Origin of the sequence: Spirosoma foliorum, assembly GCF_014117325.1 — a bacterium.
GTDB lineage: Bacteria > Bacteroidota > Bacteroidia > Cytophagales > Spirosomataceae > Spirosoma > Spirosoma foliorum.
Genome location: NZ_CP059732.1, coordinates 7,089,401 through 7,192,500, shown reverse-complemented (window position 1 = coordinate 7,192,500; position 103,100 = coordinate 7,089,401). Strand labels below are relative to the sequence as shown.

Below are 103,100 nucleotides of genomic sequence, written 5' to 3'. Positions count from 1 at the left end.
CTGGGTCAGACTTGCGTCCATTGCCCAATATTCCCTACTGCTGCCTCCCGTAGGAGTTGGGTCCGTATCTCAGTACCCATGTGGGGGCCAATCCTCTCAGAACCCCTACTGATCATCGCCTTGGTGAGCCGTTACCCCGCCAACTAGCTAATCAGACGCAAGCCCCTCTCATACCCATAAATGTTTACCAATCTTACCAGGTGATAAAACTGGACCGTGCGGGTTTACCCCAGCTTTCGCCGGGCTATCCCCCAGTATGAGGCAGGTTGCTTACGCGTTACGCACCCGTTTGCCACTGGCCTTGCGACCCGTTCGACTTGCATGTATTAGGCCTGCCGCTAGCGTTCATCCTGAGCCAGGATCAAACTCTCCATCGTAAATAATTGTGAGACCAACCGAAGTTAATCTCGATGTTTATAGCCTTATAAGTGCTAACCTATTAATGTCAATACGTCAAAGAACTGTTTCTCTTTCGAGATGGTGGCCAACCGTTGTTGGCCTTCCTTATATTTGGGAGTGCAAAGGTACGACACTCAATCTTTCTTGTCAAGTAAAAGTTGAAAAATATTTTTAACAACTTTTTTCAAATCCCATTTCTAAACTCTTGATAAAAAGGCGCTTATCTTTAAAATACTCGCCCTTTCTTCTGATTTTGGAGTGCAAAATTATGCTTTTATATTTCTTTACGCAAGCTTTATTTCAAACTTTTTTTAAAAAATTATTCAGGTTGTAGGAATGGGTAGCCATAATTTTTGGGAGAAACATACGTCTCTTTAATTGTTCTGGCTGAAACCCAGCGATATAGGTTCAAAGCAGAGCCTGCTTTATCATTAGTACCCGATGCTCTCGCCCCACCAAAAGGTTGTTGCCCAACTACTGCTCCCGTGGGTTTGTCATTAATATAAAAGTTACCAGCAGCATTTTGGAGCTTATGGGTTACTTCCTCTATTATATATCGATCCTCTGCGAAAATAGAGCCTGTTAGGGCATAAGGAGAGGTTGTATTAACCGTTTCAATCATCTTATCGAATTCAGACGGCTCATAAACATATATAGATAATATAGGACCAAAAATCTCCTCACACATTGTCCGGTAAGTTGGATCACTTACTTTCAACACCGTTGGTTCAATAAAGTAGCCTTTTGAACCGTCGTAGTTACCACCTGCCACAACTATTACTTGGGCGCTTTTTTTAGCCTCGTCTATATATGCCGTGATTTTTTTAAAAGCTCGTTCGTCGATAACAGCATTAATAAAATTGGTAAAATCCTCGGTTCCACCCATTTTTATCTCAGCTAAGAATTCCTTCATTTTTGCTTCAACCGCTGGCCAAAGCGTTGAAGGAAGGTATGCGCGGGAGGCCGCTGAACATTTTTGTCCCTGATATTCAAATGCACCACGTACTAATCCTGTAGCTACCTCGTCGGCATGGGCCGATTCATGAACCAATACAAAGTCTTTTCCACCGGTTTCACCTACAATACGTGGATAACTTTTGTATTTGTGGATATTGGCTCCAATTGTGCCCCAAATTTGTTGAAAAACTCCTGTACTCCCTGTAAAATGAATACCAGCAAAGTCGGCATGGTTAAAAATAATGTCGCCAGCCACCGGTCCATCGACAAAAATCAAATTAATCACTCCCTTAGGTAAACCAGCTTCATTCAGCACATCCATAATTACTTTAGCTGAAAGAGCTTGCGTGTACGCCGGTTTCCAAACGACTGTGTTGCCCATTAAAGCTGCAGAAGTAGGTAGGTTACCAGCAATAGCGGTAAAATTGAATGGCGTCAATGCAAAAACAAAGCCTTCAAGCGGGCGATATTCCAACCGATTCCACACTCCAGGGGAGGAATTAGGCTGTTGATGGTATATCTCTGTTGCATAATGCACATTGAATCGAAGGAAATCTATTAATTCACAAGCTGAATCAATTTCGGCCTGATATGCATTTTTCGACTGTCCGAGCATTGTTGCAGCGTTAATTCGTGCTCGATAGGGGCCTGCAAGCAGATCGGCGGCTTTTAAGAAAATACTGGCCCGATGTTCCCAGGATAAACCAGCCCAGGCTTCTTTTGCGGAGAGTGCAGCTTCTATTGCTTTCTTAACGTGTTGGGCATCGCCTTCATAAAAATAACCTAATGTATGTTGGTGATCATGGGGCGGAGCTACGCGAAGTTTACGTTCAGTTCTAACTTCTTTTCCACCAATATGCATTGGGATATCCGTTTCGTTGGCACGGAAATCAGCTAATGCTGCTTTAACTGCTTCGCGTTCAGGAGAGCCAGGTCGGTATTCTCTGACCGGCTCATTTGCCGGTGTGGGGGCATTAAAAAATCCGAAGGACATAATGAAGTGTATGTTTTTACAAATTTACGTATTGCCTAACTTATCCACTAATCAACAATAGTTTTCCACATTTAACGGGTAATTTTCGATTCATTGGGCTGATTTACCGTACTTTGCAGCCTTATTTCGACTTTTTGCTTATGCGTTTTTACAGTACAAATAATCCAGAAATAACCGTAACAACTGAGCAAGCCCTTTTTCATAGCATGCCAGCTGATAAGGGTTTATACATGCCCACTCCCCTACCTCATTTAGGCACTCAATTTTTTGATGATATTTCTGGGCAATCGTTAGCAGAAATCGGTTTTGAGATCAGTAAAGCGCTGTTTGGCGATGAGATTAGTAAAGCGGATTTGGAAGAGTTAACCCATCGGGCATTTCCGTTTGATACTCCTGTTGTTAATCTGGAAGCAGGTAGAATGGCTGTTTTGGAGTTATTTCACGGCCCTTCGTTAGCCTTTAAAGATGTTGGTGCACGTTACATGGCGGCCTTAATGTCTTATTACTCGAAGCGTAGTGATAAAGAAATTAATATTCTGGTAGCCACTTCTGGTGATACAGGTGGTGCAGTTGCTATGGGATTTCACAATGTTCATGGAGTTCGGGTTTCTATTCTTTACCCAAGCGGCCGTGTTAGCGATTTGCAAGAAAAACAATTGACCACACTTGGTGGAAACGTTCAGGCATTTGAAGTTGACGGCTCTTTCGACGATTGTCAGGCTATAGTCAAACAAGCTTTTGTTGATGCTGAATTAAACGCTCAGCTTTCGCTTTCTTCAGCGAATTCGATCAATATCTTTCGGTTGATTCCTCAAGGCTTTTACTACGTTCGAGCTTATGGTCAGGTTCGGAATCATCAAAAACCTATCGTTTTTTCAACACCCAGTGGAAATTTTGGTAATCTGAGCGCCGGAGTCATGGTTCAACAAATGGGTTTGCCTGTTGATCATTTCGTTGCGGCAACTAACCTCAATCATGTTGTTCCCGACTACTTAACAACTGGAACTTACATACCCAAAGAATCTGTGGCAACTATTTCAAATGCCATGGATGTCGGTAGTCCAAGTAATTTCGTTCGTCTTTCCCATTTATATGGAGATAATTTTAATCAGTTTAAAGCCAATGTTTCAGGCTATTTCTATGATGATGATGCAACACGGGCTGGAATGCAGAAAATTTATGCGAAATATGGCTATATAGCTTGCCCTCATACTGCCATAGGTATTATGGGCGCACAAGATTTTCTAGTTGAATCGAAACAGAATAGCATTGGTATTGCACTAGCCACGGCTCATCCATCGAAATTTAAACCACTTGTTGAAGAAGTACTGAATTTAACTGTTGATGTGCCCGAGCGACTAGCCAAGTTAGCCGATCGTCCTAAACATAGTATTTTTATTCCGGCTCAATACGAGGCTTTTAAAGAATCTTTGCTTCAAACAGTAGCCTAACCAGTTATCCACAAAAAAGCCAGCAATTTGTGGATTGCTGGCTTTTTTGTGGATAATAAATCTCAAAGTCAATTTACGGTATCACCCCGTAAAGCCCGGTATCGCTTACGAGCTTCAGCCCCATATATGCTTCCTGGATATTTGGTAAGTACCTTCTGATAGGCCTCCATGGCAGTTGCTTTATCTTTCAAGCGCTCATCATAGATTTTACCCTGGGTGAATAAAGCATCATCGCCCAGAATGTCATTAGGATACTTATTAACAATTAGTTTCAGATCCTCAAGCGCTTCAGCATTTTTTCCTTGCTTCATGTATGTATTTGCCCGAAGCCAGAGTACTTCATCGGCAATGCTGTGATCGCTATACTTTGTCAACATTTTATTGAGGTTATCCACAGCCTCATCTGTTTTGTTCTGTAGAAGAAGCAATTCCGTATCAGCATACCAGCGCATAGCAGCTTCTGTACTGTCCATACCTGTGTTATCCACAATTAATAAACTAAGCTGTTCAGCATCATTAGCAATTTCACGAGATGTAGCTAATTTAAGTACATCTAACAAATCCTTCGCCACCGAGAAATTGCCTTTGTAATAGTGAAGCTTGGCATTTTTAAGCTTTGCCTCGTAACCCAATAGCTCTTCTTTTTGAGACTTTTCCACTTGAGAATACAACAATGTGGATTCCCAGGGCTCGCCTTTCAGCAGATAAATGTCGCCCTTGTCAAGTTTACAACGATCTACGAAATTTTTATCGGCCTTCCCTAAATCAATTGCCAAATCCAACACTGTTAACGCAGTGTCTTTGCTATCAAGATAGTTCCCATAGAGGTTGGCTGTACTTCTGAGAGCTTCCAGTGTTTTGGTATTGGTACCGATTTCCTGTAGCATACGCTGATAATCGGAAATCAATTTTCTAATTTCAAGCTTATCAATTGGGTATGTATTCTTAACCTGTTCCTCACGAGCACTGATAACTAACCGACGAGCAAACGGATAAAGCTGACCTTGTGGATAAGTTGTTGTTACATATTCAAATGCATCCGCAGCTGCTTTATATTCTTTATTGTTCATTGCCAACATGCCTAAATCATAGACACGACTGCCATTTAGCTTCATTCGCTTATCAGTAGCTTTCTCCTGCAACAATGCCCGGCTAAACTTTTGCTTTTGTACGAAATACCAAATCAGCAGTTCATTATATGCCAACTCATTTGGCTCTTGCTGAATTTTGGTATAAAGTGCCTTTTCCACAAGCGGTTCATCTTTTGTGTTGATAAACCCTTGTAGAGCTGCCAGAACCGTTTCTTTTTTATCTGTCTGCTTACTGGTCGTGATAATTTCGTCGATTGCTTTCTCAGTCTGGCCAGTCGCCCGATAGAGGGCCATTAAATCTTCGCTATACGACGTTGGATCTTTGCTGACCTCTCGTGCCGTTTCAAGCGTTTTAACAGCCCAGCGCGTTTCACCGACTTCATTAAAGGCCGTTGCCAGCTTTTCCAGTTTCGTAATCGACGATTTACTTGATTGTAAAGCCGCCGTGTACTGAGTTTGCGATTGTGTTGTATCACCTTGTTGTGTGGCTAGTTGCCCACTCAACAATTCATAGTACGATCGATTAGCTTCATCACTGCGCTGCTGCTTTCGTAAATACTTGACTGCTTCCTCGGCTTTATTTGTTTTTTGGAGGCTTGTGATATACCGTGTCAGTCGTGTCCACGTCACGTCTGTTTTCAACAGCTTGGCATATTCGTTAGCGGCCTTTTCAAACTCGCCAGCTTTGTAATATTCTTCGGCCAGCGTTGTCCCCCCTTGGCCATACACCAACCCGGCTGACAACAGCCATAGCAACGTAACAATGACTTTTGACCTTATTAACATTATATAAAAAAGCTTTTTAAAAGAAACGTTATTATACTCATTAGTCATGTGGAAATGTGAATAAATAAGTTGTCCACGAGACTAATTAACTATTGTGGACAAAAAGTGCCTGTTATCCACGGACTAACTTTTGCTTATCCACACTTAATTTACTCATTTTTAAATAAATAACATTTTTTCCACATTTTGTGTGTTAAGTATTTGTGGATTTGTGCATAAGATTTGTGCACAGTTTTAAGTGGGGAAAGTTTGTGGAATTGATTGTGATATGTAGGGCTTTCTCCACATCGTGGACCCTTTTTCTTTCCATTGTGGATTACTATTGATTCAATCCACATCACAATCAATCCTTGTAAACACGTTTTCCACGCCTACTGTTTAGTTATACACAGGCTTATTCACACTAAAATTTCACTTTTTTAATTTAGAATAGACCTTTACCTTACAATGAAAAAATAAGCCTAACTATGACCTTTTGCTGGCAATTATTATGCCCTAACGAAAGGATAAGCTGGCTTACTTATAAATTATAACCTTTATTGAGCTTTCTGGAACAGATAAATTAAGCTAGACGAATTACCGGTTCGATTAGCTGCATTATTAGATGATAGTCCTACTCGTATACTTTTCAGATAATCTGTTTTTCCACTTTGGTAGCGAGTGCTCAACATCGCGATGTAAAACGCATCGAATACCATGGGTTTCTGATCAACTAAGGCAAAGCCATGTTTTTGAAAAAGTGGCTTTATCGTTGTTGGCGTAAAATGGTAGAGGTGACGAGGAACATCATAGGCTGCCCAATACTCTTTAAAATAATGAGCATCATAGGAATCAGAATTAGGTACAGCAATTAGTAGCGTGCCTTTATTTGCTAATAGTTGATGTAGTTGAGGAATGATTTCATTGACATTTGGAATATGCTCAAGTACATGCCAAAGAGAAATAATGTCAAACGGCCCCTCCCCTACTAGGGCATTTAAGTTAGGTTTGATTTCGACTTGTAATTTTTTCTGAGCAATGGCGCGAGCATCCGTATCGGGTTCCATACCCATTACTTCCCAACCGGCAATTTTACAATTTTCGAGGAAAGCTCCTGTTCCGCAACCGACGTCTAGAAGCCGACCTTTTCCTCCATTCAATTTATTAATCAAGTTGAGTTTAGAACGCAATGTATAATTACGAACGACACGGTATGCGGTATTGACCAGGCCTTTCCCTTCGTCATTATGAGATACATAATCCTCCGATTTATAATACTGACCAATTGAATTGGCATCTGGCCGAGGATTGGTTAATCGAAAATTGCACGTATTACATTCCTGTATAGCGAATTTTTGTTGGCTAACTAAATAGTCGTTACAGACTAAGAATGGCTTAAATTGATTGTCGCCACAAACTGGGCATTCTGTTATCGTTTCCAAATTCGCGATCAAAATTGTAGGGATACAAAAAGGTTCTGATCATAAAATCGTTTCGATTATATAACCAGAACCCACTTTTCTAACGGCCCATATAGACCAATAAAATCGAAACATCGGATGGGCTCACACCGCTAATTCGGGAGGCTTGGCCGATGGTTGCTGGACGTAAGCGCTTCAACTTTTCTTTTCCTTCAAACGAAAGTGCTTTGAGTCGATCATAATCAAAAGCGGGATTGATCGATAGATTTTCCCATTTATCTAGCTTGTCCGCATTTTGTTTTTCTCGATTCAAATAGTCTTCGTATTTAATTTCTATAACGGTTTGCTCGATGATCTCCTCCCCTACCCCAGGCATATTAGGAACTAGTTTCAACAACTCTTTTACATCTTCCTGATCTATTTCAGGGCGTTTCAGTAAGGTATAGAAGCTGCTTTTTTCACGTAGTACCGCACTATTTTTAGAGGTTAACCAATCGTTTATTTCTTCTGGCTTTACTCTTGTGGCCCGTATAGCTTCGGTTAATTCTGCCAGGCCATCGCGTTTTACAAGCATACTATCATACCGTTCCTGAGAGGCTAAACCGATGGCATATCCTTTTTCTGTTAGTCTTAAATCCGCATTGTCCTGGCGCAACAAAGTACGGTACTCAGCTCTTGAGGTAAACATACGGTAAGGCTCTTCTGTACCTTTTGTAATCAGATCATCAATCAATACACCTATATATCCCTCTGAACGTTTGATCGTAAATTCGGCCTCTTCGTGCGCATTTCGATGCGCGTTGATGCCTGCCATCAGCCCTTGACAAGCTGCTTCTTCATAACCTGTTGTACCATTTATTTGCCCTGCAAAAAAGAGATTTTGTACTAAGTGTGTCTCTAGAGTGGGCTTTAATTGGGTCGGGGGAAAGAAATCATACTCAACGGCATAGCCTGGTCGGAACATACGTACGTTCTCAAATCCTTCGATTTTCCGCAAGGCGTTATACTGGACAGTCTCTGGAAGGGACGTTGAAAATCCATTTACATACACTTCAACAGTATCCCATCCCTCTGGTTCCACGAAAATTTGATGCCGATCTTTATCTGCAAATCGATTAATTTTATCTTCAACGGATGGACAATAGCGAGGACCTAATCCTTTAATTCGACCCGTAAACATGGGTGATTTTTCGAAACCTGTTTTCAGCTCATCGTGTACTGCCTGATTGGTATAGGTAATCCAGCAGCTCCGTTGTTTGCTTAGTTTCGGTGTATTTGTATAGGAAAACTTTCCTGGATTTTCGTCTCCAAGTTGCTCTTCCATTTTGTTATAATCTAGACTCCGGCCATCCACTCGTGGAGGTGTACCGGTTTTCATTCGACCAGCTTCAAAGCCTAAACTTATCAATTGTTCTGTTAAGCCTGTTGCAGACCGTTCCGCCGTTCGCCCTCCTCCAAACACTTTTTCCCCAATAAACATCTTGCCGTTTAAAAACGTACCGTTTGTCAAGACTACCGATTTGGCTGAAAATTCTACACCTAAGCTCGTTTTTACCCCAACTGCTCTTCCATCTTTTGCAATAACTTCATTGACAGTATCCTGCCAGAAATCAATGTTTTTGTTTCCTTCCAATGCTTTTCTCCATTCCCAAGCAAATAAATTTCGATCACTCTGGCATCGTGGACTCCACATGGCTGGCCCTTTCGAACGATTGAGCATGCGAAATTGAATCATGCTTTTATCGCTGATAATTCCTGATAATCCACCCAGTGCATCAACTTCTCGAACAATTTGTCCTTTGGCTACGCCACCCATTGCTGGGTTACAGGACATTTGTGCGATTGTTTGCATGTTCATTGTGATCAGTAATACTCGGGAACCCATCGTCGCAGCTGCACTTGCCGCTTCACATCCCGCATGACCTGCACCAACAACAATGACGTCGTAAGAAGAATACATTTTTAGTGATTTTTGAAAAATGTTTCACGTGGAAACTTTTCACAAAATTGTGGAAAGTTGCTGAAAAGATAAAACGTGATTGAAATCTGATGAAAAGGCAACAAAAAACCGCTGACCTTCGTGCCAAGTCAGCGGTTTTAATTGAAAGCGAAATTTACTTACTTACTTTCTGTAAATACTGATTCGCTTCTTTTTTGTAGAAAAGATTATAATTGGGAGTAACAGAGCGAAGCACTTCAACTTGCTTCGTTTTCTGCTGTAAGTTGGTCGAATCAAAGAAAGAAGGCGTACTACGTTTTATTGATTTAGCTGTTTCAGCCTGCCGCTTAGGATCTTCCTCTTGTTGCTTAAGTGCTTTTTCTGATTCCAACAGGCGAGTTAGAATTTCATTCTGACGATTGATTAAGTTAGGGTTTACACGTTTGTTGACCAAATCAGTTTCAGATTCATCCATTTTATCCAATAAATCCTTTACCTGTTTTTCCTGTTGCTTACCAGCTTCAGTTCCTTTCGCGTTTTCTTCCAGTTTTTTAAGCATTTGGCGAATCATAGCTTGTTCAGCCGCCATTTGGGATAGCTCTTCAGATAACCCTCTACCTGTTTTACCTCCTTTCTGAAGTTGCTGCATTTTCGCATTAAGTTGTTTTTGCATCTCCCCCATACCACTAGGATTCTGGCCTTTTTTGCCGCCTTTGCCTTTTCCTGGCATTGCCATGGCATTCATCTGTTGCTGCATATTCTTCAACACATCACTAAGCATCAAAGCGAGATTATTGATTGAGGTCATTGCAAACTGTTGCTTTGATGAAGCCATACTTAAACGACGATCACGTAATTGTTGAACGCTTTCATCCATATAAGACTTCATGTTAGTTAGCTCACGAGTAACAAATGATTGAATCTGTACAACACGGCTGGCGAGGGCATTTAAGCTATCTTCAATAATTTTGGCATCATCCTGAAGCTTTAGTTGCTCCTGTGAAAGTTTGGTGACGCGAGGATCTTGAAGGCTCATGCCGCGGAAATCCTTCATCACTTTCTCCTGGCCAAATGAAAGTGTAATCAGATTATCGAGGATGTTACGCAAATCATCCATATTTTCCTGCATCTCTTCCATCTCAGATGATTGCATAGATTCTTTCATGGCTTTACTCATAGCGCGCATAGATTTAGCCGACTTTTTCTGTTTTGAAGCCGCCTGCTTTCCCTGGTCGCTCTTCATATTTTTCATGGCTTCTTCCATGTCCTTCTCAATCTCTTTCTGCTCTTCTTCAGAAGATTCAGGCTTATTTAAATCATCTTTTTCTGCCTGTTTCTGAAGCTCATCTAGCTGATTCTTAGTGTTTTTGAAGTCTTCCTGCGATTTTTCCTGCTGCTTTTGTTGGTCTTGAGAAGTCTCATTTTTCTTGGCATTTTCTTCTGCCTGTTTTTCTAAATTCTCTGCTTGTTTTTCAAGATTCTCAGCAATGTTATTAACCTTTTGTTCCAGTTGCATTTGTTTGAAAAGCTTAAGAGCACGGTCTAAATCACGCTCCATGTTCTTTTCTTTGCGGCTCAATTTGTCAAGCATATCCGATGCTTTTTCATCTTGTTTACGCTCCAGAAGCTGTTTAAGTTGCTCATACAATTGCTTCGATTCAGGGTCAAGCAGTTCATTGAATAGCTTCTTTAGCTGCTCCATTTTGTCTTGCATTGCCTGATTTTTTTCAGAAAATCGTTGTTGAGTATCGTTCGTTTTTTGGAATTGTTCCTGTAATTTCTGGATTTCCTTTAATAAATCTTCCCGCTTTTGGAGGACGTCCTGAAGCTGCTTTTTGTCCTGAAAATCAGAGGATTTCTTCGTTCGCATGCGATCTTCCATCTGATTTAATTCCTTCTTGATCTCTTGCGTTTTGCTCAGAGCATTGTCAATTTGCTGCTCGGTTTTTTCGGCAGACTTATCAACCTGTTTCTGAATTTCGGCGTTTGAGGGTACGACAAAATTTAATTGATTTGAGCGACTCGATTTGGGGCCATTAACCCCATCGTTATCCCACACCTGTACGTAATACTCAAGCTTATCTTCTTGCCCAAGCTTTAGGCTATCTAGTGACCAGTTATAGACAAAATTCTGGGAAGTGGTCGAACGATTGACTGGAATGTCTTTACTATAAAGAGATGACTCTTTCCCATTTCGATTGATTTTGTAATTAAGCCGTAGCTTGGAGAATCCGTAATCATCAGAAACAAGTCCCGAAAGAGCTATATAATTATACGTAACCGTATCTTGAATTCGATCAACTGAAATTTGCGGAAATCGATCAGGGATTACTTGGATGTTATATTGTATTGTCGACGGTGTATTAATTTGTCCGTTTTTCAGCGATACAGTGTATATCGCGTTCTGCATTAACCGACGATTCAGCACAAACATATTATCTTCGATTAAACGAGCTGCTAACGGTTTTAAATCTGTATTAAAGCGCAGTGATAATGAATCGGTATGATCAGCAGCAAACTCCCAATTCACTACCGTTCCTTGCGGAACCAGTAGGTTACCAACGTTAGAAAGTTGCTCAGAAGGTTTGTTCAGGTAAGCTGGATAGTTGAGTTTAACATTGAATGAAAGTACGGCAGGCCGATCGATAAGCGCTACTTTGTAGCCCTCAGAATTAAATCCAGCGGCTTCAAGATGAAAATCTAGATCGCGTTGTAGGTTATCAAAATTGTATGAAAATTGATCACCTGTTTGCTCCAATTTAAAGCGTGTTCCATTTGCCACAACATATACAGCTTGTGGAATGGCATCTCCAGTTAGTTTTACCTTAAGCGGGAAATCTTCATTTCTAAAGGCTTTAAGCGATTTGTTTTGGATAACAAATTTGAAGGGAGCTTCTTCTGCAAACTCTTTATTATAATTAACAAGTCGAGTAGACGATTTTGTAAAAAACGTTGGATTCACGACCAGAATTAACAGGATGAGCGCAAGCGGAGGTATGGCGTATTTAAGAAATTGACGATTTCGACTAATCTGAATCGCATTCGAGAAACGGTTTATTAACAACTGCTGTGATCTCTGATTTAGACTAGCCTGAAGCAAATCACTTTGATCTGATGAGATACGCTGAAGTTGAAGTGTATTCAAGAGCTTATCCCCTACTTCGGGAAAAAACGTTCCAATTTGTCGGGCGGCCTCATCATTTGACAAAGGTTTATTTAGCCCATACAAGCTCATTAATGGGCGAACAATGAACAAATACAAACCAACCAGAATTGTCAGCAAAAACCCAAAAAATAAGGCTCCACGACCGACTGAATTGAACTTGCCAATAAATTCTGCTGTGTTAATGAACAAATAACCACTACCCAGCAGGGCAACAAAAAATAAACTTCCTTTTACCAACTGGTTTTGGAAGTAGCGTTTTTTGTATTCGTCTATGCGTTGTAAAAGTGTTGTGTAAGCAGTTGAAGATTGCATAGGAATTCAGGTTGAGTAATTAAACGAATAGAGTCTCGAAATACTGAATAACGTGTTGTTTTAAAAAGGTTTCCTGTATTAACAGGTCTCCATGCGGAATCGGTTTAGTCAGCGTCCACCGTGGCCAACCATCTTTATCTTTTCCTTCAAATGCGTAATACCCCGATTGGCTTAATACCCGGCACACGGCAATGTGCATTAGGTCTTGTTTCGCTTCTTTAGAGAAACGTTTGGGGCCAGTACCTAACTCTTGCACACCAATTAAAAATAGAACGGCATTTAGATCGGCAGGACGTTTTCCTACCAGCGATTGCAACTGGTCAAGTAACTCATCCCACGATATATCTATACTTTTTGCTTCCACAGTATCTCTTCAATTATTCTTCTCTCTAAATTACAACGTTTTATAGTACAAACGAATACAATCTATGTTTCGGTTTATACAGTCATTTGTAGCTGATTTTACGGATCTGCTTTTTCCTTCTCTCTGCTTAGGCTGTAAAGAGTCGTTAGGTGCAAATGAGCCTATATTATGTACGGCTTGTCGAATTAATTTGCCAGAAACGAGACAGCATATTGAGCCTTACGATCAAAATCTCCTCAATAAGTTTGCCGGAAAAGTGCCTGTTCATTTTTTAGCTTCTTATCTGCATTTTACAAAGGGTGGAATCGTACAAAATTTAATCCATAGCTTTAAATACAAAGGCCAAAAAGAAGCTGCTAAAGAACTGGCAAACTGGTACGGTCAGCAATTAAAAACAGACAGCAAATATCTACAAGGTATAGACGTACTAGTTGGCGTTCCGTTGCATAAGAGTCGTTTTCGGAAACGAGGTTATAATCAGGCTGATTGGATTGCGGAAGGATTATCTGATGCACTTGAAATCCCTATGAGAACAGACGTATTAATTCGCAAGACTTTTAAAGCATCGCAAACGCACAAAAATCGCTTGGAACGATGGGAAAATGTCAGTACAGTATTTGCTGTTGTGAAGCCTGAAGCTATCAAAGATAAAAGCGTTATTATCGTTGATGACGTATTAACTACCGGTGCAACAATTGAAGCGTGTGCCGTTGAATTGGTCAAAGCAGGGTGTAAATCAGTAAGCGTATTAACTCTTGCGGTAGCTGATCGATAATCTCTAGGCCATAAAGAAAGAGGGCACCCATATTGGATGCCCTCTTTCTTTAGAAAACAATAGCGTCTTATTTATTCCGACCAACGCCGATCATAGCGCAACGGAAACCAATCATTGCCGTGGCTGAATCCTGATCCAGGAATCGGCGGGTACCAGGCGATAACCAGTAAGCAACGTCGTTCCACGACCCGCCTTTATAAACACGTAGTTTATCGTCGATTAATGATTGTTTATTTTTGCTGTCGTAATTCTTTGAATCATCAACATAACCATTCCGACGAACAGGATTCAAATCACTAACGTCCTGATAGGAAAGTGGTCGATAAACGTCCATCACCCACTCATTTACGTTACCAGCCATGTTATAAAGACCAAAATCGTTAGCAGGATAGGCGTAGATTTCTGCCGTGATAATAGCTCCGTCATTTGAGCGTCCGGCGATACCAGCGTAGTCACCACGACCACGTTTGAAGTTTGCTAGCATTTGACCTTGTTTGCGACCTTTCTTAGGATTCCGAACCGACGAGCCATCCCAGGGATAAATCCGCTGATTGATTTGGTTCTCGTCCATGTATTGTGTCCCAATCAGGGCTTTGGCTGCGTATTCCCATTCAGCTTCGGTTGGTAGTCGATAATCTGGTAAAATTGTACCGCTTTCCAGACTAGGTCGTGCAGGGGCAGCTGTAGTAGCTTCGGCTAAAGCGGCATCATCTGCTTTTTTAGATTTCCGTTTTAAAGAGAAACCTCCTCCTTTTTTCTTAGTCGCACCACCTTTGGCCAGTTCATTATTCACAGCATTAGACCGCCAGGTAGCATAGTCTGTAGCCTGCACCCACGATACACCTACTACCGGATAATATCGGAATGCAGGATAACGAAGATACTGAGTAACATAAGAGTCGTTAAAAGACAATGGATTCGACCAAACCGTTGTATCTGGTAAAGCTGCTTTTACCACTTCCTCTGATGAATCACGCTGAATGGCATTCAGGTATTCAAGGTAGTGAACGTTGGCCATTTCGGTTTCATCCATATAGAACGATTGAATCGAAACAGTGCGCTCTTTATTGTCACGCGAGTTCATCACGTCTTCTTCAAGGGCACCCATTGTGAACCGGCCACCTTCAATAAAAACAAGGTTTGGACCTGCTTTCTGTCCCGCGAATTTTTTAACCTGAAAGCCATCTTTCTGGTTGTAAGCAATACCCGTCGCCGTACTCTTGTTACCGGGCTGCACACTGGTCGGGTGCTTGGGCTTACAGGATGCCAGGGCTGCTGTTGCCAGTAGCACATAAGCCGCTCGTTGCAGGTGATACTTTTGAATCATTGCTCTATTTTGTGTAAAACGTAGGTACAAAAATCGTAATTAATTTGTCATCGACTCCAATATTTCATCCAATTGCTCAACGGAATACACATCTATATGTGTAATAATGGGCCTTCCCTTCGATTCTTTTAATGAGCATTTGGCTGGGTTTCGCTTGAGATACTCAATTACCTTGCCAAATTGGTCCGATTTGAAGAAGTCGTCGTTCCCGTTAGAAACGAAGTATCCTTTCAGGATATTATTCTTAAGCGTCAGTTTTTCAAGGTATAACTGCTCAGCTTTCCAGCGAACATTGACCATTTTAATAAGGTTTTCGACTTCTTCTGGTAAAGGTCCGAATCTGTCGATCACTTCCTGACGAAATGCCTGCAATTCTTCCTTGTTTTGAAGGCTATCCAGGCGAGTATATAACGCCAAACGTTCCGATATATTTGAGACGTATCTCTCAGGAATAACAACCTGCAAATCAGTCTCAATAACGGTATCTGGTAAAGATAATTTCAGATCGCCGGGTTTGGTTTCAAACAGGTCTTTAAATTCGTTTTCACGCAATTCCTGAACGGCTTCGTCGAGTACTTTATGGTACATTTCAAAACCCAGGTCATTGACGAAGCCGCTTTGCTCGGCACCGAGTAGATTTCCTGCTCCCCGGATATCTAAATCGCGCATGGCAATTTTAAACCCTTCGCCCAAATCTGAAAAGTCCTCCAGCGTCTGGAGCCGTTTGCGTGCATCGGCCGTCATTACTGAAGGTGGGGGCGTTAATAAATAACAGAAGGCTTTCCGATTCGATCGCCCTACCCTACCGCGCATTTGGTGCAAATCTGAAAGTCCGAAATAGTGAGCATTGTTAATCAAAATAGTGTTCGCATTTGGAATATCCAGACCTGATTCGATAATGTTAGTAGACATTAATACATCGTACTCACCTTCGATAAATCGAGTCATAATCCGCTCCAACCGATCTCCCTCCATTTGTCCGTGTGCCACGCCAACGCGCGCTTCCGGAACTAGGCGCATAATTAAGTTGCCAATGGATTCAATATCACTGACACGGTTATGTACAAAAAAGACCTGCCCTCCGCGACGGATTTCGTAACTAACTGCATCTCTGATCGTTACTTCATTGTACGGGTGTACTTCGGTCGTAACAGGTTGCCGATTGGGAGGTGGCGTGGCAATCACGGAAAGATCACGAGCACCCATCAATGAGAAATGGAGTGTTCGGGGAATCGGTGTGGCTGTGAGCGTCAAAACGTCTACTTCTACACGCATTTCCTTTAATCGATCTTTGGTCTTTACGCCAAATTTTTGCTCTTCATCAATGATTAAAAGGCCTAAGTCTTTGAATTTGATGTCTTTATTGACAATTCGGTGCGTGCCGATCAGAATGCCAATTTCGCCAGATGATACACCTTTCAGAATCTCTTTTGTTTGGGCTGCTGTTCGGAATCGGTTGATGTAGTCGATTTTAACTGGGAAATCGGCCATACGCTCGCTGAACGTTTTGAAGTGCTGCATGGCCAGAATTGTCGTTGGCACTAGCACCGCGACCTGCTTGTTATCAGTTACAGCCTTAAAGGCTGCCCGAATCGCTATTTCAGTTTTCCCAAACCCTACATCGCCACAAACCAGTCGGTCCATGGGGTGCGGCTTTTCCATATCGTCTTTTACATCGTTGGTCGCTTTGGCCTGATCAGGGGTGTCTTCGTAAAGGAATGACGATTCAAGTTCAACTTGGAGAAAACTATCTCGACTGTAGGCGTAACCGGGAGCTGTTCTTCGCTTGGCGTATAACGCAATCAATTCTCGGGCAATGTCTTTAACCTGCTTTCGAATTCGCGATTTTTTCTGCTCCCATTCCTGCGTACCAAGTTTACTCATGGTTGGAGGCCCGCCTTCTCTACCGCTATATTTAGCGATTTTATGTAGGCTATGAATGCTTACTAAAAGAATGTCATTGTCTCTGTAAATCAGACGTATAGCCTCCTGTTCATTACCTGCGTGGTCTACTTTTTCCAACCCTGCAAACCGCCCAATACCATAGTCAATGTGTGTAACGTAATCGCCTGGTTGTAAGGTTTTTAGCTCTCTAAGCGTCAATGCTTTTGACTTCGAGAACTTGTCCTGAACACGATATTTATAATAACGATCAAAAATCTGGTGATCGGTGAAACAGGCAATTTTTAAGGCCTCGTCAATAAAACCTTCCCGTAATCCGATGTTTAGCGGCTGGAATTTTACAAACGGATCTAATTCTTCGAATATCGTTCGAAGTCGATCAAGTTGTTTGAAGGATTCAGCAGTAATAATATTAGTGAAGCCTTTTGACTGGTTTTCTCCTAGTGTATCAGCCAACCGTTTAAAATCTTTATTGAACGAAGGCTGAGGCTTGGAGTTATACTGTTGTTTCCCATCTGTTTTGAAATAAAACTTGCGCCCAAACTCAACTGTCCGGTATCGTTTCAGCTCATTCAAAAACGTTCGACGGGTTTCAAATAAACTGCCTGGGTCCGAAACCACTTGAATCCCACCACTATTCGCTACAACCGATGTGAAACTCTGTTCGGCATTTTCGTAGCATTTTTCGATAATCTCAAGGGTAAACTCGACGTCTTTTGCCCAAATGGTTGTCGACTCGGGGAGAAAATCAAAAAACGGTTCGCGAGTTTCCTGGACAAGTTTAGTCTGGATGTTGGGAATGATGTTGATAAACTCAACCGGGTCTGTGGATAACTGCGATTCTGGATTGAATTTTCGAATGCTTTCGACTTCGTCATCGAACAAATCGATTCGAAATGGAAACTCACTTGCGAAAGAGAATACGTCTATAATTCCACCACGAACTGAGAACTGGCCTGCTTCATAGACGAAATCGGTTTTCTCAAATTCATAAGTTTGAAGCAGTTCTGCCACGAAATGCGTGTCCAGCTTCTCTCCTACCCGAATCGTTAATGTATTTGCTTGTAGCGACCGTTTGTTAATAACTTTTTCGGATAATGCTTCCGGATAGGTAACCATCAGCAGCCCATCTTTTGGTGCCGGATTGAGTTTGTTCAACACCTCAGCCCGCATCAATACATTTGCATTCTCGACTTCTTCGTATTGATAAGGCTTTTTATACGACATCGGGAAAAACAAAATTTCCTGGCCAAGCAAGTTTTGCAAATCGTTGAAGAAGTACGAGGCCTCGTCGCGGTCTGTTAAGATATAGAGGTGATTACCGCCCACCGATTTAAAGATCGACGATGCCAACACTGCATCCAGACTACCTGCCAAACCTTTGATCTGTAGCCGTTGAGGTTCGTTGGCCACTGGCTTACGGGTGAATGGTTCGGCCAGCAATTTTATAAAACTATCGTCGGCATATAAGCCGAGCAATTCATCTGGTTTCAAGCGTTAGTCAGGTTGTTTGTCAAACACGAAAAGCCGCTGGAAGGACATTCCGGCGGCACAGAAGAGTAACAGTAGGTTTTGGAAATTTGTTGCGTCAACCGCTTATTTCAATTCGGATAGGAATGCATATTCAATGCTTTCCTTGTCTAATAATTTACGAATGCGCTCGCTGTCTTCAAAAACAATCACGATCTCTTTTTGCTCAATTTCTTCTTCGTCATCTACCCATTTCCAATCTTCAGCGGTGGCATCAAGTATGCTCAACAGGCTGCCCATTTTGGCGGGGTCGCGTTCTTTGCTAATTAACTCGTTCGTGTTGGTGAAGTACAAAACAATTCGTTCGTCTTCGAGCCATTGCAGGTCATTCAGCGAATCATTCAGTGCTTCGAGCGTAAAACCAAAATTTGGAATTTCTAGTAGTTCAGCAATCTCCTCGTAAAACTGGCGCAATGTTTGTATACCCTTTCCATCAATATGGGCAATGAAATCGTTGGCATATCGGGCTTCCAGTTCACGTTCTGATCGGCTGATTAGAATGTTGGGATTCATGGGTTTTTTCTGAAAATTGGATAAACAAACGGACAAAAAAAAAAGTTCCACGTGAAACTGATTATCAATCAGTTATATTCGTATGTAACCAGTTAAACCCTGGTTACTTAAGTGTTTTTGGGTGTAAAACGCTTACAAAGGTACGCCCTTTAGACATGAAAAAACCCTCCGATTTAGAGGGTTTTTTCGTTCTTATTAATTCAATGAAAAGAGAGGAATCCGGGCAGCAACCATATTATGAAACATCAATTCTGTAATCATTGGTGTCATGTACTTGATAAGCGGAAACTCCGAAATCGATTCCATTACTTCTAGTTCTGAATCGGCTTTAAAAATACACCAGAGCTTTTGGCGGTCGACCGAAAGAGAATACGACAGTAAAAATCCCTTTTCCATTAATTCCTCCACTTTGAGCCGTTGGGCAGGAATCCGGTTCTCGAAACCTTCATCCATAACAGCTGGAAGGTCAAATTCAACCATGTATTGGCTCATAGGCATTGCTGTTAAATCGAAGCCAGAGTTTATTGGGCTCCGGCTACTAGCAAATTAACAACGTTTAGCTCATCTTCGTTAATTGAGTGCGGAAAATTTGGATACAATTTCGCCGTAACGTTTGCGCCCATCTGTCGAAACACTGTCTCAGATTCCAGAACTCGCTCTTTTGGAATGTGCGGATCAATATCACTACAGCCTAAAAAAATAGGTGTATTGGTCAATGAACCTTCATAAGAACGAACAAGGTTAGGTGGCCCAATTAAGCCACCGCTTAAGCCAAACACACCACCATACTCAGTCGCATTACGAGCGACAAACTCCAACGTGAGACAAGCGCCCTGGGAGAAACCAAGCCAATAAATTTGCGGCAGTTTGAAATTAAAGTCCGATTGCAGACGGGCCCGCAGACTTGCCAGAACTTCTAACGCCGATGATAAGTATGGTTCGTTTTCTTCAAGTGGTCGTAGAAAAGAATGAGGATACCAGGTGTTTCCCTGCGCTTCAGGAGCAATAAAGGCAAAGTCTTTATCATCGATGTACTCGGCAAGTGACAATATATCCCTAGCCGATCCACCCCGGCCATGAACCATAATCATTACTTTGGAAGAAGCCTCCAAAGGCTTCCCCGCTGTACGAATATTGTTAGGATTGTGTATCATAATAAGTTGGTTAATATATGGTATTCGGTTTACAGTGCTGACGCACAACCTACCGTAAACCGAATACCATAAACCCTTTATTTAACTACTATTTCAGGCAATTCCGCTTCGATTTTAGCCCGACGAGGTTCGTACTGCGGAGGCAATTTCAAGGCAGTTCCTAATTCAGCAACAGGCTCATCGACAGCAAATCCTGGAGGATTGGTAGCTACTTCAAACAGGATTCCACCGGGTTCGCGGAAATAAATGCTGTTGAAATAATTCCGATCCTGAACGGGTGTCACATGATAACCTGCTTCAGCCAGTTGATGTTGAATGATCAATTGGGTTTCATCAGTATCGGTCGAAAAGGCGACGTGGTGTACAGAACCAGCCCCTTGCAGCGCATGCACATCCTTAGGCGAGTGTAAGACATCGACAAAATTACCAGGACCACCATTACCAGCTTTGAACCGGAAACGACCTTCCTCCTCTCCTACCAGTGTATGCTGCATAACCTCCGTTAAGAGTTTAACAGTTTTGTCTGGGTTAATCTCATTCAGCGTTACCGTATGAAAACCGCGTACAGCAAACTCCGCTGGAATCCGACCGTTGTCCCAACCCGGACGTTGATCATCATCGTTGAAAACAAGTTCAATACCCATACCATCGAAATCTTCAAATCGAACATAGGTTTCCGAAAACCGTTTGTAAGGGCCAGCGTAGGGAATGTTACGCTCATGCAACCTGTCCATCCAGAAACGAAGTGACGAAGTTGGTGCCGAAAAAGCGGTATAAGTCAACTGACCAACACCTTTCCGGCCGCGTGGTATTCCGCCGTAAGGGAAGAACGTTAAAATCGTACCCGGTGAACCTGTTTCGTTACCGTAGTACAGGTGGTACACATCGGGTGCATCGAAATTGACCGTTTTTTTGACTAAACGAAGTCCGAGGATATCGGTATAATAATCAACGTTGCGTTGCGTATCGCCAGCTAAGGTAGTAACGTGGTGAAGACCGTTAATGAGCGTTTCCATACGATTGAAATAAGTTAATGGGTGAAACTGTTTAATTTTAAAATTTAAATGTCATTACATTTAATGTATATACAATTAAATAATTCTGAAAGTTCAAACAAAAAGGTCCGAGATAAATACCTCGGACCTTTTTGTTTGACTATGAGTCTATTAAAGACCATACTTTATGGAAGAAATCTATTCCATCAGGAACGGATAGTCTTTTTGTACATACACATCCTTGAATGCTTCGTCGGCAGTTGGGTATGGCGACTCTTCTGCGAATTGAACAGATGCCTCAACAATACCTTTTATTTTCTGATCGATAGCAGCTAAATCGTCTTCAGTAGCATATCCTTTTTCCAGGATAGCCGCTTTAACCTGCTCGATTGGGTCACGCATTTTGTACTCTTCAACTTCTTCTTTCTTCCGATATTTCTGAGGATCGGACATCGAGTGACCGCGATACCGATAGGTACGGAACTCAAGGAAAGTTGGGCCTTCACCAGCACGAGCGCGATCGGCGGCACGGCTAACGGCTTCGTGAACCGCTTCGACACTCATCGCGTCAACTGGCTCAGAAGGCATATCATAAGCCTCAGCAAGCGTATACAAATCAGTAACGTTCGATGTACGGGCTACCGATGTTCCCATGGCATAACCATTGTTTTCAACAACGAAAATGACCGGGATTTTCCAGAGCATCGCCATGTTGAACGCTTCGTGCAGAGCACCCTGACGAACGGCTCCATCGCCCATGAACGTGATGCAGAGGTTTCCGGTCTTGTTATATTTCTCAGAGAAAGCAATTCCGGCTCCCATTGGAATTTGAGCGCCAACGATACCGTGACCACCTACGAAATTTACTGATTTGTCGAAAATGTGCATCGAACCACCTTTCCCTTTCGACGAGCCCGTTTGTTTACCAAACAGTTCAGCCATAATGGCTTTAGGATCAGAACCTAACGCGAGTGGAATGCCGTGATCACGGTAAGCGGTAATCCATTTATCATCTTTGGTCAAGGCAGAATATGAGCCTGACGAACAAGCTTCCTGACCTATGTAAAGATGGCAAAAGCCCCGGATTTTCTGTTGGCCGTACAATTGACCAGCTTTCTCTTCGAATTTCCGCTGTAATTGCATCGACTCATACCAGTACATATACCGCTCTTTCGGATGCTGCGTTTTCTCGGCTGCCGGAGCCTTACCATTTTGTTTAGATTTCTCTTTGACGCTTGCCATGAGGAATGAAGTTCGATAAAATCTATAATCACTGACTATCACCCAATCGCCGAAGCGTTAGGCTGACGAAGTGGCGGCAACCGTTACTGGGGCTGTTTCTACTAACAAACCGACCGTATCTTTGTTGCCATATCAACATTGATAGAATAGATATTTTTCTAAAAAAAACTATTCTATCAATGTTGACAGCCGCGAAATTACGCATTATCGCGTTACACGCTATACCTATGTACCTCGAAAAACTGAGCCTGACCAATTTTAAAAACTATGAAGATGGCCGGTATGTGTTTGGGCCGCAGGTAAATGTAATTGTGGGGGCCAACGGAAGTGGTAAAACTAACCTCCTGGATGCAGTTTATTTCCTGGCGCTCAGCAAAAGTGCGTTTCAGAGTCAGGATGCATTAAGCATTCTGCACGACGCCGATTATTTCATCATTGATGGGATTTTTCAGGAGCAGAGTCGTTCGGTACAGATTACGATCAGTTTGCAGCGTGGTCAGCGAAAGGTGCTGATGGCGGATAAAAAACCATATGATCGGTTAAGTGATCACATCGGCCGATTTCCGGTAGTACTGATGGCACCCAATGATACCGATCTGGTTCGGGAACATAGCGAAGATCGGCGGCACTTTTTCGATGGTGTACTTTCTCAACTGGATGCCGAATACCTACGCAATTACCTGATGTACCAGCAGGTACTGAAACAACGTAATAGTGTACTCAAACTTTTTGCCGAGCGTAATCAGGTAGACAATGACCTGCTCGATACCTACGATGAGCCCCTAATTGATCTGGGACAGAAAATCCATGATCGGCGAAAGCAGTTTGTGGAGGAGTTTCTACCTGATTTCCGGAAGCACTACGCGTATTTGAGCGACGGACGTGAAAACGTTACCATTGTCTACGAATCAGAAGTAAGCAACTCAAATTTTGCCGATGAATTCCGCCACTTCCGCCGACGGGATACGGTTTTGCAGCGGACAACAATGGGGATTCATAAAGACGATTACGCCTTTCTGATTGGCGAACGAGAGGTTGGGCCGGATGGTCCCGCGCCCGTTCCGCTCAAAAAATTTGGTTCGCAAGGGCAGCAAAAAACGTTTGTGATCGGCCTGAAACTGGCTCAGTTTGACCAATTACAAGCCGCTAAGGGAATTAAACCGATATTGCTCTTAGACGATATTTTCGATAAGCTGGACGACAGACGAATCGGGAAACTTATTCAGCAAATGGACGAAGGCGCTTTTGGACAGCTTTTCATTACCGACGCCCGACCAGAGCGGACACGCGAACTTCTTACGAACGTGCAGGCTGATGTACGGTTTTTTGAGATTACCCGTGATTAGATTGATTCTCAGTGCGACTTAATTAGGTATGAGAAAGATCGTACCTATAATCGCCCTGTTGCTGACTGTACTAGATGTACTGGCTCAAGGAGCTTTCAAAAGTGGACCTCTGAAAGTGTCTGACAATCATCGTTACCTGGTCCATCAGGACGGAACTCCTTTCTTTTATATGGGCGATACGGCCTGGGAATTATTTCATCGTCTGAATCGCGAAGAAGCTGATCGCTACCTTAAGCGAAGAGCTGAACAAGGCTTCACTGTTATTCAGGCAGTTGGATTGGCTGAATTCGACGGTCTAAATGTCCCCAACGCTCTTGGCGATAAGCCTCTCCTCAATAACGATCCGACAACGCCTAACGAAGCCTATTTTAAACACGTCGATTATATTATTGATAAAGCGGCTGAGAATAACCTGGTTATAGGCTTTCTGCCAACCTGGGGTGATAAAGTATTTAAGAGTTCATGGGGAAATGGTCCTGAAGTATTTAACCCCAAAAATGCCCGAACTTATGGCCAGTGGCTGGGTAATCGCTACAAAAACCGGCAGAACATTATCTGGATATTGGGCGGAGACCGAACTCCGCGCGATGGCTCTGACGACGTTGCCATTTGGCGTGCAATGGCCGAGGGCATCGAAGCAGGTGTTGGCGGCAGTGATAAAGCGTTAATGACGTTCCATCCGCAGCCCAATTCCGTTCAGGATGGTGGTTCCTCAAAATGGTTTCATCAAGATTCGTGGCTTGATTTTAACATGCATCAGAATGGTCACTGTCGTGATACGCCGATTTACGATAAAATTACAGTGAGCTACAACCGGACGCCAGCTAAACCGACAATGGATGCCGAACCGATCTATGAAGATCACCCGGTTTGCTTTAACGTGAAAGACCTTGGTACATCGAATGCCTATGACGTTCGGATCTATGCGTACCTCGATTTATTTGCCGGTGCGCATGGCCATACCTACGGCTGTCACGATATCTGGCAGATGTACAGCCCGAATCGCCCTGCTGTGAATGGCCCACATATCTACTGGCAGGAAGCGCTCGAGCTGCCCGGCGCTAATCAGATGAAGATTGTTCGTCGATTAATGGAATCTCGGCCACTGCTCGACCGGATTCCTGACCAATCATTGATTGTGGAGAACAATTATGCGCCTGCTGAGCGGATTCAGGCTACCCGAGGCAAGGATTATGCATTTATTTACACCACGGCTGGAAAGCCATTTACAGTGAATCTGGACAAGATTTCGGGCCAAACGCTGAAGAACGCCTGGCTCAATCCTCGTACCGGAGAAGTAAAAGAGAACAGTACCATAGCAAATAAAGGCCAGCAGAAATTTACTCCCCCATCGGCTGGTTATGGACAAGATTGGGTACTTGTACTAGATGATGCCGCTAAAAATTACCCAGCTCCTTAAATCAAACTGTACATTTTACGGATAAAAAAAGCCCGACGAACCACCAAATTCGTCGGGCTTTTTCGTGGTTTTACTCCGCTATTTAGGCCGTTCATCATATTCTCAAAAATTAGATGGAAACTCAGAACTATATTTGAGTTTCCAAAGTTCATCATGTAAAAGTTCTATTATTTGATGAAGGAGAGGATTCTGGCCGAGGCCGAACGATTGTTCTGGAAATATGGTGTACGCTCCGTAACAATGGAAGACATTGCCCACCAACTTGGTATTTCGAAGAAAACGATTTACCAGCATTTTAACGATAAAGAACAGATCTTATACCAGGTTATACAGGATAAAACGGGTAGAGATCAATCAGAAATGGACTGTATGGTAACCGAAACCTCTAATCCGGTTGAAGAAATACTAGGTGTCCTGAATATGATACGAAAGAATACAGATCAGGTTAGCCCTAATCTGTTGATCGATATAAAACGGTATTACCCACAAGCATTTGCCTTATTCCGGCAATATAAGGAGGGACAGATAATGCGATCAATTCTTGAAAATATACAAAAAGGTATTTCTCAAGGTATATATCGCTCCGACATAAATCCAACCATTTTAGCCCGCTTACGGGTCGAACAAATTGAGTTAGCTTTCAACCACGATCTATTCCCATCCGATCAATATTCGATGCACGATGTACAGGCAGAACTGATGCATCACTTTGTGCGGGGGATGCTAACCGAAAAAGGATTCACCATTTACAATCAGTACGTTAATCAATACAACCATGAGGTTAAGTAATACCAGAAAAACAGTGCTAGTCTGGCTACTCGGATTATTGAGTAGTTCAGGTCCAGTGCTGGCCCAAACCCGACAGGAATTCTCGCTGAATGAAGCGATCAAGTTTGCTGTTGAAAATAATATTAATGTAAAAAATGCCGGACTCGATGCCCTAAGTTCTGAATCAAGGATTCAGGAATTGAAAGGTGTAGCATTACCCCAAGTAAGTGTGGCTGGGGCATTGAGTGATAACCTGATTATTCAGCGCGTGTTTTTACCGGCGCAGTTCGGTGATCCTACTGCTCCCGCTGACACTCCTCCGATTGCCGTTCAGTTTGGCGTAAACTATTCAAGTAATTTGACGGGGACGGTCAACCAACTCTTGTTCGATGCTTCGTATCGATTGGGATTACGTGCAGCCGATACCTATCGGCAATTAGCTCAGAAAAATGTGAAGGCCTCCAAAATTACGGTGGCAGAGCAGGTTGCCAAGGCCTATTATGGTGTATTGGTGAATGAACAGCAGATCAAATTGCTTGATCTGAACATTGCTCGCGTGGATACGCTGTATCACAATACGCAAGCGCTGAACAAACAGGGATTTGCCGAAAAGATTGATGTGAGCCGTCTCGAAGTGCAGGTTAACAACCTGAAAGCAGAACGTCAGAATGTTAAGAACCTGGTTGAGTTGAGTTATTACCTACTCAAGTTTCAGATGGGTCTGGGGATAAACGACAATATTACGCTGACTGAACAGATTCAGGACATCGACCTTGATGCGGTTGAACGGACGAATATGCAGGCTGCCGCTGAGTTTGATTATACTCAGCGAATTGAATTCTCGACCTTACAGTCGCAGATTGATCTGGCTGATCTGGATGTTCAAAGTATTGCCAAGCAGTACTATCCACGACTTACCGCTTTCGCCAATTATGGCTATAACACGGGACGAAATAAATTTAGTGAATTGATTGGCTCGCCCTGGTTTAATTCGTCTATAATAGGAATCAATTTATCCGTTCCGGTTTTCGATGGTTTTCAGAAGAAATACCAGGCGCAACAGAAACGGTTTACGTTGCAGAAAGCTCAGAATAACAGTCAGTTGCTGAAAAATTCGATCGATCTGCAAATTCGCCAATCGACCATTACGCTGGGAAATAGCCTGCAAACATTACGCACTCAAAAACGGAATGTTGATCTGGCACAGGAAGTTGCCCGCGTAACCAAAATCAAATATCAGGAAGGGGTTGGCTCAAATATCGAAGTATTGGATGCAGAGAACTCATATCGGCAGGCTCAGAATAACTACTTCGCATCGCTGTATAACTTCCTGCAAACCAAAGTCGATGCCGATAAAGCAAACGGAAAGCTTTACACGGGCCAGTAATTTTTTAATGAATAATGTAAAATGAATAATTGATAATGAAGGATGGTATAGTGAATCTTAGACTGTTTGTTGAAGATTATTCATTTTACATTATTCATTATCCATTCACCAGAAAACGTATGAAACCATATTACGCCCTTGTTCTTGTGAGTTTATTAGCTGCCTGCTCACAGGAAAAAAAGTCGAATGATCTGCAAGGTAAACGCGAGGAACTCGCGCAACTGAAATCGCAGCAGACGGAATTAACGACGAAAATCAAAACCCTGGAAGCTGAGGTTGCTAAACTCGATCCGAAAAAGGCTGAAGAAACCCGAGTGAAAGATGTAACAGTGTCTCCGCTGGCAGCATCTACATTCAAGCACTTTGTAGAGTTGCAGGGATCGATTGATGCCAAAAATAACGTACTGGTTTCGCCGAAATCGGGTGGCGTTGTTACGGCAGTTTACGTGAAGGAAGGTGATCAGGTACGAGCTGGACAAGCCATTGCCAAAGTAGATGACGAGCTTTTACGTGAATCGCAGGCCGAACTGAAAACGCAGCTTTCGCTTGTGAATACGGTCTATGAAAAACAGGCTGCTTTGTGGAAACAACAAATAGGCACTGAAATTCAATACCTGCAAGCGAAGAACAACAAAGAATCGCTCGAACGCCGGTTAGCTACGTTGAATGCGCAAGTTGGTCAGTCGACTGTAACAGCGCCAATCTCAGGTGTTGTCGATCAGGTTATTGTCAAAGTTGGCCAGTCAGCCGCTCCGGGCATGGGATTGGTTCGGGTGGTAAATCTGTCGCAACTGAAAGTAGTGGCTAAAGTAGCTGACTCGTATTCGGGGAGTGTTCGGAAGGGTGATCCTGTACTGGTTGAGTTTCCTGATCTGAATAAAACCCTGAACTCGCGCATATCATTTGTGGCTACGATGGTAGATCCTGCAACTCGGACATTTACGATTGAGGCACCCCTACCCTCCGATAATGCGCTGAAACCCAATATGCTGGCTCGTATCAAAATCAACGATGCTACCCAAGGGAACGCCATTGTGATTAATCAAAACCTGATTCAGAGTACGGAGAATGGTCAGCTTGTGTATGTGGCCGTGAATGAAGGAGGTAAAAAGATAGCCAAAGCGAAGACCGTAAAAACGGGCCAATCGTACGGTGGTCAAATTGCCATAACGCAAGGGTTACAGGCGGGCGATCAGATCGTTACGGCTGGTTATCAGGATTTAGTTGACGGACAACAAATTAATTATTAGTAGAGACCGGTCCGCCGGTGCGGCAATCCTTTGCGTCTCATTCGCGTCAGCAATACCAACTGGGAATAAGATGTAATGGCTTAATAAGACGCAAGGGATTGCCGCACCGGCGGACCGGTCTCTACAACCAACCAACAACTTTTATGAAATTTGAACAGTATAAAACCCTCGGCTTTACCAACTGGTGCGTTGAGAACCGGACGGCGATTTACATATTCACCTTCCTGATTACGCTTGGCGGGCTGTTCGTGTATAATAACCTGCCTAAAGAGCAGTTCCCTGATATCAAGGTACCGCAGGTGTATATCAACACGGTATATGTTGGTACGGCCCCGGCTGATATTGAGAACACGATTAACAAGCAGATCGAGAAACAGTTAAAGTCGATTTCGGGTGTTAAGCGCATTAAATCGAATGCGTTGCAGGACGTGTCGGTTATTCTGGTTGAGTTTAACCCCGACGTAGAATCAGCTGAAGCTCTACAACGAGTTCGCGATGCCATCGATAAAGCGAAGCCTGATTTGCCGCAAAAGCTGGATTCAGGCCCAACCGCGCAGGATGTCGATTTCTCCGAAATGGCGATCATGAACATCAACATGGCTGGTAGTTTCTCGCTGAAGCAATTGAAAGAATATGCCGAAGATTTACAGGATGTGATTGAAGGGATGCCCGAAATTCGTCGGGTAGATATCGTTGGAGCGCTGGAACGCGAAATTCAGATCAATGTCAACTTGCCAAGAATGCAGTCGGCGGGTTTGGCTTTCTCCGATATTCAGCAAGCGATTCAGGGCGAAAACATCAACGTATCGGGTGGTGAATTACCAATTGATGGTGTTCGTCGGACGGTTCGTGTAAAAGGCGAATTTACCGACGTTACGCAGCTTGAGAATCTACAGATTCGTACGGCAACTGGCGCTACGGTTCGCCTTGGCGACATTGCTCAAGTACGGGATAACTTCGAAGAACAGCAGGATTTTGCCCGCTTGAATAATAAGTCGGTTGTAACGCTGAACGTGATCAAACGAGCCGGTGCAAACCTTATCTCGGCTGCCGACCGGATTGAAAAGACCATTGAAGAATACAAAGAATCGCGTTTCCCGGAAGGTTTAGATGTGAAAATCACCGCCGACCAATCGGAACGTACCCGCGAAAACGTGAATGACCTGATCAACACGGTTGTTCTGGGTTTCATCTTCGTGGTATTGGTACTTATGTTCTTCATGGGTGTTCGCGATGCTATTTTTGTTGGCTTGTCTGTTCCGTTATCGGCGCTGGTGGCCTTCGTATTGATGCCTGTTCTGGGGCCAATGGTTGGTGCTTCGTTTACCCTGAACACGATGGTACTGTTTGCTTTCCTGCTCGGTTTAGGACTGGTGGTTGATGATGCTATTGTGGTAATTGAGAACTCCCACCGACTCTTCAACGAGAACAAAAACTGGGATATCAAACAAGCTGTGAAAGCGGCTGCGGGTGAAGTATTCGTGCCGGTACTGTCGGGAACGCTGACGACCATCGCGCCTTTCTTCCCACTTTTATTCTGGCCGGGTATTGTGGGTGAATTTATGAAGTTTCTGCCCCTAACGCTGATTTTGACGCTGTTTGCTTCGTTGTTTGTGGCCTACGTGATCAACCCGGTTTTTGCGGTTACGTTCATGAAACGGCATGAAGATGACAATCACGAGGATAAACAGACATTTGCTGAAATCAGACGTCCGTTGATTATCATGACCGTTTTAGCGGGTGTTGGTTATGTTATTGACAGAGGCATTGGTAACCTGTTTGTCTTGTTCATCATCCTGTATGTGTTTAATCACTACGTGCTGACGCCAAGACTGATTGTGCCTTTCCAGGAAAGTATATTGCCCGCGCTTAAAAACGGCTATCGTAAATTGATTTCCTGGATTTTAACTGGATGGCGCCCGGCCTGGGCTATTGTAGGAGCCTTTGGCGTGTTGATTCTGACCTTCGTTATCGTTGGTATTGCCAAGCCTAAAGTGCTCTTCTTTCCAAGCGGTGAACCCGATTACATTTACGTGTACAACGTAATGCCCGTTGGTACCGATGCCCGCGTAACTGATTCCGTTACGCGAGTAATTGAGAAGCGTGTATTTAAGGTTTTGGATGACAACAAGGCGACGGATATTGTCAACTCGGTGATCTCAAACGTTGGTAAAAATGCTGGTGATCCGATGAACCCGGACCGCTCGGCGACGCCACAGAAATCGAAGGTGACGGTTGCCTTTAAACCAAATGAAGAACGGCACGGCATTTCGACCGACTCGCTGTTGAGTAAAGTTCGGTCGGCGGTAACAGGTTTGCCGGGTAGCGAAATTTCAGTAGAACGCGAATCCAATGGTCCACCAACTGGTAAGCCAATTGCGATTGAGATTGCGGGTGAAGAATTTGATGAACTCAAGAAACTGGAGAAACAGGTTCGGCAGAAGATCTCTCAGGCTGGTATCAAAGGAATTGACCAGTTAAAATCTGACCTGATCACCAACAAGCCTGAAATCGTAATCGACATCGACCGAGACAAAGCAGAACGTGAAGGGATTTCGTCGGGTCAGGTTGCCTTGGCGATCCGGACAGCTTTGTTTGGTCTGGAAGTTTCGAAATTCCGTGATGCCAAAGACGAATATCCGATCATGGTTCGTCTGCAACAGGATGATCGTAGCCAGATTGACAAACTCCTGAGCCTGAACGTGGTGTATCGCGACATGGTAATGGGTGGGCAACTACGCCAGGTGCCTATTACATCGGTAGCGAATATTAGCTACTCGACGACGTTCAGCCAGATCAACCGGAAAAATCAGGAACGTCTGGTAACACTAAGTTCTGATGTAGTGCCAGGCTATAATGCCAACGAAATCGTAGCTCAAATTCAGTCAGTTATCGATGATATGGACGTTCCGAATGGCTACAAGGTCAAGATGGGTGGTGAGCAGGAAGACCAACAGGAATCAATGAACTTCCTGGTTTCTGCCTTTGGTATTGCCATGCTGTTGATCTACCTGATTATGGCTACGCAATTTAACTCAGTTGTAAAACCGCTGATTATTTTCGTTACCATCCTGTTCTCACTGATTGGTGTACTACTTGGTTTCGTCGTTTTTCACAAAGATTTCTCAGTTATCATGTCGGGGGTTGGTATTATTTCCCTGGCCGGTATCGTGGTGAAAAACGGGATTCTTCTTATCGAATTCATTGAGGAGCTACGCGGTCGAGGTGTTCCCCTGCGCAAAGCTATCATTGAAGCGGGCGGTATTCGTCTAACACCGGTATTGCTGACAGCATCGGCGGCTGTACTCGGTCTGATTCCATTAGCGTTAGGTATCACTGTTGACTTCGTTGGTCTGTTCCGCGATTTCGATCCGCACATCATCGTCGGTGGTGATAGCTCCGTATTCTGGAACATTCTGGCCTGGACAATCATCTTCGGTCTGACGTTCTCCACCATTCTGACACTCGTTATTGTTCCTTGTATGTACTGGATCAACGAGCGTATCCGGATGAAGTGGTTCGGTAAAAAAGACCCTGCTCTGGAGCCTAAGGAGGAGTTGGAAGAAGAATTAGCATAAGAATTTTGTGTAAAACTGAAACGTGCCGATGATTCGCGAATCATCGGCACGTTTCAGTTTTACCCGACTTGCTATTACTATGAACTTGGATAACCGGTAATCCTTGCTGACGGATAAATTACTTCACTTTTCCGAAGAATTACCTGGCTAATTGTAAACTAAGATACTTTGGGTCTTTCTTTTTTCTTTATAGTATCCGCCTTTCGAGTTAAGATTTTATTCACTCTCCGATTCCTAATAAGTGCGGCAAATAGGCTAAGAGTAACACTAAGGATAGCCAATAATATGCTGATATACTGATGATCTGTGAAGAATTGTAGCATAGAATATGGTTAATTAGTTTGCCTACTCAGTCAACAGGGTAGCCAGCCCGAAGGATGCAAGTCTTTCGTATTCCAGTCAGGTTGATTTCTAAACCAGTTTTTAGGATAAATGATCAGTTTATCAGGATTGTGATTGAGCCAGGCGCTCCACCAGCTAAAGGAGCTGTTAGCAATGATATGATGGTGACAACGGCTCATCAAAACAAGGTCGGCGACATCGGCCGTAGGTCCTGTATTTTGTACAAAAACGGTATGTTCAGGTAACGTCAGATTTTGCTTCGCCCAGGCTAACTCGTCACTAAAAACAAAGAACTGAGGATTCTTATGCTGCTTTGTAAGTATATCGACAGCTCTTTGGTAATAGTCGAGACCAACAAACCCAAACCTTTTGCTGAAATCAGGATGGCTTACATAGTCGCCCCGCCGAACGTGGATGGACACAGGTAGTGGAGAGTCCTGAATTTGCTGGTGGTACGCTTCGAATTCGATACTTGGGATTCGGCTCAATTGCAATTCACGCCGAATGGTATCGGCATGTTGTCTAAAATACGCTTCCGACTGCCAGAATCCCTGGAGTATAAGACAACCCACATCTTCAGTCAAAACCTGAGGGTCAAAATGAAAATACTTCTCTTTTAAATACGCGACAAAAGGCCGCCAACTTCGGTTGGGTAGTAGCCTAGTAGCCTTTGACAGATATTCCAGCGGTGACTTCTGGAGGTTATTATACGAAACCGAAAAGAAATCTAACTTAAACTTACGGGGGGTATCATCCGAGTACTCACAACGATAATAACTCAGGTCGATATACAAAGCTGTTTTCTTAGTCAATGCCAGATTTCTCCCCACAGCGTACTGAAAAAGCTGATTTCCTAATCCACTCGATATTCTACTGATAATCATGATGGTACATTTGTAACATATTTCTTACAAAATGCCCTTCAGACTGTATAATCTAATATAAGTAACAGGTGACAAATTAATAATCTAGTTTTTAATAATAAGTATATTTAAGGGATAGTTAGTATATGAATTTTTTATGATAAACGTTGTTTTGGAACATTGGCGACCAGATTATCGGCTGATAAACGTACAATCTCTACAAGATCAAAGTATTCGTTTACTCAAACACAACCTGGCTCCAACGCTCGGGCATATGCGTGTCGTAAACACCGTGCGGGTTCATCACCATAGCCGGATGTGGTTGAACTTCAGCACCTGAAACCAGTAGTTTCTGGAATCGTCCCAGAAACATACGCCATTCGTCGCCCGGTTGAGGAGGGATACTACGCGCGTTGGCCAACCAGGTCAAACTACTCCACGGAATCGCGATTTCCAGACTCCATCCACTATCAATATCGCTGTTGTCATTGAGCGTGCCATCAATCTGAACAGCGGTTTCAAGACCCGGCATATCATAATTCAAAAAGGCCCAACGTAGGCCACGAGGATGCGTGCCGTACCAGAATGAAGCCCCACTCCGATCAGAATCGCCACCAAATGTCATCGCCTGTGGGTGATGCACATCAAATTGTGGTACATCGAATCGACCTCCTCGCTGATAGGCGTCTTTCCAGATGAAAAACACTTCATAAAGCGTATTTCGAGCATTTACTTCCAGTTCGTAATAACAGTCTCCCCCATCGATGAATAATTCGAGGTCATTTTCGAGGAAAATAATGGAATCGCGCTCGGTTAAGTGAGCTTCTACAAAAGGCTCCTCGGCTCGGAAAGCAACGTATAAATGCGTGTTATTCCAGAGGATAGCCGCTTTAGTATCATAAAGGCCCGGTCCGCCTGTGGCCATATCCACGAACCGATCACTCCAGGAAGCATTTTGCCAAATGGGTTTCGTTACGTCTCCATCTAGTTGTATGGAATCGGTGATTTTTTTAGCAGTATATGCAGGCATGATAGGTGCTATGTTTTGTGTTGTAAACCTAGGTAGTAAAGAATGATATACGAAAAATATATTTCCTGCTTTAACGGATAGCGTTGTTAACGTTTTGATACTAAAGTAAGGTTGAAGAAAGTATGGCTTTAGCGACTACTATGAAGCCAATAAAACCTATCGTAACCAGACTGATGCTAGGGGCCTTAACCTGTTCAGTCGTTGCTGCCTGTTCGGGTAATAAAGAAACCCAGGATAACACACCCAACTACAAGCTAATTCCGGCTAAAAAAGTCTTATTCAACTCATTTGTTGATTGTAACATGGCTGAGGCCTGGGTGGGTGATACGTTCCGGATTTTTCCGGGCAAGTATGGCGAAGATCCACTGTGGGGTAACGCACGCGATCTTAAGTACGCCGATGGGCGTCATGCCGAAGAGGCTTTTGCCAGCAAGGCAAGTGATTTTAGGGAGCCAAGTATGCCTAAAAATGCACCCGTTAACGTAACTGGTTTACATGGAGCCGTTTGGTTCGAGACTGTGTATCAGGACTCTACCGATAAATCGGGTAAGACGCTGTATGCGGTTTATCATAACGAAAACTATCCGGCCACCCTCCCCTACAACGCGAGTACGGGTGAAGGGTATAAAAATGAGAAATGGCCGCAGGGAATAACGGGTCCAACATCGCCCGCAGCAGTCTGCCGAATTGGCATTATGAAGTCGGTGAATGGCGGTAAAGTCTGGGAAAACAAGGGCATTTTCATTGAAGATCTACAAGCCCGCATGATTCTAAAGCCCCATAATACCTCAAAAACATTTGCCGGGGGCGTGGGCGATCCTTCGGCAGTAGCCAATGGAGGCTATCTATACCTGTTTTATGGCGAATACGGCTATCCCGGTCAATACAATGAAAAGGACTATAACCCACAAAAAGAATGGAGTGGTCAGTGTATTAGCGTAGCCCGCATCTCACTAACTGACCTCGACAATCCGGTTGGCAAGGCTCGGCGTTGGGACGGAAAGGGTTTCAATGCACCGTATAATGGTGTGGGAGCCCCCATTAAATCTTTGCAGATTCCGCCTGAGTCGGGTGGTGGGGCCGCTTCATCACCAACAAGTAGTTTTCACTGGGGGCCATCGGTTAGCTGGAATACGTACCTGAATTGTTGGGTCATGCTCATGGGTAAGGCAACGGGGCCATCCTGGGCGGGTAGCAGCATTCACATTTCGTTTAACACCAATAAGGATTTGGGCGAAGCCATACAATCGCAGGCATGGACAAAGCCAGCCTTACTACTCGATAAACCTGGCTACTTTCTTTGGTATCCATCGCTTCAGCCTATGAATACGCCGGACGATATTTCGAATAAATATACGTGTCTGCGGCTGGGTCAACGGGCCAGATTGTTTGTTAAGAATATCCAACCCAAAAAGAGCGAGTATATGTCGGAGTATATGATTGAGTTTGTGAAGAGTAAATAGGAAAATCACGTGGCTCATCATCAAACTTTACGGATGCTCATTCCGTTAGGCAACTATGTCCTTCATTTACTAATTCATGAACCGTACCGCCTTATTTTTCATTCTCCCTGCCATTCTGCTACTGATCGACTGGTATGTCTTTCAGGCTGTTAAAACGCTAAGCCGGTCGGCTTCAGAAAGCACACAACGAATTATTGCCATTGCCTTTTGGGGTTTTACAGCGGTGTCGTTGTTGTTGTACGTCATTATGCAATTGTTGCCACCGGACTCTATTAGCCGCAATACCCGTACGTTTTTGTGGGCGGCCATTGCCATCCCCTATTTCTCAAAGATTTTTGCCGTCCTAATCATCCTGATTGACGACATCGGCCGCTTCTTTCGCTGGATTGTTTCTCTGTTCTACAAGCCCGAAGTGCGTGAAGCGGTTGAGGACTCAACTCGACAAACAATACCACAAACGGATACCATTACGCGCTCGGATTTTCTGATGAAAACAGCTTTGGTCGTTGGCACAGTGCCGCTGGTTGGTTTTACCTGGGGTATACTTTCTGGAGCACACGACTATCGAATCCGGCGAATAAAACTCCCGCTCAAAAATCTGCCGTCGGGCTTTCATGGCATGACCATCGCCCAGATTTCGGATATTCACTCGGGTAGTTTTTTCAATAAAACCGCCGTAAAAGGTGGTGTTGAAATGCTGCTCGGTCAGAAGCCCGATATGGTCTTTTTTACGGGCGATCTGGTCAACAGCCATGCCGAAGAGGTTAACAGTTATATCGACGTGTTCGATAAAGTAAAAGCTCCACTGGGTGTTTATTCAACCTTAGGCAACCATGACTACGGTAAATACGTACAGTGGTCAAGCCCGCAGGCCGAGCGACAAAACGTGATGAACGTCGTAGCTGCTCACAAGCAAATGGGCTGGAATATTATGATGGACGAGAACAAAATTCTGGAGCAGGGCGGTGATAAAATTGCGCTCATTGGCGTTCAGAATCTGGGCTTTGGACCAGCAGCCTTACGGGCCGGTGACCTCGCCAAAGCCTACAAGGGCACCGAAGAGTATCCGGTCAAGCTTCTTCTCTCTCACGACCCTACGCACTGGGATGCAGAAGTCAATAAGAAGTATAAAGACATTGACGTGCAATTCAGTGGCCACACGCATGGTGCGCAATTTGGCGTAGAAGTTGGCGACGTCAAATGGAGTCCGGCGCAGTATTTCTACAAACAATGGGCTGGATTGTATCAGGAAGGTGATCAACGACTCTATGTAAATCGGGGGTATGGCTACATCGGCTACCCTGGTCGGGTCGGTATTTTGCCCGAGATTACGATTTTTGAATTAGTAAAAGCTTAAGTTATTAATCAAATTCCTTAGTCAGTCAGTTACCCCTATCAACTAATAACCAATACAAGACCTATGAAAATTGTATTCATTACTGGATTGTCGTTTTTTATGTCCCTGTTTTCGTATTTGACTCCGAAATCAACTGAGCCAGAAGAAACAGCAATTCCCCTGTGTCATGCTCCCGCTACCGACGGCGTTGGTAATGATATGTCGGCGATGGCTGCCGATCCTGCTTTCCAGCGTTTGCATGAAGCTCCTCTGCCCTTCACCTACACAGGTGCTGGCGAAATGATTAAATTCTCAACGCCCGATGGACAATCGGCCAATGGATTTCTGTTGAAAGCGAAAAAGCCATCGAACAAATGGTTGCTGGTTTACCAGGAATGGTGGGGCCTGAACGACAATATCAAGCAACAGTCTGAAACGTTCTATAACGATCTCAAAGACGTTAATGTGTTGGCGGTGGACATGTATGACGGCAAAGTAGCTACCGAACCGGCTGAAGCGGGTAAATTAATGCAGGGAGCTAATAAGGAACGGCTCACCAGCATCCAGAAAGGGGCCATTGCTTATGCAGGTTCTAAAGCTGAATTTGCTAGTGTTGGCTGGTGCTTTGGAGGTATGCTATCGCTGCAATCAGCCATGCTGGAAGGCAAACAGGCAAAAGGCTGTATTATGTATTATGGTCGCCCAGAGCAGGATGTTGAAAAACTGAAAACATTGGATACCGATGTATTAGGTTTCTTTGGTAGCCAGGATAAAGGCATCACTCCCGAATCGGTGAAGGCATTTGAAGAGAATATGGCCAAAGCTGGGGAGAAAGTAACCGTAAAAATGTACGACGCTGGTCATGGTTTCGCTAACCCCAGCAATCCGGTTTACAACAAAGAAGCAGCCGCTGATGCGTACAAACTGGCACTGGCTTATTTGAAAGATAAATTGAAGGCTTAATTAGCCTGTAATTCTTGGGTTAAAGCCTGACTGTGTTCTCATGGTCAGGCTTTTAATTAAACTTTAACCGCTTTCTTCTAGTTTCCATTAAACGCGGGAGCCTTTGTTCAGTCTAACCTACAAATCGAGCAAAAACTCACCAAGGCGATGAAAACGATAAAATGGAGTGGAGTGATAGCTGGCCTTCTGTTAGGAGTGGCAACTGTTAGTTTCGGACAATATGGACCTGGTAACGGCTACGGTCAGAGTTACCCAAACGGGAGTAATTGCTCACCAGCTTATCCCAATGGATATGGCCAAAACTACCCCAACCAGGGGTATCCAAATGGATATAACAATGGCTATGGCCAAGGCTATCCAAATGGCTACGGTCAGGCTTATCCGAATGGAAATTATGGCTATAACCAATATGGACAACCCTATCCGGTTCAGCCACAGGTTGTAGTAGTGCCACCTAGAGTGGTTATTGCTCCTCCTCCAGTAGTAGTTGGCCCTCCTGTGGTTATTCGTCCATACGCAAATTATGGCTATGGCTACGGTGGTCGTGGTGGTTACAGAGGAGGTTTTGGTGGTCGTGGCTATGGTCACGGTGGTCACCGCTGGTAAGTAAACTGAGTTAAAGTAACTGGTTGGATTAGCCAGCCCTAGCAGGTTCGGTTAATCCAATCAGAAGTTAAATGGTTCAACAAGTTAATTTAAACGAAAATCATGAAAACGATAAAACTCTTGCCCTTGCTAACGGCTGGTTTGCTAGTTGTCCTGATGACTAGCTGTGGACCGGCTTATGTAAGTACTGGCGTGGGTTATGGCCCTCGCCCCTATTATGGATACGGCTATAACCCGTATGGCTATGGATATGGTTACGCACGCCCTTATGGTTATTATAGACCACCCGTAGTAGTTCGTCCTGCGCCCCGTTATTATTCTCCTGCCCCTCGTTATTATGGAGGAGGTAGCCCTAACGCCCGTCGTGGCTATGGTGGCGGAGGTGGTTTTGGGGGTGGTGGTCGTTCACGAGGTCCCCGTTAAGGAATTGAAATAGAAAGACATAAAAAAGCATCGATCTGGGAGGTCGATGCTTTTTTATGTTCTCTAAAGATCGTGATTAAGCAGGTGATTGATAAGGGTTCCCGATCAATTTCGAGTAATCGCCGGATTCAATCAGTGGCTTATCGTCTGTTGAGAGATTGTATAGATAAATCCAGCAATCAGTTAAGGTATCATTGAACGATACAGGTACAATAGCCCGGATAAATTCGGTAGGTTGTTCAAAATCCTCTCCCACGCCTTCGTAATAGTCAAGATAGGTCAGAATCGCGGATTTCTGATTGCTAATATTAAAAACAGTGCCGTGTACATAGGTGTTGCTACTCTCATCATGAATAGCTCCAGGATAGCTTCCCATATCGAAAGCTTTTCCCTTAAATATGCCTTCGCCAACATTACGACCCCGCTGTCGCAGGTATTGGGCAAAAGAATTATCGAAAGGAGGGCGAAGTGTGCCGTAAACGATCAGAAAATCAGGATTGTTAGTCATTAAATAAATATAGCTGGCAGGTTGACGAAAGTAGTTAATTTTGCCGTTAACTAGATAAAACCGGGTTCAACAATGAAAAAGACGAAAGTATTTCTGATGATAGTCGCATCGCTGATGCTGATTGATGTGCCCGTCCAAACCCTGGCATCTTCTAGTACTACTAATACGGAGGTTTCGGCTATTGGCCGTAAGCGAAAAGGCTACAAACCCCGGCGTGGTGGCTTGTTTAATACGGGCCTTTTTCGAAAGAAAAATCCTTGTGGCTGCCCAAATCATTAAGCTACCAGTAAGAAATTGTATTTATATAAGAGTCAGGCCCTTAGATGGGCCTTTTTTCGTTTTATTAGTTGTAAAAATCTGTGTTTCAGCATATTTTTTCTTACCTTTGCAGAAAAATTGCCTGAACTGGGATTCGTTCGATTATGCTAATTAGTATGATGTAGTACGGTCCGTTTTCAGCGATTTTTCAAAATCCGGGTAATCAATATAATCAGCTAAATCCGGTTCAGAAACTGTATGCAATCAATTCGCAATATAGCAATCATCGCCCACGTTGACCACGGCAAAACGACTCTGGTTGACAAAATTATTCACGCGTCAAAACTCTTTCGGGATAATCAGGAGTTCGGCGATCTGATTTTGGACAACAATGACCTGGAGCGTGAGCGGGGCATTACCATCGTATCGAAAAACGTATCGGTACGTTACAAAGATGTTAAAATCAACATCATTGATACACCAGGCCACAGTGATTTCGGTGGTGAGGTTGAGCGAGTACTGAAAATGGCCGATGGCGTTTGTCTATTGGTCGATGCTTTTGAAGGAGCTATGCCACAAACACGTTTCGTGTTGAGCAAAGCGCTGCAACTGGGCCTGAAGCCTATCGTGATTGTAAACAAAGTCGACAAAGAAAACTGTCGTCCTGATGAAGTACACGAACAGGTTTTCGACCTGATGTTCAACCTGGGTGCTACCGAAGATCAGTTGGATTTCCCAACTGTCTATGGTTCGTCGAAACAAGGTTGGATGGGACCGGATTGGAAAACACCAACCGACAACATTACCTATCTTCTTGACACGATTGTTGAGCATATTCCGGCTGCCCCAATAAATGAAGGCTTGCCACAAATGCAGGTTACATCACTCGATTATTCAGCTTTCGTAGGTCGGATTGCTATCGGGCGTGTACATCGGGGTACACTGAAAGAAGGCGCTAACATGGGCCTTGTAAAGTCGGATGGTAGCGTAAAACGGGTAAAAATCAAAGAACTTCAATCATTTGAAGGACTTGGTAAAGTTAAAGTATCCGAAGTTGCCTGTGGTGATATTTGTGCCGTAACAGGTCTGGAAGACTTCGAAATTGGGGATACACTGACGGATTATGACAATCCTGAAGCGATCACCCGGATTTCGGTAGATGAGCCAACCATGAACATGTTGTTCACGATTAACAACTCGCCATTCTTCGGAAAAGAAGGTAAGTTCGTGACATCGCGTCACCTACGTGAGCGGCTTTACAAAGAAATTGAGAAAAACCTCGCTCTGCGCGTTGAAAATACGGATAGCGAAGACCGTTTCCTTGTTTATGGTCGGGGTATTCTTCACTTGTCGGTTCTGATTGAAACGATGCGTCGGGAAGGTTACGAATTGCAGGTTGGTCAGCCACAGGTATTGTACAAAGAGGACGAGAATGGCCGTAAGTTAGAGCCTATCGAAACCCTCGTTGTAGATGTACCCGAAGAAACGGCTGGTAAGGTTATCGAATTAGCAACACAGCGTAAGGGCGAGCTGCTGATTATGGAACCAAAAGGCGATCTGCAACACCTTGAATTTGATATTCCATCACGTGGTCTGATCGGTCTTCGGTCGAACGTTCTGACGGCTACTTTCGGAGAAGCTGTTATGAGCCACCGTTTTAAAGAATATCAGGAGTACAAAGGAGCAATTCCAGAGCGGATCAACGGTTCGCTGATCTCGATGACGAGTGGTGCAGCCACGGCTTATTCGATCGATAAACTTCAGGATCGGGGATCGTTCTTTATCGAACCGGGTGATGAAATTTACACGGGTCAGGTAATTGGCGAGCACAACCGTCAGAACGACATCGTTGTTAACGTGATAACAGCGAAGCAATTGACGAACATGCGGGCCTCAGGTTCGGATAACAACGTAAAAATTGCTCCGAAAATCTCGTTCTCACTCGAAGAGAACATGGAGTACATCCAGAAAGATGAATATCTGGAAGTAACACCGAAGTCGATGCGGATTCGTAAAATCTATCTGGACGAAAACGAACGCAAACGCAACCAGAGCAAGTTTGCAATGGCTTAGTGATAAGCGTACTTAATATACAAAAAATCCCCGCTGAGCACTCAGCGGGGATTTTTTGTATTAACTAAAAGCAGAAATTAATTGCTGCTTACAAGAGAGCGATCTAAGCGAAAAGCAAATGTTGACTGCGTTTTAAGCGGAAGTGTCATTGGTTTAGCCAGAGATGTTGGATTTACCATTGGTTTCGACGTCATATATTCAGTTTGCTTGCGCGCCTGATAATATCCGGCGATGAAGAGTGTACCACCAATGACTGCTACTGTGATCTTTTTCATAACAATTGTTTCGCACCCGTAAGGTTGTATAGGGTGGATATGATTTAGTTTAAATCTGGGCCAATTTAGGGGTTAGATGAGCCACTTCTACTTACTTTTTAGTGTGCGGTCACTAGTCTCTTAACCCAACAGCAACGTTGAGACGGTGATACCTATGCTTTGGTTACAGGTACAAGACAATAATTTCTTGAATGGGACCGATGCGGTCCGAAAAAGATAGATCTCATCATACTTAACAAGGCTTCTGGAAGCGTATTCAGCAGTGAAGTTTTCATGTATTGTCGTTGTAAGTTGATTTCAATTAAAAACTAAATCCCATCCTGAAAAACAATCGGTTATAGGAGCGATCTTCTATTTGTGACAGAACCTGAACACCATCCACTGAAGCTACTTGTCTGGCTTCCTGATGTTTGTAGCCTGCACTAATCAAAAATCCGGTTCCGTTTCCTTTGTTAATCCGAAGCCCTACTCCTGGACTCCACAACCAGCCACCTTTTAGTTCACTATCGTGTGGGTTTGGACCTGCAATGGCATAACCGCTTTCAAGTGTGTAAAAAGTTGTCAGGCGTTTGGTATGACCAAAAATATCGCCCTGAATGGCCGCTGCCAGTGGTATAAAAGCGGAGTTATTATAGTAATCAACACCCAAAGCGAGCCCAGTTATAAGTTGTGGTCGCAGTGTATAACCTACAAACGTATGAATTGTTAAGCCGATTCGGTTACCAGCAGGCCGAATCGAAGAATAGTTATAGTAGTTCGGCAAATAGATATAATTGCCATAATAGTTGTAAGCGTCGGATGGATCTGGACGTACTCGCCCTGCCTGAATCCCCATCTCAACAGTTGTTCGCCAACGACTGGCCTTATCTGGCTCTTTCTGAGCCTGTACAAGGTTACTAGATAGGCTAAAAAGCACAACTAGATACGTAAATGTTTTCATGGTGCAGGAGAGATTAGTTTGCAGGACTGGCGTCAATTTTACTGAGTAATCGTAGCGCCGTAGGATTGGAATAATCATACTGGTACAAGCCATCTTTACCGATTGTCAGCAGGGTTTTCGAGAGCGGAATAACATCAAACGCGTTCACATTGGCGAACGTTTGCTGAGCTTTTAGATCAAGCGGATTCGAAGCATCAAAAACGCTCAATCCTTTATTACCCTGACACACAAACAATGTTGGATAATCGATGCCGAGTCCGTAAGGAGTGTCGAGAGGATAGGTTTTGACTACGCGAGGTGATGTCAGATTGGTAATATCAATAACATCAAGTACATCCTGGGTACCCGCTACGCCACATGTACTGGTGCCTCGCAGTGTCACATAGGCGTAGTTTTCGTGGACCACAACTGGATCGCAGGAACGAACGTGCGAAAAGACCGAAAGCTGCTTTGGTTCGGCTGGGCTGGTAGCATCGTAGATGTACATGCCTGTGGTGGTGCCAATAAACAGATTGTTACGGTACGGGAAAATCGTTTCGACGCTCCAACCTAGGGAAACTGTTTTGCCTTTTACTGGTGTCGCTGGCTGAGAGATATCGAACAATTGTAAAGACGAGCTATTAACTACATAGAGCTGGTTATTCATGATGGCAAAACGCGCCATTGATCCACCTGTTCCGGTTGTTGGCGCAGTGGGTGATTTCATTGAGTTATAAGCCACATCGGCAAAGGCGAAGGTTTCATAGTACCGACCAAACCACGCAATGGGTACCAAATAGGGGAGTACATTAAACGTGCCTTCGCAATCGGTTTTAACCGTTTCTGTCGCAATGTCTTCTCGCTGATCATAGATTTTCATGGTTTGCTTGTCGTATGACCAGGAAGTTCGCCCTACCATGCCATATACAAAGCCCGTTTCGGCCCGGCTCACTTCTTTAATAGCCGTTGGATTACTAATGTCCAGCGCTACCAGATCGATGTAGCTATCGGCGTAGAGAATATTATCACGCACGGCTATATCGACATTGCCCGGAATGGGAAGAAACGAAATGGCCCTTGGATTGGATGGATTGCTGTTGTCAAAAACGTGAATGCCTTTCTTGACTTCTACGATAAATACATACTGGTCTTTTACATACAGCTTTCCCGGATTGACAAGCGTTTGGGGCGACCCAGAAGAAATTGGCTGACGTAGATCGGAAAGGGCGAGCTGGATCGGTGTATATTTTCGATACGTTCTTGTCTGCTCGCAGTTGTCCGTGCAACTGGTCAGGTAAAATAAAGGAAGAATTAGGGCGAGTATATAAGCTTTCATAGAGATCATGGTTATTGGATAAAACAATGATTCTCTGTGAGATGAAAGCGTTGGAATCGCCTGGAAAATAAATTGCCCGGCTGTCTTGAACACGACCGGGCAATATTGATCTTACACAAAAAGGCAATTATTGTTTTTTATACGCGTAGGTCGAGCCATCGGCAATAACGGCTCCACGTGGAATGCGCTCACCTAAATAGAGCACTGTTTCAGAAAGCCGGAAATCTTGTTGTGTGGTATCTTTATCAAAATAAATGATGCCCTCAGTACTCCCACCCTTTGGGAATGAAAGCGAATAATGACTGTCTGAAATGGGCAATCCGTTACGAACCTTTCGGAAATTACCCGAGTTTGTAACACCATCGATAGTCAACGTTTCAGAATAACCGGCGTCTGCAGCGGTGACTGTTTTTTGTGATAAGCCGTAGGTAATAGTCGTTAGCATCCATTCGCCGGATAGGGGAGATGGCGGGAAAACGCAACCGCAAATGCGTTTTTCACAGCTGAAAACCAACAGAATTAAAAAAATAGTAAAGGGGAGGATTCGTACAGTTTTCATAATCAGTTCAGTTTTTTATACACCAATACGCGGGGTAAATCGCCACCATGATATAACCTTAATTCATTGGCTGTTGGTAATTCGAAGCGGGCAACCGCTTTCAGATTCTTGAAGTACTGTTGCTCAAACTGCGTTGCCGCGGGCGATCCGGCTACTTTCGTACTACCCAACTGGTCGGCCACCATCAGGCCATCAATAGCGGCAAATAAATTCAGATTGTATGTATTGATCGACGACTTACCACTGGCTTTAAATGAGGTAATATCGTGCGGAGGGTTGTCAGTATCTAAGGTGAATATGAGCGTTACGGCATACGTAGAATCGGAGTCAACAAGCTGCCAGGTTCCAATCAGCTCTGCTATTTTAGGGGCTAATTCGGGCTGAGATTTTGTACATTGACTCAGGGCCAGTGTAATAAGCAGGAGGCAGCTAATGGCTACGAATCTCATGTATTACTTGTTTTAGTTGGATCGGCAATTTTCCCGACGAAAAGAATAGTGCCCGATGCTTTTTCGTGAATGACAAAAATAAATGGGCGATTACACAGAATAGGTACAGGCGCCGACGTTACCGATATGCCTCCAGTTGTAACAGCTGCAGCTTCTGTGCCTTGCTCATCTACAGCCACAAATGTGTTCTGTTTTACAAAGCTAAGCGTAAGTCCGCCTTTCTTGTTTATTTTCGTGAAATCAGCGACATCGGTGAAGGCCGTTGGCATACCGAGCGTACTCAGTGTTTTGTTCAGATTGATCGCATAACTCATCGTGAATTTGGGCAACCCAATATCAATCATGCTCGACGTCATGGCTTGTTGTAGCTGTGTCCATTCGTCACCATTGAAGCTATTTATCAGCGCATCGGCAGTTGTGCTCTCAGCGGGTAACAGCACCGTCATGGCAAAGTTACCGGAGCCATAAGGTAGTTCAAAAGCGGTATACGTTGACCGGGAAGCATGTTTTAACGCCGTATTGAGCCGCATCATCCGCACAGTTGTTGTAGTGCCCGATACTAATTTGAACGGACTGTCAATCGTCTGCTCAGGTTTGAACTGGGTTGTCCAGTCGCCTTTGAAATACAGCGCGTTCATCAGAAACATGATATCGCTGGATTCAATTCGGTCAAGTACTTTCGGGATTTTACCGTTAGTTTTCTGGCTTGCCCAATTGTTGATTTTGCCTACTGTAGCCGCATCGTCGAAATTCTGCGCAGATACTTCTGCCTGAAACGATTGTTTCAGTAAATCCTGGAAAGAAGTTTCCACCGAAAACGTATTCCGATACCACACTGAGTTGGCCAAAGAGAGCGTAACCTTGGAATCTACACCGGGTAGATTCTCTAGTAAATTCTGGTAGGTGTTATTGGCTTCGGTGAGGGTTTGAGCATCTAATTTTAGCGTTTTCTGAATCTCCTGAGCCGTTTGGCCGTTGGCTCCGTTCATAATCATACCCAGCGCAATATGTAGACTCAGCGGAGAAATAAAGACGTTATTCGCCTGCCCTTCTTCAGCGACTACCTCCTTGGTGACATCGAACGCAAACTGTGCTGTTTGACTGGCAAAAGGTGCCGATACGCGCAAGTCGCCCGCTGTACTCGGCGGTGGGCTGACGTCGCTATGTTTACAACTAATAGTGGTTAGAAAAACACCCGCTGTAACCGTCAATAACGTTGAAAAAAGGGTCGATTTCATAGCGCTTTACATTTTTAGGGCTTTTACTCACACATCTTTTTCATAGGCTAATCAGCCCGGTAAGGGCGTCCTGTCAATAGTTATTGTCGCTTAGTACGAACCAGAAGCGCCGTAGGTGCTACCTACATGGATCAAATTAGGTCGCACCTACGGCGCTTCTGGTTAGGCTCAATCCTGTGTTTTCTATTAACAGGTCACTCCTAACGGAGTTTCAAACATGTCCCAAAGATATGTATACACTCTAGGTGAGGACACAGACCGAGGATACGGTACCAATACTAGCATAGGCTATAAACAGTCTTTGGTCGCTTCGCGCTGGCTTCGTAGAGCACTTACCAGCGACTCAAAACCAGGGATTGTTTCCCCATATGGAAAAGTAACCTTATGCTTCTGTTCGCCAAGCTGTAATTCTATGTATTCAGCTCCACCGTCGGCACAATCGGGGCAACCGATTATGGTATCTTTTTTACTAAAGGCATCCAGATTGGCGTTCGCTTTAAGACTTTGCCAGTTGGTCGCACTAATGGTTGACTGACAACTTTGAGACGTAGACTGTGCTCGGGGCTGTACGTTTTTCTGTGTTAACGTGACGCTGGTCCCATTAAAGACGTAGTCTTTTACACATTGCGTACCAATACACATTCCGAATCTTGTTCCTGTGCGGATAATCAGGTCGTCATCTACTGAAGACTGGGGCGAGAGGCTGCTTGTACAACGGCCCAAACCAACAATAAATAAGACGGCAACTACGATGGTTTTCATGATACAAGAAATCAAAAGTGATAATCAACGCCGAAACTCATGCCAGCAGAAGTCGGGTGAGTTTGCACCTGTGCCTCAGGCTGAGTCCCTAATCCCAACGAAGGCTGATAAACACCCGCCAGCGAAGCTGACCATTGCTGAGTAGGTCGATAGCGTAGGCGAGCCCCCATCGTAGCCGCCAGCGAAAGAGGACGGTAGACGCCATCCTTTGCCGTAACAACTATCTCATTGCCCACTGTGTTTCGAACGAAAATATTCGTAATCAGCCCGCCGAGTACAGCTAAGCTGAGCCGTTTGCGGGGACGAAGCTGGTAACCTACCTGAAGAGGTACCTGCATATACTGGTAATTATTCGTCAGAATCTGCTGTGTTGAACCGGCATAATTGGCCTGTTGATAGGCATTACCCGCACTATTAGTAAAAACGGGTGATGCGGCTGCCAGATCATTACCTTGGAAGCTGCTTTTCAGGGCATCTACATACAAGTTTCCCGATGTTGTATTGCGTCCGGTAAGCGCTACAAGCGAAGCTGCTGATGCCTGAGCCGGTGTTTCAACGGTTGAACGTCCAGATAAGTAGCCAATCCCGGATTCTAACGACCAGCGTTCGCTTAACTGAACGCCAGCACCAGCCTGGTAAGCGACCGAAAAATTAGCCCGACTACTAATCGATGAGCCAGTTGTTGTGTTTTTTGACGCATTCAGATTGGCATAATTCGCATTCGCAATGGAAGTCGTTTGCACAGCTACCATCGGGTTGAATGAACCGGGCATAACAGTAGCCGACGCCCAGACATCGTGATTTTTCTGCTTCGACTTGAAGGTTTCTGGCGTTAGCGCCATCTCTGTAGGACGGTGCCAGACAATACGATGAATCTGACCGATGTCACGAAAGCGCAATGATTTTCCAGAAAGAGGTTCAAAGCGGGCTAATTCCGATGAATTCGACGGTTCTATTGTTGTTGTTACTGTTCGGGCCGCAAAAGAATTAACAGACATGGACCCGCCAGTACCCGACGACAGCGACCCATTTTCGATACCTGGCGGTATTGATGAACTTTTAGTCCCCATCACAAGGCTAGCTCCCACCGCCATGCGTTGACTACTAATCGCTTGGTCTTTTGTATCCGTGTTAGCCTTGATCTGAGCCAGCACACGACTGGTCTGTTCGCCAATTGGCAATGCAGTTAACGAAGCATCTGACCCTACTCTCGCCGAAGAGAATCCTGATTTCGTAGCAGAAGTAACTTCAGGCGAAGACTGAGCCAGTGATTCGTCAGCATTTGTGCTTTTAGGCGTAAGCGTTTTCTTGGTTACCCGTTCGCTTGATTCACTATGCTGGGCAATTGTAGTAGGTTGGTTGCTACCTACCTGAGCAGAACCAGCCCACCACCCAATTAGTAGTAATGTTACCGCAGCAGCCACGCCCATTCCCCAGGCAGCTGGTCGCGACGAAATCAGCCCCAATCCCCAGAGTGGTAGTATCTTCGTGTCGTTAGACTCATCTAACCGACGTTCGATAGAATCCCAAACCCGGAGAGGAGGTGTCTCGGCGGCTTCATCGAATGCCTTCCGCCAGAAATCGTCCGGTCTATTTTTATCTAATTCGTCCATCTTCGTTATTCTTCACGAGTGTCCTTCGGCAGGATACCCATCTGCAAATCGTTTATCAGCTTGTAGTTTTTGTTGCAGTAGATTTCTGGCGCGGGCATATTGTGATTTAGATGTTCCTTCGGCAATGTCGAGTAACTCGGCAATTTCGGGATGGTTATAACCTTCAATTGCGTATAAGTTAAACACGGTGCGGCAACCGGGAGGAAGTTCCTGAATCAGTTGAAGCAAATATTTATAATTCAGCGCAGGCAAACTTTCGTCGGCCTGGGGTAGCACTGGGGCCAATTCCTGCACATCGCTGGTATGTTCCCAGGGCTTTTGTTTTCGCAAAAACTTCAACGCCGTATTGATCACGATCCGTTTTAGCCAGGCTTCCAGCGGACATTCGAACCGGAAGGAGTCGATGTGCTGATAAACCTTTATAAACGAATCCTGTAATACATCTTCAGCTTCGTCAGGATCTTTGATGTATCGTTTGCAAACGACAAAGAGCTTCCCGGCAAACCGCTCATAGAGCTGTCGCTGCACAATCCGGTCCTGCCGTCGGCATCCTTCGACTAATTGGTATTCATCCTGCATAGCAACGTTGACAACCCTATGACCGTACTCACTACCAAACAGTTGGAAGCGCGCATAAAAAAAACTATTTTCTTATTACAATTATATACGTTCTACGATAATTAATGCTTGATGTTTTATAGATACGTACCTTTGGTAAACTCCCTTAGCGAATAAGAATGTATGAAGCGTCGTAATGCATTGCGTTACTCATTGGGTATCGGTTTGTCTACCTTACTGTATCCAGGCATGACTTACCCAGTTTTAACTAAAAGTCGGTTCAAAATTGGTGCCTGCGATTGGTCAATTGGTCCGGCGGGCGATATAAATTCATTTAAAGTGGCTAAGCAAATTGGGCTGGATGGTGTACAGCTTAGCTTAAACACAAAAGCCGACCACGAACATCTACGGCGTCCCGAAACGCAGCGCGCTTTCAACTATGCGGCCAAACAGGCAGGCGTTGCCATTGGCGGTTTGGCTATCGGTTTGCTGAATGAAATACCTTATAAATCAGATCCCCGGACGGAGCAATGGGTGCAGGATAGCGTAGACGTGGCTCATTCGTTGGGCGTAAAAAACGTGTTGCTGGCTTTTTTTAGCAATAATGATCTGCGTAACGATCCAAAAGGAACCCAGGTTGTGATTGATCGGTTGAAAGCGGTTGCCCCCAAAGCCGAAAAGGCGGGCGTTGTTCTGGGTATCGAATCCTGGCTATCGGCGGCCGAACATATGGCTATTCTGGATGCCGTGGGTTCGCCAGCAATCCAGGTTTATTACGATGTCTGTAATTCTTCTGTAATGGGTTATCCTATTTTTGACGGAATTCGTACACTTGGTAAAAACCATATCTGCGAAATCCACCTAAAAGAAAACGAGCATTTGCTTGGTCAGGGAATTGTGGATTTGTCGAAGGTTAGGCAAGTGATAGATGAAATTGGCTATACCGGCTGGCTGCAAATTGAAGGAGCTGTTCCGAAGGGTAAGCCGATGCTGGAAAGTTATATTGATAATAATAAGACGGTTAGAACTCTGTTTAGTTGATTTTTATTGTTTCAAGTTTAAGGTTTCATGTTCCAGGTTGGCTGACGCCAAATCATTCTAGCCCCCAACCTGGAACATGAAACGTTAAACTTGGAACCTGAAGTAAGTAACGAATGAAAACAATCTTTTCGCTGAATCCTTTCGCGCTCACTACAGTCGGTTTTTTGTATCTGGCGGGGCAAACGTTCCAATCAAATTCACAACTGAATCTGTCTTCAGATTTCGAGCAAAATCCGCACCGACACATTGCGACGGTGGCCGATTCAAACACACTTTATCTCCCCAACGATCTTGAAGCGACGCTCTGGGCTGAAGCCCCCATGTTTTACAACCCGACCAATATGGACATCGATGCCCGAGGTCGGGTTTGGATCACGGAAGCCGTTAACTATCGAAAATTCAATAATAAGCCCGAAAGCCGACTGAATCACCCAGAAGGGGAGCGTATCGTAATTCTGGAAGATACCAATGGCGATGGCAAAGCCGATGATAGCAAAGTCTTTGTAACCGACCCTGATCTGGTGTCGCCTATGGGAATTGCGGTCATTGGTAATCGAGTTGTCGTTTCGGCCTCACCCAATCTCATTATCTATACCGATGAGAACGGCGACGATAAAGCCGATAAAAAGGAAATTATGCTGACGGGTTTCGGAGGAGTAGATCACGATCACTCGCTCCATGCAGTCGTTGCCGGACCCGACGGGAAGTATTATTTCAATACTGGAAATGCTGGCCCACACGTAGTTACTGATACCGAAGGCTGGACATTGCGTTCAGGCAGTTTGTACGTAGGCGGGACGCCTTACAATAAACAGAACCGGGGTAACCAGGTTAGCGACGATGGCCGGGTCTGGACGGGCGGAATGGCCTTGCGTGTCAATCCAGATGGCTCGGGCCTGAAAGTAATGGCGCACAATTTTCGGAACAACTACGAAACCGCGCTGGATTCATACGGCAACATGTGGCAAAATGATAACGACGACCAGGTGGTTGCCTGCCGCACAAGCTGGTTAATGGAAGGTGCCAATGCGGGCTATTTCAGTAGCGATGGTACCCGCTACTGGCAGGGCGATCAACGGCCCGGTCAGACGGTTCCAACCGCCCACTGGCACCAGGAAGATCCGGGTGTTATGCCTTCCGGTGACATTACAGGTGCGGGTTCGCCTACGGGGATGGTCATGTACGAAGGTGACGAACTCGGGCCACAATATCGGGGTATGCTGCTCAGTGCCGAGGCTGGACGTAATGTGATTTTTGGCTACAAGCCAGAGCCGATGGGGGCGGGTTATCGGCTTCCGCGCACCGATTTCATCAGCTCGTTTCCCGAAGTTGATCCGAACTACAAATGGGATGCCGTCGAAAATGATACGCGTAAATGGTTCAGGCCGAGCGATGTTGCGGTTGGTACAGATGGTGCTATTTACATTGCCGATTGGTACGACCCAATTGTAGGAGGTCACCAAATGCAGGATCACAAAGGCTACGGGCGGATTTATCGCATAACGCCTAAAGGCAAGAACCTAAAAGCGCCGAAAATTGATCTTCGAACAACCCAGGGCCAGATTGCGGCACTTCTGAATCCGGCCGTTAACGTGCGAATGCTAGGCTTTGAAGCCTTGCGCGAACAGGGCGAAAAGGTCATTGAGCCCGTTATGGCCTTGCTTTCCTCTCCCAATCAGTTTTATCGAGCAAGAGCGATTTTTCTGCTGGCTCAGCTCGGTGCCGAAGGGCAATTTGAAGTAGAACGACTCTTAAAAGCGGTTGATGCACCTGTCCGTGTTGCGGCACTTCGGGCCTTGCGCAGTATAACGCCCGAAAACTCTAAATCCATTCAGGCGTTGACGGCTTCTCAAAAGGCGTTGTTGCCACTGTTGGGGAATCTGGCAACGGATCGCAGTCCTGCAGTGCGTCGGGAAGTGGCGATTGCCTTACGTGATGTTCCTTATGACGAATGCCGGTTTATGCTGATGAATTTAGTGAAAGGTTACGACGGTCAGGATCGGTGGTATCTGGATGCACTGGGGAAAGCGGCAGATGGGAAGGAGGAAGCTTTGTTCTTCAACCTTCGCCAAACCATGCCCGAAAATCCAGTCGATTGGGATCAGAAAACGGCAAATCTCGTTTGGGAGTTACATCCACCATCGGCTGTGACTATGCTAAAAAAACGAGCTGAGGCTTCGTCCCTGACAGCTGACGCCCGAAAGCAGGCGATTGTTACGGTAGGTTTTATTAAAAGCGAAGCAGCTGCTAAGGCAATGGCTGAGCTGTCGAAATCAGCCGATAAAGAGGTGGCTGAACAAGCGTTGTACTGGCTGAATTTCCGACGCGGTAACGACTGGGCCAAATTCCTGAATTGGGACGAAGTGATGCCAACCAAGGTGTCGGACGAGGAACAGAAGATGCTAACCAATCGGCAGGTGCTCTTGGACGAATACAAGACCGATGCCGAAAAACGGAGAGTCGCCCTGGAAATGGCCCGTGACGCTGAAGGTGGCAAAATCTTGGTTGGGCTGGCCGCCGATAAAAAGCTCTCGGATAAATTAATAAAGGCGGTTGCGCCAACGATTATGAAAAATTCCGATCAGACCGTTCGGACAATGGCGAAAGAATATTTCTTGCCCAAACCTGAAGTGGTCGTAGCAAAAGAGTCTACTGCTGTTGAACCTGCTCCCTTGCAGGCTGCGCCTTCAACCCCAACGTCAGTTCCGACTCCGACTCCAGCTGCTACCCCTACGGCTCCTGTTGTGCTGGCAACTGCCAGTAGTTCCGACCCCGCCATTGCTCAGGTTGCTATGCTAACGGGCGATGGGCAAAATGGCCTAACGATTTTCAAAGCCAACTGTGCTACCTGCCATCGGCACGGTGAATTCGGAGCCGACGTTGGCCCAGAACTGACGCAGATTCATCAGAAATTCGATAAAAACGGCTTGTTGGATGCCATCATTCACCCGAATGCAGGTATTGCTTTCGGCTACGAACCCTGGCTAATCACGACGAAAAAGGGGAATACCTATTACGGTTTTTTAGTCAGCGACAACGAGCAGGCCGTTGTTATCAGAGGCATAAAAGGACCCAAACACACGATTCCTGCCGATGCTATTTTCTCCCGCAAACAATATAAAACCAGCCTCATGCCTGACCCAACAGCAATGGGTTTATCGAATCAGCAACTGGCTGATTTAACGGCGTTTTTGTTGAAACAGTAAAGCATAGAAGTTTGCTGTGGTGTCGGTTACTAATAACCGACACTTTTAGGTTTCTCAAAACCTACTGTTCGCACCGTTAGGTTTTGAGAAACCTAAAATGTCAGATGTGAGCATCTGACATCACGGAGTCATGGAATGATTTGTTGAACTACTCTTTAATCACATACCCCAGCTTTTTCAATTCAGTCGCGCTGAGGTTAAGGACGTTCACATCCAGCTTAATGGGTGATAAGGGTGTATCAGTAGAATCGGTTTTAACGGCAACAATCGCATCGACTACCTCCATACCTTTAAACACCTGCCCAAATACGGTGAATTTATCGTCGAGCCGATGTTCACCTTTTTTGTTTTGCACGATATAAAATTGACAGCCCGCCGAGAGCATTTGCGGGTTATTATCACGTCCGGCACCGACTGCTCCATAGATGTGCCGGATAGTTGGTCTGAATTCTGGTTTCAGTAGATAAGGCGAATCGGCAAAACCTGCTGGCGTATCAGGGCAGCCACCCTGCGCAACGAAATTAGTAATAACTCGATTGAAGGTGAGCGTGTCCCAATAGTTCTGATTCGCCAGCTTCATAAAACTCGCCTTGTGATTGGGCGTTTCGTCATACAGCCAGAAAAGTATCTCGCCTTTATTCGTTTTAATCTGCCCGATTGGATACGTTTTTTCGGGCTTTGGTGAATTGGATAAGGCAAAAAGGTAAGCGATGAAGAGTAAGACGTTTGGCATAAGATTGAAGTTGGCTAATAGGTAAGGCTTAAATATACTGCATGAACACGATTAAACCCTTTCCACTAAACCAGAGTCATAGTGACAAACGTTGTGAAAAAACAGCACGCTGGTCATCTATCCCAACGATTGCTTCTCAATATCAATTATGCACCAGTTCCTGACACTTTTTATAGCCCTATTTACCTTGGCCGCACCAGAACAACCTAAGCCACAATCCGACTATGCCCGAGACTGGCGACGCGCTGACTCGTTGGCGTCCAGAGGATTGCCAAAATCGGCGATGGAAATTGCCACCCGAATTTATGCCGAGGCTAAAGAACAAAAGAATTACCCGCAGGTAGCTAAGGCCGCAATGGCCCGGATGATTTTTCGGAGCTATTCAGATGAAGATGCCTATGTGAAATTGGTCGAATCGCTGAAAGATGATATACGGGAGACGCCCGAACCTGCAAAGTCGGTGTTACAATCGGTGATGGCGGATATTTACTGGCAATATTTTCAGCAAAATCGCTACAAATTTTATAATCGCGCCACGGTAAGCCGGGGCGCAGTAGGAAAGACGGTTACACCATCTAACGCTGATAATCAGGCAACGTCGTCGGATACGCTGACAGATTTCAGAACCTGGGATGCCCATCATTTAATGGAAGCGATTACAGCGGCTTACCTGGCCTCTGTTCAGGAGAAAACTATTCTGCAAAATACGCCCATTGCCGCTTTCGATGTGCTGCTTGATAAAGGCGATGCCGATACGCGTCCGCTTCGCCCAACGCTTTATGATTTGCTGGCGCACCGGGCGATTGGTTTCTTTCAGAATACGGAGCCAGACTTATTGAAACCAACGTTTAAATTCGAATTAGATCAGCCCGATTATCTGGCAGAGCCAGCCGTATTTACAAAACTGCCGATTCAAAGTCGCGACTCGCTATCGGGCCGTTATCAGGCCTTATTACTCTATCAACAATTACTGGCTTTTCATCTTTCTGATAACCAGCCAGATGCGCTGGCAGATGCCGATGTTTTGCGATTGTCATTTGTGCATCAGTACAGTGTTGTTCCAAACAAGGATTCACTTTACCGTAAAATCCTTGAAGGTCAGATTACCCGATTCAAAAACCAGCCAACCGAAGCCGTTTATGCGTACCAACTGGCTGAGTTTTTGACAAATTATGGTAATCCTGTTCGTCCGCTAGACGATAGTGATGAACCGACATCGGAGCCTGCTAAACCTAATCCGTCGCGCTGGAATAATAAGCAAGCTGCTGATATCTGCCGGGACTTAATTAAACGCTATCCGAAAACTTTTGCCTCCCAGAAAGCCGCCCAACTTCTGGAGCAGCTGCTACAGGCCACTTTTTCGATTCAGATTGAGGGTGTTAATGCGCCAAAGCAACCGTTTCGTGCCTTTGTGACATACCAGAATGTACCGAAAATTTTGTATCGGATTGTGTCAGTAACCACTTCCGAAAGGCAGACTGATCTCAATCTGTTAGGAAATGATGAAGAAAAACGGAAGAAAGTACTCAATAAGTGGCTAAAGCGCGCGAAAGTCGCTGAAAACACGGTTGTACTTCCCGATGATGGTGACTTGCAAAGTCATTCGGTCGAAATTCCACTGACGGGTTTGCCCATCGGTCATTACCTGTTGCTGACGACAGCCGATGATAAATTTCAGGATAAGCCCGAATCGGTTCAATATGATTACTTCACCGTATCGACGTTGAGTTATTTCCTCTCACCAGATAACATGGATGATTCGTCACAAGCGCTGTTTGTCATGAATCGACTGACGGGTGAACCGATAAAAAATGCGTCGGTTGCATTGATGACGTCTAATGAAAACGTTTCGTCAGGAAGAAAAGGATCGTTTGTAACGAGTATAGATGGCGAGGCTAAAATACCGTTTATCCAGTTGCCCACGCAGAACCGGTTTTATTATCAGATTGCCGTTGGAGCCGACACATTGATCAGTGATCAACACTATCATTATCAATACAATCGCGATCGCGACGGAGAGGAATCGAGAACGTATACTAAGCTATTTACGGATCGGGCAATTTATCGACCGGGCCAATTGATCTACGTAAAAGGGTTGTTGTATAATGGCAAATCAAATCAATTCGGTGTTGTGGCCAATGAAGAGGTCGAGGTTGAATTCCGCGATCAAAATGGCGAAAGGATAGCTGAACAAACCCTCAAAACAAACGAATTTGGCACGTTCGAGGCCACGTTTACCGCACCAGTAGGACGGCTTACGGGTGTAATGACCCTTAAAACCGATAACGGGAGTACGACTGTCCGGGTTGAAGAATACAAACGGCCAACCTTTGAGGTTAAGACGAAGCCTATTCTACAGTCGTTCAAATTAGGCCAAACCGTTAAGGTTACGGCGGAGGCAAAAACCTATTCGGGAGCAGTTGTTGATAAGGCCGACGTTCGGTATCGGGTTGTCCGTAAGCTTTATGAGCGGTGGTACTGGTGGTACAGACCCCGTTCATCTAACCAGACCGAAATTGCTAACGGGACGGCCCAGACTGATGAGCGCGGGAACGTTAAAATCGCCTTTACGGCTTTGCCTGATCTCGAAAAATCACGTCAGGGAAATCCAATTTTTGATTTCGAAGTGACCATTGACGTAACCGACCGCGCTGGCGAAACACGAAGTACCACACAAACGCTTCGGATCGGGTATTCGGCGTTACAGGCTGAGTTGATAATTCCAGCACAGATTGAAAAGGACGAACCGTCGACGTTCCCGATAAAAATTACGAACCAATCGGGCGAGAAGGTGTCTGCCAAAGGTCAGTTGACGGTTTATAAACTACAGCCGCCAACTCGCCCGCTTCGCAATCGGTTATGGAGTCGTCCCGATCGTCAGTTTCTGAGTCAGGCCGAGTTTGAGAAATTATTCCCGAACGATCTGTACGCCAACGAAACCGACCCACGCTCGTGGCCGAAAGGAGCGGTTGTTCAACAGCAAACTATTATATCGCCAGCCGATTCTGTTTTTAAACCAGAGTTGGCTAAGTACGCTGCCGGAGAATACGTAGCTGAACTAACCGTTACAGATTCCGCTGGTGCCACCACACGCGATCAGGCATTTTTCGTGCTCGTCGATGAAAAACGACCTATCGCTTCGGCTCGTCCCGACGGATGGCTTCAGGTCCGGAAAGCCACTGCTGAACCTGGAGAAAACGCCATTTTCTGGGTAGGCAATAGTCAGCCGGGTTGGGTACTGATGACAGTAGAGGAAAATCACGCTGTTGCGCGGCAGGAATGGATCAAAACCGACGGTCAACCCAAGAAAGTAACGCTTCCCGTAACTGAAAAACAACGGGGTGGTTTTGCCGTACATTTTGCCATGGTTCAAAACGGTCGACTGTATCAGAAATCACAAATCATTACAGTACCGTTTACCAATAAACAGCTTACGATTGAAACGCAGACCTTTCGGAATAAGCTCAAACCCGGTGAGCGTGAAGAGTGGACGCTAAAAATTAGCGGGCTAAATAAAGCACCGGCCGAAATGGTTGCTACACTGTATGATGCCTCGTTAGATATCTTCGACCGACTCGACTGGCCAACATCGGTCTACCAAACCTATTCACTGTATTGGGGAGATTGGGAATCCTATAGCTTTAATGCGTCGGGAAGTAACGTGCTTTTCTATCGATATCGCCAGCAAGCGCCCACGCCAGTAAAACGATATGACCAGTTAAGCTGGCTGGGTTATCGCTTCTCCGTTTATGGAAACAGACCATTTCAACATGCACCAATAGGAACATTTGGATTGGCTGATAATGCACTCCGGGCCTCGGTTCGTCGAGATGGTAAAACCATTAAGGGTACCATAAAAAGCACCGATGGTTCAGAAACTCCGGGGGTAAGTATTCTGGTAAAAGGCACCAAAGTGGGTACTACTACAAATAGTAAAGGTGAGTTTTCCTTGACGGTTGATTCGGATAGTAAACCGGTTACGTTGATTTTTTCTTACATTGGTTATGTTACTCAGGAAGTAGTTATCAACAAGAGCAAGACATTTCAATTGCCGCCCGATACACAACAATTGAACGAGGTCGTTGTTGTGGGCTATGGCATGCAGGCTAAACGATCGGTAACAGGTGCTGTTGCGAGGATGGCGGCTCCTATGCAGGATGGAATGGCTAATCTACAAGGCAAGGTAGCTGGGGTTGCTGTCACGGAGTCGACTCCCAAACCGGTTCCTTCGCCAGTTATCAACCCACGTACGAATTTCAACGAAACAGCTTTCTTTTTACCCCAACTCAAAACTGATGATCGGGGGCGGGTTGTGTTGAAATTCACGATGCCCGAAGCTCTCACGCGCTGGCGGTTGCTGGCCTTTGCCCACACGAAAGACCTGAAAACAGGTACGCTGGAGCGCGAAATTATTACACAGAAAGAGTTGATGATTACGGCCAACTCGCCCCGATTCCTGCGCGAAGGCGATACCATTCGGGTAACTGCCCGCATCAACAACCTGAGCGAGAAAGCCCTACCCGTAACAGCAAGTCTTACACTGTTAGATGCCCTTACTGGTGAGCCTGTCAATCAGAAATTGAAGCTTACCAATACGCAAACGATGGTTAATGTGGCTGCTGGACAAGGACAATCCGTAGGCTGGACGTTGATCGTGCCCGCTAACCTGGATGCCGTAACCTGCCGCTTTACCGCCCAATCGGGTACGTTTACGGATGGCGAAGAATTTACGGTGCCCGTGCTGCCTAATCGGATGCTTGTGATAGACTCACAGCCATTTTGGGTGAATGGCCGTGAGACGAAGGAGTTTAAACTAAAACCACTTACAGGCCTCAATCCAGAGTTACCCGTACAGCATGAGCGATTGACGGTAGAGGTAACAAGCAACCCGAGCTGGTACGCACTACAATCCTTGCCGTATTTAATGGAGTACCGCTACGAATGCGCCGAGCAATTATTCAGTCGGTTGTATGCCAATAGTTTAGCAACGCACATTGTGGGTAGTAAGCCTGTGTTTAAACAAGTGATTGCTGAGTGGCAGAAGAACCCGCCTAAAAGTCCACTGGAAAAAAATGAAGAGCTGAGAGCCGTATCGCTGGAAAACTCGCCCTGGTTGGTTAGTGCCCGGTCTGAAAGTGATCGGCAGGCGAAACTAGGCCAGCTTCTGGATGCTAACCGGATGGAGAGCGAACAATTGAGGGCGTTTGAGAAATTGAAGCAACTACAAACGGCCGGGGGCGGCTTTCGCTGGTTTGGGGGCATGTCGCCGGATTTTTCGATGACGCTACACATTCTGAGTGGATTTGGCCATTTACAGAAATTAGGTGTCCAGTTTCCCAAGGCGATGCAGTCGGAGTTAAACGATATGCAAACCAACGCCATTCACTACGCTGATGCCGAAATGAAACGCTGGATTGATGAAGAGAAGAAGGCAGAGAAACAAAAGAAAAATACCGGAATCGGTTCCTGGTATTTTTCGGCAACGCAATACCTGTATGCCCGTAGCTTTTATCTGGATAAGCCTGTAGATAAAACCTTGCTGGCCTACGTAAAAAAACGTGTAGCGGACGACTGGCTAAATCAGAGTTTGCAGGGAGAGGCCCTGGCGGCAATGGCATTAAATCGCTTTGGCGATACAAAAACGGCGAACGGTATTGTAAACTCAATGCGCGAACGTTCGCGAAAATCTGAAGAGCTGGGTATGTACTGGCCGGATAACCAAAGTGGACTGTACTGGTATCAGACCCCCATTGAAACACAGGCATACCTAATCGAAGCTTTTGGTGAGATCAACCCGGTTTTAACTGAAGTAGACGATATGAAACGCTGGCTGCTTCGTCAGAAGCAAACGCAATCTTGGTCATCGACCAAAGCAACGACCGAGGCCATATACGCCTTACTGCTTCGGGGAAGCGACTGGTTGGGTACGGGCGTTACAACGCAGGTTAGCCTGGGTGGACAACCAATCGAAAATCGTGTTACAAAGGCCGATGCAATCACGGGATATGAAAAGGTGACCTATGCCGCTTCTGAAATCAAGCCAGCAATGGGCGTCATTCAAATTAGTAAAAAAGCAGATGGTCCGGCCTGGGGTGCTTTATACTGGCAGCATTTCGAACCGCTAGACAAGGTCATGCCGGGAAGTGCAGGCTTATCGGTTCAGAAAACGCTCTATGTGCAACACGATTCGCCGAGTGGCCCAATTATCTCGCCAGTTACTGCGAAAACGAGTCTTAAGCCCGGCGATCTGATCAAAGTTCGATTGATTCTGAAGACCGACCGAACAATGCAATACGTTCACCTGAAAGATAGTCGCGCGTCGGGTTTTGAGCCCGTAGCGGCTTTGTCAGGCTACAAATACCAGAATGGGCTAGGTTATTATGAAGCGCCCCGGGACGCGAGTACTGATTTCTTTATGAGTTATTTGCCTGTTGGAACGCACGTTTTTGAGTATGATCTGCGCGTTGCACAAACCGGCGATTTCTCGGCAGGTGTTGCTACCGTGCAATGCTTTTACGCACCAGAATTCTCGGCCCATTCGGCGGGCGGACGGGTTAGTGTGAAGTAGCATTGATCAAACCCGTTGCCGCCAGAAGTAGTTTACGGAAATTCATGAGAAGAGATTGGGATTAAGGTTATTGAATAGACCTATAAGGTTTCAAAAACCTTATAGGTCTATTATTAGAGTTTGACAAACTCAACTCGACGGTTCTGGGCTTTGCCATCAAAGGTGGTATTGTCAGCGATAGGTTTGGCTTTGCCGTAGCCTTTTGCGGTTAGTCGGCCTGCATCAACGCCCATCGTTACCAGTTGAGTTTTAACGGCTTCGGCGCGTTTTTGAGAGAGGGTGAGGTTGCTGGCATCGGAGCCATCAGCGTCGGTATAACCGCCCACTTCAAACTTCGATCCCGCGTTTTCGCTCAAAAACTTATAAATGGCGTTAATCTCGCCCATGCTTTCGGGCTTGATAATGGCTTTACCATAATCGAAGTTGATACCGTGCGAGATGTATTTGCCTTCTCCGAATTTCTCACCAATCAGGTTTGCGCCACCACCTTCGGCAATGCGGAGGTTTTTGAACATGAGCGGCTCTTCCTGTGTAGCAATACCACCAAAAATAATACGGCTGGGTACCGCCGTATTTTGGGGCACTGTTAATACTCTAAACTGATCGATATACATTTTGATACTACGACCTTTCAGGATGAAGGCAACATGGTGCCAGCGATCATTAAAGTTTGCATACTTTATTTCTTCGGGCATACTGCCTGCCAGTGTTCTGGATTCATCATTAACCATATACGTGGCCGATGCTCCATCACGATCTGCCTGACACTTAATTACCTCCCGACCTTCGGCATCTTCGAACCAAAATTGTAGTCCGTAAGCACCTGGTGTTTGGTAATAGTCATACTCAATCGTGAACTCCTTTGGTAAATAAGCCTTTTCTTTCATCAACGGGGTAACTTTCCCATAGTTACCATCGGTAATTTTCATGACCAGCCCATCACCAACTTTATTAAGAATTGCCTGTCCGCCTAACAAATCCCAGTGTTCAGCAAATTCGCCGTCCTGATCGGTATGGAAGTCGTCTTCAAAGATGATCTTATTACCAGGAACAAAGTCGTAGTTCGCATACGATCGCATGCTTACGGTTTTAGCAGCAGCAGAGGCTGGCGTTGCAGACCCATTGCCGGAGGATGTGGATGTCTGGGCTGCCTGGTCGTCGGGGTTGGTGGTTGGGGCCTGGGCGTTTCCGCTCGTTTTCTTCCCGCCATTTTTTACTCCCTCTTCAACTTTATCCAAGCCTTTATTAATGCCCTGATCGATTTTTTGGTTAGCTCGATTGGTAGCGGCATTAGCGGCTCGATCAAGAATGTTGCCAAACTGAGCGAAGGCTGGACTGACAAATAACGTAGCGATTAACAGTGTTATTAAGGTTTTCATTGTCGTTAAAAAATGACAGAGTTGACAGACACAAACATACTCTATGGGTTCAGCCAGCGCTAAACGCCCATGTAACATTGTTTTGCTGGTATGTAACAGCCAATAAAAATAGCTCTGTTTCAGTCGGTTCGGCTGGCTAATTGAGTGATCGGTTCATAATCACTTGGCAATACACCAAACTGTTCCTTAAAGCTTTTTGAGAAATACGATAAGCTCTCAAAACCAACGGTAAAGGCGATTTCGGAGACTGTTGCTGAGCGGGCTGCCAGCAAGTCGGCGGCTCGTTGCAGGCGAACATGGCGCACAAATTCCGTTGCCGATTGGTTTGTCAGCGATTTCAGCTTTCGGTGAAGCTGCATCCGGCTCAGGTTTAATTCATCGGCGAATTGCTCGGCCGAAAATGAACTCTCGCCCAAATGATGTTCGATGATGCGAATCGCGTTTTGCAGAAAAATTTCTTCGGCCGACGAAACCTGAACATTGGTTGGTTTCAGGTATAACTCCTGGCTAAATCGTTCGCGGAGCTTTTGGCGTTGTGTTAGCAGATTCTCGACCCGAATCCGCAATTCGGCTGGGTTAAAAGGTTTGGCTAGATAATCATCGGCACCTCCGCTGAAACCCTCGATTCGGTTTTCGGTCGTGGCTTTGGCCGTGAGCATTATAACCGGAATGTGATCAGTGGTAGGCTGCGCTTTTAAGGTCTGACAAAACACGACGCCGTTCATTATGGGCATCATCCAATCGCAAATGACAATGTCGGGAATCGTATCTGTCGCTTGTTTTAAGCCATCCTGACCATCCATGGCTTCAATAACGCGGTAGGTTGGGGCCATTATCTGATGGATATATTGCCGCACATCGGCGTTATCGTCGATGATAAGCAATAGCGGTAATTCAGTACGATTTTCGTCATTAACTTCAACGGCGACTTTTGACGGCTGTATCGCAGCGTCAAAATCCGGGAGGTTGCTATGCACAGTTTTTTCGTCAGTAGTAGGCTCTGTAGAGCTATTGATCGAATCAGCCCAGGTTTCAGCATCGACGGGTAGCGTTACGGTAAACGTTGTTCCCTGGGCTACCCGACTTTCAATGGTTATCGAACCTTTCAAAACCATTACCAACTCACGTACCAGGGCTAGCCCGATGCCGGTTCCGGCTATATTGCTGGAGGGTGTGTTGGCTACCTGATGAAATCGCTCAAAAATTCGGGCCTGTTGATCGGCAGGGATACCAATTCCCGTATCCTGAATCCGAATCAATGCTTGTTTGTCAGGAGATGCAGCTAACTGGACGAGAACTACACCACCCGACGGAGTAAATTTTAGCGCGTTTGCCAACAGGTTAGTAATGATTTTCTCAACCTTATCCCAATCAAAATAGGCCGAATCAAATGAATTGGTTTCGGAAATGAACGACAATTGGATTGTCTGGCTATCGGCCATTGATGAAAAGGAACCCGTGAGCAATCGAAGCCATTCGGTGAGATTGCCCGGTTTTATATCGGGTCGCAACTGCCCAGCATCTAGCTTACTCAGATCAAGCAACTGATTAACTAAAGCCAATAATCTCGACGCATTTCGATGCATGAGTTGATAGGCAGAATACGTCGGATTGTTTTGTAATAAATCCGTTAACGGCCCCAAAATCAGCGTAAGTGGTGTACGGAACTCATGAGAAATATTGGTGAAAAACTGCGTTTTGAGTTGGGCCAATTCTCGTTGCTCCCGTTCTCGAACGACTTCCTGCTCAATAGTAATTTTCTGAATTTCAGTTTGTTGGTTCTTGTAGCTTAGTCCCAGCGAAAAGCAAAGCAGTTCGAGTAAAATACCAATGTTGAGAAAAAATAAGGGGCTGATTAATTGTTCATCACTCTCGTCAAGCATGGTAAAGGAAAGAACCATTGACGCGAGCCCGAAAAGGAGCAACAGCGCAGAGCCCGTCACAAAGTAATAAACCAACTGATTCCGCTGCTTCCAGGCTTGGGTTATGCCATATACCGATACAATAGCGACCCCCAATCGCATGACTGTATGCACCCATTCGTGAGCCGCCGAATTTGTCCAGTCATTGAAAAACAGGCAACTAATTAATTCCGCAGCAACGTACGTTAGCAGCACGTATTCCATCCAGCGAAACAGCCAGAATATACGGGGGAGCAATCGGCGCAGGTCTAAAAACGCATCGGCGAAGCGGTAATAAAAAACATAGGCCAGCATCGGGAAACCGATCCTGCCAAACGGATAAATCACCGATTCGACGCGTGTATCGCCGAATGTCCAGACTACTTTGAAAAAAAAGTAGATGATCCAGCAAAAAGCATAAGCAGCATAATAACGATAAGCACGATCGCCCGTCATGAGAGCCTGCGCTCCAATGTACAGCGTCATCATACCAACTCCGCCCAGAAAAACTAGTATAAACTCTTCGTAAGACATGCGGATTACTAACACCGTACCTATCAAACCTACGAAGAATCAGCTGTTTGCGATTAGCTTAATTGAATTTTAATCTGGTGATAAATACTTAGTTAAACAATAGCAATCGCTTCTAGTTCAATGCCGAAACCATAATGCAGGGTGGAGCAGGGAACAACCGAACGGGCTGGGCGGTGTTCACCGAAAAATTGGGCGTACAATTGATTCACGGTACCCCACGCTTCGATGTCTGCTATATAAACGGTTACCTTAATAACATGCTCTCGTTTGCTGCCCGACGCTTGTAAAATGGCATCAAGGTTGGCCAGTATTTGTTCAGTCTGTTTGGCAACAGTGGTTCCCGTTAGTTTTTGTCCTGCTGGTGTAATAGGTAGAATCCCTGATAAATAAGCCAGGCCATTGTGAACAACAGCCTGTGAATAATGGCCACCGGGTACTGGTGCGTTTGGGGTTTGGATAAAGGTCATTTGATTGTGCTTTTAGGTTGTAATGCGCTGAAATATTAATGAAAATAAATGGTCAAAAGGATTACATCATACATCATACATCATACATCATACATCATACATCATACATCATACATCATAATTTCCTTAGCCGCCCGCTCTCCTGAACGAACAGCGCCATCGATATAGCCATTCCAGATGTCTGAGGTTTCAGTGCCTGCCCAGTGAATTCGTCCGATGGGTTGCCGCAACGACGGGCCAAGAGTTGTCCAGACACCCGGACCCATCAGCCCTGCATAGCATCCACGCGACCATTCTTCGTCCATAAAACTATGATCTAGATAACGGATGGGTTTAAGGGCTTCCTGCCCAAAAAACGTAGCAAAAGAGTGAAGCGCCGACAGTTTACGGTCTTCGTCGGAAAGCCCCGAAAATTCCTTTGCCTGATTTCCTAGTACAAAACCCATCATAACTCCCTGGCTGCCATCTTTAGGGGAATTGTCGAAGGTAACGGTTATGTGGCCATCGGGCGTAGCCGCTAGTCCGTTGAGTCCCTGATTGCGCCAGAAGGGTTTATCATAGATGGCATAGCATTTCCAGACCGAGCCCATCGGCATTCGTTGAATTAGTTGCGCCCGCTGTGCCGGAAGGAGCGGTTGGAAGTCGATTCTATTTTGAAGTATAGGCGGGACTGTTACAATCACCCGTTGGGCTTGATAGGTTTGCCTATCGGTAACAACACTCACCAGGTCGCCCGTTTGTACAATTGCTTTTACCGGACTGTTAAAAATAAGTTGATCAGAAAACGTAGCTGCCATGCGGTTGGCAATGGTTTGGGCTCCTCCCACAAAGCGTTCTTCCTGCGCTCCATTTTTTATGTTCATGAGGGTATCTAAATCCCGGCCCGATTTGGTGTAGAACAAGGCATGAAGCATCGAAATTTCGGCTGGATCTGCAGCCCAGATGGCTTCGGCAGCAATTTTGAAAAATTGCCGGGCTACATCGAAGCTCATTTGCTGGTTCATCCAGGTTGCCAGTGTCATCGAATCCCACTTACTTGCTTTGGGAGTTGCCCAGGGCTCAGCAAGATTGACGGTTTTGGACAGCTTATTCATTTTTTTGATTGCTGCATCAAGACTTAACAAAGCGCCAACGGGTAGGGGAGGAATTAAGCCTTTATACCGCTTCACCTGTCCCCGAAAAAACTGGGTACTTTTACCTTCGTCATAGGTCTTGAAGGTGTCGACGCCAAACTCGTTCGTCAGCGCGTAAAGCCGATCCTGCGTTGGACCAACCCAGGCACCACCGAGGTCAACGTAGGAGCCATCGTCAAATCGTTTCGTCCAGACACGACCGCCCACCCGCTCACGGGCTTCCAGAAGTAATACGTTTTTGCCGGCTTTTTTGAGCTCATGCATCGCTGTTAAACCAGCGTAGCCTGCGCCAATTACCAGAACATCATAGGGAGAGGTAGCTTCGGGCATAGGGTAAGGAGTTTATGACGAAACCTACGGAAAAATGACGACCCTTAAAAACAATGAATGCCGCAACCTGAGGTCGCGGCATTCATATGTTTAGATAGACTGTCGGTTAGACGATTGCGTCGATCAATGCTGTCACAATGGAGACTAAAAAGCTAAACAACAACGCAGCAATAAAGCCGGAGACGTGAAAACTCGGTATTAGATAAGCTGTCAGATAAACCATCATGACGTTCAGTACCAATAGAAACAGGCCGAGTGTCAGAATCGTGATTGGAATCGTGAGAACGGTAAGAATGGGCTTAATAAAGGCGTTTAGAAAACCTAGTACGATAGCAACCATCAAATAAGTACCGGCTCCTCCTGAAACAGAAACGCCTGGAATAAAATAAGCCGCTATCCAAACGGCTACTGCGCTGATAAGGATACGAATAATCAGTCCCATAGGAAAGTGAGTGTTTGGTGAATAACATTGTGTGGGCACCCCTGTGATACCCATCCTTGTGAACAGACAAACCGCAAAGCCGAATCTATTGTTTGACGTGGCGGGTCTGCAACACAGCCACAATATCGTTTAAATCAATATTTTTCTGCTCTAGCAACACTAAAAAATGAAATAGTAAATCGGCGGCTTCTCCTTTGAACAGGTCGTCGTTATCGTCTTTAGCTTCGATCACAAGCTCAACTGCTTCTTCGCCAACCTTTTGAGCAATCTTATTAACCCCTCGATTGAACAGAGTTGTCGTGTACGATTTCTCGGATGGATTAACTTTCCGGTCGTGAATGATGCCTTGTAGGTAATTAAGAAACTGGCCCCCGGCTGGAGTGCCTCCGGCGGGTTTATTGACTTCATCGAAACAGGTATCAGCACCCGTATGGCAGGTTGGTCCGGCAGGATTGGCTTTAATAAGCAACGTATCGCCGTCGCAGTCGATCAGGATCTCTTTGACGTGCAGAAAATTGTTCGACGTTTCACCTTTAGTCCAGAGCCGTTGTTTGCTACGACTGAAAAAGGTTACGACATTTTCGGCGGTGGTTTTGTCGTAAGCCTCACGATTCATATAACCTAGCATCAGGACTTTGCCGGTTTCGGCATCCTGAATGACGGCGGGAATCAGCCCATCGGGCGATTTATCGAAATTAATCTCGGAATTCATGTTACAAAGGTAAGCCGTTACGCCCGAATCGTCTGCACAAACGCCTGGATGCTCTCGGGCGATGTACCTTGCTCGGTCAAATGACGGATAAATGCGCTACCAACAATGGCTCCATTGGCATATTTACTGGCCGTATCGAAGGTTTCGTGATTGTTGATGCCAAAACCAATCAGCCGAGGATTGCGCAGGTTCATAGCCGCAATTCGCTCAAAATAAGCCTGCATGGTGTCGCTAACCCCTTTCACCGAACCCGTAATACTCGCTGACGAAACCATGTAAATAAAGCCATCAGACTCGGCATCAATGTGCCGGATACGTGCTTCCGACGTTTGGGGCGTAATGAGATTAACATTCAGAATGCCATATTCATTGAAGATTGAGGCATATTCGTCCAGAAACAAATCGAGCGGAAGGTCAGGTAAAATGACACCGTCGACGCCAACTTCCTGGCACTTCTTACAGAAATTTTCGATGCCAAACTGCAAGACGGGATTGATGTAGCCCATCAATAAAATAGGCACGTTTACCGGATCTGCTCCTTTGCGGCAATCGGCCAATTGAGCAAACAGCGTTTTCAACGACATGCCATTGTTCAGAGCCTTGTCATTGCTTTGCTGTATCGTTTCCCCATCGGCGACGGGATCGGAATAGGGCATCCCGATTTCAACGATATCGACACCGGCAGCCTGCAAACCGCGTAGGATAGTTACGGTATCATCAAGGTTGGGAAAGCCAGCAGTAAAATATACATTCAGCAACCGTTCACTTTTATGCGTGAACAGGTTGGTAATGCGGTTTTGAGTGAGTTCTTGTGTCATTGGTGGTCACTTTTTTGTCATTCCGACGATAGGAGGAATCTTAAGCGTCTCGTTTTAGGGAGTTTGAGATTCCTCCTATCGTCGGAATGACAAAAACACTACAAATATTTTGAATACGTACTTAAATCTTTATCTCCACGCCCTGACAAACAAACCACCACCACATCATCCGATTTGAGGTTCATTTTCTCAAGAGCTGCCAGTGCGTGGGCTGATTCCAGAGCCGGAATAATACCTTCGAGCTTGCTGAGTTGAAAGCCAGCCTGTAGCGCTTCATCGTCCGTGATGGCGTAGAAATCACCCCGGCCCGATTCGAACAAGTGAGCGTGTAGAGGTCCGATGCCCGGATAATCCAGTCCCGCCGAAATGGAGTAAGGCTCAATGACCTGACCATCTTCGGTTTGCATCAGAATAGTCCGGCTTCCGTGTAATACCCCTGGCTTGCCAAGGGCCGTCGTAGCAGCCGAGTGGCCTGATGTAACGCCTTGCCCAGCGGCTTCGGCAGCTACCAGGCGTACGGAAGGCTCATTGAGGTAATGATAAAAAGCACCCGCAGCATTGCTGCCACCACCCACACAAGCTACTACATAGTTAGGGTTTTCGTTACCCGTTTTGGCAAGGAGTTGCTTCTTAACTTCCTGCGAGATAACTGATTGAAACCGCGCTACCATGTCTGGATAGGGGTGGGGACCAACTACCGAACCGATGATGTAGTGTGTATCGACTGGATTATTAATCCAGTGACGCATAGCTTCGTTGGTGGCATCTTTAAGGGTTTGGCTGCCCGACGTTGCCGGAACGACCGTTGCACCAAGCATCCGCATGCGGTCTACATTAGGTTTCTGACGCTCCATGTCGATACTGCCCATGTAGACAATGCACTCCAGACCCATAAGTGCACAAACTGTTGCCGTTGCTACACCATGCTGACCTGCGCCTGTTTCGGCAACAATGCGTTTTTTGCCAAGCCGCTGCGCAACCAGAATCTGGCCAATCGTATTGTTGACTTTATGTGCTCCAGTATGGCAAAGATCTTCACGCTTGAGATAAACCGTTCCGCCAACTTTATCGGAGAGTCGTTTTGCCAGAAACAAGGGAGTTGGGCGACCGACATAGTCTTCAAGCAGTTGCCAGAACTCAGCCTGAAAAGCTGGATCAGCTATGATAGTCAGGTAATTCTGGCGTAATTCTTCGACGTTTGGATAGAGCATTTCGGGAATGAATGCTCCACCGAAGTGGCCGTAAAATCCTTTATTAGATACCTCAAATGAGGTTTTGGGTTCGAGGGTAGTTTGCATGGTAATTAACTATTCGATAGGCCCATTCTTTTTGAAAAGAGCCATATCAAGATTGGCAATAAACTCTTTTGCTGCTTCCATTTTGGCCAGAGAAGCTTCTTCTACAGAGGCATATTTTCCTTTGTTCGACATTCCTGGCTTATCTTTTGTTTTCAACCGGGCTACTGATTTCTTTCGTTCAGTTGTGCTCATACTAGTGCTTAAGTTGAAAAATGAAGGCGATATAAGGTCTGTTAGGAATAAATTCTTCGTAGGTGTCTTCCGTAAGTTGACCATAAACGGCAAACATCTTATTTACCTTTTCCAGTTCTCTCGAAATGAGGACTCGATATAAACGAGTACGCAGTCCTGCTTCATCACTACCTTTAAAATAAACTAGCTTGTTTGGGTATTTTTCAAAGAATAACAGAATAGCTTTAAAAACAGTGGCGATAACTCGATTCATGTCTTGGTTATTACTAACAGCCAAGTCATTTGCAGTGCCACCGTCTTCTATATCTAACAAGGCTAGATTGTAAAAGATAGCATTTGAAGGAAAAGGACTAAACTCAATAGCTTTATGAATTATTAACTGATCACTAATGCTATCGAATCTATAAGTTAAGGCATTATTACTAATTACTAACGGATAAGTGGGCTCATTCATGATTGCAAATATACCCACTTAGAAAATTTGTTGCTTTACACCGTCTCTTCCTCTTCAACGGGTCGTACGCGGTCGATCAATTCCTTTACTTTGGCAACGTCTTTCACGCCGGGAGCAATTTCAACCTGGCTGTTTACGTCAACGCCGTAGAGCTTCATGCCTTTCAGCATGTCCAGTTGGTCGAGGTTGTCCAAGCCAATGCCACCGCTGATGAAAAATGGCTTTTCGTTATCATACCGACTCAGGATGCTCCAGTCGAACGTGTGCCCGTTGCCACCCGGCTGATCGCCTTTGGCATCGAACAGGAAGAAGTCGCATTGCGCTTTGTAGTTATTCAGCATCGAAAAGTTGAACGACTCATCGACCCGAAATGCCTTGATGATGTTAATTCCCCGGTTGCGCAGGCTCCGGCAGTATTCTGGCGTTTCGTTGCCATGCAGTTGCACATACTGAAAATCGTACTTCTTAACCGATCGAAGAATAAAATCCGGACTGGCGTTTACGAACACGCCTACTTTCCGAATCGACTTGGGCAAGGCTTTTACAACAGCTTCATCTAAATCTTCACCCACAAAGCGTGGCGATTGATCGTAGAAAATAAATCCTACAAAATCGGGATGCAGGGCGGCAATCTCTTTCAGGTTGTCGGCGTCGCGTAGACCGCACACTTTGATTTTCATGAGTTGTACAAGTTTGAAGAAGTGAGCATGCGTGAAGTAAAATCAGTGACTAACGTTTGTAAAGCAGCGGCTGGGTCGGCTGTTTTCATAAACGCTTCGCCGATCAGGAAACCATCGAAACCCGCCCGGAACAGGGTAAGCATCGTTTCGGCATCGTGTAGGCCACTTTCAGTAATCTTGGCAAACGTATCGGGAATTCGTTCAACCAGCCGAAGTGAGGTATCGACCGAGGTTTTGAACGTTTTTAGATTCCGGTTATTGACTCCTACTAAATCAATGTTTGGATTCAGGCTTCGATCCAGTTCTTCTTCATCATGAACTTCGAGCAAGACCTGTAGACTCAAATCATGAGCCTGCATACTGAGTTCGGCGACCTCTTCTGGTGTCAGACAGGCGGCAATAAGCAGAACCAGATCGGCACCCCAGGCTTTTGCTTCGAGCAACTGATAGCGGTCAACGACGAAATCTTTGCGAAGAATCGGGGTGTTGGGGTTGGCTAATCGTGCCGCCTGTAAATCGGCAGGGGTTCCGCCAAAGAAAGGCTCATCGGTGAGAACCGACAGCACAGCCGCGCCCGCCCGCACATAACCCTGCGTAGTTTCGGCCACATCGGCTTTGTCGTTGATAATACCTTTGGAGGGCGATTTTCGCTTGAACTCAGCAATAATGCCTGTCGAGTGTAAATCCTGAACCGCATCGCGTGAAGACAGGCAGATACGTTTGAAGTCAGGCATCTGTTCCAATATCGCTACGGGGGTCGCTTCTTTTCGCTGGGCTACTTCGATTCGTTTTTGGGCAATTATTTCGTCAAGAATCGTCATTTTATCTATTTTCCTGTCCTTCGATTGGGTTATAAATCGGAAGAACAACTAGTAGTCAATTAATTTTTTAAAAGATGCCAGCGCCCGCTTACTCTCCAACGACTCTCGGGCCATCGCTACGGCTTCTTCGCGGGTAGTTGTCTTTCCTGCAGCCAGCAACGCCATGGCCGAATTGGCCAGAACGGCCTGCTTTTGGGCAGAGGTTGCTTCGTCATTCAGCACGTTCATGAAAATCTGTGCCGATTCATCCAGCGTCTGCCCACCTGCCAGCGATTCGGGCGTTAAGGTAGTTAGTCCCAATTGCTCGGGTTCCAACACCTGTTCTGTCTGATTACTAATGACTTTGAATGGTCCCGTCAATGAAATCTCGTCGTAACCATCCAGCGCATGCAGAATCATGAACCGCTTGTCGGTTTGCTGATAAAGGTACGCATATAATCGCGCCAATTCAAGGTTAAAGACGCCAACCAGCTGTTTAGCAGGCTTTGCCGGATTAATCATAGGACCCAGGACATTGAAAAATGTCTTTACGCCCAAATCTTTACGAATGGGTGCCACGTTCTTCATCGCCGGATGAAACAAAGGAGCGTGAAGGAAACAAATGCCAGCCGTCTCCATTTTTCGCTGTAACTCACCCACATCGTTCGTAAATCGATACCCCAGTTTTTCCATTACAGTAGAGGAGCCAACCAGGGACGACACGCCATGATTACCATGTTTGGCCACGCACTGACCCGCCCCCGCCACCACGAACGATGACAGCGTTGAGATATTAAACGTGTCTTTGCCGTCGCCCCCGGTGCCGCACAAATCCATAGGGTCATAGGCCGTCAGATCTACCGGTAAACAGAGTTCAAGCATCGCGTCGCGAAAGCCTTCCAGTTCTTCCAGACGCAGACTACGCATCATGTAAACCGTTAAAAACGAGGCAATTTGGGCTTGATTATATTCTCCCCGACCAATGCCCAGCAACACTTCACGTGCCTGGTCTTTGGTTAGGTGCTTGTATTCGAAAAGATGATTTAAAATAGCTTTCATTGTGCAAAGAGTGAAAGAGTGAAAGAGTGAAAGAGTGAAATGGACGCGCCAGCCACTCTTGCGCTCTTTCACTCTTTAATTTTCAACCAGTTCTCAATCATCTTGACGCCGTTTTCGGTCAGGACAGATTCCGGATGGAATTGAAGCCCTTTTACGTCGAAGCGTGTATGAGCCAGCCCCATAACGCGTCCGACTTCATCTACGGCCGTGATCCGCAAATCCTCGGGCATCGAATCGGGAACAACTGTCCAGGAGTGATAACGACCAACCATTAACTTTTCTGGAATATCGGTAAAGAGTCGTTCGGAGGGATCGGTTACAGTTGCTTTGTGGGCTACACCATGCAGCACATCGCCAAGATTTTCGAGCGTAGCACCGTATACTTCGCCAATCCCCTGATGCCCGAGGCAGATGCCCAGAATGCTCTTGGTTGGGCCATATTCTCGAACCAAATCCTGCATAATACCCGCTTCTGACGGGATTCCCGGACCCGGTGAGAGCATGATTTTGTCGTACTTGCCCACAGCCTCCAGGCTAATCTTGTTATTCCGAATGACATCGGGTTTCAGCCCTAAATCGCGGAGGATGTAGACGAGATTGTAGGTAAATGAATCGTAATTATCTAAGACTAAAAGTTTCATAAGTAACGCGGACATCCTGTCCGCCATTTATATCCGTGCGGACAAGATGTCCGCGTTACATTACAATTGTTTCGCTTGCTCGAGGGCTGTTCGTAAGGCAGCCAGTTTGTTGTGGACTTCCTGCAACTCGCTTTCAACAACTGATTTGGCCACGATACCGGCACCGGCCTGATAATAAAGTGTGTTGTCTTTGCTCATAAATGTCCGAATCATGATAGCATGGTTGAACTCACCATCGAAACCCATATAGCCAATGCTACCCGCGTAAAAACTACGGCTCAGGTTTTCATAACGATCAATCAATTGCATGGCGTTGTGCTTGGGGGCACCCGAGAGCGTTCCGGCCGGGAAGGTTTCGGCTACGATTTGTAAAGGATCGGCCTCTTCGGTCAGGTCGCCTACAACTTTAGATACCAGGTGAATCACGTGCGAATAATACTGGATCTCTTTGAAGGTCTCCACGTTCACCACATCACAATTCCGGCTGAGATCGTTGCGGGCTAAGTCGACCAGCATAACGTGCTCGGCTGACTCTTTGGGGTCATTGTATAATTGCTGGGCTAATTCGGCGTCGCGGAGGTCGTCACCTGTACGCCGGAAAGTGCCCGCAATCGGATAAATAGTGGCCTGACGGTTCTTGACAACAATCTGCGATTCGGGCGAAGAGCCGAAGATTTTGTAGTTGCCGTAATCGAAGTAGAACAGGTAAGGAGAAGGGTTGAGCGAACGGAGTGTCCGGTATACATTAAATTCATCGCCCGTGAATGGGGTCGAAAAACGACGGGATAATACGATCTGGAAAACATCGCCCCGCTGGCAATGGTCTTTACCCTTCTGAATAACCGCCCGAAACTCATCGTCGGTAAAGTTGGATTGCTCGGGTCCGGCGGGGCTGAACGAATAAGTCGGGTAATTTCGACTCGTAATCAGGTCACTGATGTAGTCTAGTGTGCTTTCCGATTCGGTATCGCCATCGCGAAGGTAGCTGTGTTCAAATAAATACAGCTCGTCCTTGAAATGGTTGATGGCCAGTACGTAACGATAAACGGTAAAGACGGCCGCTGGAATCTGGTTTTCGGTTGGTACCGGCGCGTGAAGGGTAATGTCCTCGAAACTCTGCACGGATGGGTAACCGAAGTAACCAAACAAACCATTGGTAATGAACGGAAACGGGGCCTTTTCGTGCTTGAAGCAATCTTTATATTCTTGTAAAGCTGCCCGCATTTCCTGAATGGGCAATTCGTTGGTTTGCTCGTCTTCCCCCGGCATTTTGACGGTTAACTTACCACCCTCATACGAAAATCGGGAAATCGGATCGAACGCGATGTAAGAAAAGCTGTTGTCGTTTCCGTGGTAATCAGAGCTTTCGAGCAGAATGCTATTCAGGAAGCGGTCGCGGATACGCAAGTAGATGCTTACCGGCGTGATAATATCAGCCAGCATCCGTTTATGGCGGCTAACAACGCGGTAGGTGGGTTTTAAATCGATAGTCATAAGTCAATAGTCGTTAGTGCATAAAAAAAATAAGGCTCACCGGGATGACGGTGAGCCTTAGGAAATTTGTTGATAAACAACAATAGCGGCAACCTTCATCCCTGTTGAGAAGAATGCCACCACCAAATGTTGTTGTTAACTGTATTATTCATGAGTTTCTAACTCGCTTTATCTTTGTATCAGGAAGGGAAGGCGGATGTCTTCGCAACCTTTAGCCCCTCTGCGCCACAAATATAAAGCGTTTGTTTTATACCGATCAAGGCCTGATCCATTTTTTTAACGCAAAGGTTTTATTTACATCTCCATCACGCGTACCCGAATGCTTTTATTCTCGTTCAATTCAATGGCCGATTGATCGAAATCAGGTGGCCCCATGAGCATCGAGACATTCGAGAAGCCGAAGGGTTCGGACGGCATCTGTCCTGAAAAATCCATTTTCTGATTTCCGTTCAAATCCTGAAATAGACGAATCGCATACTTCCCGGTTGGCAAACCTTCGAAAACGGTAGTAAGCTCGCCCGAAGGGGTCACATCAATTACTTTTCGCTGAAATGATTCGCCGGTGAACGTTGCCTGATTATTAGCCAGGCCAATATACAGTTTGCCCGATCGTGTGTTCACGTTGTGTACGACAACGGTCAATGAGTAGGTTGCGCCGTTTGAAGCTGGAGTTGCAGTTTGAGCGAAACAAGGTTTAGCAAGATTTGAAATAAGTAGTCCGATCGTGATGATTGTGGCGATAATCGTTTTCATGAGTTATGCAGGTTTATGTTCGTTTGGTTCGACAGCACAAACATAAAAGCCTTCAACCGACCCTCCAACTCAAAGGGACAAACTGCACGGTTGTGGGATAAATGACAACTTTGAGAGACTAGAGTCACGGGAATGGATAATGTAAAATGAATAATGTATGATGAGTTGATCGTTAGTCTATACCCATTTTACATTATTCATTATTCATTATCCATTTACTTACCCAAGATTTAGCGTCAAATTTCCGTTTTTGTTGTACCGGATTTCCTCTTCGGCCAGCATCAGTTTCACGATTTGAGCCAGCGAATCGGCATCGGTTTGGGCGAAATGGTGAGCCAATTGTTTCGGGGATACGCCTGGCCCATTTGCTAGTGCGACGTAATCACGGACTTGCTCACGTACGGCTGCTGTGGCCGTTTCGGCTGATTTTTTCTTTTTGAGACAATTGTCACAGATGCCACAAGCGTCGCCCGGTTTTTCACCGAAATAAGCCTGAAGCAATCGGGTGCGGCACTGCGTTTGGTGCTCGGTATACAGAATGGCTGCCTGCACTTTTCGCATGGCTAATTCCTTCCGCCGATTCAGTTCCTGGATGTTAACGGGCAACGAAGGTGCATCGAAACGAGGAGTCAAAAATGTTAGCTGAGGTTTGTCTTTTTGTTTTTCATAAATAACCACATTGCGTTCATGAAGCTGCGTTAGCAACTGCTCAATTTCGCTTTGATTAATCATGAAACTTCTTGCCAGCGTCGATTCGGAGATTGTAATGAAATCGGTAAATAGCTCACCCCCGTAGACGCGCAGAAGTAGTTTAAGAAATGAATCGAAGCGCGAGTGCAGAACCTGAAATTCATACAATTGCCGATTGTCCAGAACGATTGTTAGCCGTGATGGATGAAAATAATTTTCATTCAGCTGAATAAAGCCTTCCAGTTGCAATTGCTTAAGCGCATAGTGAGTCTCCTGCGGGGGCAGACTAAATGTAGCCGAAAATGCGCCCAGATCGAAGTCGTAGCTAGCAAATTCACCCCCGCCGACGGGTACTGCCGTGTAGTTTGCCAATGCCTGATAAACTCGACGCAACATCTCAAGGGGCTGATAAAGCTGCTCAGTTCGGAAGCGCAGACTTTCCAGATCGTCTGGTGTGTAGAGCATCAGCGCATAAGCTTTTTGCCCATCGCGCCCAGCCCGACCTGCTTCCTGATAGTAGGCTTCGAGCGAATCGGGAACATCTAAATGAATTACAATGCGTACATCGGGCTTGTCGATACCCATGCCGAACGCATTGGTTGCCACCATGACCCGAGTCTGATTCTGAATCCAGGCATCCTGTTTTTCAGCCCGCTGCTGAGTTGTTAGTCCTGCATGGTAAAAATCGGCCGAAATATCCTGCCTGTTTAGCCACTGCGCTACTTTCTGCGTTTGCCTGCGGCTACGCACATACACAATGCCGCAGCCCGGTACGTTTTGTAAGGCGCGGAGTAATCTTGCGTCTTTGTTTTCTTCAAGTACTGCCGAGTAAGAAAGATTAGGCCGGGCAAAGGTTTGTCGAAAGATAGCGGGGTCTTTTAGGGCCAGCTTTTCAACGATATCTTTCTGAACGTCAGGCGTGGCCGAAGCGGTGAGCGCAATAATCGGCGTGTCTGGAATGAGCTCTCTAAATTCGGCGATTTGCAGATAAGGTGGCCGAAAGTCGTATCCCCAAGCCGAAATACAGTGCGCTTCATCAACGGCTAAAAGACAAACCGTCATCTGTTTGACCCGCTCGATAACGATTTCGGTTCGAAGCCGTTCGGGAGAGACATATAGGAATTTGGTATTACCGTAAATGCAATTGTCGAGCGTTGTATCGATTTCCCGGTAGTGCATGCCCGAATAAATGGCTGCTGCCGGAATGCCCCGTTTACGAAGCTGCTCAACCTGATCTTTCATCAGGGCAATGAGGGGTGTGACCACAATACAAACGCCTTTCATGGCCAGCGTTGGTACCTGAAAGCAGATGGATTTACCACCACCCGTAGGCATCAACACCAGCGAGTCCTGTCGATCCAGCACTGTATTCACAACATCTTCCTGCATCGGTCGGAAGTTGGTGTATCCCCAAAACTGTTGTAATATCTGCCGGGTGGTCAATGTGTTTATCGTTTATTGTATCTGGTTTATGGTATGGTTCGCGTCAGCAAAACGCAAACACTATAAACCAGATACCTTTCTACAAATTTACGCCTGAAACACAAATCAGCGAGATTGCGTTTTACGTTTGTGCGCAAATCTGCAATCAGTAGCAACAACAATTATGCTTCAGAAAGTTATCAAATCCGATGCGGAATGGCAGGAAATCCTGACGCCGGAACAATATCGAGTGGCACGGGGAAAAGGTACCGAACGACCTTTCTCGGGTGAATACTGCGAAGCCCACGACCCCGGCCTCTATGCCTGCGTTTGCTGTGGTACCGAGTTATTCGAATCAACAACCAAGTTTGAGTCGGGTACGGGTTGGCCGAGTTTTACAGAGCCCATCGAGGCTGATCGAATTCGGCTGGAAAAAGATTATAGTTACGGGATGCATCGGGTTGAAGTGTTATGCAATGTATGCGACGCTCACCTCGGGCATGTGTTCAATGATGGCCCTCCGCCTACCGGCATGCGCTATTGCCTGAATTCGGTTTCGCTTGTGCTGAAGAAAACGGCTGATTCTGAGTAATTGATTTGAACTTATTAATCAACAAATTGGGCCTGCCGATTTCCTCGGCTTGTGTCCTCACTTAGAGTATAAACACATCTCTGACATAGCTAATCAGCCCTGTAAGGGCGTCCTGTCAATAGTTATTGTCGCTTACAAAGATTTCTAAGCGCCGTAGGTGCGACCTAATTTGGGCTATATAGGTTGCACCTACGGCGCTTGGGGTTATGGACAATCCTTTGTTTTCTATTGACAGGGCACTCCTAATGGAGTTTCGAGCAGGCTCAAAAGATGTGTGTCTCCTCGGTCTGTGTCCTCACAGACCGAGGAGACGATTCTGAATAATCACAGCAACGTAGTTTACAACTGCCTAGCTTGTTCACCGAAACAGGCTGGGTAGTTGTATATTCCGCCTGCTGATGAATAACTGTTGTACGATCATTTTTAGGACGCCCATTTGCTAATGGTCGTTTTGAAGTGAAACTTGCAGCAGATGAATCACTATAAATACCTATGAACTACGGGAAGTTGCTGGTAGTACTATTCGCGGTTAGGATGCTGTTAAATCCCGTGTTTGCTCAGAAAGTTGGCTCATCCACACCAAGCGCAGCAGCAACATACCCGCTTAGTTTATCCATCGCCGGAACTAAAATTAAGTACTATAAAGACGACCGTGACGCTTTCTCAAGAGTACCCGCTCCCGAGGCTTTTCTGAAAAGACAAAGTTCATCTGGGCGCTTGGCCCCTCAAACGGCCCAGTTTATTGTTACGTACACCAACTTTACACAAGAGGCCCAAAAAGCCTTTCAATATGCGGTCGACATCTGGTCTACGCTAATTGTCTCTTCGGTACCAATCCGAATTCAGGCTAATTGGGTATCGGATGAACCCAATTTATTAGGTTCGGCTGGACCGACGTCTTACCGCTATAATTTCGACGGAGGGCAGAAAGCAACCGCCTTTTACCCGATTGCGCTGGCTGAAAAAATTGCTCATAAAGACTTAAATGGCCTTAATGAAGCTGATATTGTTGCAGATTTCAACCGGAATAATCAGTGGTATTTTGGCACAGATGGGCTAACACCCGCGGGGCAAACCGATATGGTGACGGTCGTACTACACGAACTGGCGCACGGATTGGGGTTCATCGGCTTTTTCAACGTTACGGATTTTCCCGGCGACATGAACAATGGGCAATATCTGGCGGCTCTACCCTCGATTTATGATTGCTTTATTGAAACAGGGGGAGCTGGTGGGCCGAAAAGACGGTTGGTAACCTCGCAGGATGTTTTTCCGAATAACTCCATTCCGTTGAATCGCCAGCTAACAGGGAATGATCTGTTTCTGAATGGTGCGGTTTTGCAACAAACCACAGGACAGAAACTCAGGGTGCATGCTAAATCTACGTTTTCGCGGGCTTCCAGTATCTACCACTTAGATGAGGATACATACCCTCCTGGCAATGTTAACTCGCTCATGACACCGAAGTTGGGCCTTGCCGAGTCGATTCATTCGCCGGGGATCAATGTACTGAAATTCTTCTCCGATCTGGAATGGAAAACAACGTCGGTACTGCATGATCCAATCGCGAATACAGAAGATGCTAAAGACCTGGTATTTAGCACACGTATCATTAGCGACACAACATTGATAGCAGGTTCAATGCGCTTATTTTATCGTAAAACTGCGCCAACCGCCACTGATTCGGTGGCTACAGCTGTTAGCTTAATTCGTATTGGCACCACCGATACCTATCAGTACACATTGCCAGCTGCTCAGGCACAGGGTGATATCTGGTATTATTTTCAGGTGCAGGATGCGTCGGGCCGGACGTTTTCAAATCCGGGAAAGCAACTCGCGGGAGGGCAGATTTGGAATCATGTTAAGATCGGCCCCGACAATGTGCCGCCAACTATTCAGTACGCGCCCGCAAAAACGAGTATTTTCTCGACAGCCGTTGCCGATAGTTTACCAATTTATGCCCGGATAGCTGATGATCGGGCGGGTATTTCTAGTGCTTATATTGATTACCAGATCAATGGCGTATCGCAGCCAGCATTACCACTAAGCTATAATCGATTGACGATCGGCAATTATACGTACGACAGTGTTTACGTCAATCGAATTAATTTTCCAGCGAACTCACTGAAAGTTGGCGACAAGATCACCTATCGAATTGTTGCGCAGGATGGTTCTCGGGCTAAAAATCAGACTACTAATCCGTCGACCGGTTTCTATCAGCTTACGGTTGTAGCTACAAAAGCGGTACGCGATCAATATGTGAATACCTTCAATGATGCAGCAACGGCCAGCGATTTTGCGGGCTATGGATTTACGGTCACCACGCCAGCCAGTTTTGGTGATGGGGCTATTCATTCAATGCATCCGTATCCGAATGGCACTGATTTTCAATCGCAAAGTAACTACGACTACACGTTGCTAACGCCGATTCGGATAAAAGCGAATCCTGATAGCGCTGTTATTCGATTCGATGAAATTGTACTGGTTGAGCCGGGTGCGACGGGTAGTGGGCTGGGTGATAATAATTTTTATGACTACGTTGTGGTCGAAGGCTCCAGCAATAATGGCCAAACCTGGAAACCGCTGCTAGATGCCTATAGCGCAAATGCCCGAACGGAATGGTTAACAGCCTATAACAGCGACTTAGTAACGGGTTTGCGTAGTGAGAAAAACTCCAAAGCGGGCGGCTTTCCGGCTATGTATCGACGACGGGAAATACCGTTATTGAATCAAACGACGGGTTTCAAGGCCGGTGATCAACTCATGATCCGATTTCGTTTGTTTGCCGATCCACTCTCGTACGGATGGGGATGGGCTATAGACAACCTGTTTATTCAAACGCTCGTTCCGTTAGTATTAGCTGAAGAACCTATTCGTGAAGGCTCATTTAAGCTATATCCGAACCCGGTAAGCAATGGGGCGATGCAACTGGAAGCTGAACTACTAAAACCAATTTCCGAACTCGGACTGACGATTAGCAGCCTAACTGGACAGACCATTCGGCAATTGACCCTGAAAGTAAACGGGAAACAGATTAGTGAGCAACTTGATGTTGGGCAATTGCCCGCAGGCTTGTATTTGATGCAATTGAAAGTAGGCGACTCGATACAGACGAAGAAGGTTATTATTGCAAAGTAATTCACATAAGTCTGTGTATGAAAGCATTGTTTCCGCTCGCCTTTGCCTGTATTGTTTTAGGTTGTTCTCCTGCCCGTCGCATCAGTCGTGATTTACGAACGAACCCAATCTATACAGATCATTTTACGGGCGTCGCGCTCTACGACCCCATTCAGAAAAAGGCGTTGATTCAATACAATGCCGATAAACCATTCATCCCCGCATCGAACACGAAACTGTTTAGTTTTTACGCGGGATTGTTCTCCTTGCCCGATTCGTTGCCTACACTACGCTATGTTACCAGTGGTGATTCGCTGATTTTCTGGGGCACCGGAAACCCCTTATTACTCCATCCTGATTTACCCGATACGAGCGCGTTAGCTTTTCTACGAAAACGCCCCGAAAAGTTGTTCTTTTCGCCCTCGAATTATAACGGTCCGCGCTTCGGGCCAGGCTGGGCATGGGATGACTATAGCGACGATTATTCCCCTGAGTTAGCTTCACTACCCATTTATGGAAATGTAGTTCGATTTCGGAATGGACAAACTAATCCTCGCCGATTTGCTGATAGTGTACAGATTAATTCAAATGATAAATCTGGAGTTAACAGTGTTAAGCGATCGGAATATACAAATCAATTTGTTAAGACAAATGGTAATAAGTCTAATCAGCAGGACGTACCATTTCGGTGGTCGACAGAGTTAGTGACCCAGCTCTTATCCGATACATTGCACCGCCCTGTCGGTGTTATAAATCGTCCCCTAACACCGATAGCCAGGCTATTACGGGGTTCTGTGACAGATTCGCTTTACAAACGGATGCTATTTGTAAGTGATAATCAGTTTGCCGAACAGGTACTGTTTATGGTATCAGCTGAGCGCGGGTCCACTACTCTTACGCCGGCGACTGAACTACGCAGAATGACTGATAGTGTGTTGCACTTACCAACTACTTCGGCCAGATGGGTCGATGGATCGGGCCTGTCACGCTACAACGTTTTTACGCCCAACGTGCTGATTGACTTACTCGGTCGTATTGATGCGAAAGTACCTCGACAACGATTATTTGCGTTGCTGCCAGCTGCTGGACAATCGGGTACGTTACGAAGTATAGCGATGGATGGTAAGCCTTATATTTTTGCCAAATCGGGCTCTATGACGGGCGTCTATAATTTAAGTGGTTATGTGCTGACGCATTCGGGCAAGACGCTCTACTTCAGTATTATGCATAACAACTTCACCCAGACAGTAAGCGAAATGCGCCGACGAACGGGGGAGCTGTTGAAAGAAATTCATGAGCGGTTTTAGAAGAGCGTAGTTCCTTACTACTTGCTCGGCCATTGCGCTAATGGCGGTACTTTTTTAGCGGCTTGGTTAACCGATTTTTCAGGGACTAATCGTACCGTAAGCGCCGTTTTCGTATTGGCGGGCAGCGTTATTTCAAACCCAACCAAAGTGGTTCCCGGATTGGGCGCATCGTACTCATGAGGTGGATTGGTTGTCCAGGTTTTTAATTCGACACGAGCGGGCTCGTCAACTTGTAAAATTAGTTTCTTGCCATCTTTAGTCAATTCCGCTTTGTTACCCGTAAGAGTTACTGTAGCCGGAGTAAGCATTGTCCATCGAACAGTGGTTTCGGTGGATGGCGTTTCGAGTTCATCCCGGATGATTACATACGATTTATCCAGGATAGCGACACCCCGGTTTACGTTTGCCAATGACTCTTTGTAGACATCCGTTAAATCAGTGGTCGCATTCATGAACATCGGCGTATTGGAATAATGCGTGATGGCGGCTTTTCCCGCAACCCGTTGCAATCCGTTGTTTATTGTGAGCGTATTATGCACGAAATTGTTGTACCGGAAAATCTGCCAACGTTGCGAATCCTGCTTGCTATTCCACAAATCCACGCCTTTCGATTCTAACGACTCATACTCCTGCATCCCGAAATCCATTGCCCAACGCACACCATCGGCTTCCATTACAAACGAGCCAATATCCATGTGCGCGTGGTTTACCGACGGACTACCCGCTTTTAACCCGACATAAATTGCCGCCGGATCGGACCAGGAAGTGCGCATAAGCGCTACCGGGTTACGACCTTCTCCAACCCACATGCTAGATTTCGGTTCGGCAATCGCATTCATGCTTACGCCGTTGCTCCAAAGCATAATGGCCGGCAGCAGTCGATTCTTAACATGCTTCTTCGGGTCATTCGTTTGTAACCGACTTCGTTCAACCCACAGTAAAGAAGGGTCTTTCGATTTTTGAGCAAACCAGAACATGGCGGGTTGTAATTCACCAGATAAACCCGAATCGGAATAGTTAAAGGCATTCCCGGAGGGGCCAGTCATGTTTTCCAGATAGCCCGCCGTTTTCAGAAATCCCGGTTCATTGGTCAGGCCGAAATCGGTTCCGAAGGCTTTGTCAACAGCGCTGATGAGCATCACATTAAAACTGGTGCCGTAGCCCCAATAACTATATCCTTCTGGATAAGCTCCGTTTGGGCTGTAATCGCCCATAGGCAACACAACCGATTCGATTGCTCGATTAATGATGCTTTTGGCTAGTTCGGGTTGATCTTCATAAATGGCCAGCGCGCCATAAGCCATCCCGGCATTACAGACTTGATTCCAGTTGTGCGTCGCTTTTAGCCAGCTATTGTATTTCGAATCTAAAGAGGGTTCAATCCCTTTTTTCAAAATAGCATCTTTGATAATCGACCTCGACTGTTCGGATAAGTCGTTGTAAAGCCAATCGTAACCAATCGAAACGGCCATTGTCATTTCGGCCACATCCAGAAAGTGGGTCGGATTCCAGTCGTCAAAAGCAGATAAAGCTAGTAGTTCCTGTTCCGCTCGTTTCAGGTACTTTTCCTGATGGGTGAATCGCCAGGCGTAGGCTAGATAAAATACCCGCCGTAAGCCTTCTCTGGATTTGTCGAGCAAGCGTCGCCCAATCTTTATCCGTTCTAGGGAAGGTTTGTCGAGCAAGGCATCGCATTCGTTCAGAATCGCCTGGTTCAAATTACCCCAGGTTTTATCAGCACTAATGGTCTGTTTAATGGCTTCTTCTTCGCCTTTCAACAACAATAATCGCGGGTGGGCGGGAAGTTTATTGGCTTTAGCCAGATGATCGACCTGCCCTATAGCAACGAAATGAAGCAGGAACAGAAGGGATGTAAGCCGAAAAAATAAAGAGGTCATAACGAGTTATGCGTTTGAGTAGCTTATCTAGATAAGCCAAATGCATAAGCCGAAAATAAGACAGCTTTACCTGTCTACATCGAACGATCATTTATTCCGATAAATCCCTATCGATACAAGTTGATCGGGGAATAAGAGCTGCAAATTTGATTCCTCCTGGTCTTTTAGACTCATCTTTGGTCTTCAAATATTCCTGGATCTCTTTTTTATCCTCGAGCATCTGTTTGGCTATGCTTTTGGTTAGTGTTAATACAGTTGTCATGGTTTAACGTTTATTCTATTGCGTGGTGTCGGTTTCTTAAAACCGACACTTTGAGGATGGTTCGCCGATACAATAATTCTATCTATTCTAACGAGGTTTTAAGAAACCTCACAGTGCCAGATGTAAGCATCTGGCATCACAAAAATCACTTGATAATTCGATAGATCGGGTAGCTCACACCAATGAAGGCAACGGCGTACAGACTGCTTGAGAAATCGCCAATAACCACGCCCAGCAGAAAGGCAAGCGAAGCAATAAGCAATGTCCAGGTCGTAAACGGATAGCCCCATGCCCGAACGGGTCGGGCGAGATCCGGCTCGGTTTGGCGCAACTGAATCAAGGCCGCGAAAGCAGAAGCATAGCAGAGCACAAAGAAAAACGTAGCGATATCGGAGAGCTTGCTATAGGTATTCGTCAGAATCATCAGTGTCGATGCCCCTGCTGTTAGCACGGTCGCGTAGGTAGGCGTTCCCCCTTCGTTCACGTGCGTAACGAATCGAAAAAACAGCCCATCCCGGCCCATCGCGAAAATGACCCGCGGATTGAACATGATTTGGGCATTGATGATCCCCATAATCGAGATCATCAGCAGGAACGTTACGACCTGGGCACTTCCTGGGCCGAATAACACTTGAATGGCATCGGCAGCCGGAAGTTTTGAGCTGGCTAGCGTCTCAACCGGCAGTACGTAGAGCAACGCCAAATTGACAAGGATGTAAATACCAATGATGAGCAAGACGCCACTCATCATCGAGCGAGGTAGATTTCGGCTGGGGTCAACGTCTTCTTCAGTAAAGTAAGCCGCTGTATGCCAGCCATCGTAGGTATAAAAAACGGATTGAAGAGCCGCCAGAATGCCTATCCAGACACCACCTTCGGCTAATGGACGGATACTCGTAGCGGAAAGAGCTGGCTGATCTGGGGTTACCACAAAGCAAACGACAACAAAGAGCAATAAGCCAACGCCTTTCAGGAGGCTCATCACTTCTTGCGCCCGGCTGGCCAATTGTACCCCAATGGAGTGGAACGCCACAAATGCTACCAGAATCCCAATGGCAACAATCTTTTGATAATCAGCAGTTGATGGAAATAGTAAGGCCGTATATTCGCTCATGACCGCTGCGCCAAACGCCATAGCCGATACACTCCCCAGCCAGCTGCTGATGCCAATAATGAAGCCAGCATAGTTGCCAAATGCCCTGCGGGCATATACGTACCAGCCTCCCGCTTTGGGCAACATTGTTCCCAACTCCATTACCGACAACGAACCCGCCAGGGCATATACGCCAACAATCAACCAAACAGCGATGATAAGGGTAGGGTTGCCAATATCCTGCGCAATTGGTCCAGGTTTACGGAGAATGCCCGTGCCAATGGTACCGCCAATGGTAACAGCCACGCCAAAGCCGACGCCTAACAATTTTTTGAGTTGATTCTGGGCCATAGTCCGGCGGGTAGGAGGGAAGTGGTATTGTACAATAATAGCGAATAAAATCTGTGAAAATCTGCTATATCCACGTCATCTGCGTGCCAACTCCGTTTTTTCGTAAGTTTGTTGATATGAGAATCCTGCTGATGCACCCTTACGTGCTGGTTTTTCTGGGTGGAGGAGTCGGGAGTTTGGTACGATATATAGCGGGGCATCTAATTCCGGCTACACTCTCGAATGCACCATTTCCAACTGCTATTCTATTGGTTAATGTGTTGGCTAGTTTTGTGCTGGGGGCCATAGTCAGTTGGGTAGTTGACCGATCGGCAGGGGAGGAAGCCCGTTTACTAATCGGGATAGGGTTTTGCGGTGGACTTAGCACCTTTTCGAGCTTCAGCTATGATACGGTTGTGCTGTTGCAAGGTGGTCGTATTGGGGCTGCTCTGTTGAATGTTACCCTAAATGTGGTGCTCTGTTTACTGGCTTCAGTGGGCGGCCTTTGGATTGGACAAAAACTATAAATGGATGAGAACGCGCATGGATACGAAGTTATCTGGTTTGATGGTTTTCTGTACAGCAAACTGGCGCGTCAACTCGGTCATGATTCTATTTTTATTACGCATGAGTGTACTAGATTCACAAGCTCAGGAATTAGCGCGTCGATTACATGACGCCCACGAGACGTACAAAGAGAAAACGTTTACCCATCGTCGGTTTAAGCATAAGGATATTTTGCCCTTGCTGAATGCGTTGGGCGGGCCATTGTCTGTCAGCCAGGTGGGCGAGTCGTTGGAGAAGCGATCGATTCATCAGGTGAAAGCGGGCATAGGACAAACGAAGGTGTTGCTCTGGAGCCAGATGCACGGCGATGAAGCCACGGCTACGATGGCGATGTTCGACATATTTGCCTTTCTACAAGCAAAAAACGACGGTTTTGACGAACTACGGCAGACGATCCTGACCAATACAACGCTGTACTTTGTGCCAATGCTCAATCCCGACGGAGCGGAGCGTTTTCAGCGCAGAACGGCTACGGATATCGATATGAACCGGGACGCGCTGCGCCTGCAAACGCCCGAAGGAACACTGCTCAAAAACCTCCAGCAAACGCTTAAACCGCTCGTCGGCTTTAATCTACACGATCAGAATCCGCGCTATGGTGTTGGCAAAACCGGAAAACAGGCCGTCGTTTCGTTTCTGGCAACAGCTTACGACGAAGACCGGAACGTCAACGATGTTCGGCAGCGGTCGATGCAGCTTATTGTGGGAATGAACCGAGCCTTGCAACAATTCATACCGGGCCAGGTCGGTCGATACGATGATGAGTTTGAACCCCGTGCGTTTGGCGATAACATTCAAAAATGGGGTACCACGCTGATACTGATTGAGTCGGGCGGATTTAAAGGTGATCCCGAGAAAATGACGATCAGACGGCTAAACTTCGTGGCGATTCTGACCGCGTTGAAATCGATTGCTGATGGATCGTACAAACAGGAAAACAGTGCCGACTACCAGGCGATCCCCGAAAATGGTCGGGCGCTGTTTGATGTGTTGATTCGGAACGCCACCGTTATTCGCGAAGGTCGCCCCGTTCTTGTTGATGTGGGCATCAACCAGTATGAAACCAACACGAAAGCGGCTGATGAGTTTTACTATAAGAGCAGCGTTGACGACATCGGCGACCTCTCTACATTTTACGGACTCGATGAAATCGACGCAACAGGCTTGACACTGGTTCCGGCTTATACTTATCCAGATACGCTGGATTCAGTGGCTGATCTGGCTAAACTTGATCTGCCAGCTCTTGGGCGGGATGGTGTCGTGGCCTTTAAAGTACGGAAGGCACAAAAGGACAATTTCCCCGCGCAAGCTGTGCATTTATTGTTTGAAGGTAGTCTGCCTGCTCAACCCCTTGAATTAGAGCAGATACCAACCTTCCTTCTTAAGAAAGGGAATAAAATTCAGTACCGGTTCATAAATGGTTTCTGGAAAGAAAATTCCGAAAATCGTCAGAATGGTGTCATTGACTAGGTATAATGCAAGCGTAATACTAGCGTAACATTTGTGTAATACTAGGCGACTACCTTTGGTGTACTAAGTTTGCACAGATAAGCATCTGTCTCATTCTTCATATTGGTGTCGCACGAAAGGCCAGGGCGTTGTTCTGGTTTTTTCTTTTGTGGGTTCTCAAAGCAGCGGTTTCTCAAAACCGACATCACGCATAGATAATCACGCAAATTTAGATTACGTATGACCCCGATGGGGTCACACATAATCTCATCCTAATTCTTTGTTTGCTGAATGCAAACGCCACAAACAGCAATCGCCCGGCTTTTCAGTCGGGCGATTGCTGTTATTAAGAGAAAGGTGTAAATCTTAGAACGTGTACCGTGCGCCAATCTGCATCTGCCAACGTGATCCCAGCGGATCAATTGAGTAAGGAGCAGCAGGAGCAGTCCAGGTAAACGTTGGATCACCCGTACCAGGGTTGGTTGCCCGTGCCAGACCGATTGAGGCTGTTGAGTTGAACGTGTTAGGCGAGAAATAAACGTAACCCAGTTTCTTGTCTAACAGATTCAGGAAGTTGATGATATCGTAGCTGATCTGGATCGACTGACGGCCTTTCAACTTGAACTCGTGCAGGAAGCGCAGGTCCATCGTGTTGTTCCAGGGAGTACGACCACCATTCCGTTCGGTGAAGGTTCCTTTGCGCGTTTTCAGGTATGAATCTGATTCTACGAAAGCCATGAAGTCAGCAGCTTGTGAACCTGTTGGCAACAGCGTTTGTGCTTCAGCCAGATCTTTAGGGATATATGCTAAGCTGTTAGCCTGGCCTGTACCATCGATCGTTGAGTTAACATAACCCCAAGAGAATGGCGTGCCCGATTGCAGCGAGTAGAACAGGGTAACCGTCGTCGCTTGACTTGGGCTCCACATTTTGCGGTAGTTGATCGTACCGACAATCCGGTTCCGGATATCAAAGTTCGAGTAAGCCAGCTGCGGGTTGTTCGGGTTCAGCGACTGGTTCAACTGCCAGTTCGATTCCATCGAGTTACGGATACCGTTGGTTAGGTCATACGACTTTCCGTAGGTGTAAGCGGCCGAGAAACCAAAACCTGCTGCGTAGTTCTTCTGAATCTGAGCTGTCAGGCTGTAGCGATATCCCTTGTTGGTATTCGACAGCATGTAGGCGTTTGCAAAGTTGTTGTCGATGCGTTGTGCCCCGGCAGTTCCGTTTGCTGCAACATAGATTGGCTGCTGATGCTGCGTATCGTAGCTGTAGTAGCGAACCACATCTTTGGTGTTAACCTGCTGGAATTTCAAATCCTGAATCACTTTCGTATACAAACCTTCGAGCGTGATTTTGTAGCCAGAAACTGTGTAATCAACAGCGAGGTTGTTTCGGAACATCTGTGGCATTTTGAAATTGTTGTCGATCAAGTCGACCTGTGTCCGGGTTACACCACCGTTGGCTGGGTTGTTGTTGATCAATACGCCACCATTCGGTACTAATGGGTCGCCCACCAGTTTAGTTGTTGCTGTAGCGTTATTGTTAAAGTCATACGCACCATACCCTACACCGTTGTTGTAGAACGCATAACCTAACCAGGCAAATGGAATCCGACCCGTGAACAAGCCCGTTCCACCTCGGATCACGACACTCTTATCGCCGTTCACATCGAAGTTAAAGCCTAAGCGGGGCGAAATCTGAACGTTGTTCAGGTAGTTATTTGTGATTTTGTTCAGCGGAGTAAAGCTATAGGTCGTACCCATGTTGGTTGGGTCACCAGCCGAATTGGTTACCTGTGAGCTGAGTGTTGGCTTGTTTGGCAATCCTGTGTAGTCGAAGCGAACGCCAGGAGATAATTTAAAACGATCGCTAAGCTGAATGTCATCCTGTGCATACAAACTCATCAGGTTAACATTGAAGTGGGCGTACGGATTGTTGAATTGGTTATCCAGATTGTTGGTCGCATCGCCGAATGGATACGAACCCCGAACCCGGTTTGGCAATTGAGCCAGAAATTCAGCTGGAGAGCGGTAAGAGATACGTCCGTTAGGCGAGTTAACAAAGCCGTAATCGATGGTGTAAAACTCGTTGTGCGTACCCACTGTGAACGTGTTTTTGCCAAGGTAGAACGTGAAGTTGTCCGTTACTTCGAATGTTTTCTGGCGCAGGTTAAAGACCGATGCCTCCCGGTCGTTTCCTAAGAAGATCGTACCGCCGTTATAGCCAATTTCAACCTGTGGGAATGACCTAACATTGGCCAGTGTATTCCGGAAGTCATGCACGTTTGAGTAACCCAGAATCAAGCTGTTAGATGCCCGACCACCAAACTGACTTTTTAACTCAGCAACCGTGCTGCTTTGGTTGTTCGTCTGTTTGAAATCGATGCTGCCGAAACGGAAGTTTTGAGCATCACGCTCTAAGTTCGTTGCTTCTGAGAATACGGTGTTGTTCCGGATGCTCAACTGGTTCTTGTCGTTGATATTCCAGTCAAGGCGGTTGAAGAACTTCGTGCTTTTCGAGTAGATCGAATAATCGCCAGATGCTCCGGCATCAAGACCATAGGTTGTTTTAACGAAATCGCTGATCTGCTGAGCCAATGCTGGGTCTTTGATCAACGAGCTAGGCGAGCCAGCCTGGAACTGAACAGGGTCTTGGCGACGAGTAATCTCTTCGTTGGTGAAGAAGAAGAGCTTGTTTTTGATCAATGGTAAACCAACCCGAACCCCTGTCTGATATTCATAAAAGGTGCTTGGCAATTTTTCTTTCGCATTCGATGCACCGTTCCAGGAACCTGTCAGGGCTGAATTGCGGGTGAATCCGTATACAGAGCCCGTTACATCGTTGGTTCCGCTGCGTGTTACGGCGTTAACCGAACCACCCAGGAAGTTACCCAGACGAACATCAAATGGAGCTACTGCTACCTGAATGTCCTGGATTGCGTCGAGACTGATTGGGTTTGTCCGTGTGCTCGAACCAGGCTGGCCCGATGTACCGGTTGAACCACCAAGCGAAGGACTAAAGCCGATAGCATCGTTGTTGATCGCACCATCGACAGTTACGTTGTTGTAACGGAAGTTGGTCCCTGCAAACGAGTTGTTGTTGTTAACCTGAGGAGACAGACGGGTCATGTCTGTCAAGCTCCGTGAGATGGTCGGTAACCGACGAATAGCTTCACCGCTTACGTTCAGACCTGCTCCCTGACGTTCACCTTCGCGATTGGCTTTCACCACAACTTCGCTAAGTTGCGTGCTGGCATCCTGAAGTGTGATATTGAGGTTCGTAGTTTCCCCCAGTTGTAACGTTACATCGTTACGGGTTTCAGTTTTGTAACTGACATAGGTAATGACGACTTCGTAGGGGCCACCTGCATTCATGTTGTTAATGCGGTAGCGACCATCGATATCCGTTACGGCTGCGTATTTTGTGCCGGTGGGCGTGTAAACGGCCTGTACAGTTGCGCCAACTAAGGCTTCTTTTTTGGCATCGGTAACATGGCCCGAGAGTCCACTCGTTGTTACCTGTGCCCAGGAGGACAAACTCGCAGCAAAAAGAAGTAGTACAAGTAATGTTGTAGAAATAAATGATTTCATTTGTAAATCAATAGGTGTATTTCGCTGCAAAATTCACGGAAATACCCACGCCCTCTGTTAGGCTAATGTTATGAAAGGGTGATGTATGATTAAGGATTTGTTAAGAACCTATAGCAGGTTGTAATCTAGTGTTAATGAACCCTGATTTTCGCTTGGTGGAGGTAACGAAACGAAAAGATAAATACATTTAAGCAGGTTAAATTCAGGAGCTTACTAAAAACTTAGTGACTTATAAATTATATCTTCGTCCAATACCCAAGTAAGTCGATGAACTTTTAGGATATTTGTAAATGTTTGGCAGTAAACTTATTAGGGTGAATGAGGAGATTTGCTGGAAAGCTAGCTTAGGCTAAAAGATTTTCCGTTGAAGCTCGATAAGTTTTGGCTGAATGTTAAGTACTTACTAATTTGCCCACATACTGCCAGATAATACCTGACAAGTAATTGGCAAGACCATCTCTACAACTCCCTAGTCACCGTAACAATGATCTCTAAGAAAGCGAAGTACGCCATCAAGGCGCTTAAGGTTTTAACTGAAGAATATGGGAAAGGCCCTGTACTGATTTCATACATTTCGGCCAAAGAAAACATCCCTAAGAAATTCTTAGAAGCTATCCTTCTGGAGCTCCGTAATCATGGTATTCTGCAAAGTCAGAAGGGAAAAGGTGGTGGTTATCTGTTACGAGTCGATCCCGCTCGGGTGAATCTGGCGCAGGTATTACGGGTAATCGATGGCCCAATTGCCCCAACCCCCTGTGTATCGTTCAACTTCTACGTAAAGTGCGACGATTGCAACGACGAAGTAACCTGTGCCCTGCGGCCTATTATGGAACGTGTGCGGGATGCGAACCTCGGTGTTTATGAAAACACTACGTTACTGACATTCCAGAATCCGGAATTGCTCGAAACAAAAGAAATTGCTATTGGAGCCGCCACGGCCCAATTAGCCGATGCGTCGGCTAACAAGATGACGGCTTAAATAAAGTTGTAAAGTCATAGAGTTAAAAAGTTGTATAGTTTTTCTGGATGCGCCAGCCACTATACAACTTTTTAACTCTATGACTTTACAACTTACCTTTATTTATTCCTCCGCAGGTTGGTGTTCTTTCCGGAGAAGGTCGTTTACCGTTTTAACGGGATTGAACGTAATAAGGGGAACTTCAACAAAGATGGTGTTCCAATCGGCCATGGCTCCGTTCCACAGACCAGGCAGTTCCTGGGCCTTTAGGTCTTTACCATCTTTCGATTTTGCCGTAATGAAACCGGTTAGTGGGTCGCGGTAGGCGGGTAGATCGTACTTCCGGCCGTTATGGTCTTTCAAGCCACATACTAAATCAACCGGATTGAAGTGGGTAGCCTCATCGAAGATGGCTTTCTGAGCTGGGTTGTCCAAATCAATCTGGGCTGATTCAACCACTTGTAACGAAACAGAACCATCCTGATTTCTGGCCCAGAACGGTCCACCTCCTGGTTCGCCAACGTTTTTTACCATGCCACAGGCACGCACAGGACGATCCAATTTCCGACGGAAGTAATCTACTTTCTCTTCTTTAGACAACTTGTCGAAGCCTTCGGGAGGTAACGTGAATAAGGTACGGCGGAAAAGCTCATCCGCTTCGGCCAGGTAACCGTCGCTTACGTCTTCGCTATCCAGCAATCCCTGGATTCGGGCAATCTGCTGTTGCGCATCCAGTAATACCGTTGCCAGTACTTTTTTGTACGTTACGGTTGCTTCCTTAATCTCATCGGGAACAACATTGTCGATGTTTTTGATAAAGACGATGTCGGCCTGAATGTCATTCAGATTTTCGATCAGCGCACCATGCCCCGCTGGACGGAATAATAGCGATCCATCGGCGTTGCGGAAGGGCGAGTTGTCCAGATTGACCGAAATCGTATCGGTCGATTTTTTCTGTTCAGAGAACGAAATGTCGAACGTAACACCCAGCCAGGCTTCGTAATCGGCTTTTTGCTCATGAATCAATTGCTCGAAACGATCGCGGTGTTCGGGCGAAACAGTGAAATGGAGCTTCACCAATCCATCCGAGTTCGCGTAGGCGGCTCCTTCAACCAAATGTTCTTCTACCGGTGTGCGAGGGCCGTCGGCATATTGGTGAAATTTGAGCAGACCTTTGGGCAGGCTGCCGTATTCGAGCCCTTCGTCGGTCAGTAAAAATGTTAAGACCGTTTTCCGATCGTTCTCAGCAACGGCTTTGTCTAAATCCAAACCTTTGGCCGCCATTGCCGCTTTGAGGTCTTCGTAAAAAGCAAAGTCCGTGATTCGGGCGAACACTTCATCGACCGACTTATCGGACTTGCCATCCAAAGCCGCAAATAAGGATTTGAACATTCGGGTGGCAGCTCCCGATGCGGGTACAAATTTGACCAGATCGCGCTCGTGAGCAGCTGCATCGAAACGACGGAGATAATCTGGTATTTTATCTTCAGCAACCCGGACGATGCCATCGCCAATGGTGGCAGCTTTGATAACGTTTAGGAACGGAAAGCCATTGACAAAGTAATTTATCTGTTGGTCAATCTGGTCGAGCGATACACCCTGTACCAGAATCTGGTCTTCATCTTGTTCAGTAAATGCCATAGTATATAAAAAGGGAAAAATAGCGTTAGGAACGGGTGGCAAATTGGGTATTTCAGCAATATGACGCAAATCAAATTATGGTAAAATCAGATGAGGTGCCCATTCTGCAAGCACCTGATTCGCGATTCAACTCGTACTTTTGTCCATTTCCTATACGCCAAGGTACTGCTATGAAACTAATTGCTTTTGATGCCGATGACACCTTATGGGTTAACGAACCAAACTATGTAGATGTTAAGCAGAAGCTATGTGAGCTGCTGTCGCATCACATTGACCAGGATACGCTGGCAGAACGGTTCTACGATGCGCAGATTCGAAACCTTAATACATTTGGGTATGGTGCCAAGAGTTTTATTCTCTCAATGATTGAAACAGCCATTGAGCTAACTAATGGTGCTATAACGGGCACTGAAATTCAACAAATTATCGATGTGGGGCGAAAACTGATCGACTTTCCGATTGATGTGCTGGATGGCGTACATGATGTGCTGGAGATACTTTCGAAGAAATTCGATTTGATGATATTGACCAAAGGGGACTTATTCGATCAGGAAAGCAAGATTGCCCGCTCGGGTTTGGTGCATTATTTTAAACATGTTGAAATTGTTAGTGAAAAAAACGAACAGGCTTATCAACGAGTCTTGCATCGGTACAATGTTCAACCCGCTGACTTCCTGATGATTGGGAATTCGCTAAAATCAGATATTTTGCCCGTGGTTCACATTGGCGGTCGGGCTATATACATTCCGTATGCGGTTACGTGGGTCCACGAACGAGTGACAGATAGCCAACTGGTAGGCAAATCGTTTACAACCCTGACTAGCGTGCGGGAGCTACTGGACTTACTCTAGTGAGCTGCACTGACTAATCGTCTGTCGTATTGAATCAAGGCCTCAATTAAAACCTGATCAGTTAGTTCGTTAGCAGCAATGAAGTTGGCTAGTTCTGACCCCATGTTGGGTAAAACCCGACTAAGCGAATATTCGGTAGGGATTATGAACTTAGGACGTTCGCCTTCTTTCTGGATATATAGATCGCCGGTTAAAATATACTCCGCGGCAAAGCGATCTTCGGGCATAACTCGGGACGTATATAGTTTCCAGTCGATAGGCCGTAGCTGCTTGGTCCATCTACGGAATAATCTGGTCTTGTCATCGTATAGGACCTCAAAATACGTGACCCGTTTCACCTTCATGACTTTATACAGATCGGCCATAAATCGTCGGCCTTCAAACGTAAACTCGTCAGGTAAAGCCTGAACTACGTCGGAGGAATCGTTCAGCCGCCAGTATATCTGATCCGAAACAAGATTATAGGCAATCTTTGCGGGCACTTCACGCTCGTTTCTATAAATCAAATAGCCTTGATGCCAGACAATATCGCCTAAATAAGCACTACCCAAATACGTAATTCCTTTAATGGTATCTGTGGTAACTAATCTGCCTTTTTTGTCGTAAATAATGGATCGCTGACCGAAACTGGAACTGAGTATAAGTCCGTTCAAGACAACAGATAAGAATAAGGTGAAGATTTTCATGGTATAGGATTTATTAGCTTTATAATGCTAATAAACCTATTTCAACGAATTTTACCCAGCTAAAATGAGAAATTAATCAACTTTTAAGTAACTAATATTTCAACTTTAGGACTAATTGTGTGTAGCGTCGCGACACGACTATCCTGCAACTTGGATTAGCTACTGGCCGATTATTGGAGTACTGAAAATAGTGGCCTATTGAATGGTAAAGCTGTCCGCATCCAGATTCGCCGGAAACTTTTCCCGAAATGCCCGCAGTTCATCCAGCGATAGAGTTTGGTGGTGGACAATTTCTGTGTCGGAGTGTCGGAATAGGAGGTCACCCTTAAAATCAATAACGGCAGAGTCGCCCGTATACGGGTGCCCGTTTGCATCTTGCCCAACCCGATTGACAGCTGCCACGTAGCTCAGATTTTCGATGGCGCGGGCTTGAAGTAACGTATTCCAGGCGTTGCGCCGAACAGATGGCCAGTTGGCGATGTAGATTAATAAATCGTAGTCGAAATTTTTTGAACTGGCAGACGGACTGAAGCCGGACGCGGCCCGGTCCGTAGGTACATTTCTACTCCAGACGGGAAAGCGGAGGTCGTAACAAACGAGTGGGCAAATGCGCCAGCCTTTCCACTCTTTCACAATCCGACGTGTTCCGGCGGTGTAAACTTTATCTTCGCCCGCCATCCGAAACAGGTGACGCTTGTCGTATACATCGAATTGGCCGTCGGGCTGCATCCAGATCAGGCGATTGAAATAGTTGCCTTTCTCCTGAACCACATAGCTGCCTGTCACAACCGCTCCTGTTTGGGCGGCCATTTGCTTTAGCCATCGAAACGTCGCCAGTTTCATGGATTCGGCCACCGCCTGGGCATCCATCGTGAAACCTGTTGTGAACATTTCGGGCAAAATGATCAGATCTGTAGGTTCTGACAGATTGAAAATGCGCTCCTCCAGCATAGCCCGATTAGCCACCGGATCATGCCAGTAAAGTTCGGTTTGGAGGAGGGTGATGTTCATAAGAAGGAGGGAGGAAAGGGAAGAAGGAAGGAAGGGGAAAAGGGGGAGCTACTAATCCTTCGTCCCTTTCCTCCTTTCTCCCTCTACTCCCTTACTTTGGAAACTTCATTTTATACTCGGCGTCGGTTTTGCCTTTCGAAATGTCGGCTAGTTTTTTCTTGATAAGCGTCCGGCGGATAGTAGGCAGATAATCGGTGAAGAGCTTCCCGTCGAGGTGATCGTATTCATGTTGAATAATACGGGCCGCCATGCCTTCATATTCTTCTTCGTGCTCGTTCCAATCGGTATCAAGGTAGCGGATAACGACGATCTCCGGCCGAAACACTTCGCCCCGAATGCCGGGAATACTCAGGCAACCTTCTTCAAACCCCCAGTCATCGCCCGCTTCTTCAATGATTTCGGGGTTGATGAATACCTTTTTAAACCCGATCAGGCTTTGATCGATGTCTTCTTCGGGTTCGTCTTCGTTCAGCGGTTCGCCATCCACCACGAACATCCGGATACTTTGCCCGATTTGCGGAGCGGCCAGCCCAACACCCGATGCAGCATACATCGTCTCGAACATATTCTCACTCAACGTTTTCACGTCGAGGCTATTGGGTTCAATATCTTTGGCTCGCTTCCGTAAAACCGGATCGCCGTAGGCAATAATTGGGAGAATCATATCTTTAATGATGAATGATGAATGATAAATGATGAATGCGATTAGTTAAAATCATTCATCATTTATCATTCATCATTCTTTTCTGCTTTCCATATATGACTGAAGAATAATAGCCGCGCTTATTTTGTCGATATTACCTTTTATTCGTCGATCTTTTTTGGTACTTCCACCTGCAATCATGGCTTGTAAGGCCATAACAGACGTAAATCGTTCGTCATGCCAATAAACCGGAATGTCGGGCAATGCGTTCTGCAAATGCGTTACGAACTTCCTGACCCGAGCGGTATTGTCGGTATCCAGACCATCTAGCCCTTTCGGAAGACCGACAATGAATGATTCGACTGGCTCCTTAAGAACATAGGCTTTCAGAAACTTCAGCACTTCATGCGAGGGAACCGTTTCCAGCGCCGACGCAATAAGTTGTAAAGAATCCGTTACGGCGATACCCGTACGTTTCATGCCATAATCGATTGCCAGGAGTCGTGCCATTTCAGTAGCAAAGGTACGAAGGGGAGGGGAAGGGGCAAAAAGCGGGGCGCAGGGTGTTGGAGAGAAAAAATGCTTAATACGCTAGTTTTTAGGTAAGGCATCTGAGGTTGTACACCGGAGTGGTACTCCGGTGTACAACTGCTACCTAGCTGTTTGCACGCCATGTTGCCACATCCTGAGCTGTATCTAAATCAATATCAGCTAGTGGGAATGGGATCTCGGCGCAGTCGCCAGCATATTGTTTAATGAGTTTACGAGCACCTATGTCGCCCAACAGGTTCATAAACTCGGGAGCATAGCGAATATCAAACAAGGCTGGGACACCCAGATGGCCCGCTTCGCCATAGCGACAGGCAACAATGCCTCGTCCGGTCTGTTGCTGAGTCGAGATTAATTGTTGGAGAAGGTCGGCTGTAACATAGGGCTGATCAGTCAGAACAACTAAAAAGAAATCGACAGGCTCATCGGCTAGGGTATTTAAGCCAACTCGAAGAGACGAGGCTATGCCTTCGTGCCAAGTAGGGTTCTGAACAATGCGGACAGGCAAACCAATTAGCTCAGGTTGTATCTGGTTTTGATTAGCTCCTAAAATAACAATTACCGGACCTGTTTGTAGCGATAATGCCGCATCGCTAATTTGCCGGATTAGGGTCGTGCCATTGTGAGTAAGTAATTGTTTTGGCTGGCCGCCCAATCGGGTTGAAGCTCCTGCGGCCAGAATAATTGTAGCAATGGACATGCTTAAATGGCAATATCTACGTTCATGGAATCAGAGTCAAACATAGTCTGCCGACCATGATTCAATGAATTGCCAGATAACCGTTCGTGAATAGGGCCGGACTTATCTTTCAGAAAGCCAGCTGCGCCTTTGGTAAAAAATGCTTTAATCTCGGCCATAATGGAGAGGGCAATTTCATCCGGTGTTTCGGCACCTAAATCCAGTCCGATAGGGGCATGAACTCGATTTAATGAGGAATTACTAAACTGCACACCGTCTTTTTTGAACTCGTCCTGCATCTTATCGAATCGTTTGCGGGGACCTAGCATCCCAATATAAGGAACGTCAGTCGCGAGTAGCTTTTCGAGTACGGCTTTGTCGTAGTTGAAATTGTGCGACATCAGCACGGCAGCTGTGCGATTGGTAATCGTAAGTTGATCAATAACTGCCTGTCGGTCGGAATAGAGCACACAGGTAGCAGCCGGAAATCGTTTGGGCGATAAATGGGCGATACAATCGTCGGTAACGGTCACCTGCCAGCCAAGGTCGCGGGCCAGCTTTGCTACAGGAATAACGTCGTAACCAGCGCCGAAAATGACCAATTCAATGCCCGGATCAATCCGCTCGATGAATAATTCGGCGCTGCCCGATTGTACAGAATAAGCGCGTGTTAAAGGCTTGCCTGAGCTGAACACACTTTGCATGTCGTCATAGAGCCAGTCTGGAATAGATGCGGTAGTTTCTTCGGTGAGCACAAACCGATTACCTGGGGCCAGCCCTGAAAACTCATCGCTTTTCAGAACGGTAGCCAACGCCCGGACGTCGCGTTTTTGGGTAAACTCTTTCAGTAGTGTAATCGGATTTTGTGAGCTACTGGGGTCGATTGGCTCAATCAGCACATCAATAATGCCATTGCAGCCAAGCCCAACCCCGAAGCTATTCGCTCCGTCATCCATTGTATCATAGGTCACCACAATCGGTTGGCCATCGAGCATGACCTGCCGGGCCTTCCGTAACGCGTCTCCTTCCAGACAGCCACCACTAATGGCACCCTCCCAGCGACCGTCGTCGGTAATGAGCATACGCGCACCAGGACGCCGATAAGACGACCCTTCAACCCACACGACGGTTGCCAAAGCGGCCTTTCGCTGGCTGAAATCAACCTGCTCAAAAACCTCAACGATACGGCTTATTTCTTTCATAGCACTTAGTTTACGGTTTTCAGTTTACGGTATTTGGTTGGCTGACGCAAGAAATAGTGACGCGTCAGCCAACCGAATACCGTAAACTGAAAACCGAATACCTTTACTTATACCTTCTCTAAATCAAATGGTAATCGGCGGATGCGTTTACCGGTTGCAGCAAAAACGGCATTGGCTAAGGCGGGGGCTAACGGTGGTAAACCCGGTTCGCCAACGCCTTTGATTGTCGGACCGCCTTCGGCTAAAATATGTACCTCAATCGCAGGCATTTCGTTAATGCGTAACATCCGATTGGCGTCAAAGTTTTTCTGAACAGCTCGCCCATTTTCGAACGTGATACCGTCTTTGGTTGCCGCTGTTAGCGCCATTGCAATAGCGCCTTCAACCTGCGCTTTTACGGTATCTGGATTAACAACGGTACCTAAGTCAATAACACAATAGACCTTATCAACCCTAACACCCCCAGACTTGTTTTTCGTGACTTCGACAACCTGGCCAGCCAGCCCTGCGAAAAATTCCCATTGAGCAACACCGCGCCCTTTACCAGCCGGGAGTGGTTTGTCCCAACCTGATACTTCTTTCAGTTTTGTCAGCACCCGTTTCGCATCAGATTCTTTCGACAGCATCGACAGCCGGAAAGCCAGCGGATCTTGACCCGCTTTATGGGCCATTTCGTCCAGAAAGCACTCATGCGCAAACGCCAGCGTCGAACTTGTTACCGATCGCCAGTACGTTAGCGGAATGTGCGTTTCGGCGTGAACGTAACGGGTATTCAGGTTTGGAATTTCGTATTTCTGCTCGTTGGTGCCTTCAAGCATGGTGCCGTCGGGCTTGGTCTTATCATATTTCTCGTTCATCGTCGCGTCAATCGAGGGCGAGATGACTTTGTGTTGGAAGGCTACCGCTTTTCCATCTGCCGATAAGGCTCCACGCATGGCCGAATAGGTCATCGGTCGGAATGGTCCCATCTGGGTATCATCTTCCCGGGTCCAGACGACTTTAACAGGCTTGCCAATGGTTTTGGAAAGTAGAGCGGCTTCAGTAGCAAAATCCTGCGTGAGCCGACGGCCAAATCCTCCACCATTGAACATAATGTGTACGGTAATATTGTCGGCAGGGACTTTCAATATTTTTGCCACTTCATCTCTAACCAAATCACCGCCCTGCGATGATACCCATAATTCAATCTTGTCGCCCGGCGTGGATTCGCCCGGCTGATAATGGGCCAACGCGTTCATCGGCTCCATCGGCGAGTGACTCACGATGGGCGTTTCGTAGAGGGCATCGAGTTTCGTGGGAGCGTCGGCAAATGTCTTGTCGAAATCACCTGCGTTATGGCCAACGACGCCATCGGATTTAGCTAATTCCCGAAGATTTTTTTCGAAATCAGCTGATTGGAAAGTATCGTGTCCCTGATGATCCCATTTCACCTTCAAAGCTTTACGACCCTGTAAGGCGGCCCAGTAATTATCAGCGATAACGGCCACACCTTCGTAGCGATTTTTACCAACGACTCGCTCTACCTTCACGGCCTTCTGAACACCTTTGACTTTCAGCGTCTGAGCAGCATCAAAACTTACCAGTTTACTGCCTAATACCGGGCAGCGCTCGATGGACGCGTATACCATGCCGGGTACTTTGGCATCCATACCGAAGTTGGCTTTTCCAACTACTTTTAGCGGGACGTCGGGCCGGGGCATCGATTTGCCCAGCATCGTAAACTGCTTCGGGTCTTTTAGCTTCGGTTCTTTCGGAACCGGGAGTTTGGCGGCTGGCTCGGCTAGTTGCCCATAGGTAAGCTTTTTGCCCGTTGGTTTGTGGACAACAGTCGCATTCTCGGCGAAACATTCATCGACGGGTACACTCCATTGATCGCTGGCGGCTTTAATCAGCATTTCGCGGGCCGATGCGCCCACTTTACGCATCTGCGTGTAGCCACCCCGAATCGAGCCGCTGCCCCCTACGGCTTGCGACCACATTCCCCCGTATTTGGCCTCACCGCCCGTTTGGCGGATAATAACCTTGTCCAGAGGAACTTCGAGTTCTTCGGCAATCATGGCTGGCACGGATTGATAGGTGCCCTGACCAATTTCGGGTCGAGGGTTCATGATTGTTATCCGTCCCGATTTTTCAATAATAATATAGGGCGTTAGCTCAACGGATTCCGGTAAGGCGCTCAGGTTCAGAACGGGGCTGGTAAAGCCTTCGGCTGTAGGTAAACCAAGGGCAAAAGCCGCTCCGGTCAGGCCAGCTGCTTTTAAAAAAGACCGCCGGGATGTATTGGTGTTGCTAGTGGTAGGTTTCTGG

79 protein-coding genes and 1 rRNA gene (2 of these 80 running past the window's edge) are annotated in these 103,100 nt (G+C 45.9%); 25 read left to right on the top strand and 55 right to left on the bottom strand.

Annotated features, from left to right (window positions below):
* A 16S ribosomal RNA gene (locus H3H32_RS30195) occupies positions 1 to 377 on the bottom strand (it extends 1,130 nt beyond the left edge of the window).
* A gap of 341 nt (positions 378 to 718) precedes the next feature.
* Complete coding sequence (pruA, locus tag H3H32_RS30190) at positions 719 to 2,350, bottom strand: L-glutamate gamma-semialdehyde dehydrogenase (protein ID WP_182459446.1); 1,632 nt, start codon at positions 2,348 to 2,350, stop codon at positions 719 to 721.
* 140 nt (positions 2,351 to 2,490) lie between these two features.
* Between pruA and thrC the strand changes: the two genes are divergently transcribed.
* Entirely contained in the window at positions 2,491 to 3,801 is a 1,311-nt protein-coding gene (gene thrC, locus H3H32_RS30185) for a threonine synthase (protein ID WP_182459444.1), read from the top strand.
* 68 nt (positions 3,802 to 3,869) lie between these two features.
* On the opposite strand, the gene H3H32_RS30180 is transcribed toward thrC, so the two are convergent.
* From H3H32_RS30180 to H3H32_RS30160, 5 genes are all read right to left on the bottom strand, one after another.
* Positions 3,870 to 5,678, bottom strand: coding sequence for a tetratricopeptide repeat protein (locus tag H3H32_RS30180; protein ID WP_240543537.1), 1,809 nt, complete (start codon positions 5,676 to 5,678; stop codon positions 3,870 to 3,872).
* Positions 5,679 to 6,214: 536 nt separating this feature from the next.
* A complete protein-coding gene (locus H3H32_RS30175) occupies positions 6,215 to 7,099 on the bottom strand; it encodes a class I SAM-dependent methyltransferase (protein WP_182459441.1) in 885 nt (294 codons plus the stop codon).
* Positions 7,100 to 7,178: 79 nt separating this feature from the next.
* On the bottom strand, positions 7,179 to 9,038 hold the full coding sequence (gene mnmG, locus H3H32_RS30170) for a tRNA uridine-5-carboxymethylaminomethyl(34) synthesis enzyme MnmG (protein WP_182459440.1): 1,860 nt from the start codon (positions 9,036 to 9,038) through the stop codon (positions 7,179 to 7,181).
* 154 nt (positions 9,039 to 9,192) lie between these two features.
* Positions 9,193 to 12,495, bottom strand: a complete 3,303-nt coding sequence (locus tag H3H32_RS30165) for a DUF4175 family protein (protein ID WP_182459438.1) — start codon at positions 12,493 to 12,495, stop codon at positions 9,193 to 9,195.
* A 19-nt stretch (positions 12,496 to 12,514) separates the two neighbouring features.
* Positions 12,515 to 12,859, bottom strand: coding sequence for a hypothetical protein (locus H3H32_RS30160; RefSeq protein ID WP_182459437.1), 345 nt, complete (start codon positions 12,857 to 12,859; stop codon positions 12,515 to 12,517).
* Between the two features lie 64 nt (positions 12,860 to 12,923).
* Here H3H32_RS30160 and H3H32_RS30155 point away from each other — a divergent pair, with 64 nt between their 5' ends.
* Positions 12,924 to 13,634 (top strand): ComF family protein, encoded by a 711-nt coding sequence (locus H3H32_RS30155; RefSeq protein ID WP_182459435.1) that lies wholly within the window; start codon positions 12,924 to 12,926, stop codon positions 13,632 to 13,634.
* A 67-nt stretch (positions 13,635 to 13,701) separates the two neighbouring features.
* Here the strand turns inward: H3H32_RS30155 and H3H32_RS30150 are convergent, their stop codons facing one another.
* The 7 genes from H3H32_RS30150 to pdhA all read right to left on the bottom strand — a co-directional run bounded on the left by H3H32_RS30150 (position 13,702) and on the right by pdhA (position 22,297).
* On the bottom strand, positions 13,702 to 14,961 hold the full coding sequence (locus H3H32_RS30150) for an SUMF1/EgtB/PvdO family nonheme iron enzyme (protein WP_182459433.1): 1,260 nt from the start codon (positions 14,959 to 14,961) through the stop codon (positions 13,702 to 13,704).
* Between the two features lie 39 nt (positions 14,962 to 15,000).
* Positions 15,001 to 18,357 carry a transcription-repair coupling factor gene (mfd, locus tag H3H32_RS30145; RefSeq protein ID WP_182459428.1) on the bottom strand — a complete coding sequence of 1,119 codons (3,357 nt, stop codon included), beginning with the start codon at positions 18,355 to 18,357 and terminating at the stop codon, positions 15,001 to 15,003.
* Positions 18,358 to 18,459: 102 nt separating this feature from the next.
* Entirely contained in the window at positions 18,460 to 18,906 is a 447-nt protein-coding gene (locus H3H32_RS30140; protein WP_182459426.1) for a barstar family protein, read from the bottom strand.
* Positions 18,907 to 19,101: 195 nt separating this feature from the next.
* Positions 19,102 to 19,398: a muconolactone Delta-isomerase family protein gene (locus H3H32_RS30135; RefSeq protein WP_111350520.1), complete on the bottom strand. Its 297-nt coding sequence runs from the start codon at positions 19,396 to 19,398 to the stop codon at positions 19,102 to 19,104.
* 29 nt (positions 19,399 to 19,427) lie between these two features.
* Positions 19,428 to 20,060: an alpha/beta hydrolase gene (locus H3H32_RS30130; protein ID WP_182459425.1), complete on the bottom strand. Its 633-nt coding sequence runs from the start codon at positions 20,058 to 20,060 to the stop codon at positions 19,428 to 19,430.
* A gap of 77 nt (positions 20,061 to 20,137) precedes the next feature.
* Positions 20,138 to 21,076, bottom strand: a complete 939-nt coding sequence (locus tag H3H32_RS30125; protein ID WP_182459424.1) for a ring-cleaving dioxygenase — start codon at positions 21,074 to 21,076, stop codon at positions 20,138 to 20,140.
* 177 nt (positions 21,077 to 21,253) lie between these two features.
* Positions 21,254 to 22,297, bottom strand: a complete 1,044-nt coding sequence (gene pdhA / locus H3H32_RS30120) for a pyruvate dehydrogenase (acetyl-transferring) E1 component subunit alpha (protein ID WP_182459423.1) — start codon at positions 22,295 to 22,297, stop codon at positions 21,254 to 21,256.
* 227 nt (positions 22,298 to 22,524) lie between these two features.
* On the opposite strand from pdhA, the gene recF reads away from it, so the two are divergent.
* The 6 genes from recF to H3H32_RS30090 all read left to right on the top strand — a co-directional run bounded on the left by recF (position 22,525) and on the right by H3H32_RS30090 (position 32,046).
* A complete protein-coding gene (gene recF, locus H3H32_RS30115) occupies positions 22,525 to 23,643 on the top strand; it encodes a DNA replication/repair protein RecF (RefSeq protein ID WP_182464526.1) in 1,119 nt (372 codons plus the stop codon).
* Between the two features lie 28 nt (positions 23,644 to 23,671).
* Positions 23,672 to 25,063 carry a glycoside hydrolase family 140 protein gene (locus tag H3H32_RS30110; RefSeq protein ID WP_182459422.1) on the top strand — a complete coding sequence of 464 codons (1,392 nt, stop codon included), beginning with the start codon at positions 23,672 to 23,674 and terminating at the stop codon, positions 25,061 to 25,063.
* Between the two features lie 174 nt (positions 25,064 to 25,237).
* Positions 25,238 to 25,852: a TetR/AcrR family transcriptional regulator gene (locus H3H32_RS30105; RefSeq protein WP_182459421.1), complete on the top strand. Its 615-nt coding sequence runs from the start codon at positions 25,238 to 25,240 to the stop codon at positions 25,850 to 25,852.
* Positions 25,839 to 27,218: a TolC family protein gene (locus tag H3H32_RS30100; protein ID WP_182459420.1), complete on the top strand. Its 1,380-nt coding sequence runs from the start codon at positions 25,839 to 25,841 to the stop codon at positions 27,216 to 27,218. Before H3H32_RS30105 ends, H3H32_RS30100 begins: the two co-directional genes overlap by 14 nt.
* Positions 27,219 to 27,337: 119 nt before the next feature.
* Positions 27,338 to 28,468 (top strand): efflux RND transporter periplasmic adaptor subunit, encoded by a 1,131-nt coding sequence (locus H3H32_RS30095; protein WP_182459418.1) that lies wholly within the window; start codon positions 27,338 to 27,340, stop codon positions 28,466 to 28,468.
* A gap of 143 nt (positions 28,469 to 28,611) precedes the next feature.
* Positions 28,612 to 32,046: an efflux RND transporter permease subunit gene (locus H3H32_RS30090; RefSeq protein ID WP_182459417.1), complete on the top strand. Its 3,435-nt coding sequence runs from the start codon at positions 28,612 to 28,614 to the stop codon at positions 32,044 to 32,046.
* Between the two features lie 353 nt (positions 32,047 to 32,399).
* Here the strand turns inward: H3H32_RS30090 and H3H32_RS30085 are convergent, their stop codons facing one another.
* Entirely contained in the window at positions 32,400 to 33,272 is an 873-nt protein-coding gene (locus H3H32_RS30085; RefSeq protein ID WP_182459415.1) for an alpha-1,2-fucosyltransferase, read from the bottom strand.
* 217 nt (positions 33,273 to 33,489) lie between these two features.
* The gene (locus H3H32_RS30080) at positions 33,490 to 34,281 is read right to left on the bottom strand and encodes a carbohydrate-binding family 9-like protein (RefSeq protein WP_182459413.1); all 792 of its coding nucleotides are present in this window, start codon (positions 34,279 to 34,281) and stop codon (positions 33,490 to 33,492) included.
* Between the two features lie 140 nt (positions 34,282 to 34,421).
* Here H3H32_RS30080 and H3H32_RS30075 point away from each other — a divergent pair, with 140 nt between their 5' ends.
* From H3H32_RS30075 to H3H32_RS30055, 5 genes are all read left to right on the top strand, one after another.
* Positions 34,422 to 35,744, top strand: coding sequence for a hypothetical protein (locus H3H32_RS30075; RefSeq protein WP_182459411.1), 1,323 nt, complete (start codon positions 34,422 to 34,424; stop codon positions 35,742 to 35,744).
* 76 nt (positions 35,745 to 35,820) lie between these two features.
* Positions 35,821 to 37,101, top strand: coding sequence for a metallophosphoesterase (locus H3H32_RS30070; RefSeq protein ID WP_182459410.1), 1,281 nt, complete (start codon positions 35,821 to 35,823; stop codon positions 37,099 to 37,101).
* A gap of 63 nt (positions 37,102 to 37,164) precedes the next feature.
* Positions 37,165 to 38,043 (top strand): dienelactone hydrolase family protein, encoded by an 879-nt coding sequence (locus tag H3H32_RS30065; RefSeq protein WP_182459409.1) that lies wholly within the window; start codon positions 37,165 to 37,167, stop codon positions 38,041 to 38,043.
* 147 nt (positions 38,044 to 38,190) lie between these two features.
* Positions 38,191 to 38,649 carry a hypothetical protein gene (locus H3H32_RS30060; RefSeq protein WP_182459408.1) on the top strand — a complete coding sequence of 153 codons (459 nt, stop codon included), beginning with the start codon at positions 38,191 to 38,193 and terminating at the stop codon, positions 38,647 to 38,649.
* 102 nt (positions 38,650 to 38,751) lie between these two features.
* A complete protein-coding gene (locus H3H32_RS30055) occupies positions 38,752 to 39,072 on the top strand; it encodes a hypothetical protein (RefSeq protein ID WP_182459407.1) in 321 nt (106 codons plus the stop codon).
* A 76-nt stretch (positions 39,073 to 39,148) separates the two neighbouring features.
* Here the strand turns inward: H3H32_RS30055 and H3H32_RS30050 are convergent, their stop codons facing one another.
* A complete protein-coding gene (locus H3H32_RS30050) occupies positions 39,149 to 39,580 on the bottom strand; it encodes a gamma-glutamylcyclotransferase family protein (protein WP_182459406.1) in 432 nt (143 codons plus the stop codon).
* A gap of 72 nt (positions 39,581 to 39,652) precedes the next feature.
* Here H3H32_RS30050 and H3H32_RS30045 point away from each other — a divergent pair, with 72 nt between their 5' ends.
* Both H3H32_RS30045 and typA read left to right on the top strand, forming a co-directional pair.
* Positions 39,653 to 39,859 (top strand): hypothetical protein, encoded by a 207-nt coding sequence (locus H3H32_RS30045; protein ID WP_182459405.1) that lies wholly within the window; start codon positions 39,653 to 39,655, stop codon positions 39,857 to 39,859.
* Between the two features lie 237 nt (positions 39,860 to 40,096).
* Positions 40,097 to 41,911: a translational GTPase TypA gene (gene typA / locus H3H32_RS30040; protein WP_182459404.1), complete on the top strand. Its 1,815-nt coding sequence runs from the start codon at positions 40,097 to 40,099 to the stop codon at positions 41,909 to 41,911.
* A 77-nt stretch (positions 41,912 to 41,988) separates the two neighbouring features.
* Here the strand turns inward: typA and H3H32_RS30035 are convergent, their stop codons facing one another.
* The 9 genes from H3H32_RS30035 to H3H32_RS29995 form a co-directional block, all read right to left on the bottom strand.
* Positions 41,989 to 42,186, bottom strand: a complete 198-nt coding sequence (locus H3H32_RS30035) for a hypothetical protein (RefSeq protein WP_182459403.1) — start codon at positions 42,184 to 42,186, stop codon at positions 41,989 to 41,991.
* Between the two features lie 301 nt (positions 42,187 to 42,487).
* Positions 42,488 to 43,126: a hypothetical protein gene (locus H3H32_RS30030; RefSeq protein WP_182459402.1), complete on the bottom strand. Its 639-nt coding sequence runs from the start codon at positions 43,124 to 43,126 to the stop codon at positions 42,488 to 42,490.
* 13 nt (positions 43,127 to 43,139) lie between these two features.
* Positions 43,140 to 44,441: an LVIVD repeat-containing protein gene (locus tag H3H32_RS30025; protein ID WP_182459401.1), complete on the bottom strand. Its 1,302-nt coding sequence runs from the start codon at positions 44,439 to 44,441 to the stop codon at positions 43,140 to 43,142.
* Positions 44,442 to 44,568: 127 nt separating this feature from the next.
* Entirely contained in the window at positions 44,569 to 45,000 is a 432-nt protein-coding gene (locus tag H3H32_RS30020; RefSeq protein WP_182459400.1) for a hypothetical protein, read from the bottom strand.
* 2 nt (positions 45,001 to 45,002) lie between these two features.
* Entirely contained in the window at positions 45,003 to 45,449 is a 447-nt protein-coding gene (locus H3H32_RS30015; RefSeq protein ID WP_182459399.1) for an META domain-containing protein, read from the bottom strand.
* Entirely contained in the window at positions 45,446 to 46,687 is a 1,242-nt protein-coding gene (locus H3H32_RS30010) for a serpin family protein (RefSeq protein ID WP_182459398.1), read from the bottom strand. The genes H3H32_RS30015 and H3H32_RS30010 overlap by 4 nt, the downstream gene beginning before the upstream one ends.
* Positions 46,688 to 46,975: 288 nt before the next feature.
* Positions 46,976 to 47,449: a hypothetical protein gene (locus H3H32_RS30005; RefSeq protein ID WP_182459397.1), complete on the bottom strand. Its 474-nt coding sequence runs from the start codon at positions 47,447 to 47,449 to the stop codon at positions 46,976 to 46,978.
* A gap of 11 nt (positions 47,450 to 47,460) precedes the next feature.
* Positions 47,461 to 49,062 (bottom strand): hypothetical protein, encoded by a 1,602-nt coding sequence (locus tag H3H32_RS30000; RefSeq protein ID WP_182459396.1) that lies wholly within the window; start codon positions 49,060 to 49,062, stop codon positions 47,461 to 47,463.
* Between the two features lie 12 nt (positions 49,063 to 49,074).
* Positions 49,075 to 49,641, bottom strand: coding sequence for an RNA polymerase sigma factor (locus tag H3H32_RS29995; RefSeq protein WP_182459395.1), 567 nt, complete (start codon positions 49,639 to 49,641; stop codon positions 49,075 to 49,077).
* A 162-nt stretch (positions 49,642 to 49,803) separates the two neighbouring features.
* Between H3H32_RS29995 and H3H32_RS29990 the strand changes: the two genes are divergently transcribed.
* Positions 49,804 to 50,661, top strand: coding sequence for a sugar phosphate isomerase/epimerase family protein (locus H3H32_RS29990; RefSeq protein ID WP_182459394.1), 858 nt, complete (start codon positions 49,804 to 49,806; stop codon positions 50,659 to 50,661).
* A 113-nt stretch (positions 50,662 to 50,774) separates the two neighbouring features.
* The gene (locus H3H32_RS29985; protein WP_182459393.1) at positions 50,775 to 53,867 is read left to right on the top strand and encodes a PVC-type heme-binding CxxCH protein; all 3,093 of its coding nucleotides are present in this window, start codon (positions 50,775 to 50,777) and stop codon (positions 53,865 to 53,867) included.
* Between the two features lie 148 nt (positions 53,868 to 54,015).
* On the opposite strand, the gene H3H32_RS29980 is transcribed toward H3H32_RS29985, so the two are convergent.
* Positions 54,016 to 54,600 (bottom strand): peptidylprolyl isomerase, encoded by a 585-nt coding sequence (locus H3H32_RS29980; RefSeq protein ID WP_182459392.1) that lies wholly within the window; start codon positions 54,598 to 54,600, stop codon positions 54,016 to 54,018.
* Between the two features lie 148 nt (positions 54,601 to 54,748).
* Here H3H32_RS29980 and H3H32_RS29975 point away from each other — a divergent pair, with 148 nt between their 5' ends.
* A complete protein-coding gene (locus tag H3H32_RS29975) occupies positions 54,749 to 61,168 on the top strand; it encodes an alpha-2-macroglobulin family protein (RefSeq protein ID WP_182459391.1) in 6,420 nt (2,139 codons plus the stop codon).
* A gap of 113 nt (positions 61,169 to 61,281) precedes the next feature.
* Here the strand turns inward: H3H32_RS29975 and H3H32_RS29970 are convergent, their stop codons facing one another.
* The 17 genes from H3H32_RS29970 to H3H32_RS29890 form a co-directional block, all read right to left on the bottom strand.
* Positions 61,282 to 62,547 carry an OmpA family protein gene (locus tag H3H32_RS29970; RefSeq protein WP_182459390.1) on the bottom strand — a complete coding sequence of 422 codons (1,266 nt, stop codon included), beginning with the start codon at positions 62,545 to 62,547 and terminating at the stop codon, positions 61,282 to 61,284.
* A 119-nt stretch (positions 62,548 to 62,666) separates the two neighbouring features.
* Positions 62,667 to 64,982 carry an ATP-binding protein gene (locus H3H32_RS29965; protein ID WP_182459389.1) on the bottom strand — a complete coding sequence of 772 codons (2,316 nt, stop codon included), beginning with the start codon at positions 64,980 to 64,982 and terminating at the stop codon, positions 62,667 to 62,669.
* Positions 64,983 to 65,074: 92 nt separating this feature from the next.
* Positions 65,075 to 65,449, bottom strand: coding sequence for a RidA family protein (locus tag H3H32_RS29960; protein WP_182459388.1), 375 nt, complete (start codon positions 65,447 to 65,449; stop codon positions 65,075 to 65,077).
* A 101-nt stretch (positions 65,450 to 65,550) separates the two neighbouring features.
* Positions 65,551 to 66,912, bottom strand: coding sequence for a flavin monoamine oxidase family protein (locus H3H32_RS29955; protein WP_182459387.1), 1,362 nt, complete (start codon positions 66,910 to 66,912; stop codon positions 65,551 to 65,553).
* 106 nt (positions 66,913 to 67,018) lie between these two features.
* Positions 67,019 to 67,354: a phage holin family protein gene (locus H3H32_RS29950; protein ID WP_182459386.1), complete on the bottom strand. Its 336-nt coding sequence runs from the start codon at positions 67,352 to 67,354 to the stop codon at positions 67,019 to 67,021.
* 85 nt (positions 67,355 to 67,439) lie between these two features.
* Entirely contained in the window at positions 67,440 to 68,066 is a 627-nt protein-coding gene (hisIE, locus tag H3H32_RS29945; RefSeq protein ID WP_182459385.1) for a bifunctional phosphoribosyl-AMP cyclohydrolase/phosphoribosyl-ATP diphosphatase HisIE, read from the bottom strand.
* Between the two features lie 17 nt (positions 68,067 to 68,083).
* A complete protein-coding gene (gene trpA / locus H3H32_RS29940) occupies positions 68,084 to 68,884 on the bottom strand; it encodes a tryptophan synthase subunit alpha (RefSeq protein WP_182459384.1) in 801 nt (266 codons plus the stop codon).
* Between the two features lie 98 nt (positions 68,885 to 68,982).
* The gene (gene trpB / locus H3H32_RS29935) at positions 68,983 to 70,182 is read right to left on the bottom strand and encodes a tryptophan synthase subunit beta (protein ID WP_182459383.1); all 1,200 of its coding nucleotides are present in this window, start codon (positions 70,180 to 70,182) and stop codon (positions 68,983 to 68,985) included.
* A gap of 9 nt (positions 70,183 to 70,191) precedes the next feature.
* Complete coding sequence (locus tag H3H32_RS29930; RefSeq protein WP_182459382.1) at positions 70,192 to 70,374, bottom strand: hypothetical protein; 183 nt, start codon at positions 70,372 to 70,374, stop codon at positions 70,192 to 70,194.
* 1 nt (position 70,375) lies between these two features.
* On the bottom strand, positions 70,376 to 70,828 hold the full coding sequence (locus tag H3H32_RS29925; RefSeq protein ID WP_182459381.1) for a DUF6934 family protein: 453 nt from the start codon (positions 70,826 to 70,828) through the stop codon (positions 70,376 to 70,378).
* Between the two features lie 35 nt (positions 70,829 to 70,863).
* The gene (locus H3H32_RS29920) at positions 70,864 to 71,508 is read right to left on the bottom strand and encodes a phosphoribosylanthranilate isomerase (protein ID WP_182459380.1); all 645 of its coding nucleotides are present in this window, start codon (positions 71,506 to 71,508) and stop codon (positions 70,864 to 70,866) included.
* On the bottom strand, positions 71,505 to 72,329 hold the full coding sequence (gene trpC, locus H3H32_RS29915) for an indole-3-glycerol phosphate synthase TrpC (protein WP_182459379.1): 825 nt from the start codon (positions 72,327 to 72,329) through the stop codon (positions 71,505 to 71,507). Before trpC ends, H3H32_RS29920 begins: the two co-directional genes overlap by 4 nt.
* 48 nt (positions 72,330 to 72,377) lie before the next feature.
* Positions 72,378 to 73,367, bottom strand: a complete 990-nt coding sequence (trpD, locus tag H3H32_RS29910) for an anthranilate phosphoribosyltransferase (RefSeq protein WP_182459378.1) — start codon at positions 73,365 to 73,367, stop codon at positions 72,378 to 72,380.
* Positions 73,368 to 73,435: 68 nt separating this feature from the next.
* Positions 73,436 to 74,008, bottom strand: coding sequence for an anthranilate synthase component II (locus H3H32_RS29905; protein WP_182459377.1), 573 nt, complete (start codon positions 74,006 to 74,008; stop codon positions 73,436 to 73,438).
* A 60-nt stretch (positions 74,009 to 74,068) separates the two neighbouring features.
* Entirely contained in the window at positions 74,069 to 75,502 is a 1,434-nt protein-coding gene (locus tag H3H32_RS29900; protein WP_182459376.1) for an anthranilate synthase component I family protein, read from the bottom strand.
* Between the two features lie 294 nt (positions 75,503 to 75,796).
* A complete protein-coding gene (locus H3H32_RS29895) occupies positions 75,797 to 76,255 on the bottom strand; it encodes a DUF2141 domain-containing protein (RefSeq protein WP_182459375.1) in 459 nt (152 codons plus the stop codon).
* Positions 76,256 to 76,474: 219 nt separating this feature from the next.
* Positions 76,475 to 78,388 (bottom strand): RecQ family ATP-dependent DNA helicase, encoded by a 1,914-nt coding sequence (locus H3H32_RS29890; RefSeq protein ID WP_182459374.1) that lies wholly within the window; start codon positions 78,386 to 78,388, stop codon positions 76,475 to 76,477.
* Positions 78,389 to 78,551: 163 nt separating this feature from the next.
* Here H3H32_RS29890 and msrB point away from each other — a divergent pair, with 163 nt between their 5' ends.
* The 3 genes from msrB (at position 78,552) to H3H32_RS29875 (ending at position 83,383) form a co-directional block, all read left to right on the top strand.
* The gene (msrB, locus tag H3H32_RS29885; RefSeq protein ID WP_182459373.1) at positions 78,552 to 78,959 is read left to right on the top strand and encodes a peptide-methionine (R)-S-oxide reductase MsrB; all 408 of its coding nucleotides are present in this window, start codon (positions 78,552 to 78,554) and stop codon (positions 78,957 to 78,959) included.
* 492 nt (positions 78,960 to 79,451) lie between these two features.
* The gene (locus H3H32_RS29880) at positions 79,452 to 82,097 is read left to right on the top strand and encodes a T9SS type A sorting domain-containing protein (RefSeq protein WP_240543536.1); all 2,646 of its coding nucleotides are present in this window, start codon (positions 79,452 to 79,454) and stop codon (positions 82,095 to 82,097) included.
* 17 nt (positions 82,098 to 82,114) lie between these two features.
* Complete coding sequence (locus tag H3H32_RS29875) at positions 82,115 to 83,383, top strand: D-alanyl-D-alanine carboxypeptidase/D-alanyl-D-alanine-endopeptidase (RefSeq protein ID WP_182459372.1); 1,269 nt, start codon at positions 82,115 to 82,117, stop codon at positions 83,381 to 83,383.
* 17 nt (positions 83,384 to 83,400) lie between these two features.
* Here H3H32_RS29875 and H3H32_RS29870 read toward each other — a convergent pair whose 3' ends face one another.
* Both H3H32_RS29870 and H3H32_RS29865 read right to left on the bottom strand, forming a co-directional pair.
* A complete protein-coding gene (locus tag H3H32_RS29870; RefSeq protein ID WP_182459371.1) occupies positions 83,401 to 85,281 on the bottom strand; it encodes a heparinase II/III domain-containing protein in 1,881 nt (626 codons plus the stop codon).
* Between the two features lie 407 nt (positions 85,282 to 85,688).
* Entirely contained in the window at positions 85,689 to 86,987 is a 1,299-nt protein-coding gene (locus tag H3H32_RS29865) for an APC family permease (protein ID WP_182459370.1), read from the bottom strand.
* Positions 86,988 to 87,103: 116 nt separating this feature from the next.
* Between H3H32_RS29865 and crcB the strand changes: the two genes are divergently transcribed.
* Both crcB and H3H32_RS29855 read left to right on the top strand, forming a co-directional pair.
* Entirely contained in the window at positions 87,104 to 87,493 is a 390-nt protein-coding gene (gene crcB / locus H3H32_RS29860; RefSeq protein ID WP_182459369.1) for a fluoride efflux transporter CrcB, read from the top strand.
* Positions 87,494 to 87,593: 100 nt separating this feature from the next.
* The gene (locus H3H32_RS29855; RefSeq protein ID WP_182464524.1) at positions 87,594 to 89,003 is read left to right on the top strand and encodes a M14 family zinc carboxypeptidase; all 1,410 of its coding nucleotides are present in this window, start codon (positions 87,594 to 87,596) and stop codon (positions 89,001 to 89,003) included.
* A 345-nt stretch (positions 89,004 to 89,348) separates the two neighbouring features.
* Here H3H32_RS29855 and H3H32_RS29850 read toward each other — a convergent pair whose 3' ends face one another.
* Positions 89,349 to 92,573, bottom strand: coding sequence for a TonB-dependent receptor (locus H3H32_RS29850; protein ID WP_182459368.1), 3,225 nt, complete (start codon positions 92,571 to 92,573; stop codon positions 89,349 to 89,351).
* Between the two features lie 484 nt (positions 92,574 to 93,057).
* Between H3H32_RS29850 and H3H32_RS29845 the strand changes: the two genes are divergently transcribed.
* Positions 93,058 to 93,552 carry an RrF2 family transcriptional regulator gene (locus H3H32_RS29845; protein ID WP_182459367.1) on the top strand — a complete coding sequence of 165 codons (495 nt, stop codon included), beginning with the start codon at positions 93,058 to 93,060 and terminating at the stop codon, positions 93,550 to 93,552.
* 102 nt (positions 93,553 to 93,654) lie between these two features.
* Here H3H32_RS29845 and H3H32_RS29840 read toward each other — a convergent pair whose 3' ends face one another.
* On the bottom strand, positions 93,655 to 95,172 hold the full coding sequence (locus H3H32_RS29840) for a DUF4301 family protein (protein ID WP_182459366.1): 1,518 nt from the start codon (positions 95,170 to 95,172) through the stop codon (positions 93,655 to 93,657).
* Positions 95,173 to 95,342: 170 nt separating this feature from the next.
* Between H3H32_RS29840 and H3H32_RS29835 the strand changes: the two genes are divergently transcribed.
* Positions 95,343 to 96,023, top strand: a complete 681-nt coding sequence (locus H3H32_RS29835) for an HAD family hydrolase (RefSeq protein WP_182459365.1) — start codon at positions 95,343 to 95,345, stop codon at positions 96,021 to 96,023.
* Here H3H32_RS29835 and H3H32_RS29830 read toward each other — a convergent pair.
* The 7 genes from H3H32_RS29830 to H3H32_RS29800 form a co-directional block, all read right to left on the bottom strand.
* On the bottom strand, positions 96,020 to 96,709 hold the full coding sequence (locus H3H32_RS29830; RefSeq protein WP_182459364.1) for a hypothetical protein: 690 nt from the start codon (positions 96,707 to 96,709) through the stop codon (positions 96,020 to 96,022). The genes H3H32_RS29835 and H3H32_RS29830 overlap by 4 nt on opposite strands.
* A gap of 195 nt (positions 96,710 to 96,904) precedes the next feature.
* Positions 96,905 to 97,720 (bottom strand): nitrilase family protein, encoded by an 816-nt coding sequence (locus H3H32_RS29825; RefSeq protein ID WP_182459363.1) that lies wholly within the window; start codon positions 97,718 to 97,720, stop codon positions 96,905 to 96,907.
* Positions 97,721 to 97,811: 91 nt separating this feature from the next.
* Positions 97,812 to 98,384 (bottom strand): peptide deformylase, encoded by a 573-nt coding sequence (def, locus tag H3H32_RS29820; RefSeq protein ID WP_182459362.1) that lies wholly within the window; start codon positions 98,382 to 98,384, stop codon positions 97,812 to 97,814.
* A 72-nt stretch (positions 98,385 to 98,456) separates the two neighbouring features.
* Positions 98,457 to 98,873: a Holliday junction resolvase RuvX gene (ruvX, locus tag H3H32_RS29815; RefSeq protein WP_182459361.1), complete on the bottom strand. Its 417-nt coding sequence runs from the start codon at positions 98,871 to 98,873 to the stop codon at positions 98,457 to 98,459.
* 145 nt (positions 98,874 to 99,018) lie between these two features.
* Entirely contained in the window at positions 99,019 to 99,612 is a 594-nt protein-coding gene (locus tag H3H32_RS29810) for a nucleotidyltransferase family protein (protein WP_182459360.1), read from the bottom strand.
* 2 nt (positions 99,613 to 99,614) lie between these two features.
* Positions 99,615 to 100,793, bottom strand: coding sequence for an XdhC family protein (locus H3H32_RS29805; protein WP_182459359.1), 1,179 nt, complete (start codon positions 100,791 to 100,793; stop codon positions 99,615 to 99,617).
* Between the two features lie 107 nt (positions 100,794 to 100,900).
* Positions 100,901 to 103,100 carry the 3' portion of a xanthine dehydrogenase family protein molybdopterin-binding subunit gene (locus tag H3H32_RS29800; RefSeq protein ID WP_182459358.1) on the bottom strand. Its footprint extends 5 nt past the window's final position, so 2,200 of the gene's 2,205 nt are visible here — the last part of the coding sequence; its start codon lies off the right edge, out of view; its stop codon occupies positions 100,901 to 100,903.

Excerpts from the sequence above, each read along its gene's own strand:
- pruA (WP_182459446.1), bottom strand. The coding sequence starts at position 2,350 with ATGTCCTTCGGATTTTTTAATGCCCCCACACCGGCAAATGAGCCGGTC.
- thrC (WP_182459444.1), top strand. The coding sequence starts at position 2,491 with ATGCGTTTTTACAGTACAAATAATCCAGAAATAACCGTAACAACTGAG.
- H3H32_RS30180 (WP_240543537.1), bottom strand. The coding sequence starts at position 5,678 with ATGTTAATAAGGTCAAAAGTCATTGTTACGTTGCTATGGCTGTTGTCA.
- mnmG (WP_182459440.1), bottom strand. The coding sequence starts at position 9,038 with ATGTATTCTTCTTACGACGTCATTGTTGTTGGTGCAGGTCATGCGGGA.
- H3H32_RS30165 (WP_182459438.1), bottom strand. The coding sequence starts at position 12,495 with ATGCAATCTTCAACTGCTTACACAACACTTTTACAACGCATAGACGAA.
- H3H32_RS30155 (WP_182459435.1), top strand. The coding sequence starts at position 12,924 with ATGTTTCGGTTTATACAGTCATTTGTAGCTGATTTTACGGATCTGCTT.
- H3H32_RS30150 (WP_182459433.1), bottom strand. The coding sequence starts at position 14,961 with ATGATTCAAAAGTATCACCTGCAACGAGCGGCTTATGTGCTACTGGCA.
- H3H32_RS30140 (WP_182459426.1), bottom strand. The coding sequence starts at position 18,906 with ATGAATCCCAACATTCTAATCAGCCGATCAGAACGTGAACTGGAAGCC.
- H3H32_RS30135 (WP_111350520.1), bottom strand. The coding sequence starts at position 19,398 with ATGAGCCAATACATGGTTGAATTTGACCTTCCAGCTGTTATGGATGAA.
- H3H32_RS30130 (WP_182459425.1), bottom strand. The coding sequence starts at position 20,060 with ATGATACACAATCCTAACAATATTCGTACAGCGGGGAAGCCTTTGGAG.
- H3H32_RS30125 (WP_182459424.1), bottom strand. The coding sequence starts at position 21,076 with ATGGAAACGCTCATTAACGGTCTTCACCACGTTACTACCTTAGCTGGC.
- pdhA (WP_182459423.1), bottom strand. The coding sequence starts at position 22,297 with ATGGCAAGCGTCAAAGAGAAATCTAAACAAAATGGTAAGGCTCCGGCA.
- recF (WP_182464526.1), top strand. The coding sequence starts at position 22,525 with ATGTACCTCGAAAAACTGAGCCTGACCAATTTTAAAAACTATGAAGAT.
- H3H32_RS30110 (WP_182459422.1), top strand. The coding sequence starts at position 23,672 with ATGAGAAAGATCGTACCTATAATCGCCCTGTTGCTGACTGTACTAGAT.
- H3H32_RS30105 (WP_182459421.1), top strand. The coding sequence starts at position 25,238 with ATGAAGGAGAGGATTCTGGCCGAGGCCGAACGATTGTTCTGGAAATAT.
- H3H32_RS30100 (WP_182459420.1), top strand. The coding sequence starts at position 25,839 with ATGAGGTTAAGTAATACCAGAAAAACAGTGCTAGTCTGGCTACTCGGA.
- H3H32_RS30095 (WP_182459418.1), top strand. The coding sequence starts at position 27,338 with ATGAAACCATATTACGCCCTTGTTCTTGTGAGTTTATTAGCTGCCTGC.
- H3H32_RS30090 (WP_182459417.1), top strand. The coding sequence starts at position 28,612 with ATGAAATTTGAACAGTATAAAACCCTCGGCTTTACCAACTGGTGCGTT.
- H3H32_RS30085 (WP_182459415.1), bottom strand. The coding sequence starts at position 33,272 with ATGATTATCAGTAGAATATCGAGTGGATTAGGAAATCAGCTTTTTCAG.
- H3H32_RS30080 (WP_182459413.1), bottom strand. The coding sequence starts at position 34,281 with ATGCCTGCATATACTGCTAAAAAAATCACCGATTCCATACAACTAGAT.
- H3H32_RS30075 (WP_182459411.1), top strand. The coding sequence starts at position 34,422 with ATGAAGCCAATAAAACCTATCGTAACCAGACTGATGCTAGGGGCCTTA.
- H3H32_RS30070 (WP_182459410.1), top strand. The coding sequence starts at position 35,821 with ATGAACCGTACCGCCTTATTTTTCATTCTCCCTGCCATTCTGCTACTG.
- H3H32_RS30065 (WP_182459409.1), top strand. The coding sequence starts at position 37,165 with ATGAAAATTGTATTCATTACTGGATTGTCGTTTTTTATGTCCCTGTTT.
- H3H32_RS30060 (WP_182459408.1), top strand. The coding sequence starts at position 38,191 with ATGAAAACGATAAAATGGAGTGGAGTGATAGCTGGCCTTCTGTTAGGA.
- H3H32_RS30055 (WP_182459407.1), top strand. The coding sequence starts at position 38,752 with ATGAAAACGATAAAACTCTTGCCCTTGCTAACGGCTGGTTTGCTAGTT.
- H3H32_RS30050 (WP_182459406.1), bottom strand. The coding sequence starts at position 39,580 with ATGACTAACAATCCTGATTTTCTGATCGTTTACGGCACACTTCGCCCT.
- H3H32_RS30045 (WP_182459405.1), top strand. The coding sequence starts at position 39,653 with ATGAAAAAGACGAAAGTATTTCTGATGATAGTCGCATCGCTGATGCTG.
- typA (WP_182459404.1), top strand. The coding sequence starts at position 40,097 with ATGCAATCAATTCGCAATATAGCAATCATCGCCCACGTTGACCACGGC.
- H3H32_RS30035 (WP_182459403.1), bottom strand. The coding sequence starts at position 42,186 with ATGAAAAAGATCACAGTAGCAGTCATTGGTGGTACACTCTTCATCGCC.
- H3H32_RS30030 (WP_182459402.1), bottom strand. The coding sequence starts at position 43,126 with ATGAAAACATTTACGTATCTAGTTGTGCTTTTTAGCCTATCTAGTAAC.
- H3H32_RS30025 (WP_182459401.1), bottom strand. The coding sequence starts at position 44,441 with ATGAAAGCTTATATACTCGCCCTAATTCTTCCTTTATTTTACCTGACC.
- H3H32_RS30020 (WP_182459400.1), bottom strand. The coding sequence starts at position 45,000 with ATGAAAACTGTACGAATCCTCCCCTTTACTATTTTTTTAATTCTGTTG.
- H3H32_RS30015 (WP_182459399.1), bottom strand. The coding sequence starts at position 45,449 with ATGAGATTCGTAGCCATTAGCTGCCTCCTGCTTATTACACTGGCCCTG.
- H3H32_RS30010 (WP_182459398.1), bottom strand. The coding sequence starts at position 46,687 with ATGAAATCGACCCTTTTTTCAACGTTATTGACGGTTACAGCGGGTGTT.
- H3H32_RS30005 (WP_182459397.1), bottom strand. The coding sequence starts at position 47,449 with ATGAAAACCATCGTAGTTGCCGTCTTATTTATTGTTGGTTTGGGCCGT.
- H3H32_RS30000 (WP_182459396.1), bottom strand. The coding sequence starts at position 49,062 with ATGGACGAATTAGATAAAAATAGACCGGACGATTTCTGGCGGAAGGCA.
- H3H32_RS29995 (WP_182459395.1), bottom strand. The coding sequence starts at position 49,641 with ATGCAGGATGAATACCAATTAGTCGAAGGATGCCGACGGCAGGACCGG.
- H3H32_RS29990 (WP_182459394.1), top strand. The coding sequence starts at position 49,804 with ATGAAGCGTCGTAATGCATTGCGTTACTCATTGGGTATCGGTTTGTCT.
- H3H32_RS29985 (WP_182459393.1), top strand. The coding sequence starts at position 50,775 with ATGAAAACAATCTTTTCGCTGAATCCTTTCGCGCTCACTACAGTCGGT.
- H3H32_RS29980 (WP_182459392.1), bottom strand. The coding sequence starts at position 54,600 with ATGCCAAACGTCTTACTCTTCATCGCTTACCTTTTTGCCTTATCCAAT.
- H3H32_RS29975 (WP_182459391.1), top strand. The coding sequence starts at position 54,749 with ATGCACCAGTTCCTGACACTTTTTATAGCCCTATTTACCTTGGCCGCA.
- H3H32_RS29970 (WP_182459390.1), bottom strand. The coding sequence starts at position 62,547 with ATGAAAACCTTAATAACACTGTTAATCGCTACGTTATTTGTCAGTCCA.
- H3H32_RS29965 (WP_182459389.1), bottom strand. The coding sequence starts at position 64,982 with ATGTCTTACGAAGAGTTTATACTAGTTTTTCTGGGCGGAGTTGGTATG.
- H3H32_RS29960 (WP_182459388.1), bottom strand. The coding sequence starts at position 65,449 with ATGACCTTTATCCAAACCCCAAACGCACCAGTACCCGGTGGCCATTAT.
- H3H32_RS29955 (WP_182459387.1), bottom strand. The coding sequence starts at position 66,912 with ATGCCCGAAGCTACCTCTCCCTATGATGTTCTGGTAATTGGCGCAGGC.
- H3H32_RS29950 (WP_182459386.1), bottom strand. The coding sequence starts at position 67,354 with ATGGGACTGATTATTCGTATCCTTATCAGCGCAGTAGCCGTTTGGATA.
- hisIE (WP_182459385.1), bottom strand. The coding sequence starts at position 68,066 with ATGAATTCCGAGATTAATTTCGATAAATCGCCCGATGGGCTGATTCCC.
- trpA (WP_182459384.1), bottom strand. The coding sequence starts at position 68,884 with ATGACACAAGAACTCACTCAAAACCGCATTACCAACCTGTTCACGCAT.
- trpB (WP_182459383.1), bottom strand. The coding sequence starts at position 70,182 with ATGCAAACTACCCTCGAACCCAAAACCTCATTTGAGGTATCTAATAAA.
- H3H32_RS29930 (WP_182459382.1), bottom strand. The coding sequence starts at position 70,374 with ATGAGCACAACTGAACGAAAGAAATCAGTAGCCCGGTTGAAAACAAAA.
- H3H32_RS29925 (WP_182459381.1), bottom strand. The coding sequence starts at position 70,828 with ATGAATGAGCCCACTTATCCGTTAGTAATTAGTAATAATGCCTTAACT.
- H3H32_RS29920 (WP_182459380.1), bottom strand. The coding sequence starts at position 71,508 with ATGAAAATCAAAGTGTGCGGTCTACGCGACGCCGACAACCTGAAAGAG.
- trpC (WP_182459379.1), bottom strand. The coding sequence starts at position 72,329 with ATGACGATTCTTGACGAAATAATTGCCCAAAAACGAATCGAAGTAGCC.
- trpD (WP_182459378.1), bottom strand. The coding sequence starts at position 73,367 with ATGAAAGCTATTTTAAATCATCTTTTCGAATACAAGCACCTAACCAAA.
- H3H32_RS29905 (WP_182459377.1), bottom strand. The coding sequence starts at position 74,008 with ATGAAACTTTTAGTCTTAGATAATTACGATTCATTTACCTACAATCTC.
- H3H32_RS29900 (WP_182459376.1), bottom strand. The coding sequence starts at position 75,502 with ATGACTATCGATTTAAAACCCACCTACCGCGTTGTTAGCCGCCATAAA.
- H3H32_RS29895 (WP_182459375.1), bottom strand. The coding sequence starts at position 76,255 with ATGAAAACGATTATCGCCACAATCATCACGATCGGACTACTTATTTCA.
- msrB (WP_182459373.1), top strand. The coding sequence starts at position 78,552 with ATGCTTCAGAAAGTTATCAAATCCGATGCGGAATGGCAGGAAATCCTG.
- H3H32_RS29880 (WP_240543536.1), top strand. The coding sequence starts at position 79,452 with ATGAACTACGGGAAGTTGCTGGTAGTACTATTCGCGGTTAGGATGCTG.
- H3H32_RS29875 (WP_182459372.1), top strand. The coding sequence starts at position 82,115 with ATGAAAGCATTGTTTCCGCTCGCCTTTGCCTGTATTGTTTTAGGTTGT.
- H3H32_RS29870 (WP_182459371.1), bottom strand. The coding sequence starts at position 85,281 with ATGACCTCTTTATTTTTTCGGCTTACATCCCTTCTGTTCCTGCTTCAT.
- H3H32_RS29865 (WP_182459370.1), bottom strand. The coding sequence starts at position 86,987 with ATGGCCCAGAATCAACTCAAAAAATTGTTAGGCGTCGGCTTTGGCGTG.
- crcB (WP_182459369.1), top strand. The coding sequence starts at position 87,104 with ATGAGAATCCTGCTGATGCACCCTTACGTGCTGGTTTTTCTGGGTGGA.
- H3H32_RS29855 (WP_182464524.1), top strand. The coding sequence starts at position 87,594 with ATGAGTGTACTAGATTCACAAGCTCAGGAATTAGCGCGTCGATTACAT.
- H3H32_RS29850 (WP_182459368.1), bottom strand. The coding sequence starts at position 92,573 with ATGAAATCATTTATTTCTACAACATTACTTGTACTACTTCTTTTTGCT.
- H3H32_RS29845 (WP_182459367.1), top strand. The coding sequence starts at position 93,058 with ATGATCTCTAAGAAAGCGAAGTACGCCATCAAGGCGCTTAAGGTTTTA.
- H3H32_RS29840 (WP_182459366.1), bottom strand. The coding sequence starts at position 95,172 with ATGGCATTTACTGAACAAGATGAAGACCAGATTCTGGTACAGGGTGTA.
- H3H32_RS29835 (WP_182459365.1), top strand. The coding sequence starts at position 95,343 with ATGAAACTAATTGCTTTTGATGCCGATGACACCTTATGGGTTAACGAA.
- H3H32_RS29830 (WP_182459364.1), bottom strand. The coding sequence starts at position 96,709 with ATGAAAATCTTCACCTTATTCTTATCTGTTGTCTTGAACGGACTTATA.
- H3H32_RS29825 (WP_182459363.1), bottom strand. The coding sequence starts at position 97,720 with ATGAACATCACCCTCCTCCAAACCGAACTTTACTGGCATGATCCGGTG.
- def (WP_182459362.1), bottom strand. The coding sequence starts at position 98,384 with ATGATTCTCCCAATTATTGCCTACGGCGATCCGGTTTTACGGAAGCGA.
- ruvX (WP_182459361.1), bottom strand. The coding sequence starts at position 98,873 with ATGGCACGACTCCTGGCAATCGATTATGGCATGAAACGTACGGGTATC.
- H3H32_RS29810 (WP_182459360.1), bottom strand. The coding sequence starts at position 99,612 with ATGTCCATTGCTACAATTATTCTGGCCGCAGGAGCTTCAACCCGATTG.
- H3H32_RS29805 (WP_182459359.1), bottom strand. The coding sequence starts at position 100,793 with ATGAAAGAAATAAGCCGTATCGTTGAGGTTTTTGAGCAGGTTGATTTC.